General features: G+C 67.3%; 99 protein-coding genes and 3 pseudogenes (2 of these 102 only partly in view). 57 read left to right on the forward strand and 45 right to left on the reverse strand.

The window, feature by feature from the left end; genetic code table 11:
• From WT26_RS03515 to WT26_RS03585, 15 genes and pseudogenes are all read right to left on the reverse strand, one after another.
• On the reverse strand, window positions 1–707 hold the 5' portion of the coding sequence (locus tag WT26_RS03515; protein WP_059667740.1) for a porin. The gene continues 424 nt to the left of window position 1, outside the view; 707 of the gene's 1,131 nt are visible here — the first part of the coding sequence; its start codon is at window positions 705–707; its stop codon lies beyond the left edge, outside the window.
• Window positions 708–1,074: 367 nt separating this feature from the next.
• Window positions 1,075–1,747 (reverse strand): annotated as a pseudogene (locus WT26_RS03520) (response regulator).
• A gap of 13 nt (window positions 1,748–1,760) precedes the next feature.
• The gene (locus tag WT26_RS03525) at window positions 1,761–3,128 is read right to left on the reverse strand and encodes a sensor histidine kinase (protein WP_059667758.1); all 1,368 of its coding nucleotides are present in this window, start codon (window positions 3,126–3,128) and stop codon (window positions 1,761–1,763) included.
• Window positions 3,129–3,216: 88 nt separating this feature from the next.
• A complete protein-coding gene (locus WT26_RS03530; protein WP_107938093.1) occupies window positions 3,217–4,074 on the reverse strand; it encodes an ABC transporter permease in 858 nt (285 codons plus the stop codon).
• A gap of 29 nt (window positions 4,075–4,103) precedes the next feature.
• Window positions 4,104–4,901 carry an ABC transporter ATP-binding protein gene (locus tag WT26_RS03535; protein ID WP_027788757.1) on the reverse strand — a complete coding sequence of 266 codons (798 nt, stop codon included), beginning with the start codon at window positions 4,899–4,901 and terminating at the stop codon, window positions 4,104–4,106.
• Between the two features lie 121 nt (window positions 4,902–5,022).
• Window positions 5,023–6,027, reverse strand: a complete 1,005-nt coding sequence (locus WT26_RS03540; RefSeq protein ID WP_059528314.1) for an ABC transporter substrate-binding protein — start codon at window positions 6,025–6,027, stop codon at window positions 5,023–5,025.
• 165 nt (window positions 6,028–6,192) lie between these two features.
• Complete coding sequence (gene fliR, locus WT26_RS03545; protein WP_069272199.1) at window positions 6,193–6,975, reverse strand: flagellar biosynthetic protein FliR; 783 nt, start codon at window positions 6,973–6,975, stop codon at window positions 6,193–6,195.
• A gap of 29 nt (window positions 6,976–7,004) precedes the next feature.
• On the reverse strand, window positions 7,005–7,277 hold the full coding sequence (gene fliQ, locus WT26_RS03550; RefSeq protein ID WP_021162238.1) for a flagellar biosynthesis protein FliQ: 273 nt from the start codon (window positions 7,275–7,277) through the stop codon (window positions 7,005–7,007).
• A 19-nt stretch (window positions 7,278–7,296) separates the two neighbouring features.
• Window positions 7,297–8,058: a flagellar type III secretion system pore protein FliP gene (gene fliP / locus WT26_RS03555; RefSeq protein ID WP_027788754.1), complete on the reverse strand. Its 762-nt coding sequence runs from the start codon at window positions 8,056–8,058 to the stop codon at window positions 7,297–7,299.
• A 36-nt stretch (window positions 8,059–8,094) separates the two neighbouring features.
• Window positions 8,095–8,646 carry a flagellar biosynthetic protein FliO gene (gene fliO / locus WT26_RS03560; protein WP_069272200.1) on the reverse strand — a complete coding sequence of 184 codons (552 nt, stop codon included), beginning with the start codon at window positions 8,644–8,646 and terminating at the stop codon, window positions 8,095–8,097.
• On the reverse strand, window positions 8,643–9,137 hold the full coding sequence (gene fliN, locus WT26_RS03565) for a flagellar motor switch protein FliN (protein WP_069272201.1): 495 nt from the start codon (window positions 9,135–9,137) through the stop codon (window positions 8,643–8,645). The genes fliO and fliN overlap by 4 nt, the downstream gene beginning before the upstream one ends.
• The gene (gene fliM, locus WT26_RS03570; protein ID WP_059687930.1) at window positions 9,130–10,128 is read right to left on the reverse strand and encodes a flagellar motor switch protein FliM; all 999 of its coding nucleotides are present in this window, start codon (window positions 10,126–10,128) and stop codon (window positions 9,130–9,132) included. The genes fliN and fliM overlap by 8 nt, the downstream gene beginning before the upstream one ends.
• Window positions 10,129–10,150: 22 nt before the next feature.
• A complete protein-coding gene (fliL, locus tag WT26_RS03575; RefSeq protein WP_069272202.1) occupies window positions 10,151–10,687 on the reverse strand; it encodes a flagellar basal body-associated protein FliL in 537 nt (178 codons plus the stop codon).
• 195 nt (window positions 10,688–10,882) lie between these two features.
• Window positions 10,883–11,605, reverse strand: a complete 723-nt coding sequence (locus WT26_RS03580; protein ID WP_069273678.1) for an LrgB family protein — start codon at window positions 11,603–11,605, stop codon at window positions 10,883–10,885.
• A gap of 34 nt (window positions 11,606–11,639) precedes the next feature.
• Window positions 11,640–12,098: a CidA/LrgA family protein gene (locus WT26_RS03585; RefSeq protein ID WP_069272203.1), complete on the reverse strand. Its 459-nt coding sequence runs from the start codon at window positions 12,096–12,098 to the stop codon at window positions 11,640–11,642.
• Between the two features lie 134 nt (window positions 12,099–12,232).
• Between WT26_RS03585 and WT26_RS03590 the strand changes: the two genes are divergently transcribed.
• A complete protein-coding gene (locus WT26_RS03590) occupies window positions 12,233–13,156 on the forward strand; it encodes a LysR family transcriptional regulator (RefSeq protein ID WP_069272204.1) in 924 nt (307 codons plus the stop codon).
• A gap of 12 nt (window positions 13,157–13,168) precedes the next feature.
• On the opposite strand, the gene WT26_RS03595 is transcribed toward WT26_RS03590, so the two are convergent.
• Window positions 13,169–14,731, reverse strand: a complete 1,563-nt coding sequence (locus tag WT26_RS03595; protein WP_059527864.1) for a DHA2 family efflux MFS transporter permease subunit — start codon at window positions 14,729–14,731, stop codon at window positions 13,169–13,171.
• A gap of 157 nt (window positions 14,732–14,888) precedes the next feature.
• Complete coding sequence (locus tag WT26_RS03600; RefSeq protein ID WP_069272205.1) at window positions 14,889–15,377, reverse strand: MarR family winged helix-turn-helix transcriptional regulator; 489 nt, start codon at window positions 15,375–15,377, stop codon at window positions 14,889–14,891.
• A 164-nt stretch (window positions 15,378–15,541) separates the two neighbouring features.
• Between WT26_RS03600 and WT26_RS03605 the strand changes: the two genes are divergently transcribed.
• Together WT26_RS03605 and WT26_RS03610 are read left to right on the forward strand one after the other, a co-directional pair.
• Window positions 15,542–15,829, forward strand: a complete 288-nt coding sequence (locus tag WT26_RS03605) for a multidrug ABC transporter ATPase (RefSeq protein ID WP_069272206.1) — start codon at window positions 15,542–15,544, stop codon at window positions 15,827–15,829.
• Window positions 15,830–16,078: 249 nt separating this feature from the next.
• Window positions 16,079–17,596, forward strand: a pseudogene (locus WT26_RS03610) (efflux transporter outer membrane subunit); the annotation flags it as partial.
• Between the two features lie 45 nt (window positions 17,597–17,641).
• On the opposite strand, the gene gspN reads toward WT26_RS03610, so the two are convergent.
• The 8 genes from gspN to gspG are packed head-to-tail and all read right to left on the reverse strand — an operon-like array spanning window position 17,642 to window position 23,638.
• The gene (gspN, locus tag WT26_RS03615) at window positions 17,642–18,430 is read right to left on the reverse strand and encodes a type II secretion system protein N (RefSeq protein WP_069272208.1); all 789 of its coding nucleotides are present in this window, start codon (window positions 18,428–18,430) and stop codon (window positions 17,642–17,644) included.
• Between the two features lie 31 nt (window positions 18,431–18,461).
• Complete coding sequence (gspM, locus tag WT26_RS03620; RefSeq protein ID WP_069273679.1) at window positions 18,462–18,968, reverse strand: type II secretion system protein GspM; 507 nt, start codon at window positions 18,966–18,968, stop codon at window positions 18,462–18,464.
• A complete protein-coding gene (gspL, locus tag WT26_RS03625) occupies window positions 18,965–20,350 on the reverse strand; it encodes a type II secretion system protein GspL (protein ID WP_069272209.1) in 1,386 nt (461 codons plus the stop codon). The genes gspM and gspL overlap by 4 nt, the downstream gene beginning before the upstream one ends.
• A 26-nt stretch (window positions 20,351–20,376) precedes the next feature.
• Window positions 20,377–21,501 carry a type II secretion system minor pseudopilin GspK gene (gene gspK / locus WT26_RS03630; protein ID WP_069273680.1) on the reverse strand — a complete coding sequence of 375 codons (1,125 nt, stop codon included), beginning with the start codon at window positions 21,499–21,501 and terminating at the stop codon, window positions 20,377–20,379.
• Window positions 21,502–21,503: 2 nt separating this feature from the next.
• Complete coding sequence (locus tag WT26_RS03635; protein WP_081066824.1) at window positions 21,504–22,193, reverse strand: PulJ/GspJ family protein; 690 nt, start codon at window positions 22,191–22,193, stop codon at window positions 21,504–21,506.
• Window positions 22,171–22,566, reverse strand: a complete 396-nt coding sequence (gene gspI, locus WT26_RS03640; RefSeq protein ID WP_069272210.1) for a type II secretion system minor pseudopilin GspI — start codon at window positions 22,564–22,566, stop codon at window positions 22,171–22,173. Before gspI ends, WT26_RS03635 begins: the two co-directional genes overlap by 23 nt.
• A gap of 44 nt (window positions 22,567–22,610) precedes the next feature.
• Window positions 22,611–23,144 (reverse strand): GspH/FimT family pseudopilin, encoded by a 534-nt coding sequence (locus tag WT26_RS03645; protein ID WP_069272211.1) that lies wholly within the window; start codon window positions 23,142–23,144, stop codon window positions 22,611–22,613.
• A 41-nt stretch (window positions 23,145–23,185) separates the two neighbouring features.
• The gene (gspG, locus tag WT26_RS03650; protein WP_011350483.1) at window positions 23,186–23,638 is read right to left on the reverse strand and encodes a type II secretion system major pseudopilin GspG; all 453 of its coding nucleotides are present in this window, start codon (window positions 23,636–23,638) and stop codon (window positions 23,186–23,188) included.
• 180 nt (window positions 23,639–23,818) lie between these two features.
• Between gspG and WT26_RS03655 the strand changes: the two genes are divergently transcribed.
• Window positions 23,819–24,229, forward strand: coding sequence for a type II secretion system protein N (locus tag WT26_RS03655; protein ID WP_027788737.1), 411 nt, complete (start codon window positions 23,819–23,821; stop codon window positions 24,227–24,229).
• Window positions 24,230–24,255: 26 nt separating this feature from the next.
• Here the strand turns inward: WT26_RS03655 and gspF are convergent, their stop codons facing one another.
• Genes gspF through gspD form a run of 3 tightly spaced genes read right to left on the reverse strand, consistent with a single transcriptional unit; the run spans window position 24,256 to window position 29,307 of the window.
• Window positions 24,256–25,473, reverse strand: coding sequence for a type II secretion system inner membrane protein GspF (gspF, locus tag WT26_RS03660; protein WP_021160406.1), 1,218 nt, complete (start codon window positions 25,471–25,473; stop codon window positions 24,256–24,258).
• A gap of 4 nt (window positions 25,474–25,477) precedes the next feature.
• Window positions 25,478–26,977, reverse strand: a complete 1,500-nt coding sequence (gene gspE / locus WT26_RS03665) for a type II secretion system ATPase GspE (protein WP_059527886.1) — start codon at window positions 26,975–26,977, stop codon at window positions 25,478–25,480.
• Window positions 26,974–29,307, reverse strand: a complete 2,334-nt coding sequence (gene gspD, locus WT26_RS03670; RefSeq protein ID WP_069272212.1) for a type II secretion system secretin GspD — start codon at window positions 29,305–29,307, stop codon at window positions 26,974–26,976. The genes gspE and gspD overlap by 4 nt, the downstream gene beginning before the upstream one ends.
• A 366-nt stretch (window positions 29,308–29,673) precedes the next feature.
• Between gspD and WT26_RS03675 the strand changes: the two genes are divergently transcribed.
• Both WT26_RS03675 and WT26_RS03680 read left to right on the forward strand, forming a co-directional pair.
• Window positions 29,674–30,126, forward strand: a complete 453-nt coding sequence (locus tag WT26_RS03675; RefSeq protein ID WP_069272213.1) for a lytic transglycosylase domain-containing protein — start codon at window positions 29,674–29,676, stop codon at window positions 30,124–30,126.
• A gap of 148 nt (window positions 30,127–30,274) precedes the next feature.
• Window positions 30,275–31,600 (forward strand): GTP-binding protein, encoded by a 1,326-nt coding sequence (locus WT26_RS03680; RefSeq protein ID WP_069272214.1) that lies wholly within the window; start codon window positions 30,275–30,277, stop codon window positions 31,598–31,600.
• A gap of 105 nt (window positions 31,601–31,705) precedes the next feature.
• Here WT26_RS03680 and WT26_RS03685 read toward each other — a convergent pair whose 3' ends face one another.
• Window positions 31,706–31,984 carry an HU family DNA-binding protein gene (locus WT26_RS03685; RefSeq protein WP_006401505.1) on the reverse strand — a complete coding sequence of 93 codons (279 nt, stop codon included), beginning with the start codon at window positions 31,982–31,984 and terminating at the stop codon, window positions 31,706–31,708.
• Window positions 31,985–32,372: 388 nt separating this feature from the next.
• Between WT26_RS03685 and mnmC the strand changes: the two genes are divergently transcribed.
• The 7 genes from mnmC (at window position 32,373) to WT26_RS03720 (ending at window position 41,248) form a co-directional block, all read left to right on the forward strand.
• Window positions 32,373–34,343: a bifunctional tRNA (5-methylaminomethyl-2-thiouridine)(34)-methyltransferase MnmD/FAD-dependent 5-carboxymethylaminomethyl-2-thiouridine(34) oxidoreductase MnmC gene (gene mnmC / locus WT26_RS03690; RefSeq protein WP_069272215.1), complete on the forward strand. Its 1,971-nt coding sequence runs from the start codon at window positions 32,373–32,375 to the stop codon at window positions 34,341–34,343.
• Window positions 34,344–35,023: 680 nt separating this feature from the next.
• Window positions 35,024–36,238, forward strand: coding sequence for a cation:proton antiporter (locus WT26_RS03695; RefSeq protein ID WP_059527900.1), 1,215 nt, complete (start codon window positions 35,024–35,026; stop codon window positions 36,236–36,238).
• A 14-nt stretch (window positions 36,239–36,252) separates the two neighbouring features.
• Complete coding sequence (locus WT26_RS03700; RefSeq protein ID WP_059527903.1) at window positions 36,253–37,368, forward strand: YbdK family carboxylate-amine ligase; 1,116 nt, start codon at window positions 36,253–36,255, stop codon at window positions 37,366–37,368.
• 530 nt (window positions 37,369–37,898) lie between these two features.
• The gene (locus WT26_RS03705; RefSeq protein ID WP_069272216.1) at window positions 37,899–38,543 is read left to right on the forward strand and encodes a MarR family winged helix-turn-helix transcriptional regulator; all 645 of its coding nucleotides are present in this window, start codon (window positions 37,899–37,901) and stop codon (window positions 38,541–38,543) included.
• A 28-nt stretch (window positions 38,544–38,571) separates the two neighbouring features.
• The gene (locus WT26_RS03710; RefSeq protein WP_069273681.1) at window positions 38,572–39,282 is read left to right on the forward strand and encodes a glutamine amidotransferase; all 711 of its coding nucleotides are present in this window, start codon (window positions 38,572–38,574) and stop codon (window positions 39,280–39,282) included.
• A gap of 152 nt (window positions 39,283–39,434) precedes the next feature.
• The gene (locus WT26_RS03715; RefSeq protein ID WP_059527906.1) at window positions 39,435–40,547 is read left to right on the forward strand and encodes an NADH:flavin oxidoreductase/NADH oxidase; all 1,113 of its coding nucleotides are present in this window, start codon (window positions 39,435–39,437) and stop codon (window positions 40,545–40,547) included.
• Between the two features lie 179 nt (window positions 40,548–40,726).
• Window positions 40,727–41,248 (forward strand): SET domain-containing protein, encoded by a 522-nt coding sequence (locus WT26_RS03720; protein WP_069272217.1) that lies wholly within the window; start codon window positions 40,727–40,729, stop codon window positions 41,246–41,248.
• Window positions 41,249–41,322: 74 nt separating this feature from the next.
• On the opposite strand, the gene WT26_RS03725 is transcribed toward WT26_RS03720, so the two are convergent.
• Complete coding sequence (locus tag WT26_RS03725) at window positions 41,323–42,813, reverse strand: sensor histidine kinase (RefSeq protein ID WP_069273682.1); 1,491 nt, start codon at window positions 42,811–42,813, stop codon at window positions 41,323–41,325.
• A gap of 119 nt (window positions 42,814–42,932) precedes the next feature.
• Entirely contained in the window at window positions 42,933–43,625 is a 693-nt protein-coding gene (locus WT26_RS03730) for a response regulator transcription factor (RefSeq protein ID WP_006401494.1), read from the reverse strand.
• A gap of 122 nt (window positions 43,626–43,747) precedes the next feature.
• Between WT26_RS03730 and WT26_RS03735 the strand changes: the two genes are divergently transcribed.
• Window positions 43,748–43,978: a DUF3717 domain-containing protein gene (locus WT26_RS03735; protein ID WP_039351485.1), complete on the forward strand. Its 231-nt coding sequence runs from the start codon at window positions 43,748–43,750 to the stop codon at window positions 43,976–43,978.
• An 88-nt stretch (window positions 43,979–44,066) separates the two neighbouring features.
• Here the strand turns inward: WT26_RS03735 and WT26_RS03740 are convergent, their stop codons facing one another.
• Complete coding sequence (locus tag WT26_RS03740) at window positions 44,067–44,375, reverse strand: 4a-hydroxytetrahydrobiopterin dehydratase (protein ID WP_027788725.1); 309 nt, start codon at window positions 44,373–44,375, stop codon at window positions 44,067–44,069.
• A gap of 122 nt (window positions 44,376–44,497) precedes the next feature.
• The gene (gene phhA / locus WT26_RS03745; RefSeq protein WP_081333707.1) at window positions 44,498–45,424 is read right to left on the reverse strand and encodes a phenylalanine 4-monooxygenase; all 927 of its coding nucleotides are present in this window, start codon (window positions 45,422–45,424) and stop codon (window positions 44,498–44,500) included.
• A 106-nt stretch (window positions 45,425–45,530) separates the two neighbouring features.
• Here phhA and WT26_RS03750 point away from each other — a divergent pair, with 106 nt between their 5' ends.
• Entirely contained in the window at window positions 45,531–46,016 is a 486-nt protein-coding gene (locus tag WT26_RS03750; RefSeq protein WP_069273683.1) for an Lrp/AsnC family transcriptional regulator, read from the forward strand.
• 28 nt (window positions 46,017–46,044) lie between these two features.
• Here the strand turns inward: WT26_RS03750 and WT26_RS03755 are convergent, their stop codons facing one another.
• From WT26_RS03755 to WT26_RS03770, 4 genes are all read right to left on the reverse strand, one after another.
• Window positions 46,045–46,578, reverse strand: a complete 534-nt coding sequence (locus WT26_RS03755; protein WP_069272218.1) for a class IV adenylate cyclase — start codon at window positions 46,576–46,578, stop codon at window positions 46,045–46,047.
• A 133-nt stretch (window positions 46,579–46,711) separates the two neighbouring features.
• Window positions 46,712–47,518, reverse strand: coding sequence for a hypothetical protein (locus WT26_RS03760; RefSeq protein ID WP_060165816.1), 807 nt, complete (start codon window positions 47,516–47,518; stop codon window positions 46,712–46,714).
• A gap of 1 nt (window position 47,519) precedes the next feature.
• Window positions 47,520–48,521 carry a hypothetical protein gene (locus tag WT26_RS03765; protein WP_155123056.1) on the reverse strand — a complete coding sequence of 334 codons (1,002 nt, stop codon included), beginning with the start codon at window positions 48,519–48,521 and terminating at the stop codon, window positions 47,520–47,522.
• A 151-nt stretch (window positions 48,522–48,672) separates the two neighbouring features.
• Complete coding sequence (locus WT26_RS03770) at window positions 48,673–49,572, reverse strand: LysR family transcriptional regulator (protein WP_069272219.1); 900 nt, start codon at window positions 49,570–49,572, stop codon at window positions 48,673–48,675.
• A gap of 181 nt (window positions 49,573–49,753) precedes the next feature.
• Between WT26_RS03770 and WT26_RS03775 the strand changes: the two genes are divergently transcribed.
• The 25 genes and pseudogenes from WT26_RS03775 (at window position 49,754) to WT26_RS03895 (ending at window position 78,009) form a co-directional block, all read left to right on the forward strand.
• The gene (locus tag WT26_RS03775) at window positions 49,754–51,439 is read left to right on the forward strand and encodes a GMC family oxidoreductase (RefSeq protein ID WP_069272220.1); all 1,686 of its coding nucleotides are present in this window, start codon (window positions 49,754–49,756) and stop codon (window positions 51,437–51,439) included.
• 452 nt (window positions 51,440–51,891) lie between these two features.
• Window positions 51,892–52,671: an ABC transporter ATP-binding protein gene (locus WT26_RS03780; RefSeq protein ID WP_021160426.1), complete on the forward strand. Its 780-nt coding sequence runs from the start codon at window positions 51,892–51,894 to the stop codon at window positions 52,669–52,671.
• Complete coding sequence (locus WT26_RS03785; protein WP_059527924.1) at window positions 52,668–53,423, forward strand: ABC transporter ATP-binding protein; 756 nt, start codon at window positions 52,668–52,670, stop codon at window positions 53,421–53,423. Before WT26_RS03780 ends, WT26_RS03785 begins: the two co-directional genes overlap by 4 nt.
• A gap of 76 nt (window positions 53,424–53,499) precedes the next feature.
• Entirely contained in the window at window positions 53,500–54,699 is a 1,200-nt protein-coding gene (locus WT26_RS03790) for an ABC transporter substrate-binding protein (protein ID WP_059527928.1), read from the forward strand.
• Between the two features lie 94 nt (window positions 54,700–54,793).
• Window positions 54,794–55,678, forward strand: a complete 885-nt coding sequence (locus WT26_RS03795; RefSeq protein WP_059667726.1) for a branched-chain amino acid ABC transporter permease — start codon at window positions 54,794–54,796, stop codon at window positions 55,676–55,678.
• Window positions 55,678–56,652 carry a branched-chain amino acid ABC transporter permease gene (locus WT26_RS03800; RefSeq protein WP_069273685.1) on the forward strand — a complete coding sequence of 325 codons (975 nt, stop codon included), beginning with the start codon at window positions 55,678–55,680 and terminating at the stop codon, window positions 56,650–56,652. The genes WT26_RS03795 and WT26_RS03800 overlap by 1 nt, the downstream gene beginning before the upstream one ends.
• Before the next feature lie 786 nt (window positions 56,653–57,438).
• A complete protein-coding gene (locus WT26_RS03805) occupies window positions 57,439–58,596 on the forward strand; it encodes an ABC transporter substrate-binding protein (protein WP_069272221.1) in 1,158 nt (385 codons plus the stop codon).
• Window positions 58,597–58,698: 102 nt separating this feature from the next.
• Window positions 58,699–59,754 (forward strand): branched-chain amino acid ABC transporter permease, encoded by a 1,056-nt coding sequence (locus WT26_RS03810; RefSeq protein WP_027788718.1) that lies wholly within the window; start codon window positions 58,699–58,701, stop codon window positions 59,752–59,754.
• 4 nt (window positions 59,755–59,758) lie between these two features.
• The gene (locus tag WT26_RS03815; protein ID WP_069272222.1) at window positions 59,759–61,543 is read left to right on the forward strand and encodes an ABC transporter permease subunit; all 1,785 of its coding nucleotides are present in this window, start codon (window positions 59,759–59,761) and stop codon (window positions 61,541–61,543) included.
• A complete protein-coding gene (locus WT26_RS03820; protein WP_069272223.1) occupies window positions 61,543–62,298 on the forward strand; it encodes an ABC transporter ATP-binding protein in 756 nt (251 codons plus the stop codon). Before WT26_RS03815 ends, WT26_RS03820 begins: the two co-directional genes overlap by 1 nt.
• A 309-nt stretch (window positions 62,299–62,607) precedes the next feature.
• On the forward strand, window positions 62,608–64,578 hold the full coding sequence (gene mnmG / locus WT26_RS03825; protein WP_069272224.1) for a tRNA uridine-5-carboxymethylaminomethyl(34) synthesis enzyme MnmG: 1,971 nt from the start codon (window positions 62,608–62,610) through the stop codon (window positions 64,576–64,578).
• Window positions 64,575–65,261: a 16S rRNA (guanine(527)-N(7))-methyltransferase RsmG gene (gene rsmG, locus WT26_RS03830; protein WP_059901076.1), complete on the forward strand. Its 687-nt coding sequence runs from the start codon at window positions 64,575–64,577 to the stop codon at window positions 65,259–65,261. Before mnmG ends, rsmG begins: the two co-directional genes overlap by 4 nt.
• A gap of 56 nt (window positions 65,262–65,317) precedes the next feature.
• Complete coding sequence (locus WT26_RS03835) at window positions 65,318–66,097, forward strand: ParA family protein (RefSeq protein WP_027788714.1); 780 nt, start codon at window positions 65,318–65,320, stop codon at window positions 66,095–66,097.
• Window positions 66,098–66,128: 31 nt separating this feature from the next.
• Window positions 66,129–67,022, forward strand: a complete 894-nt coding sequence (locus WT26_RS03840; protein WP_027788713.1) for a ParB/RepB/Spo0J family partition protein — start codon at window positions 66,129–66,131, stop codon at window positions 67,020–67,022.
• A gap of 10 nt (window positions 67,023–67,032) precedes the next feature.
• Entirely contained in the window at window positions 67,033–68,163 is a 1,131-nt protein-coding gene (locus WT26_RS03845) for an SLC13 family permease (RefSeq protein ID WP_069272225.1), read from the forward strand.
• 393 nt (window positions 68,164–68,556) lie between these two features.
• On the forward strand, window positions 68,557–69,081 hold the full coding sequence (locus WT26_RS03850) for an ATP synthase subunit I (protein ID WP_059527950.1): 525 nt from the start codon (window positions 68,557–68,559) through the stop codon (window positions 69,079–69,081).
• A gap of 109 nt (window positions 69,082–69,190) precedes the next feature.
• Window positions 69,191–70,042 (forward strand): F0F1 ATP synthase subunit A, encoded by an 852-nt coding sequence (gene atpB / locus WT26_RS03855; RefSeq protein ID WP_012492242.1) that lies wholly within the window; start codon window positions 69,191–69,193, stop codon window positions 70,040–70,042.
• 75 nt (window positions 70,043–70,117) lie between these two features.
• The gene (gene atpE / locus WT26_RS03860) at window positions 70,118–70,390 is read left to right on the forward strand and encodes a F0F1 ATP synthase subunit C (RefSeq protein ID WP_021160442.1); all 273 of its coding nucleotides are present in this window, start codon (window positions 70,118–70,120) and stop codon (window positions 70,388–70,390) included.
• A gap of 129 nt (window positions 70,391–70,519) precedes the next feature.
• On the forward strand, window positions 70,520–70,990 hold the full coding sequence (locus WT26_RS03865; protein WP_021160443.1) for a F0F1 ATP synthase subunit B: 471 nt from the start codon (window positions 70,520–70,522) through the stop codon (window positions 70,988–70,990).
• 2 nt (window positions 70,991–70,992) lie between these two features.
• Window positions 70,993–71,532 carry a F0F1 ATP synthase subunit delta gene (locus WT26_RS03870; RefSeq protein WP_059527953.1) on the forward strand — a complete coding sequence of 180 codons (540 nt, stop codon included), beginning with the start codon at window positions 70,993–70,995 and terminating at the stop codon, window positions 71,530–71,532.
• 44 nt (window positions 71,533–71,576) lie between these two features.
• The gene (atpA, locus tag WT26_RS03875) at window positions 71,577–73,118 is read left to right on the forward strand and encodes a F0F1 ATP synthase subunit alpha (protein ID WP_014895499.1); all 1,542 of its coding nucleotides are present in this window, start codon (window positions 71,577–71,579) and stop codon (window positions 73,116–73,118) included.
• 118 nt (window positions 73,119–73,236) lie between these two features.
• Entirely contained in the window at window positions 73,237–74,112 is an 876-nt protein-coding gene (gene atpG, locus WT26_RS03880; protein ID WP_034209645.1) for a F0F1 ATP synthase subunit gamma, read from the forward strand.
• A gap of 66 nt (window positions 74,113–74,178) precedes the next feature.
• A complete protein-coding gene (atpD, locus tag WT26_RS03885) occupies window positions 74,179–75,573 on the forward strand; it encodes a F0F1 ATP synthase subunit beta (protein WP_034188169.1) in 1,395 nt (464 codons plus the stop codon).
• A 104-nt stretch (window positions 75,574–75,677) separates the two neighbouring features.
• On the forward strand, window positions 75,678–76,103 hold the full coding sequence (locus WT26_RS03890) for a F0F1 ATP synthase subunit epsilon (protein WP_006477288.1): 426 nt from the start codon (window positions 75,678–75,680) through the stop codon (window positions 76,101–76,103).
• Between the two features lie 179 nt (window positions 76,104–76,282).
• Window positions 76,283–78,009 (forward strand): annotated as a pseudogene (locus WT26_RS03895) (AMP-binding protein).
• Between the two features lie 624 nt (window positions 78,010–78,633).
• Here WT26_RS03895 and WT26_RS03900 read toward each other — a convergent pair.
• Window positions 78,634–79,434 (reverse strand): transporter substrate-binding domain-containing protein, encoded by an 801-nt coding sequence (locus WT26_RS03900; protein WP_069272226.1) that lies wholly within the window; start codon window positions 79,432–79,434, stop codon window positions 78,634–78,636.
• A gap of 149 nt (window positions 79,435–79,583) precedes the next feature.
• On the opposite strand from WT26_RS03900, the gene hemE reads away from it, so the two are divergent.
• The 4 genes from hemE (at window position 79,584) to WT26_RS03920 (ending at window position 88,814) form a co-directional block, all read left to right on the forward strand.
• Window positions 79,584–80,678 carry a uroporphyrinogen decarboxylase gene (gene hemE / locus WT26_RS03905; protein WP_335622451.1) on the forward strand — a complete coding sequence of 365 codons (1,095 nt, stop codon included), beginning with the start codon at window positions 79,584–79,586 and terminating at the stop codon, window positions 80,676–80,678.
• A gap of 454 nt (window positions 80,679–81,132) precedes the next feature.
• On the forward strand, window positions 81,133–83,394 hold the full coding sequence (locus WT26_RS03910; protein WP_059527966.1) for a primosomal protein N': 2,262 nt from the start codon (window positions 81,133–81,135) through the stop codon (window positions 83,392–83,394).
• 263 nt (window positions 83,395–83,657) lie between these two features.
• Window positions 83,658–87,590: a trifunctional transcriptional regulator/proline dehydrogenase/L-glutamate gamma-semialdehyde dehydrogenase gene (gene putA, locus WT26_RS03915; protein ID WP_069272227.1), complete on the forward strand. Its 3,933-nt coding sequence runs from the start codon at window positions 83,658–83,660 to the stop codon at window positions 87,588–87,590.
• An 84-nt stretch (window positions 87,591–87,674) separates the two neighbouring features.
• Window positions 87,675–88,814, forward strand: coding sequence for a branched-chain amino acid ABC transporter substrate-binding protein (locus WT26_RS03920; RefSeq protein WP_059527972.1), 1,140 nt, complete (start codon window positions 87,675–87,677; stop codon window positions 88,812–88,814).
• A gap of 105 nt (window positions 88,815–88,919) precedes the next feature.
• Here the strand turns inward: WT26_RS03920 and WT26_RS03925 are convergent, their stop codons facing one another.
• Together WT26_RS03925 and WT26_RS03930 are read right to left on the reverse strand one after the other, a co-directional pair.
• Window positions 88,920–90,428, reverse strand: coding sequence for a class I adenylate-forming enzyme family protein (locus WT26_RS03925; protein ID WP_069272228.1), 1,509 nt, complete (start codon window positions 90,426–90,428; stop codon window positions 88,920–88,922).
• 59 nt (window positions 90,429–90,487) lie between these two features.
• Window positions 90,488–92,140, reverse strand: a complete 1,653-nt coding sequence (locus WT26_RS03930) for an acyl-CoA dehydrogenase family protein (protein ID WP_069272229.1) — start codon at window positions 92,138–92,140, stop codon at window positions 90,488–90,490.
• A 54-nt stretch (window positions 92,141–92,194) separates the two neighbouring features.
• Here WT26_RS03930 and WT26_RS03935 point away from each other — a divergent pair, with 54 nt between their 5' ends.
• From WT26_RS03935 to WT26_RS03950, 4 genes are all read left to right on the forward strand, one after another.
• The gene (locus WT26_RS03935) at window positions 92,195–92,875 is read left to right on the forward strand and encodes a TetR/AcrR family transcriptional regulator (RefSeq protein ID WP_069272230.1); all 681 of its coding nucleotides are present in this window, start codon (window positions 92,195–92,197) and stop codon (window positions 92,873–92,875) included.
• 202 nt (window positions 92,876–93,077) lie between these two features.
• On the forward strand, window positions 93,078–94,232 hold the full coding sequence (locus WT26_RS03940; protein ID WP_069272231.1) for a pyridoxal phosphate-dependent aminotransferase: 1,155 nt from the start codon (window positions 93,078–93,080) through the stop codon (window positions 94,230–94,232).
• Window positions 94,233–94,262: 30 nt separating this feature from the next.
• Window positions 94,263–95,042: an ABC transporter substrate-binding protein gene (locus WT26_RS03945; RefSeq protein ID WP_069272232.1), complete on the forward strand. Its 780-nt coding sequence runs from the start codon at window positions 94,263–94,265 to the stop codon at window positions 95,040–95,042.
• 13 nt (window positions 95,043–95,055) lie between these two features.
• A complete protein-coding gene (locus tag WT26_RS03950) occupies window positions 95,056–96,456 on the forward strand; it encodes an FAD-binding oxidoreductase (protein ID WP_069272233.1) in 1,401 nt (466 codons plus the stop codon).
• A 52-nt stretch (window positions 96,457–96,508) separates the two neighbouring features.
• On the opposite strand, the gene WT26_RS03955 is transcribed toward WT26_RS03950, so the two are convergent.
• Together WT26_RS03955 and cadR are read right to left on the reverse strand one after the other, a co-directional pair.
• Complete coding sequence (locus WT26_RS03955; RefSeq protein WP_027788694.1) at window positions 96,509–97,081, reverse strand: PadR family transcriptional regulator; 573 nt, start codon at window positions 97,079–97,081, stop codon at window positions 96,509–96,511.
• A 68-nt stretch (window positions 97,082–97,149) separates the two neighbouring features.
• Entirely contained in the window at window positions 97,150–97,581 is a 432-nt protein-coding gene (cadR, locus tag WT26_RS03960) for a Cd(II)/Pb(II)-responsive transcriptional regulator (RefSeq protein WP_059527995.1), read from the reverse strand.
• A gap of 86 nt (window positions 97,582–97,667) precedes the next feature.
• Here cadR and WT26_RS03965 point away from each other — a divergent pair, with 86 nt between their 5' ends.
• Window positions 97,668–100,085 (forward strand): heavy metal translocating P-type ATPase, encoded by a 2,418-nt coding sequence (locus tag WT26_RS03965; protein ID WP_069272234.1) that lies wholly within the window; start codon window positions 97,668–97,670, stop codon window positions 100,083–100,085.
• A 31-nt stretch (window positions 100,086–100,116) separates the two neighbouring features.
• The gene (locus WT26_RS03970; RefSeq protein ID WP_069272235.1) at window positions 100,117–100,419 is read left to right on the forward strand and encodes a zinc ribbon domain-containing protein; all 303 of its coding nucleotides are present in this window, start codon (window positions 100,117–100,119) and stop codon (window positions 100,417–100,419) included.
• 124 nt (window positions 100,420–100,543) lie between these two features.
• Here the strand turns inward: WT26_RS03970 and WT26_RS03975 are convergent, their stop codons facing one another.
• Window positions 100,544–101,410: an AraC family transcriptional regulator gene (locus tag WT26_RS03975; protein ID WP_069272236.1), complete on the reverse strand. Its 867-nt coding sequence runs from the start codon at window positions 101,408–101,410 to the stop codon at window positions 100,544–100,546.
• A 284-nt stretch (window positions 101,411–101,694) separates the two neighbouring features.
• Here WT26_RS03975 and WT26_RS03980 point away from each other — a divergent pair, with 284 nt between their 5' ends.
• From WT26_RS03980 to eutC, 4 genes are all read left to right on the forward strand, one after another.
• A complete protein-coding gene (locus WT26_RS03980) occupies window positions 101,695–103,155 on the forward strand; it encodes a mechanosensitive ion channel (protein ID WP_069273687.1) in 1,461 nt (486 codons plus the stop codon).
• 206 nt (window positions 103,156–103,361) lie between these two features.
• A complete protein-coding gene (eat, locus tag WT26_RS03985) occupies window positions 103,362–104,774 on the forward strand; it encodes an ethanolamine permease (RefSeq protein WP_059667714.1) in 1,413 nt (470 codons plus the stop codon).
• Window positions 104,775–104,874: 100 nt separating this feature from the next.
• Window positions 104,875–106,272 carry an ethanolamine ammonia-lyase subunit EutB gene (locus WT26_RS03990; protein WP_069272237.1) on the forward strand — a complete coding sequence of 466 codons (1,398 nt, stop codon included), beginning with the start codon at window positions 104,875–104,877 and terminating at the stop codon, window positions 106,270–106,272.
• Window positions 106,269–107,063, forward strand: a complete 795-nt coding sequence (gene eutC / locus WT26_RS03995) for an ethanolamine ammonia-lyase subunit EutC (RefSeq protein WP_021164100.1) — start codon at window positions 106,269–106,271, stop codon at window positions 107,061–107,063. Before WT26_RS03990 ends, eutC begins: the two co-directional genes overlap by 4 nt.
• A 102-nt stretch (window positions 107,064–107,165) precedes the next feature.
• Here eutC and WT26_RS04000 read toward each other — a convergent pair whose 3' ends face one another.
• A complete protein-coding gene (locus tag WT26_RS04000; protein ID WP_069272238.1) occupies window positions 107,166–108,050 on the reverse strand; it encodes a LysR family transcriptional regulator in 885 nt (294 codons plus the stop codon).
• Between the two features lie 148 nt (window positions 108,051–108,198).
• Between WT26_RS04000 and WT26_RS04005 the strand changes: the two genes are divergently transcribed.
• The 3 genes from WT26_RS04005 to WT26_RS04020 all read left to right on the forward strand — a co-directional run bounded on the left by WT26_RS04005 (window position 108,199) and on the right by WT26_RS04020 (window position 113,031).
• The gene (locus WT26_RS04005; RefSeq protein ID WP_069272239.1) at window positions 108,199–109,749 is read left to right on the forward strand and encodes an MFS transporter; all 1,551 of its coding nucleotides are present in this window, start codon (window positions 108,199–108,201) and stop codon (window positions 109,747–109,749) included.
• A gap of 314 nt (window positions 109,750–110,063) precedes the next feature.
• Window positions 110,064–111,590, forward strand: a complete 1,527-nt coding sequence (locus WT26_RS04010) for an aldehyde dehydrogenase family protein (protein WP_059528018.1) — start codon at window positions 110,064–110,066, stop codon at window positions 111,588–111,590.
• A 409-nt stretch (window positions 111,591–111,999) separates the two neighbouring features.
• On the forward strand, window positions 112,000–113,031 hold the full coding sequence (locus WT26_RS04020; protein ID WP_069272240.1) for a helix-turn-helix domain-containing protein: 1,032 nt from the start codon (window positions 112,000–112,002) through the stop codon (window positions 113,029–113,031).
• Between the two features lie 37 nt (window positions 113,032–113,068).
• On the opposite strand, the gene WT26_RS04025 is transcribed toward WT26_RS04020, so the two are convergent.
• Window positions 113,069–113,989 carry the 3' portion of an ADP-heptose--LPS heptosyltransferase gene (locus WT26_RS04025; protein ID WP_069272241.1) on the reverse strand. Its footprint extends 129 nt past the window's final position, so only the last 921 of its 1,050 coding nucleotides appear in the window; the start codon falls outside the window, past its right edge; it ends in the stop codon at window positions 113,069–113,071.

Below are 113,989 nucleotides of genomic sequence, written 5' to 3' on the forward strand. Positions count from 1 at the left end.
AACGTCTGGTTGCGGTAGCCGTTGTGGTTCACGTGGTTGTAGAAGCCCGACACGTTGAACGGCCCGCCGTTGTAGCCGAGCGCGGCCTGGTACGCGGAGCCGGTCGCGAACGAGGTCGAGTTGCTGAACTGGTAGCCGGCGCTCGCGAAGATGCCGTTGCTGAACAGCTTCTTCCACGCGACGCCGTTGTTGTAGCGCGTGCCGGTGGGGCCGGCCGCGTAGAAGATCATCTGCTTGAAGTTGTTCGAGTTGGTCCAGCCGCCTTCCTCGGTCGACAGTTTCGCGGAGCCGTACGGATCGCCGTAGATCGCGGCCGAATCGCGCGCGATCGTGTTCTGGAAGCCGGCCGTCAGCTTGCCGAAGCGATCGTCCTCGACGCCGACCCACGCGTCACGGTCGAAGATCTGGCCTTCGTCTTCCATCTGGCCGTTCGCGACCACGAATTCGCTTTCGAGGCGGAAGATGATCTTCGTGCCGCCGCCGATGTCTTCTGCGCCGCGCAGGCCCCAGCGGCTGCCGCTGAACCACGGCTCGCCTTCGTTGCCCATCCCGATCACGTGATTGCCGTTCGCGTCGGCATGGGTCCGGTAGGTCGGAAAGCTCAGGTCCATCAGGCCGTAGAGCTGCACGCTCGACTGCGCGTGCGCGTGGGTACCGGCGCACAGGCCGGCCGCCGCGATGGAAAGGGCAAGGGTTTTTCGTTTCAAGATCGTCTCCTCCGAGCTGCCGCATTGAAATCTTGTCGTTTGCAGTACGTAATGTCTGCCGACTCTTGCCGGCCACAGCGAGAGGGCCGACGCGTAGCATCGTAGGTCGGGCAACCCTTCGCGCCGCTTTCGCGGGCTGGTGGATCGGATCGGTGAAAACACCGAACGACAGCGGTGCACCGGAGTCCTGAAGGGCGCCGAGGCCCGCGGGACGGGGCAGAGCGGGATCGTGGCGCCGCGCAGGCAATCCCGGCATGTGTGCGTGAATACAACAGTGAGCGGGCCGCGATCGACCGTATTGGCCTGCAATCCGCGGGGCGTGCGCAAGCGCTGCCGCGCCGGCGGCAGCCCGTGGGGTTACGCAGCGTCAGCCTTGCGCGGTCTTCATGCGCAGGATGTAACCCAGCCCGCGCAGCGTGATGATCTCGGCCGTGCTGCCCGCGAGATGCTTGCGCAGCCGGTGGATGTAGATGTCGATCGCGTCGGCGCTCGGCTCGTCGTCGAGCGCGAACACGCTGTCCATCAGCCGCGCCTTCGACACCGTCTTGTTCTGCTGCAACATCAGCGTCTCGAGGATCGCGTGCTCGCGGCGGCGCAGCGCGAGCACCGTTGCAGCGGAATTCGCGCGTGCCGAACGCATAGACGAGATCGCCGCACACGAGCTGGGTCGTGCCGACGCCGGCCTGCCGGCGGATCAGCGCGCGAATCCGGGCGACCAGTTCGCGCGATTCGAACGGCTTCACGACGTAATCGTCGGCGCCCGCGCCGAAGCAGTCGACCTTGTCGTCGACCGAGCCGTGCGCGGTCAGCATCAGCACCGGCACGTTGTCGTTGCGGCGCCGCAGCCGCGCGAGCACCTCCTTGCCGCTGATGCCGGGCAGGCGCATGTCGAGCAGCACTGCGTCGTAGCGCTCGGTCTTCAGTACCGTGTCCGCGCGCTCGCCGTCGCCGACGGAATCGACCGCGAAATCCTCGCCGCGCAGCAGGTTCACGATCCAGTGCGCGAGTTCGGCGTTGTCTTCGACCAGCAGGAGTTTCATGACGGCTTTCTCTTCAATCGTAGGCGGGCAGCCGTACGGTCACGACGATACCGCGATTGCCGGGCCCCGGCGCGAGCGACGCGCTGCCGCCGTGCGCCTGTGCGATCTCGCGGACGATCGCGAGGCCGAGGCCCGAGCCCTCGGTGTCGGCCGACACGCGGTAGAACCGCTTGAACACGTGCGGCCGCGCTTCGGCCGGGATGCCGGGGCCGTTGTCGACCACCTCGAGCACGATCGTGTCGCCGTCGCGGCGCGCGGCTACCGTCACGCAGCCGCCGGGCTGCGTGTAGCGCACCGCGTTGTCGACGAGATTCATCACCAGCGCGGTCAGCAGGCTGTCGCTGCCGGCGACGTCGAGCCGCTCGCCGAGATCGGCGCCGAGATCGATATTGCGCCGCTGCGCGAGCACGATCGTTTCCTCGAGCACGCTCGACACCACGGCCGCGAGATCGACGCGATGGGTCAGCAGCGTCGACGGCGTGGCCTCCGCATGCGCGAGCAGCAGCAGCTTGTCGGTCACGTCGGCCATCTTGCGGCTGCTGCGCTGCATGCTGTCGAGCACCGACGCGAGATCCGGATCGTCGTGCCCGCGCTGCTGCGCGTACTGGATCTGCGTGTCGAGCACCGCGATCGGCGTGCGCAGCTGGTGCGCGGCATCCGCGATGAAGCGGCGCTGCGTGGCCGTGTGCGTGTTCAGGCGTGCGATGCACTGGTTGATCGCATCGACGATCGGCCGCAGCTCGTTCTGCAGCCGCTCGGGGCGGATCGGCTCCAGCTCCATCGGCCCGCGGTCGGCCACGTCGTCCTTCAGCTTCATCAGCGGGCGCATCTCGAAGGTGAGGCCGAGGTACACGAGCCCCATCGCGAGCATCAGCATCAGCGACAGGCGCACGAGCTGCGGCCGCCAGATCGTGGCGACCATCGCGCGATGCGAGCGCGTCGTCTTCGCGACGACCACCGTGACCGTCTCGACCTGCCCCTCGTCGTACAGCTGGCGATCGTAGGCCACCGCGCGCAGCGGCACGCCGTCGAGCGACGTGTCATACAGCGTCGGCTCGACGCCGTGCCGCGCGGGCACGTCGAGTGCCGGCGTGCCCGCGAGCAGGCGCGCGTGGCCGTCGATCACCTTGTAGAACACCGAATCGCGCGACGGCGATTCGAAGATCTCCAGCGCGGCCGGCGGCACGTCGGCGACCGGCAGCCCGTTGCGCCATTCGATGTCCTCGCCGATCGTGCGCGCGGACGCGACGAGCGCGCTGTCCTGCACGAGCCCGGCCGTGGTCCGAGCGGTGTCGTACGACATCGCGGCCGCGATCAGCACGAACACCGCGAGCGGCAGCAGCAGCCACCACAGCAACCGTCCGCGCAGGCTGTGCGCCATCCTGTTGCGCTCCTTCTCCGAAATGCCGAACCGCGCCGGGAGCGCCGGCGCGGTCGGAAGTGTCATGTCAGGCGTTCGCCGGCGGCGTTCAGAACGCCGCGGGGCGCCACTTCAGCAGCCGCTTCTCGAGCCACGTCAGCAGGTAATCGGCGGCCAGCGCGACCACGGCCAGCACGATCATCGCCGCGAACACGCCGCTCGCGTTGAACGCGCCCTGGGCGGTGGAGATTAGCAGGCCGATGCCCTGCTTGGAACCCAGGAATTCGCCGACGACCGCGCCGACCAGCGCGAAACCGAAGCTCACGTGCAGGCTCGCGAGAATCCACGACAGCGCGGACGGGATCACGACCGACGTCGTGATCTGCCGGCGCGACGCGCCGAGGATCTGCGCGTTCGCGATCAGGTAGCGGTCGGCTTCGCGCACGCCCTGGAACGCGTTGCCGAACACGACGAAGAACACCATCACGACGGCCAGCGCGATCTTCGACGCCATCCCGAGGCCGAGCGCGATCACGAACACGGAGCCGAGCACGACGCGGGGAATCGAGTTCGCGATCTGGATGTACAGCCCGAACACGTCGGCCATCAGCTTGTTGCGGCCGAGCACGATCCCGCAGATCACGCCGGCCACCGAGCCGATCAGGAAGCCGATCGTGGTTTCCTCGAGCGTCACCCACACCTGCGTGAGCAGCGGCCCCTGCGACGTGCCGTTGACGAACCAGTCCTGGATCTGCGCGAAGATCAGCGTCGGCTGCGAGAAGAAGAACGAATCGATCCACTTGAGGCGCGCGGCGAGTTCCCAGCCGCCGAGCACGACGACGAGCACGGCGATCCGCAGGCCGATGATCAGTTGCCGGCGGCGGCGCAGCCGGGTTTGCGCGGCGCGCGACTCGTCCTCGAGCGACGTCGCCGGAATGGCGGTGGGGGGAAGCGTCATGTCGGTCATGCTCCTGTCCTATCCTGTCCTTGCTGCTGTCAGCCGATCTGCACTTCTTCGCGCAGGTCGTGCCAGATGTCCTTGGAAATTTCGATGAAGCGCGTGTCGTAGCGAATCTCCGACGTGACGCGCGGGCGCGGCAGGTCGATCTCGTATACGCGCTTGAGCGTCGCGGGCCGCGCGGTCAGCACGAACACGCGGTCGGCGAGCGCGATCGCCTCCTCGAGATCGTGCGTGACGAACACGACCGAGCCCTTGTTCGCGGACCACAGCTGCAGCAGCTCGTCCTGCATCAGCGTGCGCGTCTGCATGTCGAGCGCGGAGAACGGCTCGTCCATTAGCAGGATTTCCGGCTGGTTGATGAAGGTCTGCGCGAGCGCGACGCGCTTCCTCATCCCGCCGGAGAGCTGGTGCGGGTAGTGTTTCGTGAACTTGTCGAGGCCGACCTTGCGGATCCATTCCTCGGCCTGCGCGTAGGCGACGTCCTTCGAGCGGCCGCGAAACAGCGGGCCCGCCGCGACGTTGTCGATCACGTTGCGCCACGGGAACACGGCGTCGGCCTGGAACACGAAGCCGATGCGCGGGTCGATCCCGTCGACCGGGCGGCCCATCACGCGCACTTCGCCCGACGCGGGCTTGAGCAGCCCGGTGATCAGGTTCAGCGTCGTCGACTTGCCGCAGCCGGTCGGCCCGACGATCGCGATGAACTCGCCGCGCGCGACGCTCATGCTGAAGTCGCGCAGCGCGACGGTGGCCTTGCCTTCCGGCGAAATGAAGCGGCACGACACGTTGCGAAACTCGATCGCCGGTGTGCTCGGGGAGACTGCCTGGTTCATCGCATTCGTCCTGCGGGTGAGGAGGGCGCCGCATCGTGGCGACGCCGGGCCGGTCAGCCGGGCCGGAACGGGGCACGCAAGGCGGCGGGATCGCCGCCGCCCGCGCCGCTGCCGGGATCGATTACTTCGCGTTCACGAAATCGTTGGTATAGGTGCGTGCCAGGTCGATGTGCTTGCCCTTCACCGACGGATTGAACGCCGACAGCACCTTCAGCACGGTTGCCGGGCCGTCGGCCGGCATCTTCGCGTCGGCGGTGTACATCGGCAGCGACGCCTTCAGCGCGCTCACGTACAGCGCCTTGTCCTTCTGGTAGTCGGCCGGCATCTTCGCGGCGATTTCCTCGGCGCTGTGCGTGTGGATGAACTGCATCGTCTTCGCGAACGCGTGCGCGAGCTTCGTCGCTTCGGCCTTGTGCGAATCGGCCCACGCCGACTGCACGTACAGGCTCGCGGCCGGATAGGTGCCGCCGAGCGCGGCGCGCGTGCCTTCCAGCGTGCGCAGGTCGACCAGTACCTTCGCGTCGCCCATCTTCTCGAGCGCGGACACCGTCGGCTCGGTCGTCATCCCCGCGTCGATGCGGCCCTGCTTGATCGCGGCGATGAAGCTTGCGTCGGCGCCGACCGGCAGCATCGTGTACTGGGTCGACGGCACGCCGTGCTGCAGCGCGAGATATTGCGTGAGGAAGCTCGTCGACGAGCCGAGGCCCGTCACGCCGAGCGTCTTGCCCTTGGCGTCGGCCATCGACTTGAAGGCGGGCGCGGCCTTGGTCGACACCATCTCGACTTCGCCCGGCACCTGGCCGAACACGGCGATCGCCTTCACGTCCTTGCCCTTGCTCTGCAGGTCGATCGTATGGTCGTAGAAGCCGACGACACCCTGCACGGCGCCCGCCAGCAGTTCGTTCTCGGCGTCGACGCCGGCCGGCTGCGACAGCAGCTCGACGTCGAGCCCTTCGGCCTTGAAGTTGCCGAGCTCCTGCGTGAGCCGCGCGGGCAGGTAGATCAGCTTCGCGATCCCGCCGACCATGATCGTGATCTTGCCGCCGTCGTCGGCGAGGGCGGGGTGGGCGGCGAGCGCGCAGCTCAGGCTGGCTGCCACGGCGAGGGTGCGCAGGATGGGTCGCATCGGGTCGTCTCCGTTCGTTGTATTCGTCTGGCGCGATGCTTGCTGCATCGTTGGGACGAGTATAGGGAGGCGAAACCTTCCGCAACCTTTCGCGGGACGGTGGAACCTTTAGGGGTTTTCCAGCAACGGGGGGCGGAACAGGCGGGCAACGGGGGCGGGACGCGCTCAGCGCCAGCCGATCAACACCCGCCCCATCGCATCGATCCCCATGTCGAACAGGTGCGACACGAACGGCACGAGGTTCGGCACCATCAGCTGCACGAGCAACAGCCCGACGAACATCGTGACGGGAAAGCCGACCTGGAACACGCCGATCTGCGGTGCCGCGCGGTTCAGGATGCCGAGCGCGAGGTTCGTGATCAGGAGCGCCGCGACCACCGGCAGCGACAGCAGCAGCCCCATCTCGAATACCGTCGTGCCGAACGCGGCGAGCGTGCGCCAGCCGGGCGCGTGCAGCAAATCGGCCGACACCGGCAACGACTGGAACGACGCGGTGAGCGCGGCGAACACCTGCAGGTGGCCGTCCACCGCGAGGAACGCGAGCATCGCGACCGCGTTCAGGAAGCGCCCCATCACGGGCGTCGCGCCGCTCGTGTGCGGATCGAAGAAGGTGGCGAAGCCGAGCCCCATCGACAGCCCGATGAAGTCGCCGGCCGCCTCGACGGCCGCGAACACGATCTGCATCGTGAAGCCCATCGCGGCGCCGATCAGGAATTGCGTGACGAGGATCCAGATGCCCTGCGCGGAGAACACGGTGACGTCCGGCAACGCGCCGAGCGTCGGCGCGACGACCAGCGCCATGAACGCGGCGAGGCCGATCTTCGCGCGCGCGGGCACCGATGCGTGGCCCACGACGGGCGCGGTCGCGACGAGCGCGAGCATCCGCACGAACGGCCACAGGAACGCCGTGAGCCAGCCGTTGAGCTGCGCGTAGGTAACCGAGAACATCGCCGCCGGATCGTGCGCGTGCGCGCGGCTCAGCCGACGCCGAGCGTCGCGACGTGCAGCAGCGTCTGCCGCAGGTAGTCGAGCATCGTCGTCATCATCCACGGGCCGGCGATCACGAGCGTCGCGGCGACCGCGAGCAGCTTCGGGATGAACGACAGCGTCGCTTCGTTGATCTGCGTCGCGGCCTGGAACAGGCTCACGACGAGGCCGACCGCGAGCGCGACCAGCAGCAGCGGCGCCGAGAGCAGCAGGCCGACCATCATGGCCTGGTGCGCGAGGGTCATCACCTGTTCGGGCGTCATCGTGCGTTTCCTCCGCGGCTTACGTGAAGCTCTGCGCGAGCGAGCCGATCAGCAACTGCCAGCCGTCGACCAGCACGAACAGCATCAGCTTGAACGGCAGCGACACGGTGGACGGCGACACCATCATCATCCCCATCGACATCAGCACGCTCGCGACGACCATGTCGATGATCAGGAACGGGATGAAGACCGTGAAGCCGATCTGGAAGCCGGTCTTCAGCTCGCTCGTGACGAACGCCGGCACCAGCAGCGACAGCGGCACGTCTTCCGGGCCCTGCATCGGCGCGGCCTTCGAGATCTTCGCGAACAGCGCGAGATCGGTCTCGCGGGTCTGCTTCAGCATGAAGGTCTTGAACGGCGCGACGCCGCGCTGCACGGCCTGCTCCATCGGCATCGAGCCGTCGGAGAACGGTTTGTAGCCGTCGTTGTAGGCCCGGTCGAGCACCGGCGACATCACGAAGAAGGTGAGGAACATCGCGAGGCCGACGAGCACCTGGTTCGGCGGCGTCGTCGCGGTGCCGAGCGCCTGGCGCAGCAGCGACAGCACGATGATGATGCGCGTGAAGCTCGTCATCATCAGCAGCATCGCCGGCAGGAACGACAGCATCGTGAGCAGCAGCATCGTCTGCACGCTCAGCGAATAGGTGGTGCCGCCGTGCGGGCCCGGGCTCGCGTTGAACGCGGGCAGGCCGTTTGCCTGCGCGCACGCGAGCGCGGGGGCGAGGCAGAGGATCAGCACGGGCGCGAAGCGCGCCGCGCGATGCAGGAATGCGTGTTTCATCGGAATGCGGTGAGTGGAAGGGCGCGCGAGCGCATCTCAGCGGTCCTTGCCGCGACCGAGGCGCTTCGCGGCTTCGCCCGCGAGCGCGTCGCGAAACCGCGAGCCGAACGTGCCGGGCAGGCCGTCGCCGGCAGCGGGCGCGGAGGCCGGCGGCGCATCGGCCGCGACGGCCGCACCGGCGGGCGCGGAGCCGGCCGGCAGCGCATGCAGCAGTCGCACGTTGCCCGGTGCGACGCCGAGCACGAGCCAGGTGTCGCCGATCTCGACGATCGTCGCGCTTTCCTTGGCGCCCACCGCGACGCTCGACACGACCTTCAGCGGGCCGCCGCGGCGCACGTGCTGGAAGCCGAAGCGGCGCGCCAGCCACGCGCACGCGAACACGAGACCGATCACGACCGCGAGCCCGACTAGGGTCTGCAGCATCGCGCCGATGCCCAGCGTCGGCGCGGCCGAACCGACCGTCACGCTCGACGCGATCGCCCCGGCGTGGTTCACCGCGTTCATGTCGGCGGCGCTTGCCGCCTCGGCGACGAACGCGGCGAACGCGGCGAACGCAACCAGACGGCGGCCCGACGGCGCGAATCTCATCGATTCAGCTTCCGGATGCGTTCGGCCGGCGTGATGATGTCGGTCAGACGGATGCCGAACTTGTCGTTGACGACCACGACCTCGCCCTGCGCGATCAGGCAGCCGTTCACGAGCACGTCCATCGGCTCGCCGGCCATGCCGTCCAGCTCGACGACCGAACCCTGCGCAAGCTGCAGCAGGTTGCGGATCGCGATCTTCGTGCGGCCGAGCTCCACGGTCATCTTGACCGGGATGTCGAGGATCATCTCGATGTCGTTGTGCGTCGAGCTGGCTGCGGCCTTCGACAGCGGCTGGAACACGCCGGCGCCCGTCGCGCCCGGCGGCACCGGCTGCTGGTTCTGCTCGGCGAGCGCGGCGGCCCAGTCGTCCAGCCCCTGCTCCTCATCGGCGTCGGCGGCAGCCGCGGGCGCGGCCGCGGGCGCCGTCTCCGCGAGTGCGGCGTCAGCCAGCGCCTGCGGGTCGAGGTCGTCCGTCTGGTTCAGCTCACTCATATCCACCTTCCTTCATCGAGTCGCCCGCGCTGATCATCTTCTGCACGCGCAACGCATATTGACCATTGAAAATTCCGTAGCCGCATTCCATCACCGGCACGCCGTCGACCTTCGCGGTGATCGTGTCCTCGATCTCCAGCGGCAGCACGTCGCCCGCGCGCAGGTTCAGGATCTTCTCGAAGGTCGACGAGATCTCGGCGAGATTCGCGGTCAGCTCGACCTCGGCGGCCTGCACCTGCTGCGACAGCACGCGCACCCAGCGGCGGTCGACTTCGAGCGCCTCGCCCTGGATCGGCGACGCGAGCACGTCGCGGATCGGTTCGACCATCGAGTACGGCATGCAGATGTGCAGCGTGCCGCCCGTCGGCCCGAACTCGATCGAGAACTGCGTGACGATCACGATCTCGTTCGGCGTCGCGACGTTCGCGAACTGCGTGTGCATCTCCGAGCGCACGAATTCGAACTGCAGCGGCCGCACGCTCTTCCACGCGGTCGTGTAGTGCTCGAACACGAGGTTCAGCAGCTTGCCGATGATCCGCTGCTCGGTGGCCGTGAAATCGCGGCCCTCGACGCGCGTGTGAAAGCGCCCGTCGCCGCCGAACAGGTTGTCGACGACGAAGAACACGAGGTTCGGGTCGAACACGAACAGCGACGTGCCGCGCAGCGGCTTCACGTGCACGAGGTTCAGGTTCGTCGGGATCGGCAGGTTGCGGGTGAACTCGCTGTACTTCTGCACCTTCACCTGGCTGACGGAGATTTCCGCCGTGCGCCGCATGAAGTTGAAGATGCCGATCCGCAACAGGCGCGCGAAGCGGTCGTTGATGATCTCGAGGCCCGGCATCCGGCCGCGGACGATCCGCTCCTGCGTCGCGATGTTGTAGGGGCGGACGCCCGATGTGTCGCGCTGCTCGTCGACCGAATCGGTTTCGCCCGTGACGCCCTTGAGGAGGGCATCGACCTCCTCCTGGGACATGAACTCCTGGTGGCCCATACGCGCTCCTTTCGCGGCCGCGTTACTGGACGACGAATTCGGTGAACAGCACGTCGTCGACCTTCGCGCGCTGGTTGCCCGGCTGCGTCGGCTGCTCGATCAGGCCCTTCAGCTCGCCGGCGAGCGCGCGCTTGCCGTCCGGCGTCGCCAGATCCTCGGGATGCTTGTTCGACAGCGCGAGCAGGATCCGGCTGCGAATCTCCGGCATCCGCGCGGTCAGTTGCTCCTGCGCCTTCGGGTCGGTGAGCTTCAGCGACAGGCCGACGCGCAGGTAGTGCTGCGCGCCGTCGTCGGACTGCAGGTTCACGGTGAGCGGGTCGAGCGGGAAGAACACCGGCGCGGCAAGCGGCGCCGGCTCGGCGGGCGTGCTCGCATGGCCGACGCCTTCCTTGCTCAGGAACACGTACATGCCGCCGGCTGCGGCGGCCGCCGCGCCCAGCGCGATGACGGCGATGAGCGCGATGCGCTTGAACTTGCCGGACGAAGCCGGCTTGTCGGCGGTCGGGTTTGCAGTCGTGGAGGCCATGTGAATGCGTGCGTGATGTCTCGTAGCATGCATTGTTCGGCATCCGGGCCGAGCCCGATGGGTGGAAAAGAGGGGGGATTTGCGGCTATCTCAGCCGATTGTCGGGCGGGCGGGGCGGTGAGGGGCGCAGCGACGGGCAGCCGGAGGGCCGGCAACGGCAAAGGGCCGGGCGGGCGCCGGCAGCCGCGATCGGCCGGGCGGCCGCGCCGGCGTGCCGGGCGGCCGCCGTCAGATCGGCAACAACGACAGCAGCGGCGCGATCAGCACCATCGCGACGCCGGCGATCATCATCGTGAGGCTCGACACGACGCCTTCCTCGCTGCCGATCTCGCGCGCCTTCGCAGTGCCCACGCCGTGGGCGGCCGCGCCGAACAGCGCACCGCGCGCGAGCCGCGTGCGCATCGGCACCAGCGCGAGCACGATCTCGCCGAGCAGCATCCCGCAGATGCCGGTCGCGATCACGAAGAGGGCGGTGAGATCCTTCGGCGCATGGATCTTGTCGGACACGGCGAGCGCGAACGGGGTCGATACCGAGCGCGTCATCAGCGAGCGCTGCAGCTCGGGCGACAGGTGCAGCAGCTTCGCGAGCAGCAGCGACCCGCACACGCCCGCGCCGATCCCGACCGCGACGCCGACCGACAGCGACAGCCAGTGGCGGCGGATCAGGTCGCGGTAGTCGTAGATCGGCACCGCGAACGCGATCGTCGCCGGGCCGAGCAGCCACATCAGCCAGCGCGTGTCGCGGAAGTAGACCGAATAAGGGATGCCGGTCAGCAGGACCAGCAGCACCAGCACGCCCGGCACGAACACGAGCGGCGAGAACAGCAGCGTTTTCCTGTACGCGTAGAGCCGCTTCGACGCGAAATACAGCGCCACCGTCAGCACGAAGCAGCCGACGGAGATCGCGGTATTCACCTGGTCGGCGGACAGGCTCGACAGCGGGGCGAGCATGATCGGGGTTCCGTCGGCCATGGATCGGGCGGAATCAGGCGTGCGCGCGGCGGCGTTCGGCGAACACGCGCTGCGCGGCGAGCCGGCGCTCGAGCTTCGCGGCGAGGTCGACGGCGACGGCCACCGCGACCATCACGAACGCGGTGCCGGCGAGCATCACCAGCGCGATGCGCCAGCCGTCCTCGCGGAACAGCCCGCCGTACTGGACGGCCGCGACGGCGGCCGGCACGAAGAACAGCAGCATGTCGGACAGCAGCCAGTTCGCGCCGTCCTTCACCCACGCGGGCGCGACGCGGCCGGAGAACAGCAGCACGAGGAGCACTGCAAGGCCGATCACGCCGGACGGAATCGGCAGCCCGATCCTGCGCACGGCCCAGTCGACCGCCATCCACAGCACGCCGAGCGCGGCGGCTTGCAGCACGATCCGGCCCGTGTGCGCGATGCTGCCCGAAGCGGCGGGGCGGGCGGCGGGAGCGGCGGTCGGCTTGGTCATGGCGGGCTCCATCAGATATTGCGTTGATGGTGGGAGTATAGGTTTCCCCTAACCATAAATAAAATGACTTGTCTCTATCCTTGTTATTCCAATTCGGAATTCAACGACCGTTGCACCAATCTGGGGAGGCGCCGATGGAATTGCGCGCACTGCGGTACTTCGTCGAGGTGGTTCGCCAGCAGAGCTTCACGGCGGCCGCCGACAAGCTGTTCGTGACCCAGCCGACCATCAGCAAGATGGTGAAGGCGCTGGAGGACGAGGTCGGTTCGCCGCTGCTGCTGCGCGACGGCCGGCAGATGGTGCTGACCGACGCGGGTCGGATCGTGTTCCAGCGCGGCCAGGACGTGCTCGCCGCGCAGGCGCAGTTGCAGTCGGAGCTGAACGATCTCGGCACGCTCGGGCGCGGCGAGCTGACGATCGGCATCCCGCCGCTCGGCGGCTCGCTGTTCACGCCGATCATCGCCGCGTACAAGCAGCGCTACCCGAACATCGAGCTGAAGCTGTTCGAGCAGGGCGCACGGATGATCGAGGCCGCGCTGACGTCGGGTGAGCTGGAGCTGGGCGGGCTGCTGGAGCCGGTGGATCCCGGCACCTTCGAGCGGCTGCCGATGGTGCGCGCGCCGTTGTGGCTCGTCGCGCCGCGCGAGTCGCGCTGGGAGGATCACGCGGCCGTGCCGCTCGCGGATCTCGCGCGCGAGTCGTTCGTGTTCTACGCGGAAAGCCTCGCGCTGCACGACGCGGTGCTGGATGCGTGCCGGCAGGTCGGCTTCACGCCGTCGATCGTGAGCCGCAGCGGCCACTGGGATTTCATGGCCGCGCTCGTGCACGCGGGGGTCGGCATCGCGCTGCTGCCCGAGCCGTATTGCCGGCGGCTCGACGCGGGCCAGTTCACGTGCCGGCCGATCGTCGAGCCGGAAATCACGTGGGCGATCGCGCTCGGCTGGCTGAAGAAGGGGTATCTGTCGCACGCGGCGCGCGCGTGGCTCGACGTCGCGCGGGCGACGCTGCCCATCGCGCCCGGCGACGATCTGGCATTCGGCGGGTTGCGGGCGCGGTGATCCGGCGCGCGCTCAATGCCCCATCGCCGGCCCGGCCCCCTTCCTCGGCTTCGTGATCCACACGAGCGCCGCGAGCGCGCCGAACATGAACGCCGACAGCAGGAAGAAGTCGTTGGTCGCCATCATGAAGCCCTGCTGCGTGACGAGCTGGTTGAGCTGCGCGTTGGCCGTCTGGCCGACGATGCCGAGCTGCGACAGCGCGCCCTGGTAGTCGGTCGTGCTCTGCGCATACACGCTCACCGATTCCGACAGCCGCGCGTGGTGGTAGATCGCGTCGTTCTCCCAGAACGTCGAGCTGGCCGCCGTGCCGATCGCGCCCGACAGCGTACGCAGGAAGTTCGACAGCCCCGACGCGCTCGCGAGCCGCTCGTCGGAGATGCTCGACAGCGTGATCGTCGTCATCGGCACGAAGAAGCACGCCACGCCGATCCCCTGCACGAGACGCGGCAGGATCACGTGGCTGAACGGCACGTCGAGCGTAAACGTCGAGTTCCAGATCGACACGCCGGCGAACACGATGAACGCGAAGCTCGCGACCATGCGCAGGTCGAGCCGGTGCATGTTGCGGCCGATCAGCGGCGACAGCACGAGCGCGAGCAGCCCGACCGGCGCGGTCGCGAGGCCGGCCTTGCCCGCCGTGTAGCCCATCACCGTCTGCAGCCACAGCGGAAAGATCACGACCGAGCCGAAGAACGCCATGAAGCCGAACGAGATGATCATCGCGCCGAGCGCGAAGTTGCGGTCCTTGAAGAGCGACAGGTCGACCACCGGCTCCTTCTCGGTCGCCTCCCACACGAGCATGAACGCGAGCGACACGACCGCGATCAGCGCGAGCGCGACGATGAAGGTCGAGTTGAACCAGTCGCGGTCCTTGCCGAGGTCGAGCATCATCTGCAGGCACGACACGCCGATCACGAGCAGCGCGAGGCCGATCGCGTCGATCCGCTGCTTCGTCGTCTTCGTCTCGCGGCCGCGCAGCAGGAAATATGCGCAGGTCGCCGAGAAGACGCCGATCGGCAGGTTGATGTAGAAGATCCACGGCCACGTGTAGTTGTCGCTGATCCAGCCGCCCAGCAGCGGGCCGAAGATCGGCGCGACGATCACCGTCATCGCCCATAACCCGAGCGCGAGCCCGCGCTTCGCGGGCGGGTAGCTGCGCATCAGGATCGTCTGCGAAAGCGGCACCATCGGCCCCGACACGAGGCCCTGCAACAGCCGGAACGCGATCAGCGTCTCGAAATTGGTCGCGAGGCCGCACAGCGCCGATGCAATCGTGAACGCGAGCACCGACAGCGTGAACAGCCGCACCTCGCCGACCCGACGCGCGAGCCAGCCGGTGAGCGGCACCGCGATCGCGGACGCGACCGAGTACGACGAGATCACCCAGGTGCCTTCGCTCGTCGCGACGCCGAGGCTGCCCGAGATGGTCGGCACCGCGACGTTCGCGATCGACGTGTCGAGCACTTCCATGAAGGTGCCGAGCGCCAGCCCGACGGTGAGCAGCGCGAGTGCGCCGCCGGACAGCGGAGCGGGTTCGGCGGCGGGGGAGGCGGCGGATGCCGTGGTGGCGGACATCGGAATCTCCTAGACGCGGCGCGCGCAAAGCGCACGTCGGGCGTGCACGGCCGAGAACGACGGGAAATACGTGGAGCGGAGCGTATGACGCGTCATCTTCTGCCCAGACAGATAAATAAGCGAACGCTTAACCAAAATGTCGACGCCTCGCGCAGCGTCAGCGGTCCGGCTCGCCGGACGAATCGCACCCGAGGATGCCGGGGCTGTTCGCGATGAAGCGCTGCAGCAGGCCGGTGAGCGTCGCGAGCTCGTCGGCCGAGAAGCCGTCGAGCTGCGCGTTGAGCGCGGTCGCGATCAGCGACGGCAGCGCACGGGCGGCTTCGGCGCCGCGTTCGGTCAGCGTCAGCTCGATCATCCGGCGGTCCTGCTCGCTGCGCGAGCGGGCAATCAGCCCCTTGCGTTCGAGCCGGTCGAGCATTCGGGTCATCGAGCCGCTGTCGTACGACATCTTGCGGGACAACTCGAACGGCGTACGCGCATAACCACGCGACAGCAGCAGGATCACGCCGATCTGCTGCGCGGTGAGGTCGAGCGGCTCGAGCGCGCGATCCATCCGCTCGACGAGCGCCTGCTTCGCCTTCGACAGGTAATAGCCGAGGCTCGTTTCCAGCGCGATGTTCTCGGGATCGTAGAGGCCGCCGGTCATGCGATTGCGCGCGCAGCAATAGTGCCTTGTCGGAAAAACGCGCCCAGTATCTTGAAAATTGATTGCTTAGTCAATATTATTCGAGACTACCAGTTACGACGTGCATGCTGCACTGCCGGAGACTATGTTCTGACCGATTCGCCCGCGCTGCCGGGCACCCGAGGATGTTCGCGATGCTGTTCCTGAAAAATGCCGCCGGCGCGCTGCGCCGCAACCTGACCGATACCGCTCACCATGTGTTTTCCGGGCCGCACCGCGGCTGGAAGATCGCGCTGTACGTGACGATGCTGGTGGTGCCGGGCGGCTCGCTCGCGGCGCTCGGGGTGGCATGGTTCGATCATCGCCGGCAGCGCAACGCGAAGGGGGCACGCAACGGCGAACGCAAGGCGGCGGCCGCCACGGAGCCGTCGTCATGGCGCGCGGCCGCCATCGAACCCGCACGCTGCCACTGACTCACACTCACCGGCCGGCGCCTGCCGGCGAGCGGCGCGCCCCGCGTGCGCCATCCGCCGCAAGCGATCCGTAATGCCCGGTAACCCGGCCTGCCGCGCCGGTAACACATTCCTGTCGCCGCGCACCGTACCCTTTGGGCTGCGCAGCTATCCCGCCGTCAGTTACCATTTGTCCGCCAGCGGCCTGCCGGCCGCATCGCGCGCCCGCGTGCCCATGCCCCGGGCCGCGCCCAGACAGGAATCACACGCATGCCGTACGTCCCATCCCCGCGCGACCGCCGCCCGCTCGCCGCTGCCGTCGCGTTCGCGACGGCCGTGCTGCTCGCCGGCTGCGCCGTCGGGCCCGACTATCACCGGCCCGACACGTCGATCCCCGCCGCATACAAGGAAGCGCCGGCCGGCTGGAAGGTCGCGCAACCCGCCGACCGCGCCGATCGCGGCCCGTGGTGGACGGTCTACAACGATCCGCAGCTCGATGCGCTGATCGGCAAGCTCAACGCATCGAACCAGACCATCGCGCAATCGGCGGCCGCTTACCGGCAGGCGCGCGCGCTCGTCACCGAGGCGCGTGCCGCGTATTTCCCGACCGTCGGGCTCACCGCGTCGGGCTCGCGCGCCCGCACGCCGCGCACGTCGGTGTCGTCGGGTTCGTCGTCGAGTTTCGGCAGCGGCTCGTCCGGCTCGATCAACAACAGCTACAGCGTCGGCCTCGACGCGAGCTGGGAACCCGACCTGTGGGGCAAGGTGAGCCGTACCGTCAGCGCGCAGCGCGCCGGCGAAGCGGCGGCCGCGGCCGATCTCGCGAACGCGCGGCTGTCGCAGCAGGCGCTGCTCGCGCAAACCTATTACCAGCTGCGCACGTCCGATGCGCTGCAGAAGCTGCTCGACGACACCGTGAAGTCGTACCAGCAGTCGCTGACGCTCACGCAGAACCAGTACGCGCAGGGTGTCGCCGCCCGCGCGGACGTGATCCAGGCGCAGACGCAACTGCAGAGCGCGCAGGCGGCGTCGATCGACAACGGCGTCGCACGCGCGCAGTACGAGCATGCGATCGCGACGCTGATCGGCGAACCGGCGTCGACCTTCTCGCTGCCGCCGAATCCGCTCGCGGCCGAGCCGCCGATCACGCCGGTCGACGTACCGTCCGCGATCCTCGAACGCCGGCCCGACATCGCGGCGGCCGAGCGCCGTGCGGCGGCCGCGAACGAGCAGATCGGCGTCGCGATTTCCGCGTTCTTCCCGACGCTCACGCTGTCGGCCACCGGCGGCTTCCAGAGCTCGGTGTGGTCGCAGCTGTTCACGCTGCCGGCACGTTTCTGGACGGTCGGCCCGCAGCTCGCGGCCACGCTGTTCGACGCCGGGCTGCGCGCCGCGCAGACCGACGCCGCGCGCGCGACCTACGACCAGGACGTCGCAGCGTATCGCCTGGCGGTGCTCACCGCGTTCCAGGACGTCGAGGACAACCTCGCGTCGCAGCGCATCCTCGCGCAGGAAATCGACGTGCAGCGGCAGGCCGTCGACAGCGCCGAGCACGCGCTCGCGATCGTCACGAACCAGTACAAGGCCGGCACGGTCGCCTACCTGAACGTGCTGACCGCGCAGACCACCGCGTTCACCGCGCAGCAGAAGCTCGCGACGATCGCCGGGCAGCGGATGGTGTCGTCGGTCGGGCTCGTGAAGGCGCTCGGCGGCGGGTGGAACGTCTCGGAGATGGCGCGCGAGACGGGCGGCGTGGCCGCGCCTGCGCCGGCCAGCGGCGCGGCGGCCGTGCCGGTTGCGCAGAAGTGACGTGAAATGCGCGCGGCGCGCGCGTCAGCGCTGCGCGTCGCCGAAGATCAGCGAAACCTCGTTGTTCCCGATCGGGTGGCCGAGCAGGTTCAGGAGCCCCGCGAGGTTCGCCTGCTGCTCGGGCGCCGAATGCGCAGTACCGCGGAACGATCCCTGGCCGGGGCCGAAGTTGCCGTGGCCGTCGAGAAACAGCGGGCCCTGCGTCGTCGACAGGTCGAGATCGGCGCCGGCCCCCTTCGCCTGCAGCACCGCGCGGTACGAACCGAGCGGCTTCACACGCGACACGCGCGAACTCATCGAGTCGATCGTCACCGTCAGCTGGCCGAACGCGTTGTTGCCGATCAGGCGCCAGTCGCTCCAGCCGAGCCGCACGTCGCCTTGCAGGTCGAGCGTGTTGAACGGCGTGCCGAGCCCCGCGAGCAGCGACGCGGGCACGGCCATCGTGCCCGCCGACAACACCGCGCCGCGCCACGTCGCATCGAGCGTGACCGCATCCGGCATCGCCTCGGTCTGCCGCATGCGCATCTGCACGCGCCCGGTCAGGAGCGGCCAGAAGCCCGTGGTCCATTCGACGCGGCCCGGCAGCAGCGTCGCCGCGCTCTGATCGGCCCCCGGCGCGAGCATCAGCGTGCCCGAACCGTGCCACAGCGACCCGTCCGGATCGACGAGATTCACGTGCCCGCCGGTCGCGCGCGCGAACTGCGGCGCGATCCACGCGGCCGGCGCGAGCGCGACGAGCGTCACCGCCGTCGCCAGTCCGCCCGCCGCGAGCCACGGCAACGCGGCCCCAAGCCGTCTCGACCACGGCCTCATCGGCCGACCGCCACTTGCGTCGTCCACTGCGTCATTTCTGCGTAGACGGTTGCATCACGGCCGTCAGGTCGACCTGGCCGTCGTCCTTCAGCGCGGTGGCATGCGCCTCGCCGACCTGCACCTTGAACTGCCGGCGCGCATCGTCGAGCCACTGCGTCCACGCCGGGAACGACACGTTCTTCATCTGGATCTGCACGCCGTTGCCGACGATCTGTACCTGCGCCCCCTGCAACCCGTGATCGGACAGCGACGCGGTCAGCGCGTCCTTCAGCGCGAGGCCGGTCGGTGCCACGCCTTGCGCGGCGGCCGCCAGCGACTTCGCCTCGTTCGCCTGCGCGGTCATCTGCGCAAGCTCGCGGCGCATCGTCGGCAGCTCGCGCTGGATCCGCGCGCGGCCTTCCTGCGCGGGCGACCACAGCACCGAATACGCGATCGCGACCGCCAGCACGGCGCCGCCCCAACCGAGCAGCATTTTTTCGCGTGGCGAGCGCTCACCCCAGAATTGCGTGAGGGTCTGGTTCAGTTGTTCCGTCTTCATGAGCGGCTCCGGATCGTCCATTTGCCCGTGTTGCTGTCGACTTCGCCGGACAGTCCGTTACGCGCGAGGCGCTGCGTGAAATCGGGATCGACCTTGACCTCCGGCTTGAAGCCGACGTCGAGCCGCCGGTCGTGATAGTCGAGCGACGCGATGCCGTTCAGCGGCAATGCGCCCATCGAGCGCGACAGCCCGCTCGACAGCGCGAGGAAATCGTTCGGCGACAGCTCGCCGGCCGCCAGGCGCAACTGGTCGAGCTGGCGCTGCATCTGCGCGGGCGGATCGAGCACCGTCGTCGTCTTCGGGAACGCGGACAGCAGCGTCTCGGTGATCTGCGCCGACAGCGCATCGCGCTCGCGCGACAGCTTCCACCAGTGCAGGTTCATCCCGATCACCGCCACGCCGAGCGTCGCCGCGGCGAGTGCGAGCGGCACGCGCAGGCGCTTCACCGTCGCGCGATCGAAGCGCCACGGCTGCGATTCGAATTCGAACTGGCACAGGTCGAACTTCTCGGTCAGCGCGCGCCGCGCGAACGCGTCGAACGACAGCGGCGCGGCACCCGGCAGCAGCGCAGCGGCGCCCGACGGCTCGACGTCCGTGCGCTTGACCGACGCGAGCCGCGGCTCCGCGCCCGGCTCGCCGAGTTCGTACAGTTCGACGTCGCCGCCGCCCGCGAGCGCGGCCAGCGTGCCGGCCGCGCGCGTCGCGGGCGCCGCGAAGCCTTCGCCGAGCGCCCCGCGCGCGACCGCGAGTTCGAGGCGCGGCGCCCCGGCCGCGGCCGGCAGCGCGCCGGCCTCGACGAGCACCGGTTCGACCGGCGCCGCGAGGCCGAGCACCGCGGCGACCGCGGTCGGGCGCGGCGGCGGGGCGGCGTCAGCCTCGGCTTCGGCGACGGCCTCGTCGGCCGCCGGCGCCGGATCGGTGACGGCTGCGGCCGCCGCGAGCGGCGGCGGCAGGCAGCGCGTCGCGGGTACCGCGCTCAGGTGCCGGTGGCCGGCCGCCGTGAACGCTTCGCAGATCGTGCGGAACCACGCGCGATCGACGACGGCGAGCACGCGGCGCCCGTCGGGCAGCGCGTCCGGATCGAGCGCGATATGACAGCCGAGCGGATCCTGGATCAGCTGATCCTCGACGATGTTGGGCAGCGCCTGGCGCAGCTTCGGCCCCTTGAGCGGCGGCACGGTCGCGGCCAGCAGCAGCACGTCGCGCGCGGCGACGATCAGCACCGTCGCGTTCGCGCGCGGCAGCAGCGCGAGCGCGGCGCGGCCCGCGCGCTGCACATGGCCGGCCTTGTCGACGAGCGTGAACGGCAGCTCGGGCCACTGCCATTCCTGCAACGGCACGGCAGGCTCGCGCGGCGGCAAAGAAACAATCAACGTGCTCACAAGAGCTCCTCTCCCGAATGGCGTCGTTATAGCTGGTCGCGGATGCGCACGACCCGTGTCGAGTGCGTGGTCGGATCACGATACACGAGCGAGGTGCGATCGACCTCCGCGCGTTCGTGCTGGATCCGGCCATGCACGATGAAATAGCTCGAATTGACGTCGACGAGGCTCGAGTCGAGCGTCACGTTCGGCGGCGCACCGGCGCCGCGCAGCGCGAGCTGCACATCGGCGACGTTGCGGAAAAACACGGTCTCGCGGCGCGACACGAGCGCCTGCGCGGACGACACGCTCATCCCTGGGATCAGCGCCGCGATCACCTCGGCCGGCGCGGTGTTCATGTTCACGGGCGTCGTGGTCGGCAGCACGGTGGCGAACGGGCGCAGCCGCGCGACCATCTCGGGTGTCACGCCGTCGACGTCGAGCAGGCTGTCGACACCCGTCATCATCAGCGGCGCGGGCCCGCGATCGCTGTCGGCAAGGCCAGGCTCGTCGGTGAAGGCCGTGCCCTGCGTGCCGGTGCCCGCTTCCGGCAGGGGCGCGCCCGCCGCGCCGGGCAGCGTCGGCATCTGGAAACGCGTCGCCGAATGCAGCAGGCCCGCGCGCACCTGCAGCGCGATGCGCTTCGCGAACGCGCCGTCGTAGCCGAGTGTCGTCAGCAGGCGCTGGAACGCCTGGACCTGCGTGACGTTCAACTGCAGCACGCCGGGCGCCGGCGACGCCACGAGGTTGCGCAGGTTGAACTTCGCCTGGGCGTCCTCGATCGAGCCGGAGATATAGGTGTCTTCGCCGCCGTCGCCGCCGCCCACGCCGATCTTGCCCATGAAGTCCGACAGTTTCGTCTTCGCGATCGGCACGCCCCAGATGCCGCCGAGGTACGTGATGCCGGGCGCCGTATCGCCTTCGGAGCGCAGGATCATCCGCGTCCAGTCGAGCGCGCCGCGCGCGACCCACTGCGCCTGCGCGATCTCGCGCTGGTTCTCGATGCGGCGGATCTGCACCTGCTGGCGCCACAGCATCCCCGAAACGAGGATCGCCGACAGCGCGACGACCAGCAGCGCGGTGATGATCGCCGCGCCGCGCTGGCGGCCGCGTGCCCGTGCGCGACCGGCAGCACGGGCGGCGGGTGATGAACGGTGAGGGCGCGCGCGCATCGTCATTCCCCGACGAGGAAGATGCGCGTGACCGGCACGCGCAGCGACGTCGCACCGATGCTGACCTGCAGCCCCGTCACCGCGCGCGTCGGCGGCGCGTTGCCGATCTGAGGCACCTTGAGCGCATCGTTGTTCTGCGCGAGCGCGTCGTCGGCCGTCTGCAGGTTGGTGGTCCAGCCCACGCGCGGCACGTACAGCTTCGCGTCGATCGCGCCGACGCCGCCCATCAGCGCGACCCAGCTCCAGCCTTCGACGCTGCTGTCCTTCAGCATGCCGCGCAGCCGGTTCGCGTCGTCGACCGGCGGCGACGCGTAGCGCACGACCCGCCCGCCGGCGATCCGGTAGCGGACCACCTGCAGCCGCGGCGCGACGCCCGGCACCTCGAGTTCGCGGACGATCTGCAGCGTGTTGCCGGCGACGCCGATCGCCGGCTGGCCGGCTTCGTCGTCGGTCGCGGCGAGCCGCGCGTCGATGCGCATCTGGTCGAACATCTGCGCGAACACGCGTTCGTCTTCCATCGCGGCCGCGACCTTGTCGCGACCGCGCATGATCTGGTCGAGCCCGCGCCACGCGAGGATCGCGACCACCGCGAGGATCGCGATCGCTATCATCAGCTCGATCAGCGTGAAGCCGCGGGCGGGGCGGGCGAACGGGCGTCGCATCGGCGCGTCAGAGCGGACGGCTGGTTTCATTCGCGACCACCGTCACCATCTGCGCGAGCACGCCGGCATGCCCGGGCGTGCTCACCGAAATCCGGACGCGCCGGAACACCGGGTTGGGCGTGGTGCTCACGCGCTGCGTGCAGACGAGCTGCACGTTGCCTTGCGAGCAGTCGAAACTCTGTTCGCCGATCTCCGGCCACGCATGCGTGAGCCGCATCTGCGCGAGCGCGTTGTCGGCGCTCCAGCCGGCGAGCAGCCGGCGATGAAGATCGGAGGCGTTGGTCGCCATCGTCCCGACCGCGCGGATCGACGCGGCGAGCGCGACCGCGATGATCGCGAGCGCGACCAGCACCTCGATCATCGTGAAACCGCGCGCCGCTGAACGTCCCGTGCAGGGACGCATCGCGGGAGCGGGGGAAGGGGAGAAGAACGGCCGGCGATGCATCGTCATTGCACCTCGTAGCGGCCGTTGCCGGTGCCAACGATCGTCGCGCTGCCGGCGGCCGAATGCAGCGTCACGCGCACCGGCGTGTCGATGCTCTCGGTGCCGAACACGACGCGGCTCGCGCGCGTGTCGGACCCCGGATAGTCGATGTCGGCGCCCGTGACGCCGCCGTCCCAGTCACGCGGGCGCAGCAGGTCGTCGCGCAGCGTGCGCCAGCCGTCGGGCGAGCTCACGTCGAAACGGAAGCCGTGCGCGGTCGGCTGCCATGCGATCGGCCGGGCACGCACCTGCGCCTCGTCGCCGGCGGTCTCGAACAGCAGCGCGATGCGCTGCGCTTCCTCGCGCAGGTCGGTACGCGGATTACGCGTGAGCGACAGCGACGCGAGCGACACGAGCAGGCCCGCGATTACCAGCACGACCAGCATTTCGAGCAGCGTGAAGCCGCGCTGCGGCGCCCGCACGCCATCCGCGCGCGCCGGGGCCCGGCGCACACGGCAGCCGCGCCCGAAGCGGGAAGTCGTGCGGATGGCGAGCATGGGGATCAGAAAAAAGAGACGTCGGGCCGGTCAGCGAGCGCTTATTGCCACGAACCGATGTCGGTATCGTTGCCTTCGCCGCCTTCCTTGCCGTCGGCGCCGTAGCTGAACACGTCGATCTCGCCGTGCACGCCCGGGTTCAGGTACTTGTACCCGTTGCCCCACGGATCGTTCGGCAGACGCTCGAGATAGCCGCCGTCCTTCCAGTTGTTCGGGATCGGATCGGTGGACGGCTTCTGGATCAGTGCGTTCAGGCCCTGATCCTGGGTCGGGTAGCGGCCGTTGTCGAGACGGTACAGCTTGAGCGCCTGCATGATCGTGCCGATGTCCTGTTTCGCGGCGATGCGGCGCGCCTCGTCCGGGCGGCTCATGATCTTCGGCACGATCAGCGCCGCCAGGATCCCGAGGATCGCGACCACCACCATGATCTCGATCAGCGTGAAACCGCGCTGACGACGCACGGCCGCGTTGCGGCGAGTGATCCACGTTTGCATGACTGACTACCTCTTTCCAAAAAATGTCGTTGGTTGAGTGACGTTTCCGAAACAACCGGGTCAGGTCCCTGCGGGACTGCTGCGCCGATTGCGCCGGGCGCGGAGCACGCATTGTAAGGCGCGCATTGCCGAGGGCTTTCACCCAACGCAAATTTCACATACATCCGTACAATAGCGCGCATGAACGCGCTCTCGATCCGGATCCTCTCCCTAGCCCTCTTCGCGGGTTTGTGCGCGACGGCCACCTACTGGGTCGTCACGCTGTCAGCCCGTGAAGCGCCGCTGCCCGCCGCCGCCGCGCGGCTGCCGATCCGTACCGAGGACGCCGCGGCGCTCTTCGGCGGTCAGCTCGACAAGAATCCCGTGCAGGACATCCACCTGTTCGGCATCCTCTCGCTCGATCGCGGTGCCGCCGCGATCGTCGGCGTCGGCGGCGAACCGCCGCGCGCCGTGTCGCTCGGCGCGGAGGTCACGCCCGGCGCGAAGCTCGCCGAGGTCCGCCCGCGTTCGATCGTCGTCGACCGCAACGGCGCCCGCGCCGAAATCCAGCTGCCGGCGAACACGCCGTCCCCCGCGATCTACATGCGCTGAACGTCCGGTGACGGCCGGCACGGCCGTTACTGCACCATGTTGTTCAGCTCGATGATCGGCAGCATCACGGCCAGCACGATCACGAGCACGATGCCGCCCATCGCCAGGATCAGGAGCGGCTCGAGCAGGCTCGTCAGGAACATCGTGCGGCGCTCGAGCTCGCGCGCTTCGCCTTCGGCCGCGCGATCCAGCATCGTCGTCACGTCGCCCGTCGCCTCGCCGGAACGGATCAGGTGCACAAGCACCGGCGGAAACGTCTTCACGTTGTTCAGCGCGCGCGACAGCGCGGAGCCTTCGCGCACGCGCACGATCGCGTCGTCGATGTTCGCGCGCATCGCGCGGTTCGACAGCGTCTCGCCGGCCGCCTGCAACGCGCGCAGGATCGGCACGCCGGCGGCGGTGAGGATGCCGAGCGTGCTCGCGAACCGCACCGTGTTGTAGCCGCGCACGAGCTTGCCCGCGAGCGGCGCGGTCAGCACCCAGCGGTCGAAGCGCAGCCGCGGGCCGTCGCGCGACAGCGTCGCCTTCACGAACCACACGACGAGCACGACCGCGATCAGGATCGCCCACCACCAGTGCCGCACGAAATCCGACAGCGCCATCATCACGATCGTCAGCACGGGCAGCTGCTGCTTCGTGCTCGCGAACACGTTGACGACCTGGGGCACGACATAGCTCAGCAGGAACGTGACGATGCCGAATGCGATCAGCGTGACGATCCCCGGATACGTGAACGCCAGCAGGATCTTCTGCTTCAGCGCGTTGCTCTGCTCGATGTAGTCGGCGAGGCGCGACAGCACGATGCCGAGCTTGCCGGTATGCTCGCCCGCGGCGACGAGCGCGCGATAGATTTCCGGGAAGTCGCGCGGATGCTGGCCCAGCGCATTCGCGAGCGAATGCCCGCCGAGCACCTCGGCGCGGATCGCGGCCATCAGTTCGCGGATGTAGTCGCGCTCGGCCTGCTCGGTCAGCACGCCGAGCGCCTCGTCGAGCGGCAGCCCCGCGATCAGCAGGCTCGCGAGCTGGCGCGTGAGGATCGCCTGTTCGCGCTGCGACAGCTTGCGGCCGAACGCGAGCCGCTGCGAGCGCGCCCCGCGCGTCGCGCTGGCGGCCGGCTCGACCACGAGCGGCGTCAGCCCCTGCGTACGCAGCTGGCCGCGCGCGGCACGCGCGCTGTCGGCGTCGATGACGCCCTTTTGCGCGCGTCCCGCCGAATCGATTGCTTCGAAACGGAATGCCGGCATCGCGCTATGCGCCTCCCGTCACGCGCAACACTTCCTCGAGCGACGTCGCGCCGGACGCGAGCCAGCGCTCGGCGTCGTCGCGCAGCGTGCGCATCCCTTCCGCACGACCGGCGGCGAGAATCTCCGCGTCGGCCGCGTTGCGGTGGATCAGCGAGCGGATCGACTCGTCGACCAGCAGCAGTTCGTATACCCCGCGCCGGCCCGAATAACCCGAATGCCCGCACTTGTCGCAGCCGACCGGATGCCACACGGTGCGGCCTTCTTCCTGGCGTTCTTCCTTGCAGACGGGGCAGAGCTGGCGCACGAGCCGCTGCGCGAGCACGCCGAGCAGCGACGACGCGAGCAGGTAGGGCTCGACGCCCATGTCGGTCAGGCGCGTGACGGCCGATGCCGCATCGTTCGTGTGCAGCGTCGCGAGCACGAGGTGGCCCGTCAGCGACGCCTGCACCGCGATCTGCGCGGTTTCGAGGTCGCGGATTTCGCCGATCATGATCACGTCCGGATCCTGGCGCAGGATCGAGCGCAGCGCACGGGCAAAGGTCATCCCGATCCGCTCGTTCACCTGCGTCTGGCCGATGCCGCCGAGGTCGTATTCGATCGGGTCCTCGACGGTCATGATGTTGGTCGTCGCGGTTTCGAGCCGCGACATCGACGCATACAGCGTGGTCGTCTTGCCCGAGCCGGTCGGGCCCGTGACGAGCACGATGCCGTGCGGGCGCGCGATCAGCTTGTCGAATTGCACGAGCGTGTCGCGGCCCATCCCGAGCGCTTCGAGGTTCAGCCGCTGCGCATCCTTTTCCAGCAGACGCAGCACCGCACGCTCGCCGTGCCCGGTCGGCAGCGTCGACACGCGCACGTCCACCGGCCGGCCGCCGACACGCAGCGTGATGCGGCCGTCCTGCGGCAGGCGCTTCTCGGCGATGTCGAGCTGCGCCATGATCTTGATCCGCGAGATCAGCGCACCGTGCAGCGCCTTCTTCGGCCGCACGACGTCACGCAAGGTGCCGTCGACGCGAAAGCGCACGACGGAAGCGTTCTCGAACGGCTCGATGTGGATGTCCGACGCCTGTTCGCGCGCCGCTTGCGTGAGCAGCGCGTTGATCATCCGGATGATCGGCGCATCGTCTTCCGATTCGAGCAGATCCTCGACTTCGGGGATGTCCTGCATCAGCCGCGACAGGTCGACTTCGCCTTCGACCTCGCCGACCACCTGGGCCGCGCTGCCGTCCTGGCGCGCGTACGCGTGGTTGATCGCCTGCGCGAGCTCGTCGGCCGGCACGCGATGCACGGAGATCGAGCCGAAGTTGCGCGCGATCTCCGCGAGCGCGGCATCGCTCGTGCGTTCGCTGATCCACACCTCGAGCGTGTCGTCGAGCTGGTGCGCGATCAGCACCTGGCCGCTCTTCGCGAAGCCGTACGGCAGCAGCCGCGCGGCGAGCGGCGACGGCGGCTGGCGTTCGCCCGGCGCGCCGTCGTGGGCGGAAGACGCGAGCACGTCGCTCACTTCGACGCTCCCGACGGGGCCGTGGGTGCCGTCAGCGGCTGTTGCTGCATCTGCTGCTGCGGGACGGCTTGCGGCTGGACGGCCGGTTGCTGTTGCGACGGCTGTTGGGGCACGGGCTGCTGGCCCTGCTGCTGGCGGCGCATCTTCGTCAGGTCGAACAGGTTCAGCGCCGAACCGCCTTCGCCCGGGCCGATCGGCATCGGCGGGACGACCGGATCGTCCTTGTCGCGGATCACGTTGTTGTCCGACTTGTACGCACCCGTCACGCCCTGGATGTAGTCGTAGCGGTTCGACGAGATCGCCTGCGCGGTCTGCCGGTCGTTGATGATCACCGGGCGCAGGAACACCATCAGGTTGGTTTTCGCGCGCACCTTCGATTCGGAACGGAACAGCTGGCCGATCCACGGGATGTCGCCGAGCAGCGGCACTTTGCTGTTCGACACCTGGTAGTTGTCCTGCATCAAGCCGCCGAGCACGATGATCTCGCCGTTGTCGGCCAGGATCGTCGACTGGATCGAGCGCTTCGTGAAGGTCGGGCCGGTCTGCGCGGTCGTGGTGCCGGCGACCACCGCCGAATCCTCGGTATAGAGCTGCAGCTTGAGGATCCCGCCGTCGGTGATCTGCGGCTTCACGTGCAGCGTCAGGCCGACGTCGCGACGGTCGTAGGTATTGAACGCGTTGTTCGTGTTGCCGCTCGTCAGGTTCGAATACGAGCCCGTCGCGATCGGCACGTTCTGGCCGACGACGATCTTCGCTTCCTCGTTGTCGAGCGTGATCAGGTTCGGTGTCGACAGCACGTTCGCGTCGCTCACGCCCGAGAAATACTGCAGCAGTGCACCGAGCCCCTGCACGCCGAACATGTTGTGCAGCCAGCCGATGTTGAGCCCCTGCTGGAGGACGTTCGGCAACTGGCCGAGACCCTGCACACCGCCGGTCGCAAGCGCACCCGACACCCCGAGGATGTTGCCGCTGCCCCCCGCACCCGAAAGGCCGGACACGAAGTTCGTACCGCCCAGAAAATTGCCGTTCGCGATCTGCCACTGGATGCCGAGGTTGCCCTGGGACGTCGAGTTCAGCTCGACAATCAGCGCCTCGATATAGACCTGCGCGCGCCGCGCGTCGAGCTGGTCAATCACCGAGCGCAGGTTGCGGTAGACCGGATCCGACGCGGTGATGATCAGCGAGTTGGTCGCCGAATCGGCCTGGATCATCCCGCCCGGCTGGTTGTCGTCGCCGCTCTTGTCCTTGTCGCCGCCAAGCAGGCCGCCCGTGCCGAGGCCCCCGCCTTGCGACGAGCCTCCGCCGTACGACGACGAAGACGAACCGCCGAGGCCGCCCGACGGCAGCGGCGGGGTGCCGGACGTGCCGGTCGAGAAGTTGCCGCTCGACGACGAGCCGCCCTGGTTGAACGCGCTCGCGTCGTTCGACGTCGCCGACGCGCCGGTTTCGCCGCCGCCCTTGCCGAGCATGCCGCGCAGCGTCTTCGCCAGCTTCACCGCATCGGCGTTGCGCAGCGGCACGACGTGCATGTTGCCGGGCACCGCGCTCGGCGCGTCGAGCTGCTGCACGAGGCGCTTCGCGGCCGCGAGGCGCGACGCGCTCGACGCACGCAGCAGCAGCGAGTTGGTCCGCGGGTCGGCCGTGACCGACACCTTCAGCGTCGCGTCGCTGTTGCCGATCGCACCCGGGTCGAGCATTTTCTGCAACTGCGCGGCGAGGTCGATCGCGTTCGCGTTGCGCAGCGGCACGACCTGCACCTGCGCGCCCGCGGCGCTGTCGACGCCGGCGATGATCTGCGCGATGCGCCGCACGTTGTCCGCGTAGTCGGTGACGACGATCGTGTTGTTCGCCGGGTAGGCCGTCACCGTGTTGTTCGGCGAGATCAGCGGCCGCAGCACGGGCAGCAGGTTGTTCGCCGATTCGTTGTGCAGCTCGAACACCTGCGTGATCACCTGGTCGCCGCGCGCCTGCGGCGCGTTGCCGACGTAGGTCGGCACGCCCTGCAGCTTCGCGTCGGCCTCGGGCACGACCTTCAGCACGCCGTGATCCTGCACGAGCGCAAAGCCCTGCATCCGCAGCGCCGACTGCAGCGTCTTCAGCGCCTGGTCTTCCGGCACCGGCCGTTCGGCCACGAGATTGAGCTGCCCCTTCACGCGGGGGTCGACGATGATGGTCTTGCCGGTTGCGGCGCCGATCGCCTTGGCGACCTGGTCGATATCCGCATTCACGAAGTTGAGCGTGACCTGAGCGTAGGCGGCCTGCGAGACGATGATGCCGGCGACGATCAGGGTCGTGGCGACGCGCCGCATAACGAAGCGATTTCTTGTCATGGATGAATGGGTCGATGCCGGCTCAGGCCACTTCCGGCGGTAGTGCTGGGATCCAAGTCCTAAAGAGGCGACATTAGCAGTTTTTCATGTCCGAAATATCACATTGACCCGAGGACTGTCTCACATACGACAGTATTCCTGACGTATGTATGCGAGATGTAAGATTTCGCGTTTGCTGCCGTTTGTTCGTCTCCGTCATCATTTCAGGATGGATTGAAACGAAAATGCGGTATAACCCGGCATGCGGCGCCGCGCTTGCCGCAACGCGACCGGCTGCCGGTATGATACGAGCGTCGCATTGCATATCGCGCGAATTCCGTTGCGGCCGCGGGTTTTCCCGCCCCCATTTTCTGCACTTTTCGATCAATGAACAGACGGTTCGTTTCGATCGCGTTGATGATCGCCGCCGGCGCATGTTTCGCCAGCGCGAACGCTCGCGCGGACTGTTTCGACGAGGCGGCAAAATATCAGCAGGTCAATCCGCTGATCCTGCGCGCGATCGCGTGGCAGGAGTCGCGCAACCGGCCCGGCGCGCTGAACAAGAACACGAACGGCTCGGTCGACTACGGCCTGATGCAGATCAATTCGATCCACCTGCCGACGCTGTCGCGCTACGGGATCGGCCGCGATACGCTGATGGAGCCGTGCAAGAACGTCTACATCGCCGCGTGGCATCTCAAGCAGAAGATGAACCGCTACGGCAACACGTGGCAGGCGGTCGGCGCCTATCATTCGGAAACACCGTCGCTGCGCGACAAGTACGCGCGGCAGATCGCCGCCATCCTGACGCAGTGGAAATTGCTGCCGCCGCAGCCGTGACCCGGCGCCGTACCGGCCGGCCGGCGCGCGTTTGATGCACAATGCGGGCTCACGCCGCGAATTTGCCCCGGCGCCCGGCTCCGGCCGATGGCGCGCCGACCGGGCCGCCGCGGCCGCTTTTTCAATTTTTCCGTTGGTGCGTATCGCTATGAATCCGGCTATGAACCAGCCGTTGCCCGTCACCGTGCTGTCCGGTTTCCTCGGCGCCGGCAAGACCACGCTGCTCAACCATGTCCTCGCGAACCGCGCGGGCCTGAAAGTCGCCGTGATCGTCAACGATCTCGCAGCGGTCAACATCGACGCCTCGCTCGTGCGTGACGCGCAGGCGCTGTCGCACGTCGAGGAACGCCTCGTCGAGATGTCGAACGGCTGCATCTGCTGCACGCTGCGCGACGACCTGCTCGTCGAGATCCGCACGCTCGCGTCCGAAGGCCGCTTCGATGCGATCATGATCGAATCGACCGGTATCGCGGAGCCGATGCCGATTGCCGAGACCTTCACGTTCGTCGACGACGACGGCACGTCGCTGTCCGCGATCGCGCGGCTCGACACGCTCGTCACCGTGGTCGACGCGTACAACTTCCTCCGCGACTACGGCTCGGACGATGCGCTCGCAACCCGCGGCATCGCCGCCTCGGAGGAGGACGACCGCACGCTCGTCGAGCTGCTGATCGAGCAGATCGAATTCTGCGACGTGCTGGTGATCAACAAGGCCGACCTCGTCGGCGCCGACGAGCTCGCCCGCCTGCAGCACATCCTCGCGCGACTCAACCCGCGCGCGCACCAGGTCGTGTCGACGTTCGGCAACGTGCCGCTCGACGAAGTGCTGAACACGGGCCGCTTCGATTTCGACGAGGCCGCGAACGCGCCGGGCTGGCTCGCCTCGCTCGATCACGATCATGATGAGCACGTCGAAGACCATGACCATGACCACGACCCTGCGCATCCGCACGTGCACGGCGAAGCCGACGAATTCGGCATCGGCAATTTTGTTTACCGCGCGCGCCGGCCGTTTCATCCGGCGCGGCTCTGGGCGCTGCTGCACCAGGAGTGGCCGGGCGTGCTGCGCAGCAAGGGCTTCTTCTGGCTCGCGACGCGCAACGACATCGCGGGCTCGCTGTCGCAGGCGGGCGGCGTCTGCCGGCATGGCCCGGCAGGTCTGTGGTGGGCCGCGCAGGATCGCGCGGAATGGCCGGACGACGACGAACTGCTCGCGGAAATCCGCGCCGAATGGCACGGCGATCTCGACGATCGCGCGGTGGGCGATCGCCGGCAGGAACTCGTGCTGATCGGCATCGCGCTCGACGCGGATGCATGGCGCGAGAAACTCGATGCGTGCCTGCTGACCGATGCGGAATTCGCGCTCGGCGCCGCAGGGTGGACGGAGCTGTTCGACGATCCGTTCCCGGTGTGGGATATCGATTCGCACGACGACGACGATCACGGCGACACGCAGATCCTGCATCGTTCGTAACAACCGTTAAATCTTGCAAATACGTCGTGAAGTGTGGCGAAAATGCCGCGCGCGCCCAACAAAAAACCCGCCGAAAGGCGGGTTTTTCCTGGAACAGGCGCTGGTTTAACGCTTGTTGACGGCGTCCTTGAACGCCTTGCCAGCCGTGAACTTGACCGTCTTGGCTGCCGGGATCTTGATGGTTTCGCCCGTCTTCGGGTTGCGGCCCGTACGTGCTGCGCGCTTGCCCGAACCGAAGCTGCCGAAGCCGATCAGCTGAACCGCATCACCCTTCGACACGGCCTTCTTGATGACTTCGAGCAGCGTGTCCAGCGTTTCGCCGGTTTGAGCCTTGCTGGCGCCCGTTTGGGCGGCGACGGCGTCGATCAGTTCCTGTTTGTTCATTAAGGTTCCTTTATCAGGTTAGGTTGACACGAACAGCGCGAACGCGCCGATTATACGTGCGCGAACCGTGCCGTCGAGAGTCAGACTCCGACGACACAGCGCCGAATCCTGGCCCCGCAGGTCGGCCCCCGGCATGCCGAAGACCGCCCCGCAGAACGGCGCTTGCTATGATAGCGCAGCGCAAACCCAATAACGACAAGGGTTTCAAAGATTTTCATCGGTATTTCGCCGAATGAATCATCGACTGCACGTTTTTTGACCAGCGCCAACCGGACAGGATACGCAGTGCGGTCCGCCCGTGCGCCGCCCCGTTGGCTTTTTCCAACGGCGCGCCGGCCCAGTCCGCGCAATCCCTTGCCAGGCTTGGCTGCCACGTTTTTTGTTTCGCATGACCGACCGACTTGTTCCCGCCACGTTCGCCATCCGCGACGACGGCACGCTCGTGTCGCCCGAGTTCGGCGACATCTATCACAACGTCGCGGGCGCGCTCGCGCAGGCGAACCACGTGTCCGTCGCGGGCAACCGGCTGCCGGCGCGCTGGCAAGGCCGCCGCACGTTCACGATCGTCGAGACGGGGTTCGGCACGGGCGCCAACTTCCTCGCGACCTGGGCTGCGTGGCGCGAGGATCCCGCACGCTGCGAGCGGCTGCATTTCGTGTCGGTCGAGAAGCATCCGTTCTCGCGCGACGACTTGCGCCGCGCCGCATCGCACATGGTTGCGCAGACAACGACATCGGCGGACGTCGACGCGCTCGCCGATGCGTGGCCGACGCTCGTGCCGGGTCTGCACCGGCTCGAATTCGACGACGGGCGGGTCGTGCTCACGCTCGTGTTCGGCGATGCGCTCGCGATGCTGCCGAAACTCGTCGCGCGCGCCGATGCGTTTTATCTGGACGGTTTCGCGCCGGCGAAAAACCCGGACATGTGGTCGGCCGACGTGTTCCGCGCACTCGGACGTCTCGCCGCCGAAGACGCGACGTTCGCGACGTATTCGAGTTCGGGCGTCGTGAAACTGGCGCTCACCGACGCGGGTTTCACGTATCGCAAGGTCGACGGGTTTGCCGGCAAGTTCGTGATGCTCGCCGGCGAATACGCGCCGCGCTGGCAGATGCGCCGCCACGAGCCGCCGCGTGCGCTGCCGGTCGACACGCGCCGCGCGATCGTCATCGGTGCGGGCCTGGCGGGCTGCGCGGTCGTCGAACGCCTCGCCGCGCGCGGCTGGGAGGTCACGCTGATCGAGCGGCACGACCGGATCGCGAGCGAGGCGTCGGGCAATCCGGCCGGCGTATTCCATCCGCTGATGACCCGCGACGACAACGTCGCAAGCCGGCTCACGCGCGGCGGCTTCCTGCACGCGATCGCACGCTGGCGCGCGCTCGAACGCGCGGGCCATGCATTCGCGCGCAGCACGCGCGGCATGATTCATCTTGCCGAATCGGCCGATGACTTCGCGCGGATGCGCGCGGCCTTCGACGCGCTCGGCGTGCCGCCGGACTATGCGCGGCTGCTGAACGTCGACGAAGCGCGCGCGCGCCTGTCGCTGCCGGTCGCGCACGGCGGCCTGCTGTTTCCGCACGGCGGCGCGGTGCGGCCGGCCGAGTTGTCCACCGCGCAGTGCGCGGCGGCCGGTGAGCGCGTGCGGATCCTGACACGCACCGAAGTCGCGCGGCTCGAACGGCACGGCGCCGACTGGCGCGCGCTCGACGCCGCCGGCCGGACGCTCGCGCAAGCGCCGGCCGTCGTGCTCGCGAATGCCGGCGACGCCGCGCGCCTCGCCGGGCTGCAGCATGTCGCGCTGCAACCGGTGCGCGGCCAGCTCACGTTGCTGCCCCCCGGCAGCACGGCACCGCTGCCGTGCCCGGCGATCGGCGACGGTTACGCGGTACCGCTCGACGACGGCACGCTGCTGATCGGCGCAACGTTCGAGCCCGACGACGTCGATCCCGCGATGCGCGCGGCCGGTCACGCCGAAAACCTCGAGCGGGTCCGGCGCCTGCTCCCGGGCCTGATCGGCGACGCGCCCGGCGTCGGCGCACTGCGCGGCCGCGTGGCGTTCCGCTGGGTCGTCGGCGATCGTCTGCCGCTCATCGGCCCGCTCGCGGACGAAGCGCACGCGCTCACCCACGCGAAGGCGCTGAGCGGTGCGCAGGCGCGCGACCTGCCGCGCATGCCCGGACTCTACGGCGCATTCGGCTTCGGTTCGCGCGGCCTCGTATGGGCGGCACTCGGCGCCGAACTGATCGCATCGCAACTCGAAGGCGAGCCGTGGCCGCTCGAACGCGAACTCGCCGATGCCGTCGACCCCGCACGCTTCCTGATCCGCGCGCTGCGCGCCCGACAGGTGGGCGCGACCAACTGACGCGCCGCGCATCCGCATCCACATCACAGTGATCGCAGTTCGTCGCGCGATGTTATCCACGTTCACCTGTGGATAACCGCGCGGAATCCGCGCGCACTTCGTGTGCAATCACAGTGGACGTAAACTGGGCAACTCGGCACAGCTGGGAGACGGCCCGAAAGTTGCTCAATCGAAACTTCTGTGCACGAACAGCCTGTGCAACGGGTTATGGACTCTCCAACACCTTGATCCGTCGACGTAAACCGAAGTTATCCACAGAACTGTGCGCGCCTTGTTAACTTCTACTACGTATATATACAAGTAAACCTTTGAACCCAAAGGCAAGCCCGCCCGCTGGACGGCCTGTCTGCCAGGCAATCGGTTCCAGACCGAAAAAGCTGTGGCACAATCGGTTTCCTTCGCGTTCATCCGGCCAGGCGCCGGACATGCTTCAATGGAACGGTCGGCACGATTTCGAATCTGAATCTTCGAGACTGCGCAGTCCGTTCACACACCAGGCCGACAATCCAGATCGGCATACCTGAACGACATCGCCGCCGAATGGCGGAACAGGCGGATCCCATGTCCCGCCGTCGTCGACACAACAATCACATTCGGGGCGATACCCGGCCGGCGCGCATCCATTTCTGACGCTTGACCCTGTGTCGCTGGCGGTCGCTTCCAAAGGAGAAGTCACCACGATGAAGTCGGCGTTTTCATTCCTGCCCAACTGGCCGCTCACGCCGGATGCCGTGTTCTGGGCCGGGCTCGCGCTGTTCGCGGCCGGCCTGTGTGGCGAACTGTGCTATCGCGCATGGCGGCTGCCGCGCATCACCGGTTATGCGGTGATCGGTCTCATCGCCGGATCGTTCGGATTCGGCGTGATCGATGCCAGCACCGACGAAACCTCGCGGCTGCTGATCGACGTCGCGCTCGGCCTGCTGCTGTTCGAGCTCGGCAGCCGTCTCGACCTGCGCTGGATCCGGCGCAATCCGTGGCTCGTCGCGTCGAGCCTCGCCGAAGCCACGCTGACGTTCGTGCTGGTGCTGTTCGTGATGCTGGCGCTCGGTGTGTCGGGGATGGTCGCGCTCGTGCTGTCGGCGATCGCGATCGCGACGTCGCCATCGATGGTGATCCAGCTGAAGACCGAACTGCGCGCGGAGGGGCAGGTGTCGCAACGCCTCATCACGCTCACCGCGCTCAACAGCGTCTATGCGATCGTGCTGACCAAGCTCGTGACGAGCTGGCTCCACCAGGAAGCGTACGGCAACGTTTTCGCGACGATCCTGCAGCCGCTCTACCTGCTCGCCGGGTCGTTCATCGTCGCGTATCTCGTCGCGCGTTCGTGCAATTTCCTGTTCCGTCACATGACGTCGACGATGCGCGACGAGCATTCGTTCGTCGCGCTGTTCGGGCTCGTGATGCTCGCGATCGCGGTGGCCCAGGCACTGAAGCTGTCGACGCTGCTCACGCTGCTGCTCGCCGGCATCATCGTGAAGAACCTCGAGGCGCGTCCGCAGCTGTGGCCCGAGCATTTCGGCACGGCCGGCTGGCTGCTGACGGTGATCCTGTTCGTGCTCACGCTCACGTCGTTCACGTGGGGCGACATCGCGCTCGGCGGGTTGCTCGCGATCGTGCTGATCGTTACGCGGCTCGTCGCGAAGCTGGCCGGTGTCGTCGCGTTCGCGAAGCCGAGCGGCATCGGGATGAAGCAGGGCATCGCGCTCGGCATCGCGCTCACGCCGATGTCCGCGCTGTCGTACCTGCTCGTCGACGACACCTACCAGCTCTATCCGAATTTCGACCCGCACCTGCGCGCGATCGTGATGTGCACGATCGTGATCCTGCAGCTCGTCAGCCCGTTCATCGTCTACCGCTGCCTGTCGGCGGTCGGTGAGCGCAGCGACAGCAACTGATTCCGGAACCTGCCATGGCACTCGAAACCTTCGTCAATTCCGAGCCGTTCACGTTCGGCGTCGAACTGGAGATCCAGGTCGTCAACACGCACAACTACGACCTGACCAAAGCGGCATCCGACCTCATGCGCCTGATCCAGGGCGAGACCTTTCCGGGCAACATCACGCCGGAAATCACCGAGAGCATGATCGAGCTGTCGACCGGCATCTGCCATTCGCACGAGCAGGCGGTGAGCGAGCTGCACGCGATCCGCGACGTGCTCGTGAAGGCGGCCGACCAGCTCAACGTCGGGCTGGCCGGCGGCGGCACGCATGCGTTCCAGCAATGGAGCGACCGGCAGATCTACGATGCGCCGCGCTTCCAGTACATCTCCGAACTGTACGGTTATCTGGCCAAACAGTTCACCGTGTTCGGCCAGCACGTGCATATCGGCTGCCCCGATCCCGACAGTGCGCTGTTCCTGCTGCACTCGATGTCGCGCTTCATTCCGCACTTCATCGCGCTGTCCGCGTCGTCGCCGTTCGTACAGAACGTCGACACCGGCTTCCATTCGGCACGCCTGAATTCGGTGTTCGCGTTCCCGCTGTCGGGCCGCGCGCCGTTCGTGCTGACCTGGGACGGCTTCGAGGAGTACTTCACGAAGATGGTGAACACGGGCGTCGTCAATTCGATGAAGGACTTCTACTGGGACATCCGCCCGAAGCCCGGCTACGGGACGATCGAGGTGCGCGTGATGGACACGCCGCTGTCGGTCGACCGCGCGGCGGCGATCGCCTGCTACATCCAGACGCTCGCACGCTACCTGCTGACCGACCGGCCGCTGAAGCTGTCGGAGGACGACTACCTCGTCTACACGTTCAACCGTTTCGAGGCGTGCCGCTTCGGGCTCGAGGGCACCTGCGTGAATCCTCAGACGGGTGAGCGCCGGACCATCGCCGAAGACATCCTCGACACGCTCGACCGGATCGCGCCGCATGCGGCCGCGCTCGGTTCGCGCGCGGCGCTCGACGAGATCGGTGCGCTGGCCCAGGCGCGCGTGAACGACGCATCGTGGTTGAGAACCGTTTTCAAACAGGAAAAATCGCTCAACGAGACGGTCCGCCAGCAGTGCTTACGTTGGCGCGAGTGAAAAAATGTTTTGCAGATTACGGGGTCGACCGCAAAGCAATTCGCTGAGCGAAGGTTGAAGGAGCGCTGAGGGGCGGTTGACGCAGGTCAATGGCGAAATCGTTTGCAGGTTTCCTCCAAATCTGTGGATAACCCGATATTCCGCTGCAAAGTCAACGGACTGCCGAACGGATAACCCGGTGGACGGCAAGCTGGTGGCGGCTTGCCGGGCGGCGGGGGAAAATGCTTGCCGGTCCGGCCACGCGGATTGGAGAATATCCGCGCACAAGGTTTTTCGGTCTTATTCAGCCGTTATCCACAGAATGAAGGGGATAACTTAGCTGTGCGATTTTCCGCTCTCGCTTAGAATGTCGGCTTTGCGGACACCGGAACGATGCGTGTCTTACCGGTCGCCGCGAACGCGACCGCCGCGTGTGCCCTCGCGACGGCCGTGTCGGGTGCGTGCGGTTTCGCGCACCTCTTCTGGGACAGAGATTCGATCTCCACACTACGGCTGCCCGGGATGACGGGTGGCGGCAAAGCGAAAAGACTATGAGCGAAGGCGTTTACGGGAATCAGGCTTCGGGACGTGTGACCCACAGCCTGCTGCGGTTGAGTACGGCCATGCGAAGCCAGGCATGGGATTGGGCGGAAGGCGCTGGCCTCACGCCGACGCAGGGCGAGATTCTCGTGCTGCTGCTGCAACGCAAGGGCCCGATGCGGCTCGGCGAGATCGCGCGCGAGACGCAGCTGACCGCGGCGACCACGAGCGATGCGGTCAGCACGCTCGAGACGAAGGGGCTCGTCGAGAAGCGCCGCGCGCTGGACGACGGCCGCGCACTGGCCGTGCGCCTGTCGGCCCGTGGCCGTACGGCCGCGAAGAAGGCGCTGCAATGGCCTGAATTCCTGACGAAAGCCGTCGGCAAGCTCGGCGCGGACGAGCAGGGCGCACTGTATCGCGCGCTGCTGAAGACGCTGCGCGAACTCCAGGTGGCCGGTGCGACGCCGCCGCAGCGCATGTGCTTGACGTGCGCCCACTTCCAGCCGTCGAAGGCGTCGAAGAAGGCGGCCGCCGCGCACTACTGCGCGGCGCTCGACCTGACGCTCGCCGACAGCGATCTGCGTCTCGACTGCTCGGTGCAGGAAGAAGCCGACGCGGCGACGCAGAAGAAGACCTGGAAGATTTTCGCCGGCTGACGTCCGTCGATCGACCGGGAGGCCGATGATGAACGCAGAAGTCGTGGCGATCCGCCACGTGCACTTCGAGGATCTCGGGAGCTTCGAGCAGGTGCTCGGCGAACGGGGCCGGCGGGTGCGCTACGTCGACGTCGGGTCGTCGCGCTTCGAGGTGCTCGATGTACTCGAGCCGTCGCTTCTCGTCGTGCTCGGCGGGCCGCTCAGCGTGTACGACGACGCGCAGTATCCGACGATCGCGCCGCTCGCGGCGCTCGTGCGCACGCGCATCGACGCCGGCCTGCCGATCCTCGGCATCTGCCTCGGCGCGCAGTTCATCGCCCGGGCGCTCGGTGCGCGCGTCTACCCGGCCGCCCGGCACGAACTCGGCTGGACGCCGCTGACGCTGACCGATGCCGGCCGCGCATCGCCGCTGCGCCATCTCGATGGCGCGGCCACGTCGATGCTGCACTGGCATGGCGACACGTTCGACCTACCGGGCGGTGCGATTCATCTCGCCTCGACACCGGCCTGCCGCCATCAGGCATTCGCGTGGGGCCAGCACGTGCTGGCGCTGCAATGCCATCCGGAAATCCGCACCGACCGCTTCGAACCGTGGCTGATCGCCAACGCCGGCGAAATCGCGGCCACGCCCGGCATCGACGCGCGCCAGTTGCGCGCCGATACCGCGCAGCATGGCCCCGCGCTCGAGGCGGCCGCGCGACGCATGTTCGCGGAGTGGCTCGACGGCGTCGGGATTTGACGCCCGCATCGGCCGAACCTGGGTCCTACCTGGGCGGCCCCACCTAGGCGGCCCCACCTGACCAATCGCTTACCGTCGAACCCGCGTCCTGCACGCAACGGACACGCGTGCTACGCTCAGCCGCTGTTTCCCTTTCCGAGCGAGCGCCACTCATGACTGCGCTGTTTTCCCCGTTCACGCTGCGCGGCGTGACGCTTCCGAACCGGATCGTGATCTCCCCGATGTGCCAGTATTCGGCCGAACGCGGTGAAGCGACCGACTGGCACATGATTCACCTCGGCCATCTCGCGCTGTCGGGCGCGGGGCTGCTCTGCATCGAGGCGACGGCGGTGGAACCCGACGGGCGCATCACGCACGGCGACCTCGGCCTCTGGGACGACGTGACCGAAGCCGCGCTCAAGCCCGTGCTGGCCGCGATCCGCAAGCATTCGCCGATCCGCGTCGCGATGCAGCTGTCGCATGCGGGGCGCAAGGCGTCGAGCAACGTGCCGTGGCAGGGCGGTCAGCTCGTGTCGGTCGCCGACGGCGGCTGGTTGCCGCATGCGCCGTCGGCGGTGCCGCACAAGGACGGTGAGACGCCGCCCCTCGCTCTCGATGCCGCCGGCCTGAACCGGATCCGCGAAGCGTTCGCGGCTTCGGCGAAGCGTGCCGCACGGCTGGGCATCGACGCGATCGAGGTGCATGCGGCACATGGCTACCTGCTGCACCAGTTCCTGTCGCCGCTCGCGAACCAGCGCACCGACGAATACGGCGGCTCGCTCGAAAACCGGATGCGCTTTCCGCTCGAGATCTTCGAGATCGTGCGCGCGGCATTTCCGGAGGACCGGCCGGTCGGCGTGCGCGTGTCGGCCACCGACTGGGTCGAAGGCGGCTGGGAGCTCGACGAGACGATCGCGTTCGCGCACGAGCTGAAGCGCCGCGGCTGCGACTGGATCGACGTGTCGTCCGGCGGCGTATCGCCGCTGCAGAAGATTCCGCTGTCGCCCGGCTACCAGGTGCCGTTCGCGCAGGCGGTGAAGCGCGCGGTCGGCATGCCGACGGTTGCGGTCGGGCTGATCAACGAGCCCGCGCATGCGAACCGGCTCATCGAGGCCGGCGATGCCGATTTCGTCGCGATGGCGCGTGCGATGCTGTACGATCCGCGCTGGCCGTGGCACGCGGCGGCCGAGCTCGGTGCGCAGGTGACGGCGCCGCCGCAGTACTGGCGTTCGCAGCCGCGCGAGCACAAGGCGTTGTTCGGCGACGTCGCTTTCGGCCAGCGTTGAGCATCGCACGCGCAATATTGCGTGTGATGTTGAACGAAGCAATCGTGAACGTGTAGGATGCGGGTGATTCGCCGCATGCCCCGACGCGGCACCGACCGGTGCCGCGTTTTCGTTTTGCGCGACGCCAGGCCGCGATCGCGGCCGCCCCCATTCAAGTCGTTTTCACGAGGATTCGTTCGATGAGTTCACGCAGGATCGCGGTGCGCCGCTCGGGAGTACACGGCAAGGGCGTGTTCGCCGTGGCGCCGATCAAGGCCGGCGAGCGCGTAGTGGAATACAAGGGCGAACGAATTTCGTGGAAGGAAGCGCTGCGTCGCCATCCGCACGACCCGAGCGAACCGAACCATACGTTCTACTTCGCACTGGACGAGGGCGGGGTGATCGACGGCAAGATCGACGGCAACAGCGCGCGCTGGATCAACCACTCGTGCGCACCGAACTGCGAAGCCGAGGAAGTCAAAGGCCGCGTGTACATCCACGCGCTGCGCGACATCGGGCCGGAAGAGGAGCTGTTCTACGACTACGGCCTCGTGATCGATGCGAAGCTGACGAAATCGCTCAAGCGCGAATACGCGTGCCATTGCGGCGCATCGTCGTGCCGCGGCACGCTGCTCGCGACGTCCGACACGGGCGCTGGCGCGAAGAAGAAAAAGAAGAAGAAGGACGACGCGAAGCCGAAGGACAAGAAAAAGAAGAAGTAAGCGATGGCGCGCGTGGTCTTGCCCACGCGCCAGACGAGCCGGCGAACATGCATTGCCGGCTCCGTCCCCGATGCTCAGTGCATCTGCGCCGTGGCCGGCGCTGCGTCACTCGCCGGCTGCGCCGCGTACGCGGCGAGCGGCACCTTCACCACGAAGCGCGAGCCGCCTTCCGACGCATCCTCGTACGATACGGTGCCGCCGTGCATCGCGATGATGTCGTGCACGATCGCGAGGCCGAGCCCGGCGCCCGTCTCGACGCCGTTGCCGTTTTGCGCGTCACCGCGGAAGAAGCGCTTGAACAGGTCGGCCTGCTGGTTGGCGGGCACGCCGGGGCCGTTGTCCTCGACGACGATCTCGGCCGCTGGCGCGCCGCTATCGAGCATCGCGCGCGCGACGTTCACCGTGATCCGCGCACCGTCCGGCCGCGCGAGCGGCACGTACTTCAGCGCATTGTCGAGCAGGTTCGCGATCACCTCGCGCAACAGCACGGGGTTGCCGCGCACCACCAGCTTCTCGTCGTCACCCGGATCGTCGGTACGCTGGAAGCCGAGGTCGACGTGCGACGCGAGTGCGCGCGGCACCCATTCGGCGCCCGTCTCGAATGCCATCGCCGCGAGGTCGACGTCGACGAACCGCGCGGCCTGTTCGCCCGGTTCCGCGCGAGCGAGCGACAGCAACTGGTTCGACAGTCGTACCGCGCGGTCGGCGGCCGCGCGCAGCTCGCGCACCGCCGCGAAAGTCTGGTGCGGGTCGCGTGCAACGGCCGCTTGCTCGGCATGCAGCTTCACGGCCGTGAGCGGCGTGCGCAACTGGTGCGCGGCATCGGCGATGAACTTGCGCTGCGCGTCGAGCGCGGTCTTCAGGCGGCCGAGCAGCGCGTTCATCGCGCTCGTCAGCGGCCGGATTTCCAGCGGCACCTCGGTTTCGTCGACCGGTTCCAGCGACGTGTGGGTCTGCCGGTTCAGTGAATCGGCCAGATGCGTGAGCGGCCCGAGCTGCTGGTTGACGACGCGCCACACGATGCCCCAGCCGGCGAGCAGCAGCAGCAGCAGCGGCATCATGATCGCGACGAGGAATTCGGCCGCGATCCGGTAGCGGTGCCGCACCGGTTGCGCGACCTCGACGACCATCGGCTTGCCGCCTTCGACGTCGTCGACGCGCACCTGCGCGACCCGTACCGCGCGGTTGTCGTATTCGGCTTCGAACACGTACGCGTGGTGCATGCGGCGCACGTTGATGCCCCGCAGCGGCAGCTTCGGATCGCCGGCGAGTTCCTGTTCGCCGTCGCTGATCCGGTAGATCAGCGCTTCGGCGGGATCGGAGAACATCGCCTGCGCGAGCGGCGGCACCGTAAACGGCGCGTCGGGGCCGGCGATCTGGATCTGTTTGGAAATGGCGGTCGCGAGATCGGCGAGCGAGCGGTCGATCACGTGCTGCGTGTACTGCCACGCGAGCCAGTAGGCGATCAGGCCGCTCATCAGCGCGAGCATCGACAGCGGGGCGGCGAGGCGCCGAAGCAGCGAGCGGCGCAGGCTGGTGGTGGTCACAGCCGGATCAGGTGACATTTCGACGGGCAAATGGATAAGCGCCGCTCACGGGGAGCGGCGCGGTCGTACGTCGGGCGGCGATGCGGGCAGGGTGGGCGCGCCGGCGGGCCAGACCGGCCGGTGCGCCGCACCGCCGTTCAGACGCTCGCCGTCTGGCGGATTTCCTGCAGCAGGTAGCCGAAGCCGCGCACCGTGACGATTTCGACGCGGCACTGCTCGAGTTTCTTGCGCACGCGGTGCACGTAGACTTCGATCGCGGTGTCGCCGAGATCGCCGCCGAAGTGCGTGAGGTGATCCTGCAACTGGGCCTTGCTGACGACGCGGCCGTGACGCAGCAGCAGCATCTCGAGCACCGCGAATTCACGCGGCGACAATTCGAGCGGCTTGTCGTCGTTGAAGATGCGGCGATCGACGCCCGACAGGCGGACGCCGCCGAGCGACACTTCCGGGCGCGGCATGTCGCTGTGCGGGCCGCTGCGGCGCATCACCGCGCGGATGCGCGCCTCGAGCTCGGCCGGCTCGAACGGCTTGAGCATGTAATCGTCGGCACCCGAGTTCAGGCCCTGGATCCGGTCGTTCAGCTCGTCGCGCGCGGTCAGCACGATGACGGGCGTGTGGCGGTTGGTCTGGCGGAAGCGCGTGAGCAGCGTCATCCCGTCGATGCCCGGCAGGCCGAGGTCGAGGATCACGAGTTCGTGGCGGTTCTGTGCCAGCGCCTGTTCGGCAAAGATGCCGTCATGCACCATGTCGACGGTGAAGCCAGCCTGCTCGAGGCTGCTCTGGATACCGCGTGCGATGGGGCGGTCGTCTTCGATCAGAAGGAGTCGCATGAAGTTCGCTCAAGTACAATGGGTTGGCGGTTCAGGCACGCGGACAGCACGACGCCGTTTCCACAGGGGTGCCGCGACGCCTGACATCAAGCATGGCGGCCAGCGAACGATTAAATCCAATCATGTCCGATATTTCGATCAACGACCTAGAAGCCGCGATCAATTTCTGGCGCGCCCGCTCGCCGTCGAGCGGCGACGAACTCAAACTCTGCGAAGAGGCCAGCGCGCTTTCCAAGCCGTATGCGCTGCTGATTGTACAGCGCGAAAGCGCGCTGCAACTGGAAGGTTTGGACCCCAAGGCACGGAATGCGTACGAGACTTACGTGCGCCTTAAGGATGGCTTGGAAAGCTGAAGGCTTTCGCTGACTACATCCTAGAAAACGTTCATCGAAATGAAAAGTTGACGCGCCGCGCGCCCGAATGGCACGCGGCGGGAAGACGTCAGGCGGCCGGTTTCGCGTGCGCGCCGGCCAGGTCGATGAAAAGCGCGAGTTCGATGTCGCGTTCGGTCAGGCCGTCGGCGTCGTGGGTCGACAGCGTGATGTCGACGCGGTTGTACACGTTGAACCATTCCGGATGGTGGTTCATTTCCTGCGCCTTGATCGCGACGCGCGTCATGAAGCCGAAGGCTTCGTTGAAATCGGCGAAGCGCAGGCTGCGCTGGATCGCGTCGCGGCCCGGTACGGCCGACCAGAGCGGCAGGCCTTCGAGCCGGGTCTTGCGTTCTTCTGATGTGAGCTTGTGGATCATCTTGCACCTCTCGTTCGGTAACGGCGGGCTGCGCGTGACGTCCGTCGCGCGCGGCACTGCCGGCACCGATCATTCTTCCATAGTTGCGTGACAGGTGTAGGCGGCGCACATGACGGTTCGCGTCATGCGTGCGCGTCGTCCGGCCGGCCCGCGCCGGTGCCGCGATGCAGTACGCGATCGGTATCGAGCACCGCGCCGGCCGGGTGTTCGGGCAGGCCGGCGAGCCGGTCGGCCAGCGCGCGGCCGTCGACGTCGGCGAGCGCGAACAGTTGCGCGAAATCGTCGATCACGAAGTAGGTCTTCTGGAACGTGTCGATCCGGTACTTCGTGCGCATCACGCGCTCGAGGTTGAAGCCGAGCCGGTTCGGCGCCGCGCTTTCGAGGCTGTACAGGCTTTCGCCCTTGCTCGACACGATCCCGGCGCCGTAGATCGACAGGCCGTTCGTGCCGCGCGGATCGCGGATCAACCCGAATTCCACCGTATACCAGTAGAGTCGCGCGAGCCGCGCCAGCGCCGCTTCGTCGTCGGCGACCGCGAGCGCGGTGCGGCCGTACGCCTGCATGTAGTCGGCGAACACCGGGTCGATCAGCAGCGGCACGTGGCCGAAGAGATCGTGGAAGCAGTCGGGTTCCTGCAGGTAGTCGAGCTGGTCGGGGCGGCGCATCCACCAGGTGACCGGGAAGCGCCGGTTCGCGAGATGCTCGAAGAACACGCGGTCGGGTACGAGGCCCGGCACGGCGACGATCTCCCAGCCCGTTGCGGGCTTCAACTGGCGGTTCACGTCGGCGAACGACGGCACGCGATCGGCCGGCAGGTCGATCTTCCCGAGCCCGGCGACGAACGCGTCGCACGCGCGCCCGCGCAGCAGCGCCGACTGGCGTGCATAGAGCTGCTTCCACACCGCGTGGTCGACCTGGCCGTATCGCGCGATCGGCTGGTCGATGGTGAAATCGGCGCGGGTTTCGAGGCCCGCATCGAACTGCTCCTGCAGTTTCGCGGTGACGACGGTGGACATGATCTGGCTCTGCACATGGCGGTTGTGAACCATGCAAGTGTAGAGCGGGCTGCGCGCGGATTGGGCGCAATATTGGCGTTGGTTCGCATGATAATGCGATAATCGCGCATCAAATCAAGGATCAATGCGGAGAATGCTCATGCTGGAACTCGATCACTTCGATCTCGCGCTGCTGGACGTGCTGCAGCGCTTCGGCCGCGCGACGCATCAGCAGCTCGGCGAGGAGGTGCCGCTGTCGCCGTCGCAGATCGGCAGGCGGCTGCAGCGGCTCGAGGCGGCCGGCGTGATCGAAGGCTACCGCGTGATGCTCCGGCCCGAAAAGCTCGGGCTCGGCGTCACCGCGTTCACGAGCCTCAAGCTGAAGCACCACGGCGATTCGATCATCGAGCAGTTCCAGCAGCAGATCGACGTGCTGCCCGAAGTGCTCGAATGCCATGCGGTGGTGGGCGACGCGGATTACCTGCTGCGAATCGTCGCGCCCGACCTGAACGCGCTGTCGCAGTTCGTGATGAAGAAGCTGATGCGCGTGCCGGGCGTCGACAGCGTGCGCTCGAACATCGTGCTGACGACCTTCAAGCGTAACGGCGCGCTGCCGCTCGCGCACCTAGAGCCGGGCGCCGCGTGAGCGCGCGGCCGGGGAGGGTGAAGCGGGTTCAGGCGGCCGTCTGCGGCGCGCCGGCGTTCAGCAGATCGACGTAGGCGACCGCGACGAGATCGTCCGGCGACACGCCGAGCTTCGCGAACACGGCGTGCGCTTCGGCTTCGCCGCCGGCTTCGTCGTCGTCGGGGCCGAGCACGACTTCCAGTTCGATGAAATCGCCGAGGCCGTCGACGCGGTCGAGATGGATGCGCGTGCGGCCCGCCAGGTACACGTGCCGTTCCTTCGTCACGATCCCGCGCGTGGTCAGCGCGGTGGCGAGCAGCGCGTGCATCGCGTCGGGGTTCGTCACCGGGCTGCGCGTGTAGTACGACGCCTTCGGGCCGTCGCGGTCGTCGCGCTGGTAGAAGATCAGTTCGGCCGGCGTGCCGTCCTCGAAGCGGCGCAGCTTCAGCCGGCCGCGCGGCACGTCATAGAAGAAATCCTGCTGGCGATAGAAGAGCGGCGCTTCGGTCGCGAGTTTGGCCGCCTGTTCGCGCAGCTGGTCGAATTCGCGGGCGCGGGCTTTGATCTCGATGTTGCGGGCCATGCGGGTCTCCTTCAATCGGGGTCTCGCGGTGTGCGAACGCACAATCTAGCAAAAACGCGGAGACGGCGTCGTGACGCGTGCGGCGAGCCGACAGGGTGCGGAGGACGGGGGCGCAATGCGGGTCGTGCAGGGATCAGCGCGCGCGCCGAAACGATGCCAATTTCGCCAACAAGCGGGACAGCAGGAAGGTGCGACGAAGCGCCTGGACTTTCTCGTATTCCCGGTTGACGAAGCGTCGGCCGGTCTGGCGTTCATAGCGGTATAACTCATACAGGTAGGCCAGTTTCGGCCCGATGAAGACGGCGGCGACGTAAGAAAATGTCAGCGCGTACAGCGATGCCACGATCAGAATCGCGCTGCTGTTTTCGCCGATGTAGGTGTTCAACGCGATCGGCAGGTTGACGGTCAAGGCGATGGTCGCCGGCGCGAGCGTGTTCGGGGGAACGGTCATGCCGCAGTTGGGATCGATCGTGAACGAGCGGGTATCGGCGAGGTATTCGTTATTTTTGAAACGGCGATCGGGATGGCGCTTGAGTTCGCGGAGTTTGAGGGCAAACGTCAACGCGAGTGAGGTCAATATGGTTGCGTGATAGAGGAAGACAAAAAACAGGTATGGCTTGCTGGACGCCGGTTTTTCGATGAATGACCACACGCTGAACATAGCGGTACCCATCAGAAGACCGAATACGGCAACGATATAGACTGTGTACGCCGCCAGAAAGCGTACGGACAGCGTGGAGCGATACTTGATGCGGTATCCGGCAGCCAGCCCTGCGACAAGAACCGCAAGCATGGGCCAGCTCGTGAGCTGGAATGCGATGCCGTTTGCTTTCGCGATGGCGTACAGGCAGAAGCCGAAGATCATGAAGCTGCCCGGGCCGAGGCAAAGCGGGGCATGGCAGAGCAACGGGCGGGCGCGCTCGATGTCGGGGAACATCATGTTAGTTGTCCAGCACGCGTTGGACCTGCGATTCTGCAAAGTCAGGACCGGTGGACGCGTTCCAGACTAATTGCACGAAATATCCGGCTCCGAAGGAAAACAGGATGACCGGAAGGGTGCTGAAGTTGAGCGAGAGCAGGGCGATGGACATAATCGTCGAAAAGCCGAACCCGAGTGCGTTCCCGCTTTGACTACGCGCAGACGCGAGCATGAATGCGCGGCTATCGAATCTCAACGCGCCCTGAGTATCCCGACTGATATTAGCCGCCAGGTCGAGTGCCAGACTCGGCGCAAACGTCAGAACGCCGCTGCCGATCAGGCTGCCGGCATACAGGTGCCTGAGCGGCGAAATGCTGGGCGTCAGCTTTTTGAGATCCGCCGCATTGAGCGCCGCAGTCGTGGTTTGGGTGCGCGGATTGTGCTTTGCATGTGGGCCGAGCGCCGGTTGGACGGTCTGAATCGGCATGTTGCGTATGCGCAGCTTCGGACGAGGTTTTCCCTTGCCGGTGGTGTTGCCGTCATAGAGCGTGACGTAATGGTTGATCTTCACGTTTGGCGAAGCGCGGCGGATCAACGTCTGCGCGCCTGCGTCAATGTCTCTTTGCAGGGATAGTGCATGGGCTGCATGGGCGGCGCCGAGTCCGGTGTTGAGGTTTCCGAGGATGCTTCCCGGGCCCACCAGGATGTTGCGGCCTTCTTCGTAAAGTCGGGCAAGCGTTCCTGAAACGCCGGAACGTCCACGGTCTGCGAAGTCGCGCGTCCAGTCGGACGCGGAACACTGGCCCGATGTAACGAGCGCGTTCAGAAGCTGGTCCGCAAGATGCGGATCGATATCGAAATCGCCGCTGAAAGAATCGTCACCGATCAACCAGCCGTTGCGTTGATGCGTGCGAATGCTTGTCTGGGCGGGCAGGTTTTCAGCGAGCGTGCGGCGATGGCGTCGCAATGCATCACATACCGCGAAGCTTTGCGAACGGGCGTGATCGGCGAGCGGACCGGTCATGTTCGGATTTCCCGTTTTCGACAGACGAATTGACGATATTACAAATAACTTTCAATCGCATCAATTGGACCGGAACGAAAGTTGAAAGGCATGTCGACCGATCCGCGCCATCCTTTCGCCCATCAGCCCGGTCACGCATGATGAGCGCCGCTCATGTCGCCCACTGCGCTTCGATCAGCCGCAGCGCGGCCGCGATCGCCGGTTCGTCGCGCCGCTCGGCGAGCGTCACGAACGTCAGTTCGGTCGGCACCGTCACGCGTTCGACGATCGTCAGCGCATGCGCGTGCGCTTCGGCCAGCGCGGTCGAGTCGCGCGCGAGCGTCAAGCCGATGCCCGATTTGACGAGATCGAGCATCGACTGCTCCTGGTCGACCTCGGCAACCTTGAGCGGCTGCGCGCCGGCGTCGGCGAAGCGCCGCGACAGCAGCCGGTGGTGCGCGGATGCCGGCGGCGTCCAGATCCACGGCAGCGTGGCAAGCGAGCGCCAGTCGTGCGCGCGCTGCACGCGCTCCTTCCAGCCGGCCGGCGCGAGCACGCGGTACTCGAAATGCGTGAGCGTGACGGTGTGGAACAGTGCGCCGTCGAGCGGATCGTCCTCGCCCGGCCGGCCGATGTAGTAGCCGACGTCGAGCGCCTGCGTGCGCACCTGTTCGATGACCCAGCCCGACATCCCGTGCCGCAGCGCCGTCTCGATCTGCGGATGGGTTTCGACGAGCGCGCGCAGGAAGCCGCCGAGCCGCAGGAAGCCCGGATCGAGGATCGTGCCGATCCGCAGCCGGCCGCGCACCTCGTGCCGCAGCGCCGCAGCGGCGCGCTGCACGTCGGCGGCCGCGGCGAGCGCGCGTTCCGCATGCGGCAGCAGGGTCTGGCCGTCGCGCGTGAGCGCGAGCCCGCGCGACGTGCGCGTGAACAGCGTGACGCCGAGCGTTTCCTGCAGATGCTTGATCTGCAGGCTGACGGCCGGCTGCGTCAGGTGCAGCTGCGCGGCGGCGCGCGTCAGGTTGCCTTCGCGTGCGACCGTCGCGAACGCGCGGAGCAGGGTGAGATCCATCGTCGTGATATGAGCGCGGCTTATAACGCAGTTCAGCATAACTCATTGGATCGGCAGCCGGCGGCGGGGGTACGCTTCATCGGTCGTGGCGCGGCCGCCCGCGCAGGCTGCGACGCACTATGCTGAAAATGCGCGCGGCACCGCGCCGCGCGGCGCACAACAACGAAGAAGGGGACACGCCGTGAGTACTCCACGCACGCTCGAGGGCGAATTCGACTACGTGATCGTCGGCGCGGGCACCGCGGGCTGCGTGCTCGCGAACCGCCTGACCGAGGATCCCGACATCCGCGTGCTGCTGCTCGAAGCAGGCGGCAAGGACGACTATCACTGGATCCACATCCCGGTCGGCTACCTGTATTGCATCGGCAACCCGCGCACCGACTGGCTGTACAAGACGCAACCCGAAGCGGCGCTCAACGGCCGGGCGCTGTCGTATCCGCGCGGCCGCGTGCTCGGCGGCTGCTCGTCGATCAACGGGATGATCTACATGCGCGGCCAGCGCGAGGATTACGACAGCTGGGCGCAGGAAACCGGCGACGCCGGCTGGTCGTGGGACAGCGTACTGCCGATCTTCAAGCGCAGCGAGGATCACCATGCGGGCGCGAGCGACGCGCACGGCGCGGGCGGGTACTGGCGCGTCGAGAAGCAGCGGCTGCGCTGGGAGATCCTCGAATCGTTCGCGCAGGCCGCGCAGCAGACGGGCATCCCGGCAACCGACGACTTCAACCGCGGCGACAATTCCGGGGTCGGTTATTTCGAGGTGAACCAGAAGCGCGGCGTGCGCTGGAATACGTCGAAGGCGTTCCTGCGGCCCGCGATGGCGCGCCCGAACCTGACCGTGATCACCGGCGCGCACGCGCAGCGCGTGATGTTCGACGGGCGGCGCGCGGTCGGCGTCGCGTATCGCGGCGGCGGCACCGATTACGTTGCACGGGCGCGCTCGGAGGTGCTGCTGACGTCCGGTGCCGTGAATTCGCCGCAGTTGCTCGAACTGTCGGGCATCGGCGACGGCAGGCGGCTGCAGGTGCTCGGCATCGACGTCGTGCAGGATCTGCCCGGCGTCGGCGAAAACCTGCAGGATCACCTGCAATTGCGGATGGCGTTTCGCGTCGAAGGCGTGCGCACGCTCAACACGCTGTCCGCGCACTGGTGGGGCAAGCTGATGATCGGCGCCGAATATGCGTTGCTGCAGCGCGGGCCGATGTCGATGGCGCCGTCGCAGCTCGGCGCATTCGCGAAATCCGATCCCGACGATCCGGCACTCACGCGCCCCGATCTCGAATACCACGTGCAGCCGCTGTCGCTCGAACGCTTCGGCGAGCCGCTGCACGGCTTCAATGCATTTACGGCGTCCGTGTGCCATCTGCGGCCGACGTCGCGCGGCAGCGTGCACATCGCGAGCGCCGATCCGGGTGTCGCACCCGCGATCGCGCCGAACTATCTGTCGACCGACCACGATCGCCACGTCGCCGCGAACGCGTTGCGCCTCACGCGCCGGATCGCATCCGCGCCGGCGCTCGCGCGTTATCGTCCCGAGGAGATCCTGCCCGGCACGCAGTACCGGACCGAAGAGGAACTGATCGAAGCGGCGGGCGCCGTCGGCACGACGATCTTCCACCCGGTCGGCACCTGCCGGATGGGGCGGCCCGACGACGAGCGTGCGGTCGTCGACAGCCGGCTGCGCGTACGCGGCATCGCCGGGCTGCGGATCGTCGATGCGTCGGTGATGCCCTTCATTACATCGGGCAATACCAATTCGCCGACGCTGATGATCGCCGAGCGCGCGAGCGACATGATCCGCGCGGACCGGCGCGCATCGCGCGACGCGGCGCTGGTGGGGCGCGATGCGGCCGTATCTGCCGCGTGACCGCCAGCTAGTTCGCCGTGCATATCAAGCCGGCGCCCGCCGATTATTTCGGTTAGAAAAATATTCGCTGTTATGCCGCGCGTGAGCGTGACGGATTTTTGTTGCGCAATCGCGCGCAAATCGAATGCGACTTTCGGCGCAAGCCCGTGCGCAAGCGGCCGCGCAGCCGCGTGCGCACGCGTGGCGCAATCGGCATGCCGGCCAAAAATATTCCGTAAAACGCCGTTCCGATCCGTCCGATATGGCGGCCAGCCCTATAAGTGCAAATCCCGATGATTGCACTGCACCAACGGCGAGACAATGTGGCGCAGTGTGCATACGCGTCGGCGCGGGAGACCACCCACGAGACGTGACGCAAAGCTCGGGGGCAGCCTGCTCATCCGCTGACGTGTTTCGCGGCCGCTTCGCGCGAATCTTCCTGGTGCTTCGCCTGACTTCGTACGGAAGGGAACATGATTCTCGGCGACACGATTCTGGAAACACGCGGACTGACCAAGGAATTCAGGGGTTTCACGGCCGTCAACGGCGTGAACCTGCGTGTGCGTCGCGGTGCGATCCATGCGTTGATCGGACCGAACGGCGCGGGCAAGACGACCTGCTTCAACCTCCTCACCAAATTCCTGACCCCGACGGCCGGCCAGATCGTCTTCAACGGGATCGACATCACCGACGAGCGGCCCGCGCAGGTCGCGCGGCGCGGCATCATCCGTTCGTTCCAGATCTCAGCCGTCTTTCCGCACCTGACCGCACTGCAGAATGTGCGTATCGGCCTGCAGCGCGCGCTCGGCACCGAATTCCATTTCTGGCGCAGCGAACGCACGCTCAAGCGGCTCGACGACCGGGCGATGGATCTGCTCACGCAGGTCGGCCTCACCGATTTCGCGCAGGTGCCGACCGTCGAACTCGCCTACGGCCGCAAGCGCGCGCTGGAGATCGCGACCACGCTCGCGATGGAGCCCGAACTGATGCTGCTCGACGAGCCCACGCAAGGGATGGGCCACGAAGACGTCGATCGCGTGACCGCGCTGATCAAGAAGGTCGCGAGCGGCCGCACGATCCTGATGGTCGAGCACAACATGAACGTGATCGCGGGCATCTCCGACACGATCACCGTCCTGCAACGCGGCGAGGTGCTGGCCGAAGGCTCGTATGCGGAAGTGTCGAAGAATCCGCTCGTCATCGAAGCCTACATGGGCAGCGCCGACGCGGCGCTCGCGGGGGCGCACGCATGAAGCACAGCGAACGGGAGGAACGCGAATTGAGCGGCGTCGAAAGCGGTACGCCCGCGCTGGAGATCACGGGCCTGGAGGCCTGGTACGGGGAATCCCACATATTGCACGGTGTCGACCTGACGGTGCACCGCGGCGAGGTCGTCACGCTGCTCGGCCGCAACGGCGCGGGCCGCACGACGACGCTGCGCGCGATCATGGGCCTCACGGGCCGCCGCAGCGGGTCGATCAGGGTCGCGGGCAACGAGACGATCGGCCTCGCGACACATCGCATCGCGCATTTCGGCGTCGGTTACTGCCCGGAGGAGCGCGGGATCTTCTCGAGCCTGTCGTGCGAGGAGAACCTGATGCTGCCGCCGCCGATCGGCCCGCGCGATCACGCGATGTCGATCGACGAGATCTACACGATGTTCCCGAACCTCGCGTCGCGCCGGCAGAGCCAGGGCACGCGGCTGTCGGGCGGCGAGCAGCAGATGCTCGCGGTCGCGCGGATCCTGCGCACCGGCGCGAACCTGCTGCTGCTCGATGAAATTTCCGAAGGCCTCGCGCCGGTGATCGTGCAGTCGCTGGCGCGGATGATCGTCGCGCTGAAGGCGCGCGGCTACACGATCGTGATGGTCGAACAGAATTTCCGCTTTGCGGCGCCGCTCGCCGACCGGTTCTACGTGATGGAGCACGGCAGCATCGTCGAACATTTCCAGGCGGCCGAACTGGAAAGCAAGATGCCGACCCTGCACGACCTGCTCGGGGTGTGACGCCGCCCCGTCTCTCTCGCCGCTAGCCGTGGCGGCTTCGAACAACCACAACGCATCAGAACAACAGGAGACGTCAATGAAAATGAAGACCCTCGCACAGGCCTGTCTCGCGCTCGCGACCGCCGCGTTCACCGCCGGCGCCGCACACGCGGCGGATACCGTGAAGATCGGCTTCATCACCGACATGTCGGGGCTTTACGCGGATATCGACGGGCAGGGCGGCCTCGAGGCGATCCGCATGGCGGTCGCCGATTTCGGCGGCAAGGTGCTCGGCAAGCCGATCGAGGTCGTCTATGCCGATCACCAGAACAAGGCCGACATCGCCGCGTCGAAGGCGCGCGAATGGATGGACCGCGGCGGGCTCGACCTGCTGGTCGGCGGCACGAACTCCGCCACCGCGCTGTCGATGAACCAGGTCGCGGCCGAGAAGAAGAAGGTCTACATCAACATCGGCGCGGGCGCCGACACGCTGACGAACGAGCAGTGCACGCCGTACACGGTCCACTACGCATACGACACGATGGCGCTCGCGAAGGGCACCGGTTCGGCGGTGGTGAAGCAGGGCGGCAAGAGCTGGTTCTTCCTGACCGCCGACTACGCGTTCGGCAAGGCGCTCGAGAAGAACACGTCGGATGTCGTGAAGGCGAACGGAGGCCAGGTGCTCGGCGCGGTGCGTCACCCGCTGTCGGCATCGGATTTCTCGTCGTTCCTGCTGCAGGCGCAGGCGTCGAAGGCGCAGATCCTCGGCCTCGCGAACGCGGGCGGCGACACGATCAACTCGATCAAGGCCGCGAAGGAGTTCGGCATCACGAAGACGATGAAACTCGCCGCGCTGCTGATGTTCATCGACGACGTGCACAGCCTCGGCCTCGAGACGACGCAGGGCCTCGTGCTGACCGACAGCTGGTACTGGAACCGCGATGCGGCGTCGCGCCAGTGGGCGCAACGCTACTTCGGCAAGATGAAGAAGATGCCGTCGAGCCTGCAGGCGGCCGACTACTCGTCGGTGACGACCTACCTGAAGGCGGTCCAGGCTGCCGGCACGACCGATTCCGACAAGGTGATGGCCGAGCTGAAGAAGATCAAGGTCAACGACTTCTACGCGAAGGGCTACATCCGCGCGGACGGCAGCATGATCCACGACATGTACCTGATGGAAGTGAAGAAGCCTGCCGAATCGAAGGAGCCGTGGGACTACTACAAGGTGCTCGCGACGATTCCGGGCGAACAGGCGTTCGGGACCAAGCAGGAATCGCGCTGCGCGTTGTGGAAGTAAGCGCGCGGCGGCGGGCGGGGCAGGGCGCCCCGCCGCCTGCGCGCGCGGCGAACCGGTTGTGCGCGCAACGAAACTCATACTGACGGCTAAGTCGATGGAAATCTTTGGCATTCCGTTGCCGGCGATGCTGAGCCAGTTGCTGCTCGGGCTCGTCAACGGCTCGTTCTACGCGATCCTGAGCCTCGGGCTGGCGGTGATCTTCGGGCTGCTCAACGTGATCAACTTCGCGCACGGCGCGCTGTTCATGCTGGGCGCGATGCTCGCGTGGATGGGCCTGTCGTACCTCGGGCTGCCGTACTGGGCGATGCTCGTGATCGCGCCGCTGGTCGTCGGTGCGTTCGGGATCCTGATCGAACGCTCGATGCTGCGCTGGCTGTACAAGCTCGATCACCTGTACGGGCTGCTGCTCACGTTCGGGCTCACGCTGGTCGTCGAAGGCGTGTTCCGGTCGATCTACGGCTCGTCCGGCCAGCCGTACGACGTGCCGTCGCAGCTGTCCGGCGCCACCAACCTCGGCTTCATGTTCCTGCCGAACTACCGTGCGTGGGTGGTCGTCGCGTCGCTCGCGGTGTGTCTCGCCACCTGGTTCGTGATCGAGAAGACGCGCCTCGGCGCCTACCTGCGCGCAGGCACCGAGAACCCGAAGCTCGTCGAGGCATTCGGCGTGAACGTGCCGATGATGATCACGCTCACCTACGGCTTCGGCGTCGCGCTCGCGGCGTTCGCGGGCGTGCTGGCCGCGCCGGTGATCCAGGTGTCGCCGTTGATGGGCCAGCCGATGATCATCACCGTGTTTGCGGTGGTCGTGATCGGCGGGATGGGGTCGATCCTCGGCTCGATCGTCACGGGCCTGATGCTCGGCGTGATCGAGGGTTTCACGCGCGTGTTCTACCCCGAAGCATCGGCCACCGTCGTGTTCGTGATCATGGCGATCGTGCTGCTGTTCCGCCCGGCGGGCCTCTTCGGCAAGGAAAAATGATGCAGAGAAAAGTGCTCTACGGCGTGCTGCTCGCCGCACTGCTCGCGGCGCCGTTCATCGGCGCGTACCCGGTGTTCGTGATGAAGGTGCTCACGTTCGCGCTGTTCGCGGCCGCATTCAACCTGCTGATCGGCTATACGGGGCTGCTGTCTTTCGGCCATGCGATGTTCCTCGCGACCGCCGGCTATGCGACCGGTTATTCGATGCAGACGCTCGGCTTCACGCCGGAACTCGGGGTGCTCGTCGGCACCGTTGCCGCGACGTTGCTCGGGCTCGTCGTCGGGCTGTTCGCGATCCGCCGGCAGGGCATCTACTTCGCGATGATCACGCTCGCGTTCGCGCAGATGGTCTATTTCATCTATCTTCAGGCGCCGTTCACGCACGGCGAGGACGGGTTGCAGGGCGTGCCGCGTGGGCGCCTGTTCGGGCTGCTCGACCTGTCGAACGACGTCGCGCTGTACTACGTCGTGCTGGCGGTGGTCGTCGCCGCGTGCGCGTTCATCGTGCGGGTCGTGCATTCGCCGTTCGGCCAGGTACTCGTCGCGATCAAGGAGAACGAGGCGCGCGCGATCTCGCTCGGCTACGACACCGACCGTTTCAAGCTGCTCGCGTTCATCCTGTCGGCGGGCATCGCGGGGCTGGCCGGCTCGCTGAAGGTGCTCGTGCTCGGCTTCGAGACGCTGTCGGACGCGTACTGGACGATGTCGGGCCTCGTCGTGCTGATGACGCTCGTCGGCGGGATGGGCACGCTGTTCGGGCCGCTGCTCGGCGCGGCGCTGATCGTCGCGCTGGAAGACCGGCTCGGCGACATCGGCGAATGGCTCGCATCGGCGACGGGCGTCGCGTGGTTCCATTCGCTCGGCGAATCGGCGACGATCGTCACGGGGCTGATCTTCATCGTGTGCGTGCTCGCCTTCCGGCGCGGCATCGTCGGCGAGATGGTCGCGCGGTATAAACCGCTTAAAGCCTCGTGACGCGTTGATGCGAAGCACCATCGGGCACCGGTTCCGGACCGCGCCCAGGCGCGCTCCGGCAGGCGCTGGGCGGCAGTCTGGTGCCCCATTTTCGTGCGGCGATGCACCATAGGGGTAAATGCTAAGTTGCCGCAGTGTGAAAGGTCCTTTAATCTTCGTCTCAGTTCTGATGCACCGCGAAACGAATTTGCAGGTGGAGAACGAGGAGACAATCGAGGCACAAAGTGCCCGGACCCTAAGGCGCTGTTGGACGGAATCCAACAGCGCTTTTTCATTTTCGCGTACAACTTTCTTTCCGCCGATCGCGCAGCAGCCGGCTTCGCATGCTGCCCATGCTGTCATTTCATGCGTTCGGCGCGGCTGTCTTTCTCTCCGTTTCCCCACAATGGATTGCTGCATGCGCTTCGGGCTTACCCGGTTAGCGCACGCAGGACGCGTCCGTTACACTCAGCTTTCGCCGACCGTGCGGTCGGGAAAACGGTCGGCAGTTCTCCTACAAGCAGAATCCAGAAAGCGGAGTGCGGGTTGATGAGAAGCGCAGCGCGCATGAGCGTCCGGTGCACACGCCGTGCATCGCGCCGGCATCACAGTGGACAGAGTCCGTTCCGCGATCGATTTCCACCTGGTTATCCCGGTTATTCCCTGCGACGAGCCTGCCCGGCGGCGTCACGGGAAAACGAGTGTAGGCGGGGCAAGGCGAGATAGTTAAATTATTAACTTGTTTGGAGACCGGGAGCCGCCCGAGCGACCCGTGGCTTTTTCGAGCAGCGTTTGGAGACGACATAGATGAAGATGAATCGATGGATGGAAGTTCTGCTTGCCGCGGGCCTCGTGTGCGCGGCCGCCACGGCGTCGGCGCAGGTGAAGATCGGCGTGACGCTGTCGGCCACCGGGCCGGCCGCGTCGCTCGGGATTCCGGAAAAGAACACGATCGCGCTGCTGCCGAAGGAAATCGCGGGCAAGAGCGTGCAGTACATCGTGCTCGACGACGCTTCCGACACGAGCCGCGCGGTGCAGAACGTGCGCAAGCTGATCGACGAGGATCATGTCGACGCGATCATCGGTTCGTCGGTCACGCCGAACTCGCTGGCGATGCTCGATCCCGTGTCGCAGGGCAAGACGCCGACGATCTCGCTCGCGGCGAGCGCGCAGATCATCTCGCCGATGGATGCGAAGCGCGCGTGGATGTTCAAGGTGCCGCAGAACGACCAGCTGATGGCCGACGCGATCGCCGGCTACATGGCGAAGCACGGCGTGAAGACGGTCGGTTTCATCGGCTTCGCCGATGCGTACGGCGACAGCTGGTACAACACGTTCAACGCGGCGGCCGCGAAGAACGGCCTGAAGGTCGTGTCGAACGAGCGCTTCAACCGGACGGATGCGTCGGTGATGGGGCAGGTGCTGAAGCTGATGGGCTCGAATCCCGATGCGATGCTGATCGCCGGCTCGGGCACGCCGGCGGCGCTGCCGGCGAAGACGCTGAAGGAGCGCGGCTACAAGGGCAAGGTGTACCAGACGCACGGCGTCGCGAACAACGACTTCCTGCGTGTGTGCGGCAAGGACTGCGAAGGCGAGATCCTGCCGGCCGGCCCGGTGCTCGTGACCGACCAGCTGCCCGATTCGAATCCGGTGAAGAAGCCGGCGCTCGGCTACAAGGCCGCGTACGAGAAGGCCTACGGCGCGGGTTCGCTGGCGACGTTCGGCGGCCATGCGTGGGATGCGGGGCTGCTGCTGCAGCGTGCGATCCCGGAAGCGCTGAAGAAGGGCCAGCCGGGCACCGAGGCGTTCCGCGAAGCGCTGCGCGCGTCGCTCGAAAACGTGAAGGACCTGCCCGTGTCGCACGGCGTGATCAACATGACGCCGACCGATCACAACGGCTTCGATACGCGTGCGCGCGTGATGGTGCAGATCGTCGACGGCAAGTGGAAGCTGCAGGCCGACTGAGTTCCACGTGAATGACGACGGCGCGTGCGGGCGGCAGGACGCCGCGCGCGCCGTCGGCCGGCGCTCGCCGTTCTCCCGCAGCATTCTCGATACACGAAACGTATGGATCTCTCGATTGCAGCGATCCTCGCGCAAGACGGCATCACGACCGGCGCCATATATGCATTGCTGTCGCTGGCGCTCGTGCTGGTGTTTTCCGTCACGCGGGTGATCTTCATTCCCCAGGGCGAATTCGTCGCCTACGGTGCGCTGACGCTTGCCGCGTTGCAGGCGCAGAAATTTCCCGCCACCTGCTGGCTGTTGTTCGTGATGGGCATCGCGTGCTTCCTGCTCGAAGTCGGCGGCCTGATCCGGCATCGCGAACGTCGCCATCAGCTCGGCCGCACGCTCGCGACACTCGGCAGCCGCTACGTCCTGCTGCCGCTCGCGGTGTTCGCGATCACGCGCAGCTTTGCCGCGCAGCCGCTGCCGATGCTCGCGCAGATCGCGCTGACGCTCGCGATCGTCGTGCCGATGGGGCCGTTCGTCTACCGGCTCGTGTACCAGCCGATTGCAGAAGGCACGACGCTGCTGCTGCTGATCGTGTCGGTCGCCGTCCACTTTGCGATGGTCGGCCTCGGGCTCGTGATGTTCGGCGCGGAAGGCTCGCGTACCAACGGGTTCTCGGATGCGTCGCTCGCGATCGGCAGCATGACCGTGTCGGTGCAGAGCATCCTGGTCGTCGTGACGGCACTCGTGCTGATCGGCGCGCTCTATGTGTACTTCGGCCGCACGATCGCGGGCAAGGCGCTGCGCGCGACGTCGGTGAACCGGCTCGGCGCGCGGCTCGTCGGCATCGGCACGACCGAGGCGGGGCGGCTCGCGTTCACGTTCGCGGCGGGGCTCGGCGTGCTGTCCGGGATACTCGTCGGCCCGCTGACGACGATCTACTACGACTCGGGCTTCCTGATCGGCCTGAAGGGTTTCGTCGGCGCGATCATCGGCGGGCTCGTCAGCTATCCGCTCGCGGCTGCCGGCTCGCTGCTCGTCGGCGTGCTCGAATCGTATTCGTCGTTCTGGGCGAGCGCATACAAGGAGGTGATCGTGTTCACGCTGATCATTCCGGTGCTGCTGTGGCGGAGCTTCGCGACGCCGCACGCGGAAGAGGAAGAGGAGTGATGCGATGAAGACGATGGTACGCAACAAGACCTTCTGGGCGTTTCTCGTGGTGCTGTTCGCGCTGCCGGTGCTGCCCGGCGCGCTGCAGGTGCCCGAATACTGGATCACGCTGCTGAACTACATCGGCCTCTACGCGATCGTCGCGATCGGGCTCGTGCTGCTGACGGGCGTCGGCGGGATGACGAGCTTCGGGCAGGCCGCGTTCGTCGGCATCGGCGCCTATGCGACCGCGTTCCTGACGACGCGCTACGGTGTGTCGCCGTGGCTCGCGCTGATCGTCGGCGTCGTGCTGACGGCGCTCGTCGCGCTCGTGCTCGGCGCAGTCACGATGCGGCTGTCCGGCCACTTCCTGCCGCTCGGCACGATCGCGTGGGGCCTCGCGCTGTTCTACCTGTTCGGCAACCTCGAACTGCTCGGCAAGTACGACGGGATCAACGGGATTCCGGCGCTGAACCTGTTCGGCATCGAGCTCGGCAGCGGCCGCAGCCTGTATTTCCTGATCTGGGCCGTCGTGCTGGCCGCGATCGTGTCGGTGCAGAACCTGCTGAACAGCCGCCCGGGCCGGGCGATCCGCGCGCTGCGCGGCGGCGGCGTGATGGCCGAGGCGATGGGCGTGAACACCGCGTGGATGCGCGTCGTGATCTTCGTCTATGCGGCCGTGCTCGCGGCCGTATCGGGCTTCCTGTACGCGCACCTGCAGCGCGCGGTGAACCCGACGCCGTTCGGGCTGAACCACGGGATCGAGTTCCTGTTCATGGCCGTGGTCGGCGGCGTGTCGCACGTGTGGGGAGCGGTGCTCGGCGCCGCGATCCTGACCGTGTTGCAGGACTACCTGCAGACGCTGCTGCCGAAGCTGCTCGGGTCGGAAGGCAACTTCGAGATCATCGTGTTCGGCGTGCTGATGGTGCTGCTGCTGCAGTACGCGCGCCAGGGCGTGTGGCCGTTCGTCGCGAAGCTGTTCCCGCGCGGGCCGTGCGCGCATGTGCCCGAGCACGCGGATCCGTTGCCGCAACGCGCGAAGCCGACGGCCGGCGAGCCGCTGCTCGTCGTCGACAACGCGCGCAAGCAGTTCGGCGGCCTCGTGGCCGTCAACGACGTCAGCTTCGACGTGAAAGCGGGGCAGATCATCGGGCTGATCGGCCCGAACGGCGCCGGCAAGTCGACCACGTTCAACCTCGTGACGGGTGTGCTGAAGCCGACGGGCGGCACGATCACGTTCCGTGGCGAGCGCATCGACGGGCTCACATCGCGCCAGATCGTCCGCCGCGGCATCGGCCGGACGTTCCAGCACGTGAAGCTGTTGCCGGCGATGACGGTGCTCGAGAACGTCGCGATCGGGGCGCACCTGCGTGGCCATACGGGCGTGTGGCGCAGCGTCGCGCGGCTCAATGCACATGAGGAAGCGCAGTTGCTGGCCGAGGCCGCACGCCAGATCCGCCGCGTCGGGCTGGAAAAGCACCTGTACGACGAAGCGGGCAGCCTCGCGCTGGGGCAGCAGCGGATTCTCGAAATCGCGCGGGCGCTGTGCTGCGATCCGACGCTGTTGCTGCTCGACGAGCCGGCTGCCGGGCTGCGTTACCAGGAGAAGCAGCAACTCGCCGACCTGCTGCGGCGGCTGAAGGCGGAAGGCATGAGCGTGTTGCTCGTGGAACACGACATGGATTTCGTGATGAATCTCACCGATCGGTTGGTGGTGATGGAGTTCGGCACGCGGATCGCGGAAGGGCTGCCGCAGGACGTGCAGCAGGATCCGGCGGTGCTGGAAGCGTATCTGGGCGGGGTGGAGTGATGACGGACACGGCGATGCCGATTCTCGAAGTGCGCGGGCTGGCGGTCCGGTACGGGGAGGTGGCGGCACTGCATGGCGCGGCGATCAAGGTGGGCGCGGGGCAGATCGTCAGCGTGATCGGACCGAACGGCGCCGGTAAATCGACGCTGCTGAACGCGATCATGGGCGCGCTGCCGGTGACCGGCCACGCGTCGGGCGCGGTCGTCTATCGTGGCACCGACATCGGCGCGCTGCCGGTCGAGCAGCGCGTCGCACGCGGGATGTGCCTCGTACCGGAAAAGCGTGAGCTGTTCGGCACGATGACGGTCGAAGACAACCTCGTATTGGGTGCGTATCGGCGCAAGCAGGCCGGTGAAGCGAACTTCCTCGACCAGCTCGATCACGTGTTCGCACTGTTTCCGCGGCTGAAGGAGCGCCGCAAGCAGGCGGCCGGCACGCTGTCCGGCGGCGAGCGGCAGATGCTTGCGGTTGGCCGCGCGCTGATGGGCAAGCCCGACCTGCTGATGCTCGACGAGCCGAGCCTCGGGCTGGCGCCGCTGATCGTGAAGGAGATCTTTCATATCATCAGCGCGTTGCGCGGTACGGGCGTGGCGACGCTGCTGATCGAGCAGAACGCACGGGCTGCACTGCAGATTTCCGATTACGGCTATGTGCTCGAGACAGGCGAGTTTGCGCTGGAAGGGCCGGCGGCCGAACTCGCGCAGAATCCGCGCGTGATCGAAACGTACCTCGGGTTGGCGAAGAAAACGGCCTGATCGAAGGTGGGATGGCGGGAAACGGGCGGCGTGTTTCACGTGAAACACGCCGTTTTTGTTTGAGTCGGGACGCAAGACTCGACGGCCACAGCGTTGGGATAAGTGCCACGCAAACGGCCCGAAATTCTGTGCCTGCGGTATGCGGAACACGGCCGGACGGCACAGATTCGCCGATCGACCAGCGGAAAACCGGCGAAATGCACAGACCCTACCATTCGGACGGCCTTCGGGTGAAAAGCGAACCCGCTATAATTCGGCCCATACATTTCTCAGATAGGTTCGTGCGCAGTCCTGCGTACGGAATCCACCATGCTTTTTCCCACAGAATTTGACGTCATCGTCGTCGGTGGCGGTCATGCCGGCACGGAAGCCGCGCTGGCGTCCGCCCGCATGGGCGCAAAGACATTACTGCTGACCCACAACATCGAAACGCTTGGGCAGATGAGCTGCAATCCGTCGATCGGCGGCATTGGCAAGGGCCATCTGGTCAAGGAAGTCGATGCGCTGGGCGGCGCAATGGCCGTCGCGACCGACGAGAGCGGTATTCAGTTCCGGATCCTCAATTCGTCGAAGGGCCCGGCCGTGCGCGCGACGCGTGCGCAGGCCGATCGCATCCTGTACAAGGCCGCGATCCGCCACCGGCTCGAGAATCAGCCGAACCTGTGGCTGTTCCAGCAGGCCGTCGACGACCTGATGGTCGAAGGCGACCGCGTGGTGGGCGCCGTCACGCAGATCGGTATCCGCTTTCGTGCGCGTGCGGTCGTGCTGACCGCCGGTACGTTCCTCGACGGCAAGATTCACGTCGGCCTGAACAACTATACGGGCGGCCGAGCGGGCGATCCGGCGGCTGTGTCGCTGTCGTCGCGCCTGAAGGAGCTGAAGCTGCCGCAGGGCCGCCTGAAGACCGGTACGCCGCCGCGTATCGATGGCCGCTCGATCGATTTCTCGAAGCTGGACGAACAGCCGGGCGATCTCGATCCGATCCCCGTCTTCTCGTTCCTGGGCCGTGCGGAGCAGCATCCGCAGCAACTGCCGTGCTGGGTCACGCATACGAACGAGCGCACGCACGACATCATTCGCGGCGGCCTCGACCGTTCGCCTATGTATACAGGCGTGATCGAAGGCGTCGGGCCGCGCTATTGCCCGTCGATCGAGGACAAGATTCACCGGTTCGCCTCGAAGGAATCGCACCAGATCTTCCTGGAGCCGGAAGGGCTGACGACCAACGAGTTTTACCCGAACGGGATCTCGACGAGCTTGCCGTTCGACGTCCAGCTCGAGCTCGTGCACTCGATGCGCGGCCTCGAGAACGCGCATATCCTGCGCCCCGGCTACGCGATCGAGTACGACTACTTCGATCCGCGCGCGCTGAAGGCCTCGCTCGAAACGAAGGCGATCAACGGGCTGTTCTTTGCGGGCCAGATCAACGGGACGACGGGTTATGAAGAAGCGGCCGCGCAGGGTCTGCTGGCCGGTCTCAACGCTGGCCGCTACGTGCAGGAGAAGGACGCATGGTGCCCGCGCCGTGACCAGGCCTACCTTGGCGTGCTGGTCGACGATCTCGTGACGCGCGGTGTGGCCGAGCCGTACCGGATGTTCACGAGCCGCGCCGAGTATCGCCTCAGCCTGCGTGAAGACAATGCCGACATGCGCCTGACCGAGATCGGCCGCGAACTGGGGCTCGTCGACGACGCACGCTGGGACGCATTCAGCCGGAAGCGCGACGCTGTTTCACGTGAAACCGAGCGCCTGAAGTCGACGTGGGTCACGCCGAAGACGTTGCCGCCGGAAGAGGCGGCCGCGCTCCTCGGCAAGGCAATCGACCACGAATACAGCCTCGCCGAACTGCTGCGCCGTCCGGGGATCAGCTACGACGGCGTGTGTGGGCTGAAGGGCGGCGAGTGCGGCCCCGCAGAGCCGCTGGCCGACGATCCGGTGCTGCTCGAGCAGATCAAGGAGCAGGTCGAGATCGGCATCAAGTATCAGGGCTACATCGAGCGCCAGGCATCGGAAATCGAACGCAACGATGCGAACGAGAATACGCGTCTGCCCGACGGTATCGATTACCGCGAAGTCCGCGGCCTGTCGTTCGAGGTGAGCCAGAAGCTCAACGAGTTCCGACCGGAGACGATCGGGCAGGCGTCGCGCATCTCGGGTGTCACGCCCGCGGCAATCTCGCTGCTGATGGTGCACCTGAAGCGTCGCGGCCTGGGTCGCCGTCATGGCCCGGCCGAAGCGGCAACGGAGCAGGGGGACGGCGCCGTCCCGACGCAACAATGACGGCGCGTCGCGCGCCGGCGGTTAATCGGGACGTACTGGAACAGATGCTCGTCGAAGGCACGACGGCGCTCGACCTCACCCTGACGGATGCACAACGCAACCAGCTGCTCGACTACGTCGCGCTGCTCGGCAAGTGGAACGCGGTCTACAACCTGACCGCGATCCGTGACCCGAAGCAGATGATGATCCAGCACATCCTCGATTCGCTTTCCATCGTCTCGCATCTGCGTGGCCGTGCATCGGCCCGCGTGCTCGACGTCGGCTCGGGCGGCGGATTGCCGGGTATCGTGCTGGCGATCGTCGAGCCGGATTGGCAGATCACGCTGAACGATATCGTGCAGAAGAAGTCTGCATTCCAGACCCAGATGCGCGCGGAGCTGAAGCTCGCGAACCTGTCGGTGATCACGGGGCGGGTCGAATCGCTGCAGCCGGGTGTCGAAGTGCCGGAAAAATTCGACATGATCGTATCCCGCGCTTTCGCGGATCTGTCCGACTTCGTTAAACTTGCTCGACACCTGGTTGCGCCGGGCGGATCGATCTGGGCGATGAAGGGCGTTCATCCGGACGACGAGATTGCGCGGTTGCCGGAAGGCAGCCGCGTGAAGCAGACGATACGGCTGGCGGTGCCACTGCTCGATGCCGAACGGCATCTGATCGAAGTGGCCGTCGACGAAGCGAATTGAAGGGCCGGCGCGCGATGGCGCGCCGTTTGTTTGAAGGTAAAGGGAACACACCAACGATGGCAAAGATCTTCTGCGTTGCGAACCAGAAGGGGGGCGTCGGCAAGACGACGACATCGGTCAATCTCGCCGCAAGCCTTGCAGCGCAGGAGCAACGAGTCCTGCTGATCGATCTCGACCCTCAGGGTAACGCGACGATGGGCAGCGGGATCGACAAGGCTGCTTGCGAAGCGACCGTATACGAGGTGCTGGTCGATGGCGTGTCGGTGACCGACGCGCGCATCCGGCCGGACGGCGTCACCTACGACGTGCTGCCCGCGAACCGCGAGCTGTCCGGTGCCGAGATCGAACTGATCAGCATCGACAACCGCGAGCGCCGGCTGAAGGCCGCGCTCGAGCACGTGGCCGACGACTACGATTTCGTGCTGATCGATTGCCCGCCGACGCTGTCGCTGCTGACGCTGAACGGGCTGTGCGCGGCGCATGGCGTCGTGATCCCGATGCAGTGCGAGTACTTCGCACTGGAGGGGTTGTCGGACCTCGTCAACACAATCAAGCAGGTTCACGCGAACATGAACCGCGACCTGAAGATCATCGGCTTGCTGCGTGTGATGTTCGATCCGCGTATCACGCTGCAGCAGCAAGTCTCCGATCAACTGAAAGCGCACTTCGGCGACAAGGTGTTCGATGCGGTGATTCCGCGCAACGTGCGCCTGGCGGAAGCGCCGAGTTACGGGCTGCCGGGCGTCGTGTTCGACCGCAGCTCGCGCGGTGCGCAGGCGTATCTCCAGTTCGGTGCCGAGATGATCGATCGCGTTCGCGCGTTCGAGGTGTCGTGATCCGGACATGAGCGAAGCGAGGAAGAAAGACATGAACGCGGTACCAAAAAAGAAGGGCTTGGGACGTGGCCTCGAAGCGCTGCTCGGCGGCAGTGCCGATATCACCGAAGCGGTGAAGATCGAAGGGGCACCGAACACGCTCGCGCTCGGCAAGCTGCAGGCCGGCAAGTACCAGCCGCGGACGCGGATGGACGAAGGCAGCCTGCAGGAGCTCGCGGCGAGCATTCGCGCACAGGGCGTGATGCAGCCGATCCTGGTACGGCCCATTTCGTCAGACAAATACGAGATCATCGCGGGCGAGCGCCGTTTCCGCGCGGCACGCCTGGCGGGCCTCGATGAAGTGCCGGTGCTCGTGAAGGATGTGTCCGACCAGGCCGCCGCGGCGATGGCGCTGATCGAGAACATCCAGCGCGAGGATCTGAACCCGCTTGAAGAGGCGCACGGTATCCAGCGCCTGCTCGACGAGTTCGGTTTCACGCACGAACAGGCGGCCGAATCGGTCGGCCGTTCGCGCAGCGCGGTGTCGAACCTGTTGCGCCTGCTGAACCTGGCTTCGCCGGTGCAGACGATGCTGCTGGCCGGCGATCTCGACATGGGGCATGCGCGCGCGCTGCTCGCCGTCGATGCGGCCACGCAGATCACGCTCGCCCATCAGGTCGTCAACAAGCGCATGTCGGTGCGGGAGACCGAGAAGCTCGTCACGCACACGACGAAGGAAGCGCCGGCCGTGAAGGCGCGCGCGAAGGACGACGGCGGGCGCGATACGCGCCGTCTCGAGGAGGAGCTGTCCGACCTGCTCGCGTCGACGGTGAAGATCAAGCTCGGCCGCCGCGGGCGAGGGCAGGTGACGATCGACTTCGGCAACCTCGACGCGCTCGAGGGCATTCTCGTGCGGCTGCGCGGCAACGTCGCGACCGAAGAGTAACGCGGTGCCGATGGAGGGGACGGGCGCGCCGACGCCGCGCCGGTGGCTGGGGTGGCTTGCGCAGGAGCCGGTGCTGTCGGTGCTGGTGCTTGGCCTGATCGTGCTGCAATGGGTGCGTCCGCAACCATTTCCCGTGCTGGCCGGCCGCGTCGACTGGCAGACGGTCGCGACGCTCGCGGGCCTGCTGATGCTGACCAAGGCGCTCGAGTTGTCCGGCTGCCTGATGTGGCTCGCGCACCGCATCGTGCATCACGTGCATTCCGAACGCGGGCTCGCATTGTTGCTCGTGGGGTTCGCCGCGTTGCTGTCGATGTGGCTCACCAACGACGTCGCGCTGTTCGTCGTCGTGCCGTTGATGGTGTCGCTGCGTGCGCTGACGCCACTGCCGTTCCGGCGGCTCGTGATCGTCGTCGCGCTGGCGGTCAACGCGGGGTCCGTCGCGACGCCGCTCGGCAATCCCCAGAATCTTTTCCTGTGGCAATTGAGCGGCGTGTCGTTCGGCCGCTTCGTGGTCACGCTCGGGCCGCTCGCGATCGCGCTGATGGCGCTGCTGCTCGTACTGACCGCATGCGCGTTTCGCGCAAAGCCGCTCGACTTGTCCGGCGATGCCACTGCGCTGCCCGTGCAACGCATGCACGCGCTGATCGCGGCGGTGCTGTTCGCCGCGTTCGTGCTGCTCGCCGATGCGCATCATCCGCTGCACGGCCTGATCGCCGTTGCCATCGTGCTGGCGGTCGTGCGGCGCGACGCGGTGTTGAGGATCGACTGGCTGCTGCTGCTGATCTTCGTACTGATGTTCGTCGTGCTGCGCACTGCGGCTGCGCTGCCCACGATACATGACGCGATCGCGCATGCGCGCCTCGATTCGCCGCTGCGCGTCTATGCGGCCGGCGCGCTGTTGTCACAGGTCATCAGCAATGTACCGGCCGCGATCCTGCTGTCGGAGTTCACGCACGACTGGCGTGCGCTCGCGTTCGGCGTATCGGTCGGCGGCTTCGGCTTCGCGATCGGCTCGCTTGCGAACCTGATCGCGGTGCGTCTCGCGAAGGAGCCGCGCATGTGGCTGCCGTTCCATCTGGTCTCGATTCCGTTCGCACTCGCCAGCGCGGCGGTCGGCGCGTGGCTGCTCGTTCACGGCTGAGTCGCACAGTACGCTTTCGATGCAGCGATGCATCGAAAGCGGGGCGCCCACAGCGATTCTTCCGCAGCGACTCATCCGCGACGTCACGTCCACAACGATTCATCCACAGCGGCCCATCAGCCGCGCCATACACCATCGCCGGCCCGTCCGGTTCGCGACTTTCTTCGCACACGAAATACCGTGCAAAAAATTGTCCTTACAACTGTCATCGTACGTCGTCGAATCGCGGGTTTTTCACATGATGAGGCGTCGTTTTACGCAGGTTTTTGTCGCGTCTAAAGCCTTGAATCACTTGCAACTATCGCTTACAATCGCCCGGATTTGTTAGCTAGGCACCCCTGAAAGCTTTCAGAAAGCTTGGGGCCGGGTTCAAGGATTTTGCGGAAGATTGCGATGGCGGGTCAGGCGCCGGACGACAGGCACGATGATCAGCGCACGCAACGCACCGCTTCGGCGGCCGGCGAGCGGCGCGAATCCGACGATGACTGGGACGCCGGGCAGCAAGATAACAACATCGTTCCGCTCACGCGGGCAGAAGCCGAAAAGCTGTTCGGCCCGAACGTGAGCAAGCCCTCGCGCGTGACCCCCTATAAGGTGGTATTCGCGCAAGTGGTTCTGTCCCTGGTTGCAACGCTGGCGTGGTGGCTGTTTTCGAAGTCGCCGGGCGCCGCTGCGCAATCCGCGTTTCTGGGCGGAGCGATCGGCTGGGTGCCCAGTGCGGTATTCGTGGCACGACTGAAGGCAGGTGGTTCGGCCACCGTGATGAGCTGGGTGATGGGCGAAGCCCTGAAGCTCGCTCTGACGATCGGGATGTTCACTGCAGTGGCGTTCGGCTGGGCCGGCGTGCACTGGGTGCCGTTCCTCGTCACGTACCTCGTCGTGCTGAAGACGTACTGGATCGCGCTGGCCTGGCGGTAAGGAACAAGCAGCGTGCGGTTTCGACAACGAACCGCACCGGCCCGTTCCCGCAATAGCGTGTTGCGGAACCGGCAAAACGATTTTCGACAATTTGGGTGGCATTAACGATATGGCAGCTAGCGAAGGCACGCGTGGTCCGGATCCGTCCGAGTACATTGCGCACCACTTGCAGAATTTCTCCACCTCGCATCAGACGTCGATTTTCGACATCCACGTCTGGAATCTCGACACGCTGTTCTGGTCGATCGTGTGCGGCATCGTGACGATCGTCCTGCTGCGTCTGGCTGCCCGCAAGGCGACGTCGGGCGTGCCGGGCCGTTTCCAGTGCGCGATCGAGATGCTCGTCGAGATGGTCGAAGACCAATCGAAGGCCATCGTTCACGGCAATCGTACCTTCATCGCTCCGCTCGCGCTCACGGTGTTCGTGTGGGTCGCGCTGATGAACTCCCTCGACTTCCTCCCGGTCGACCTGCCGGGCCGCGTGATCGGCCTGCTCGGTCTGTCGGACGTGATTTCCCACCATCGCATCGTCCCGACGGCCGACCTGAACGGCACGCTCGGCATCGCGCTCGGCGTGTTCGTCCTGATGATCTACTACAGCATCAAGATCAAGGGCGCGGGCGGCTTTGTGCATGAGCTGCTGTCGGCACCGTTCGGCGCCCACCCGCTGCTGTGGATCCCTAACCTCGCGCTCAACATCGTCGAATATCTCGCCAAGACCGTCTCCCTCGGTATGCGGCTGTTCGGCAACATGTACGCGGGTGAGCTGTTGTTCCTGTTGATCGCCCTGCTCGGCAGCATGTGGAGCTTCGGTGGCGACGCAACGTTCCTCGGCTTCGTTGGCCACGTGATCGCGGGCAGCGTCTGGGCAATCTTCCACATCCTGATTGTTCTGTTGCAGGCATTCATTTTCATGATGCTGACGCTGGTGTATCTCGGCCAGGCGCACGACAAGCACTAAGCGCGGCGTGCAAAAAAGAGTTTCCGTTTTAGTTTTTTAAATCTCAGTTCCAAGTCTTTTCACAAAGGAGTGATCATGCAAGCTTACATCGCCAACATCCAGGGTCTGACCGCCATCGGTATCGGCATCATCATCGGCCTGGGTGCAATCGGCGCCTGTATCGGTATCGCGCTGATGGGTGGTAAGTACATCGAAGCCTGCGCACGTCAGCCGGAACTCATCAACCCGCTGCAAACGAAGATGTTCCTGCTGGCTGGTCTGATCGACGCGGCATTCCTGATCGGCGTGGGTGTTGCAATGCTGTTCGCGTTCGCGAACCCGCTCCTGTCGAAGCTCGTCGCAGGCTAAGGTTCCTCGGAAATATGCGTCCGGCGTGAGCCGGCGCAGGGCGGAACGGAGACTTGGGGCGCTGATCGAATGCAACTCGATGAGCGCCTTACCGTTTCATTTTTCCGGAATAGCAGATAAGGAAACACCGTGAATCTCAACGCAACTCTGTTTGCGCAAATGGTCGTGTTCCTGGTCCTCGCGTGGTTCACGATGAAGTTCGTGTGGCCGCCGTTGATCAACGCCCTCGACGAACGTTCGAAGAAGATCGCCGACGGCCTCGCCGCCGCCGAGAAGGGCAAGGCAGAACTCGACGCAGCGCACAAGCGCGTGGACCAGGAACTCGCGCAGGCCCGCAATGACGGCCAGCAGCGCATCGCCGACGCTGAAAAGCGTGCCCAGGCGGTCGCCGAGGAAATCAAGGCCAACGCCCAGGCTGAAGCCGCCCGCATCGTCGCCCAGGCGAAGGCGGAAGCAGAACAGCAAATCGTGAAGGCGCGCGAAGCGCTGCGTGGCGAAGTCGCTACGCTGGCCGTGAAGGGCGCCGAGCAGATCCTGAAGCGCGAAGTCGATCAAACGGCCCACGCCCAACTGCTGAATCAACTGAAAGCCGAGCTCTGATCATGGCCGAACTTGCAACCATCGCCCGCCCTTACGCAGAAGCGCTGTTCCGCGTGGCCGAGGGCGGTGACATCGCCGCCTGGTCCACGCTCGTGCAAGAGCTGGCCCAGGTTGCGCGTCTGCCGGAAGTGCTGTCGGTCGCGTCGAGCCCGAAGGTGACGCGCACGCAAGTAGCCGAGTTGCTGCTTGCTGCTGCGAAGTCGCCGCTCGCGGCCGGCGCCGAAGCGAAGAACTTCGTGCAGATGCTGGTCGACAATCATCGCATCGCGCTGCTGCCGGAAATTGCCGAGCAGTTCGAGGCGCTCAAGAACGAACGTGAAGGTGCAGCCGACGCCGAGATCGTGAGCGCGTTCCCGCTGAACGGCGCGGATCTCGAAAGCCTCGTCTCGGGCCTCGAACGCAAGTTCAAGCGCAAGCTGAAACCGACGGTCGAAGTCGATTCGTCGCTGATCGGCGGCGTGCGCGTGACGGTCGGCGACGAAGTGCTCGACACCTCGGTTCGCGCGCGCCTCGCATCGATGCAGGCTGCCTTGACCGCCTGAGCGCCACGCCGGCACGCAACAGAATTGACTATCAGGAGCGAATAATGCAACTCAATCCCTCTGAGATCAGCGAGCTGATCAAGAGCCGGATCCAGGGCCTTGAAGCGAGCGCAGACGTTCGCAACCAGGGCACCGTGATCTCCGTGACCGACGGTATCGTGCGTATCCACGGCCTGTCGGACGTGATGCAGGGCGAAATGCTCGAGTTCCCGGGCAACACGTTCGGCCTCGCGCTGAACCTCGAGCGCGACTCGGTCGGCGCGGTGATTCTCGGCGAATACGAACACATCTCGGAAGGCGACATCGTCAAGACGACGGGCCGCATTCTGGAAGTTCCGGTTGGTCCGGAACTCGTCGGCCGCGTGGTCGATGCGCTCGGCAACCCGATCGACGGCAAGGGCCCGGTCAACGCGAAGCTGACCGACGCGATCGAAAAGATCGCCCCGGGCGTGATCTGGCGCAAGTCGGTGTCGCAGCCGGTGCAGACGGGCATCAAGTCGATCGACGCAATGGTGCCGATCGGCCGTGGCCAGCGTGAGCTGATCATCGGCGACCGTCAGTGCGGCAAGACCGCGGTGGCGCTCGACGCGATCATCAACCAGAAGGGCAAGGACCTGATCTGTATCTACGTCGCGATCGGCCAGAAGGCTTCGTCGATCATGAACGTGGTTCGCAAGCTCGAAGAAACGGGCGCGATGGAATACACGATCGTCGTCGCCGCTTCGGCTTCGGATTCGGCAGCGATGCAGTACCTCGCACCGTACGCCGGCTGCACGATGGGCGAATACTTCCGCGACCGCGGCCAGGACGCGCTGATCATCTATGACGACTTGACCAAGCAGGCTTGGGCATACCGTCAGATCTCGCTGCTGCTGCGCCGCCCGCCGGGCCGTGAAGCATACCCGGGCGACGTGTTCTATCTGCACTCGCGTCTGCTCGAGCGTGCGGCTCGCGTGTCGGAAGAGTACGTCGAGAAGTTCACGAACGGCGAAGTGAAGGGCAAGAGCGGCTCGCTGACGGCGCTGCCGGTCATCGAAACGCAGGCTGGCGACGTGACCGCGTTCGTTCCGACGAACGTGATCTCGATTACCGACGGCCAGATCTTCCTGGAAACCGACCTGTTCAACGCAGGCATCCGCCCGGCAATCAACGCCGGCGTGTCGGTGTCGCGAGTCGGTGGCGCCGCTCAGACGAAGGTCGTGAAGAAGCTGTCGGGCGGTATCCGTACCGACCTCGCGCAGTACCGTGAACTCGCCGCATTCGCGCAGTTCGCATCGGACCTCGACGAAGCGACCCGCAAGCAGCTCGAGCGCGGCCGCCGCGTGACGGAACTGCTGAAGCAGCCGCAGTACCAGCCGCTGCAGGTCTGGGAACTGGCCGTGTCGCTGTACGCCGCGAACAACGGCTACCTCGACGACCTCGACGTCAAGCAAGTGCTGTCGTTCGAGAAGGGCCTGCGCGACAACCTGAAGACCAGCCACGCTGACCTCATCAAGCGCATCGAAGACACCAAGGATCTCTCGAAGGACGACGAAGGCGCACTGCGCTCGGCGATCGAATCCTTCAAGAAGTCCGGTGCCTATTGATCCGCGAGTGACACACCGAGGCCGCGCGGGGGCTGATGTACCCGCGCCGCTTCGGTGAGCGATGCATGAGCCCCGAGCAAGCGCTAAAGCGCCAACTCGGGGCGCAAAGGAGCAAGCTATGGCTGGAATGAAGGAAATTCGCGGCAAGATCAAGAGCGTGCAGAACACGCGCAAGATCACGAAGGCGATGGAGATGGTGGCTGCATCGAAGATGCGTCGCGCGCAGGAACGCATGCGCGCCGCTCGTCCGTATGCAGACAAGGTCCGTGCCATCGCCGCGCACATGAGCCGTGCGAACCCGGAGTACCGCCACCCGTTCATGGTGGCAAACGACGGCGCGCAGACGGCCGGCATCATCCTCGTCACGACGGACAAGGGTCTTTGCGGCGGTCTGAACACCAACGTGCTGCGTGCGACGGTGCAGAAGTTCAAGGAGCTGGAAGAGAAGGGCCAGAAGGTCGAAGCCACCGCGATCGGCGGCAAGGGCCTCGGGTTCCTGAACCGCTTCGGCGCGAAGGTGATGTCGCAGGTCGTGCACCTCGGCGACACCCCGCATCTGGACAAGCTGATCGGCGCCGTGAAGACGCAGCTCGATCTGTACTCGGAAGGCAAGCTGTCGGCGGTTTATATCGCTTACACGCGCTTCGTCAACACGATGAAGCAGGAAGCCGTGATCGAGCAGCTGCTGCCGCTGTCGTCGGAACACTTCGAGGCCGATGACGGTACGCCGGCCACGTCGTGGGACTACATCTACGAGCCGGACGCGCAGGCAGTCGTCGACGAACTGCTCGTGCGTTACGTCGAGGCGCTGGTGTACCAGGCCGTCGCGGAAAACATGGCGTCCGAGCAATCGGCGCGCATGGTCGCGATGAAGGCCGCGTCCGACAACGCGAAGACGGTGATCAGCGAACTGCAGCTCGTGTACAACAAGAGCCGCCAGGCCGCGATCACGAAAGAACTGTCGGAGATCGTCGGCGGCGCAGCCGCTGTTTAAGCGCGCGCCACGGACGACAACTGCGCCTTTGCGCGAGTAAAGAATCAGGTATTTAAAGGAAAAGCGATGAGTACTGCTGCTTTGGTAGAAGGCAAGATCGTACAGTGCATCGGCGCCGTTATCGACGTGGAATTCCCGCGCGACAGCATGCCGAAGATCTACGACGCGCTCATTCTCGATGGCTCGGAACTGACGCTCGAAGTCCAGCAGCAGCTGGGCGACGGCGTGGTCCGTACCATCTGTCTGGGTGCATCCGACGGCCTGCGCCGCGGCCTGACCGTGAAGAACACGGCCAAGCCGATCTCGGTGCCGGTCGGCAAGCCGACCCTCGGCCGGATCATGGACGTGCTCGGCCGTCCGATCGACGAAGCCGGCCCGATCGAAAGCGAACACACGCGTTCGATCCACCAGAAGGCTCCGGCGTTCGACGAGCTGTCGCCGTCGACCGAACTGCTCGAAACGGGTATCAAGGTCATCGACCTGATCTGCCCGTTCGCGAAGGGCGGCAAGGTCGGCCTGTTCGGCGGTGCCGGCGTGGGCAAGACCGTCAACATGATGGAGCTCATCAACAACATCGCGAAGGAACACGGCGGTTACTCCGTGTTCGCGGGCGTGGGCGAGCGTACCCGTGAAGGGAACGACTTCTACCACGAAATGAAGGACTCGAACGTTCTCGACAAGGTCGCGCTGGTGTACGGCCAGATGAACGAGCCGCCGGGCAACCGTCTGCGCGTCGCGCTGACGGGCCTGACGATGGCCGAGCACTTCCGTGACGAAGGCCTCGACGTGCTGTTCTTCGTCGACAACATCTACCGTTTCACGCTGGCCGGTACCGAAGTGTCGGCACTGCTCGGCCGTATGCCGTCGGCAGTGGGCTATCAGCCGACGCTGGCTGAAGAAATGGGCAAGCTGCAAGAGCGCATCACGTCGACCAAGAAGGGCTCGATTACGTCGGTCCAGGCCGTGTACGTCCCTGCGGACGACTTGACCGACCCGTCGCCGGCAACCACCTTCGGCCACCTGGACGCAACCGTCGTTCTGTCGCGTGACATCGCCTCGCTGGGTATCTACCCGGCGGTCGACCCGCTCGACTCGACGTCGCGCCAGATCGACCCGAACGTGATCGGTGAAGAGCACTACTCGATCACCCGTCGCGTTCAGCAGACGCTGCAGCGCTACAAGGAACTGCGCGACATCATCGCGATTCTGGGCATGGACGAACTGTCGCCGGAAGACAAGCTGTCGGTCGCACGTGCGCGTAAGATCCAGCGTTTCCTGTCGCAGCCGTTCCACGTCGCTGAAGTGTTCACGGGCTCGCCGGGCAAGTACGTGCCGCTGAAGGAAACGATCCGCGGCTTCAAGATGATCGTCGACGGCGAGTGCGACCACCTGCCGGAACAGGCGTTCTACATGGTCGGCACGATCGACGAAGCCTTCGAAAAGGCCAAGAAGATCCAGTAAAGGTCGGGTGTAACGCAGCGGGCGCCCGTGCGTCCGCGATGGCTGCCGTTCAGGCGGCTTTTCGCGGACGGGCGCCCACGTAACACGCTCAACCAGGAGTCGATATGGCAACCATCAAAGTAGACGTCGTCAGCGCGGAAGAGCAGATCTTCTCGGGCGAGGCGAAATTCGTCGCGCTGCCGGGCGAAACGGGTGAGCTGGGCATTCTGCCGGGCCACACGCCGCTCATTACCCGGATTCGTCCGGGTGCGGTGCGCATCGAAGTCGAGGGCGGCAACGACGAATTCGTGTTCGTCGCAGGCGGCATTCTCGAAGTGCAGCCGGGCGCCGTGACGGTGCTCGCCGATACCGCGATCCGCGGCAAGGATCTCGACGCGGCGAAAGCCGAGGAAGCACGCAAGCGTGCCGAGGAAACGCTGCAGAACGCGAAGTCGGACCTCGACCTCGCAAAGGCGCAATCCGAGCTCGCGACCGCGATGGCGCAGCTCGAAGCGATCCAGCGTCTGGCGAAGATCCGCAGCCGGCACTAAGCCAGCCGTGCGTCGTGCAAAAGAAAGCAGCCTTCGGGCTGCTTTTTTTTTCGCCCCGGTTTCGTCAGGGTTTCGTCCGAGCGTGCTATTTCGCCCGGAAGCCGAGAATCGATGTCAGAGTGTCGTCAGCGGCGCGCGCTATCGTCCGCTGCATCAGACCGACAAAAGACGGAGACATCATGGCTGCAGACCCAGGCGTGCGGGCGCTGATCGCGCCCGAAAACGGATTGTCGTACGTGCGCGGCACGACCGACATGCCGCTCTCCGAAGCAACGATCGGCCGGTTCCTGCTCGACACGGCCGGCCGCTTTCCCGATCGTCCGGCGGTCGTGTTCCGCGAGCAGCAGGTGCGCTGGACCTGGCGCGAGTTCGCGAACGAGGTCGACGTGCTGGCCACGGGCCTCGCCGCGCTCGGCATCACGCGGGGCGATCGCGTCGGCATCTGGTCGCCGAACCGCAGCGAATGGCTGCTCACGCAGTTCGCGACCGCGCGGATCGGCGCGGTGCTCGTCAACATCAATCCGGCCTACCGGCTCGCGGAGCTCGAATACGCGCTGAACAAGGTCGGCTGTAAAGCCGTGATCGCCGCCGAGCGCTTCAAGACGTCCGCGTACGTCGAGATGCTGCAGACCATCGCGCCGGAGCTCGCCACCGCGCGCCGGGCGACCTGCATGCGGCGCGCGTGCCGAGCCTGCGCACGGTCGTGTCGATGGGCGACGTCGCGCCGGCCGGCATGTTCCGCTTCGCGGACGTGATGGCGCGCGGCCGCCAGGCCGTCGATTCCGCGCTGCTCGATGCGATCGGCGCGACGCTCGCGGCCCATGAGCCCATCAACATCCAGTTCACGAGCGGCACCACGGGCAGCCCGAAGGGCGCGACGCTCACGCATCGCAACGTCGTCAACAACGGGCGCTCGATCGCGGCCGCGATGCGCTTCACCGAACAGGACACGCTGTGCATCCCGGTGCCGCTGTATCACTGCTTCGGGATGGTGCTGGCCGTGCTCGCGTGTGTATCGAAGGGCGCGGCGATGGTGTTCCCGGGCGAAGCGTTCGACCCGGTCGCGACGCTCGCGGCGGTGGCCGACGAGCGTTGCACCGCGCTGCACGGCGTGCCGACGATGTTCATCGCGGAGCTCGATCATCCGGCATTCGCGCAATTCGACCTGTCGACGCTGCGCACCGGGATCATGGCCGGCTCGCCGTGCCCGATCGAGACGATGAAGCGCGTCGTGTCGCAGATGCATCTGTCCGAAATCACGATCGCGTACGGGATGACGGAGACGAGCCCCGTGTCGTTCCAGAGCTCGACCGACGATCCGCTCGAGAAGCGCACGACGACGGTCGGCCGCATCCAGCCGCATCTGGAGGTGAAGATCGTCGATCCGGACGGCGAGGTCGTGCCGGTCGGCGCGACGGGCGAGCTGTGCACGAAGGGCTATTCGGTGATGCTCGGCTACTGGGACGACGACGCGAAGACGCGCGAGGTGCTCGTGGACGGCTGGATGCATACGGGCGACCTCGCGACGCTCGATGCGGACGGTTACTGCAACATCGTCGGCCGGCTGAAGGACATGGTGATTCGCGGCGGCGAGAACGTCTATCCGCGCGAGATCGAGGAATTCCTGTTTCGGCATCCGAAGATTCAGAGCGCGCAGGTATTCGGCGTACCCGATGCGAAGTACGGCGAGGAGCTGTGCGCGTGGATCGTGCTGCGCGCGGACGAGCAGATGACCGAAGACGACGTGCGTGCGTTCTGCAACGGGCAGATCGCGCACTACAAGATCCCGCGCTACATCCGCTTCGTCGACGAACTGCCGATGACGGTGACGGGCAAGGTGCAGAAGTTCGTGATGCGCGACCGGATGATCGAGGAGCTGAAGCTCGACGTGCAGAAGACCGCGTGACGCGGGAAACGTGGCGCCCCGCGGGCCGCCACGTTTTCGATGGACGAAAAAAAGCGGGCTTATGAGCCCGCTAAAAACCACACGCTACGGGGTTAGCGCGAGGAGACCAAAGATGAAACCGAGTCCGGCGGGGGGCCGGAAACGACTCCAACAGGGATGCCCCTCGGAAGGGCTTCGGTACGTGACCGACTGGCTCGCAGCGCTTCGCGTCCGCTCACACTTGGCACACGAGACCGCATCCGTGTTGAAACCGTTGAGGCCATTGTGGGCGAATTAATGACCCCTCGCGGTAACAAAGTGTTTCAGGTTGTAACGCCCGCCAGATAAGGCTTTCCGGGATTTTTTGCTGTTTTAAGGGATTTCATGGAGGTCATTTTTACCAATATTATCGAAAGTGTTTTCATCGCATGCGCGTAATGCGTTTTTCGTGCGCGACAGGCTCGACGAAGTCCACAATTGCACGCGAAAAAGTGCAATGCGCAGAGCATTCGATGTCTGACGATTCATTCGTCGGAAAGATTTTGAAACGTGATCGAGGGGCGCGCCAGTCGGCCGTTCGGCCAAACCGCACGCCTGCGCCATCGCGTCACGCGCTGACCGCCCGAGGCGCGGCCCCGGCCGGCGTCACTTCAACCACTTGTCCGAGATCGCCCGGAACTCGCCGTTCGCGAGCGCGAGGTGCAGCCACTGGTCGACGTACTGCTGGAACGCGACGTCGCCGCGCGGCACCATGTACGCCTTCTCGCCGAACTGGAACGGCTTGTCCGGATGCACCGAGCACAGGCCCGGATTCAGCTTTTGCTGCAGCAGCGTCTCGGACGCATCGGTCACCATCACGTCCGCCTTGCCCGCGAGGATTTGCTTGAAGATCGTTACGTTGTCCGGATAGACGGTGAGGTTCGCGTGCGTGAAATACTGCTTCGCGAAACGCTCGTTGGTGCCGCCCGGGTTCACGATCACGCGCGTTTCCGGCCGGTCGATCTGCGCGACGGTCTGGTATTTGCCGGCGTCCGCGCAGCGTACGATCGGCGTCTTGCCGTCGACGACGTACGGCTGCGTGAAGAACACGCGCTTCTGGCGCTCGAGCGTCGTCGAGACGCCGCCCACCGCGATGTCGCATTTCGCGACGAAGTCGGCGGTCAGGTTCGGCCAGCTCGTCTTCACGTAGTCGGTCTTCACGCCGAGCGACTTCGCGAGCGATTCGGCCATGTCGATGTCGATGCCCTCGAAGCGGCCGTCCGCACGGTAGTACGAATACGGCTTGTAGTCGCCCGTCGTGCAGACGCGCAGCGTGCCGCGCGCGAGTACGTCGTCGAGCCGCGAGCCGGCGCCCGGTGCGGCAGCGGTGGCGCCCGCGCCGGTCTGCGCGTGCGCGGCGGCGCAGCAAAGCAACGTGGCCGCGGCGAGCGTGGCGAATCGTTTCATCGGTCTCCTCCTTCGTTTCGTTCGATATGAGCGTCCGATCATAACGGAGCCATCGCGCGCGTCATATGGCCGCCATCGCGCCGGCATGCGCAGCCTGGCGGCGGCTGTCCGGTAAAATGCCGCTTTGCCTTCGCATCGTCGCTCCTACCGTGGCCCATACCCTGCTCAACGACACCTTCCTGCGTGCGCTTCTGCGCGAGCCGACCGACTACACGCCGATCTGGCTGATGCGCCAGGCCGGCCGCTACCTGCCCGAATACAACGCGACGCGTGCGCGCGCCGGCAGCTTCCTCGGTCTCGCGAAGAACCCCGACTACGCGACCGAAGTGACGCTGCAGCCGCTCGAGCGCTTTCCGCTCGACGCCGCGATCCTGTTCTCGGACATCCTGACGATTCCGGACGCGATGGGCCTCGGCCTCGACTTCCAGGTCGGCGAAGGGCCGAAGTTCGCGCATCCGGTGCGTACCGAGGCCGACGTCGCGAAGCTCGCGGTGCCGGACATCGAGGAGACGCTCGGTTACGTGACGGGCGCGGTGCGCGAGATCCGCCGCGCGCTCACCGACGGCCAGGGCCGCCAGCGCGTGCCGCTGATCGGCTTTTCGGGCAGCCCGTGGACGCTCGCGTGCTACATGGTCGAAGGCGGCGGGTCGGACGATTTCCGCACGGTGAAGTCGATGGCGTATTCGCGCCCCGACCTGATGCACCGGATCCTCGACGTGAACGCGCAGGCCGTGGCCGCCTACCTGAACGCGCAGATCGAAGCGGGCGCGCAGGCCGTGATGATCTTCGATACGTGGGGCGGTGCGCTGGCCGACGGCGCGTACCAGCGCTTCTCGCTCGACTACATCCGCCGCGTGGTGTCGCAGCTCAAGCGCGAGCACGACGGCGAGCGCGTGCCGGTCATCACGTTCACGAAGGGCGGCGGGCTGTGGCTCGAGGAGATCGCGGCGACCGGCGTCGACGCGGTCGGGCTCGACTGGACGGTCAACCTCGGCGCGGCGCGCGAGCGCGTCGCCGGGCGTGTCGCGCTGCAGGGCAACCTCGACCCGACGATCCTGTTTGCACCGCCCGCCGCGGTGCGCGAGCAGGCGCGCGCGGTGCTCGACAGCTACGGCAACCATCCGGGCCATGTATTCAACCTCGGGCACGGCATTTCGCAATTCACGTCGCCCGATCACGTCGCCGAACTCGTCGACGAGGTGCACAACCACAGCCGCGCGATCCGTAGCGGAGCCGCCGGCTGAACGCAAGCGCTGTCATGCTGCACTGCGGGGTGACAGCGTTTCGTTATCGGCGCTAAACAGGGCGCAACCCCGCACCGGTTGCCGATTCAGTGCTTGTCAAGACTTGACTTATACACATTTTCCTCGTTGCAGCGCGGTAGAGCCCTGTATCGGTCAAATTGCCTCGCTATGGTTCGGTAATTTGAATAGCAGCCTTATGGAATAAGGCTCCGCGGGACACCGCAACAAGCGGCGAAAATCAGCGGAAAGCGCGGCCCCGCGTGCGTTGCGGTCAGTGAGCGGCGAGTTCTCAACAAAGTTATCCACAGGCTGGGCAGGGTATACGGCGATTCCTAATGCGAATCCAAAACTTAGCGCCGAATCTGAAGTTTTACTTTAAGTCCGCTGCCCCGATCCGGGCGCGGATGCCGGCCGCCCATCCCGCTACGGTGCATGCCGCCGCCGGAGCGTCGCGATGAGCGGTACCTACCTGCGCGTCGCGCTCGACCATCCGCTCGCCACGCTGTTCGACTACCGCTGCGACGCGCAACCGGCGCCCGTGCCGGGTACGCTCGTGCAGGTGCCGTTCGGCAAGCGGCAGGCAGTCGGGCTCGTCTGCGAAGTGACGACTCACACCGACGTGCCGCCGTCCCGGCTGCGCGCGATCGACGCGATCTGTACCGACCTGCCGCCGTTGTCGCCGGACTGGCTCGCGCTCGTGTCGTTCGCCGCCGACTACTACCAGCGCGGGCGCGGCGAAGTCGCGCTGCCGGCGCTGCCGCAGGCGCTGCGCGATGCGGGGCGCTGGGGGCGGCTGCTCGCGCCCGAGGTGCGCTACCGGCCGACGGAGGCCGGCCGCGCGGCGCTGCCCGATGCGTTGCCCGCACGCGGGGCCGCGCTGCGGCGGCTCGCGCAGGCGCTGGTCGACACCGGCTCGCTCGCGCTGCCCGATGCGCGCGCGCTGCACCCGAAGGCGGCTGCGACGCTCGACGACTGGGCGGCGCGCGGCTGGGTCGACGTCGAGGAGATCGGCTGGGCCGATGCGCCTGTGCCCAAAGCTGTGGATAACCTGTTGGCAGCCGGTGGACGGACTGTGCCGCCGGCGCTCACGGACCAGCAGGCCGAGGCGCTCGACGCGATCCGCGCGGCGCAGGGCTTCGCGCCGTTCCTGCTGCACGGCGTGACGGGCAGCGGCAAGACCGAGGTCTATCTGCATGCGCTCGCGTCGCTGCTCGACGCCCGGCCGGACGCGCAGGCGCTCGTGCTCGTCCCCGAAATCAACCTGACGCCGCAGTTCGAGGCCGCGTTTCGCGCGCGCTTCGCGGGTGCGCTCGCCGACGACGCGATCGTCACGCTGCACAGCGGGCTCGCCGAGGGCGAGCGTGCGCGCAACTGGCTCGCCGCGCATACGGGCCGTGCGCGGATCGTGCTCGGCACGCGCCTCGCGGTGCTCGCGTCGATGCCGGCGCTCGCGCTGATCGTCGTCGACGAGGAGCACGAGCCCGCGTACAAGCAGCAGGAAGGGCTGCGCTATTCGGCACGCGATCTCGCCGTGTGGCGCGCGAAGCAGCTCGGCATCACGGTCGTGCTCGGCTCGGCCACGCCGTCCCTCGAAAGCTGGTGGCAGGCGGAGCAGGGACGCTACACGCGGCTCACGCTGTCGCGCCGCGCGGTGGCCGACGCGACGCTGCCGACCGTGCGGCTGATCGACCTCGAAGAGGAGCGGCGGCGCGGGCGCGCGTCGATGGGCGGGCTGTCGGGGCCGCTGGTCGCGGCGCTGAAGGCGCGGCTCGAGCGGGGCGAGCAGAGCCTCGTGTTCCTGAACCGGCGCGGTTACGCGCCGCAGCTCGCGTGCGACGCATGCGGCTGGGTCGCAGGCTGCCCGCGCTGCAGCGCGTACGTCGTGCTGCACAAGCCCGAGCATGCGCTGCGCTGCCATCACTGCGGCTGGGAAGCGCGCATTCCGCGATCGTGCCCCGAGTGCGGGAACGTCGACATCGCGCCGCTCGGGCGCGGCACGCAACGCATCGAGGAGGCGCTCGCCGAGGCCGTGCCGGGCGCGCGCGTGCTGCGGATCGACGCGGACAGCACGCGCCGCAAGGGCAGTGCGCAGGCGCTGTTCTCCGATGTGCACGCGGGCGAGGTCGATATCCTCGTCGGCACGCAGATGATCGCAAAGGGGCACGACTTCCAGCGCGTGTCGCTCGTCGGCGTGCTCAATGCCGACACGGCGCTGTTCTCGCATGACTTCCGCGCGAGCGAACGGCTGTTCGCGCAGCTGATGCAGGTGAGCGGCCGCGCGGGGCGCGCCGGGCTGCCGGGCGAGGTGATGGTGCAGACGCGTTACCCGCGTCACGCGCTGTATCACGCGCTCGGTCGGCAGGATTACGTCGGCTTCGCGAATTCGACGCTCGGCGAGCGTCGCGACGCGCACCTGCCGCCGTTCGTCTACCAGGCGCTGCTGCGCGCCGAGGGGCGCACGCTCGACGCGGCGCTCGCGTTCCTGCTGCAAGCCGCGGCCGCGTTGCCGGGGCTGCCGGGCGCCGATCGCGTGACCGTGTACGACGCGGTGCCGATGACGATCGTCAAGGTCGCGAACGTCCATCGCGCGCAACTGCTGCTCGAAAGCGCGTCGCGGGCGGCGCTGCAGCATGCGCTGCGCGCATGGCAGCCGGCGTTGCGCGCACTGAAGGGCGTGCTGCGGTGGAGCGTCGAGGTCGATCCGCTGGATATCTGACGGGCCGGCGCAACCTGCTTTCATGCGCGCGGTAGGGGGCTTGCATGACCGGCGCGCGTCCGCACGCCGCGGATCAGGGAAAATCCCGATCCCCGCGGCGCGGGCAACCCCTAGGTTGCAACCGCATAAGTGGCTGATTATATTGGCTAACTTGAGGGTGCAACCCATCTCGCAATTTGGTTGCACCTTTTTATTGCGTGCCGTAGGATTTCGCGCATCCTCTCACGTCACTGGCCGGCTTTCGTCCGGCGCACGAACCCACCATGGCAAGCACGACTCTCGGCGTCAAGGTCGACGACCTTCTCCGCTCGCGCCTCAAGGACGCAGCCGCGCGTCTCGAGCGCACTCCCCACTGGCTGATCAAGCAGGCGATCTTCGCGTATCTCGAGCGGATCGAGCACGGCCAGCTGCCGCCCGAGCTGTCGGGCCACAGCGGTGTCACGGAGCTCGCCGACGGCCAGGCGGCGGACGGCGACGACGACAATTCGCCTCATCCGTTCCTCGAATTCGCGCAGAACGTGCAGCCGCAATCGGTGCTGCGCGCGGCGATCACGGCCGCGTACCGCCGCCCCGAGCCGGAATGCGTGCCGTTCCTGCTCGGCCAGGCGCGCCTGCCCGCGAACCTGCAGGCGGACGTGCAGGCGCTCGCGACGAAGCTCGTCGAGGCGCTGCGCGAGAAGAGCTCGGGCGGCGGCGTCGAAGGGCTGATCCACGAATTCTCGCTGTCGAGCCAGGAGGGCGTCGCGCTGATGTGCCTGGCCGAGGCGCTGCTGCGCATTCCCGATCGCGCGACGCGCGATGCGCTGATCCGCGACAAGATCAGCAAGGGCGACTGGCGCTCGCACGTCGGCCACGCGCCGTCGCTGTTCGTGAACGCGGCGACCTGGGGGCTGATGATCACCGGCAAGCTCGTGACGACCAACAGCGAAGCGGGCCTGTCGTCGGCGCTCACGCGCCTGATCGGCCGCGGCGGCGAGCCGCTGATCCGCAAGGGCGTCGACATGGCGATGCGCCTGATGGGCGAGCAGTTCGTCACCGGCGAGACGATTTCCGAAGCGCTCGCGAACAGCCGCAAGTACGAAGCGCGCGGCTTCCGCTACTCGTACGACATGCTCGGCGAAGCGGCGACGACCGAAGAGGACGCGCAGCGCTACTACGCATCGTACGAGCAGGCGATCCACGCGATCGGCAAGGCGGCCGGCGGCCGCGGCATCTACGAAGGCCCGGGCATCTCGATCAAGCTGTCGGCGCTGCACGCACGCTACTCGCGTTCGCAGCAGGACCGCACGATGAGCGAGCTGCTGCCGCGCGTGCGCGCGCTCGCGCTGCTCGCGCGCCGCTACGACATCGGCCTGAACATCGACGCGGAAGAAGCCGACCGCCTCGAACTGTCGCTCGACCTGCTCGAGGCGCTGTGCTTCGATCCGGATCTCGCGGGCTGGAACGGCATCGGCTTCGTGGTGCAGGGCTACCAGAAGCGCTGCCCGTTCGTGATCGACTACCTGATCGATCTCGCGCGCCGCAGCCGTCACCGCCTGATGATCCGCCTGGTCAAGGGCGCGTACTGGGATACCGAGATCAAGCGTGCGCAGGTCGACGGCCTCGAAGGCTATCCGGTCTATACGCGCAAGATCTACACGGACGTGTCGTACCTCGCGTGCGCGAAGAAGCTGCTCGCCGCACCCGACGCCGTCTACCCGCAGTTCGCGACGCACAACGCGTACACGCTCGCCGCGATCTACCAGCTCGCGGGCCAGAACTACTACCCGGGCCAGTACGAATTCCAGTGCCTGCACGGGATGGGCGAGCCGCTGTACGAGGAAGTCACCGGCCGCGACAAGCTGAACCGTCCGTGCCGCGTGTACGCGCCGGTCGGCACGCACGAGACGCTGCTCGCATACCTGGTGCGACGCCTGCTCGAGAACGGCGCGAACACGTCGTTCGTGAACCGGATCGCGGACAAGACCGTGTCGGTGAAGGAACTGGTCGCCGATCCGGTCGACGAAGCGTCGAAGGTCGTGCCGCTCGGCGCGCCGCACGCGAAGATCCCGCTGCCGCGCAACCTGTACGGCGACGAGCGTCCCAACTCGATGGGCCTCGACCTGTCGAACGAACACCGCCTCGCGTCGCTGTCGTCCGCGCTGCTCGCGAGCGCGCACTTCCCGTGGCGCGCGGCGCCGATGCTCGCCGACGACACGCTCGCCGACGCACCGGCCCGCGACGTGCGCAACCCGGCCGACCAGCGCGACACGGTCGGCAGCGTCAGCGAAGCGACGGCCGAACACGTGAGCGCGGCACTCGCGCACGCGGTGGCCGCTGCGCCGATCTGGCAGGCGACGCCGGTCGATGCACGCGCCGATTGCCTGGTGCGCGCGGCCGACCTGCTCGAAGCGCAGATGCATACGCTGATGGGCCTGATCGTGCGCGAAGCCGGCAAGTCGCTGCCGAACGCGATCGCCGAGATCCGCGAAGCGGTCGACTTCCTGCGCTACTACGCCGCGCAGATCCGCGACGAATTCTCGAACGACACACACCGTCCGCTCGGCCCGGTGGTCTGTATCAGCCCGTGGAACTTCCCGCTCGCGATCTTCATGGGCCAGGTGGCCGCCGCGCTCGCGGCCGGCAACACGGTGCTCGCGAAGCCGGCCGAACAGACGCCGCTGATTGCCGCCCAGGCCGTGCGCCTGCTGCGCGAGGCCGGCGTGCCGGCCGGCGCGGTGCAGCTGCTGCCGGGCGACGGCGAGACCGTCGGCGCGACGCTGGTCGCCGATCCGCGCACGCGTGCGGTGATGTTCACCGGTTCGACCGAAGTCGCGCGCCTGATCAACAAGACGCTGTCCGCGCGCCTCGACCCGGACGGCAAGCCGATCCCGCTGATCGCGGAAACGGGCGGCCAGAACGCGATGATCGTCGACTCGTCGGCGCTCGCGGAGCAGGTCGTCGCGGACGTGATGCAGTCGTCGTTCGACTCGGCCGGTCAACGGTGTTCGGCGCTGCGCGTTCTGTGTCTGCAGGACGATGTCGCGGACCGCACGCTGACGATGCTCAAGGGCGCGATGCACGAGCTGGCGCTCGGCAACCCCGACCGGCTGTCGACGGACGTCGGCCCGGTGATCGACGGTGAAGCGAAGCAGACGATCGACACGCACGTCGCGGCGATGAAGGAGAAGGGCCACGCGGTCACGCAGCTGCCGGCGCCGGAAGCCTGCGCGCACGGCACGTTCGTGCCGCCGACGCTGATCGAGATCGGCAGCATCGACGAGCTGAAGCGCGAAGTGTTCGGCCCCGTGCTGCACGTGGTGCGCTACCGCCGCAGCCAGCTCGACAAGCTGCTGGAGCAGATCCGCGCGACCGGCTACGGCCTGACGCTCGGCATTCACACGCGGATCGACGAGACGATCGCGCACGTGATCTCGAATGCGCACGTCGGCAACATCTACGTGAACCGCAACGTGATCGGCGCGGTGGTCGGCGTGCAGCCGTTCGGCGGCGAAGGGCTGTCCGGCACGGGCCCGAAGGCCGGCGGCGCGCTGTACCTGCAGCGCCTGCTCGCGACGCGTCCGTCGGGCCTGCCGCGTTCGCTCGCGCAGACGCTGATCGCGGACGGTGCGGTGGAAGGCGATGCGCGCGGCAACCCGGCGGCGGCGCTCACGACGCTGCGCGACTGGCTGATCGAGCAGCGCGAGCCGGCACTGGCCGCGCGTTGCGACGGCTACCTGGCGCAGGTGCCGGCCGGCGCGACCGCGGTGCTGACCGGCCCGACGGGCGAGCGAAACACGTATACACTCGGCCCGCGCGGCACGGTGCTGTGTGTCGCGGCCACGCCGGGCGGCGCGCGCGCGCAGTTCGCGGCGGTGCTGGCGACCGGCAACCGCGCGCTGTTCGCGGGCGCGGCCGGCGAGGCGCTGGTCGCCGCGCTGCCGGCGTCGCTGAAGGCGCATGCGGCCGTGCGCAAGCAGGCCGATACGCCGTTCGATGCGGTGCTGTTCGAAGGCGACAGCGACGAACTGCAGACGCTCGTGAAGGACGTCGCGCAGCGGCCGGGCCCGATCGTGTCGGTGCAGGGCGTGTCGGTGGGCGCGTTCGAGAACGGCGATGCGGAAGATTACGCGCTGGAACGGCTGCTGACGGAGCGCTCGGTGAGCGTGAACACGGCCGCGGCGGGCGGCAATGCGAATTTGATGACGATCGGCTGATCATCCTTGCCGTTCGGATCAAACAAAGGAAGCGGCTAGGCGATCCCGAAGCCGCTCCATTTACCCTGGTACCAAGGAGATGCTATGCAACACACGATGAAAAAGCTGGCAGGCGCGACGTTCGTCGCGGTCATGTCGCTGGCGGGGACGGCCCATGCGGATGACGTGAAGATCGGTTACGCAGGGCCGATGACGGGCGCGCAGGCGCACTACGGCAAGGATATGCAGAACGGGATCGTGCTCGCGATCGAGGATTTCAACGCGACGAGCCCGAAGATCGGCGGCAAGCCGGTGAAGTTCGCACTCGACACGCAGGACGACCAGGCTGACCCGCGCACCGGCACGACGGTCGCGCAGAAGCTCGTCGACGACGGCATCAAGGGCATGCTCGGCCACTTCAACTCGGGCACGACGATTCCGGCCTCGCGCATCTACGCGAACGCGGGCATTCCGCAGATCGCGATGGCGACTGCACCGGAATACACGCAGCAGGGTTACAAGACGACCTTCCGCATGATGACGTCCGACACGCAGCAGGGCTCGGTGGCCGGCACGTTCGCGTCGAAGGATCTCGGCATGAAGAAGATCGCGATCGTCGACGACCGCACGGCCTACGGCCAGGGTCTCGCCGACCAGTTCGAGAAGGCCGCGAAGGCCGGCGGCGCGACGATCGTCGACCGTGAGTTCACGAACGACAAGGCGGTGGACTTCAAGGCGATCCTGACCAAGCTGAAGGCGGCGAAGCCGGATCTCGTCTACTACGGCGGCGCGGATTCGCAGGCTGCACCGATGGTCAAGCAGATGAAGACGCTCGGCATCACCGCCCCGCTGATGAGCGGCGAAATGGTGAAGACGCCGACGTTCCTGAAGATCGCGGGCAACGCGGCCGACGGCACGATCGCGTCGCTGGCCGGCCTGCCGCTCGAAGAGATGCCGGGCGGCAAGACGTACGCCGACAAGTACAAGAAGCGCTTCGGCGAAGACGTGCAGACGTACTCGCCGTATGCGTACGACGGCGCGATGGCGCTGTTCAACGCGATGAAGAAGGCCGATTCGACCGATCCGGCGAAGTACCTGCCGGTGCTCGCGAAGACCGACATGGCCGGCGTGACGTCGACGCACGTCGCGTATGACGCGAAGGGCGACCTGAAGAACGGCGGCATCACGATGTACAAGGTCGAGAAGGGCGAGTGGAAGCCGCTGAAGAGCATCGGCGGCAAGTAAGCATCACGTCGGCGGGCGGCGGCGGATGCCGCCGCTCGCGCGGCAAAGCGAAAGCCACCGGACCGGAAGGTCCGGTGGCTTTTTTCTCGACCTGGCGGCGCGCGTTCAACCGTCCCGCCGGCGCAGCAGGAACTTCTGCAACTTGCCGGTCGGCGTGCGCGGCAGCGCATCCGCGAACACGACCTCGCGCGGCACCTTGTACGCGGCGAGGCGTTCCGCGCAGAACGCGCGCAGCGCGTCCGCGTCGGGCACCGTGCCCGCCCGCAGCACGACGTGCGCCACGACCGTCTCGCCCCAGTCGGGATGCGGGACGCCGACGACGGCCGCCTCGGCGATGTCCGGATGCGCGCCGAGCACGTCCTCCACTTCCTTCGAATAGACGTTCTCGCCGCCCGTCACGATCATGTCCTTCAGCCGGTCGACGATGAACAGGTAGCCATCCTGATCGATCCGCACGATGTCGCCGGTGCGATACCAGCCGTGCGGCGTGAACGCGGCGCGGGTCGCGGCCGCATCGTCGAGATAACCGAGCATCATGCTGTCGGTCTTCAGCCAGATCTCGCCGGTCTCGCCCGGCTGCGCATCGGTGCCGTCCATCCGCACGACGCGCAGGTCGACGCCCGGGCCGCCGTGGCGGCCGATCGAACCGGCCTTCGCGATCTGTTCGTCCGGATACAGCGTCGTGCCGGCCGGGCCCGCTTCCGTCATGCCGTACACCTGGAAGAACGCGTCGCTGCGATACGCGCGCGCGAGCCGTTCGGCCTGCGCGGCGCCGATCGGGCCGCCGCCGTACAGCCATGCCCGCACGCTCGACAGGTCGAACGCCGCGAAGCCCTCGATCGTGTCGAGCGGCAGCAGGTACGACACCGGCGCGCCGAAATACAGCGTCACGCGCTCGCGCTCGACGGCCTGCAGGAACCGCAGCGGATGATATTCGCGCAGCAGCACGACGGTGCCGCCCGCATACAGCGTGCCGCCGAACCAGTTGTTGAGCGGCGACGAATGCCAGATCGGCATCGCCATCAGCGTGCGCTCGTCGCGCGTGATCGACAGCGCGAGCGCGGCCTGCATCGCCGCGAGCGTCACGGTGCGGTGGCTGTGCACGCAGCCTTTCGGGTGGCCGGTCGTGCCGGACGTATAGAGGATCTGCGCGATGTCCCCGTCGGCCGGATCGATGCCCGCGAGGCCGTCCGCTGCCGCGAGCATCGTGTCGAAGCACGGCAGGCCGGCCGGCGCGCCTTCCGTCACGAGGCGCTGCGCGGGGTGCGCGACGCGTTCGAGCACGGGCGCGAGCGATGCGTCGAACAGGATCGCCTTGCTGCCGCTATGCGCGAGCACGTAGTCGATCTCGGCTGCCTGCAGCTTGTGGTTGATCGGCACGAACGTCGCGCCGAGCCGCCACGCGCCGAACATCAGGTCGACGAAGGCCGGCGTGTTGAAGCACATCGCGGCGACGCGGTCGCCGGCCGCGACGCCGAGCGCGCTCAGCACGGCCGCCGCGCGGTGCGAGCGCTCGCGCGCCTGCGCGTAGGTGATCGTCGCGCCGTCGTGGCGCAGGAACGGCTTGTCGGGCGTCGCACGGGCGGCGCGGTCGAGGGCGGCGACGAGGTTCATCGAAGTCTCCGGAGCCAATCCATTGCGAACTGCGCATTGCGAACTGCGCGGCGCGTCCGTCACGCGGGATACGCGCGCTGCAGCAGCGCGGCGACGTCGATCGCGTGCGGGTCGAAGCCGCCCGCGACGCGGCCCCAGTCGGGCGCGGCAAGCCGCGTCGCGACGAACGCGTCGGCGACGGCCGCCGGCGCGTCGCGGCGCAGCAGGCACGCCTGCGCGACGAGCGCGAGGCGCTGCGCGAACACGCGGCCGGACGCCTCGAGCGTATCGGCCGGCGCGTCGAGCATCGCGCGCAGCGCGTCGAGCGCCGCGCGGATGCGCGGCTCGTCGCCGCCCAGTTCGCGCAGCTCGTCGAAGAGTGCCGCGGCCGCATCCGGCTCGCGCGACACCGCGCGCAGCACGTCGAGGCACATCACGTTGCCCGAGCCTTCCCAGATCGAGTTGACGGGCGCCTCGCGGAACAGCCGCGCGATCGGGCCGTCGTCGACATAACCGTTGCCGCCGAACACTTCCATCACCTCGCCGGTCAGCTCGACCGCGCGCTTGCACACCCAGAATTTCGCGGCGGGCGTGACGATGCGCTTCCACGCGCGTTCGCGCGGCGCGTCGTCGCGCTCGAACGCGTCGGCCAGACGCATCGCCAGCGCAAGCGCGGCTTCGCTTTCGAGCGCGAGGTCGGCCAGCACGGTGCGCATCAGCGGCTGTTCGGCGAGCGCGCGGCCGAATGCATGGCGCCGGCGCGTATACGCGATCGCCTGCACGACGCCCTGGCGCAGCATTGCCGCACTGCCGAGCACGCAGTTCAGCCGCGTGTAGGTGGCCATCTCGATGATGGTCGGAATGCCGCGGCCTTCGTCGCCGAGCATGATGCCCCACGCGTCGTTCAGCTCGATCTCGCTGCTCGAGTTGCTGCGGTTGCCGACCTTGTCCTTCAGCCGCTGGATCTCGACCGCGTTCTTCGTGCCGTCCGGCCGCCAGCGCGGCACGTAGAAGCACGACGGGCTGCCGCCTTCGGTGCGCGCGACGACGAGGTGCGCGTCGCACATCGGCGCGGAGAAAAACCACTTGTGGCCGCGCAGCCGGTATTCGCCGCCGCGTCCGCCCGCGCCGACGGCGGTCGCGAGCGTCGTGTTCGCGCGTACGTCGGAGCCGCCCTGTTTCTCGGTCATGCCCATGCCGAACCAGATCGAGCGCTTGTCGGCGACCGGCACGTCGCGCGGATCGTAGTCGTCGCTGTAGAGCTTGTCGCGCAGCAGCGCCCACAGCGCGGGCTCCTTCTGCAGCACGGGGATCGCGGCCTGCGTCATCGTCGCCGGGCACAGCGTGCCGGCCTCGATCTGGCCATGCAGGTAGAAGCCGGCCGCGGTCGCGGCCCAGCGGCCGCGGCGCGACTCGCGGAACGCGAGCGACACGAAGCCTTCGTGGCGGTACTGGCCGAGCAGCGCGTGCCAAGCCGGGTGGAAATCGACGCGGTCGATGCGCCGGCCGCGCCGGTCGAACGCGTGCAGTTGCGGCGGATAGTGGTTCGCTTCGTCGGCAAGCCGCGCGGTGTCGGCGCTGCCGAGCCGCGCGCCGTATGCGTCGAGCTGCGGCACGGCCCAGTCGGCGCCCGCGCGGGTGAGCGCGTCGCGCAGCGCGATGTCCGTCGCGAAGAGGTTATAGTCGACCAGTTCGTCGAACTGGTTCGAGACTGCGTGCGTCGGGCCTGTCATCGATGTGTCTCCTCATCCGGGGCTTCGTCTTGTCCTGATTCCAGAGTAGCAAATATGCCGCCGCGACATGTTCAGGTTCCGGCGCCGCCCGGCCAGCCGGCGGCGCAACCCGCACCCGCATTGCGCCGCCGGCCGCGCCAGTCGCGCGCGCAGGCGAGTTCCGACGCGCTGCAGCAGGCATTCGTTCAGCTTTTGCTCGAACGCGGCTACGCGAAAGCGACGATCCGCGAGATCGCGGCCGTCGCGGGCGTCAGCATCGGCACCTTCTACGAGTATTTCGGCGACAAGCAGAGCCTCGCGGCGCTCTGCATCCATCGGCACGTGCAGGCGCTGGCCGACCAGTTGCGCGCCGCGGCGCAGGCATTGCGCGGCCGGCCGCGCGCCGAAGTTGCCGCCGCGTTCGTCGCGCTGCAGCTCGATATCGTGAACGCGGACGCGGCGCTGTGGGGCGCGCTCTTCGCCCTGGAGCGGCAGGTATCGCCGCTCGCCGCCTACCGCCGGCATTACGACGCGTACGTCGCGCTGTGGCGCGACGCGCTCGCGCACGCGGCCGATCCGCCACCGGCAGAACGGCTCGGCGAAGTCGCGCGGCTCGCGCATTCGCTGTGCTACGGGTGGGTGTCGCAGTCGCTGCTGACGCGCGGGCCCGCGCCCGGCGCTACCGCGCTGCGCGACGAACTGCACGCGGCGCTGCAGGCATATCTCGCCGCCGTGCCGGGGGCGTCGGGCGGTTGACGTATGCCCGCGAAATGCCTTCATTGCATGACGGGAACCCCCAATCCTCCAAAAATTGAACGTGGCGCGATGCGAGACATGACCTGAATGCATGGCTGCCATGATTATCTTTCGATTGCCGTGCGATATTGGCTGCGGCTAAATCGGTTGAACGATCCGGACGCGCCCGCCGTGTCCGACAGCGATACAACCAGGAGGAGTCATGCGAAGCGCCGCCGCGCCCCGTTCGAAACTGCCCGACGTCGGGACGACGATCTTCACGGTGATCGGCCAGCTGGCCGCCCGGCACGATGCGTTGAACCTGTCGCAGGGCGCGCCGAATTTCGCGCCCGATCCGGCGCTCGTCGAAGGCGTCGCGCGTGCGATGCGCGACGGGCACAACCAGTACGCGCCGATGGCCGGCGTGATGGCGCTGCGCGAGCGGCTCGCGGAAAAGACCGAGGCGCTGTACGGCACGCGCTACGACCCGGCCACCGAGATCACGGTGATCGCGAGCGCGAGCGAAGGGCTCTACGCGGCGATCAGCGCGCTCGTGCACCCGGGCGACGAGGTGATCTACTTCGAGCCGTCGTTCGACAGCTATGCGCCGATCGTGCGGCTGCAGGGCGCGACGCCGGTCGCGCTCAAGCTGTCGCCCGAGCATTTCCGCGTGAACTGGGATGAAGTGGCGGCCGCGATCACGCCGCGCACGCGGATGATCATCGTCAACACGCCGCACAACCCGACCGCGACCGTGTTCTCCGAAGCGGACGTCGCGCGCCTCGCACAGCTCACGCGCGATACCGGCATCGTCGTGCTGTCCGACGAGGTCTACGAGCACGTCGTGTTCGACGGCGCGCAGCACCAGAGCGTCGCGCGTCACCGCGAGCTGGCCGAGCGCAGCGTGATCGTGTCGTCGTTCGGCAAGTCGTTCCACGTGACGGGCTGGCGGGTCGGCCATTGCCTCGCGCCGGCCGAATTGATGGACGAGATCCGCAAGGTGCACCAGTTCATGGTGTTCTCGGCCGATACGCCGATGCAGATCGCGTTCGCGGAGATCCTCGCGCGGCCGGACAGCTATCTCGGCCTGTCGTCGTTCTACGAGGCCAAGCGCGACCTGCTCGCGCGCGAGCTGGCCGATTCGCGTTTCGAGCTGCTGCCGAGCGAGGGCTCGTTCTTCATGCTCGCGCGTTTCCGGCACTTCTCGGACGAAAGCGACAGCGATTTCGTGCTGCGCCTGATCCGCGACGCGCGCGTCGCGACGATTCCGCTGTCGGCGTTCTACACCGACGGCACCGACGCCGGCGTGATCCGGCTCAGTTTTTCGAAGGACGACGCGACGCTGGTCGAAGGCGCGCGCCGGTTGCGCGGGATCTGATCATGACTTCGGTCGACTAGGGAGACCACGATGAAACACCTGAAACTCTGGCTCGCGCTCGCCTGCGCGTTCGGCTCCGGCGCGGCGCTCGCCGACGCGCAGACGCTGCGCTTCGGCCTCGAGGCGCAATACCCGCCGTTCGAATCGAAAGCGCCGAACGGCGACCTGCAGGGCTTCGACATCGACGTCGGCAACGCCGTCTGCCAGACGGCGAAGCTGTCGTGCAAATGGGTCGAGACGTCGTTCGACGGCCTGATTCCCGCGCTGAAGGGCCGCAAGTTCGACGCGATCAACTCGGCGATGAACGCGACCGAGCAGCGGCGCCAGGCGATCGACTTCACGACGATCATCTATCGCGTGCCGACCCAGCTGATCGCGCGCACCGGCAGCGGCCTGCTGCCGACGCCGGAATCGTTGAAGGGCAAGCGGGTCGGCGTGCTGCAGGCGTCGATCCAGGAAACCTTCGCGAAGGCGCACTGGGAGCCGGCGGGCGTCGCGATCGTCGCGTACCAGGATCAGAACCAGGCGTATGCGGATCTGGTCGCGGGCCGTCTCGATGCGACGCTCGTGCTCGCACCGTCCGGCCAGCGCGGCTTCCTGTCGCGTCCGGACGGCAAGGGTTTTGCGTTCGTCGGCCAACCCGTGCACGACGACAGGATCCTCGGCAGCGGCATCGCGTTCGGGCTGCGCAAGGGCGACAGCGCGCTGAAGGCGAAGCTCGATGCGGCAATCGACAAGCTGAAGGCGGACGGCACGGTGAAGTCGCTCGGCCTGAAGTATTTCGGCGATATCGACATCTCGACAAAGTAAGGATTGCGACGCGATGTCCAGCAGCGATCAGGCGGCCGGCGGCGATGCGCTCGTCGCCGCGCTCGTCGCGGAACTCGGCGCGGCATGCGTGACGCCGTCGGCCGACATCGATCCGCGTTATTTCACCGCGTACAACGAGCCGGCCGGCGCGCGGCCGCGCGCGCTGGTGCGCCCGCGCAGTGTCGACGACGTGTCGCGCACGCTCGCGCTGTGCGCGCGGCTCGGCCAGCCGGTCGTGCCGCAAGGGGGGCTGACGGGGCTCGCGCGCGGCGCGGTCGCGCTCGGCGGCGAGGTCGTGTTGTCGATGGAACGTTTCGCGGGCGTCGAGGCGCTCGACGCGGCGGCCGGCACGATGACCGTGCGCGCCGGGACGCCGCTGCAGACGGTGCAGGAAGCCGCGGAAGCGGCGGGTTTCACGTTCGGTGTCGACCTCGGCGCACGCGGTTCGTGCCAGATCGGCGGGATGCTCGCGACCAACGCGGGCGGCACGCGCGCGATCCGCTACGGGATGATGCGCGAGCAGGTGCTCGGGCTCGAGGCCGTGCTCGCGGACGGCACGGTCGTGTCGTCGATGAACCGGATGCTGAAGAACAACGCGGGCTACGACCTGAAGCAGCTGTTCATCGGCAGCGAGGGGACGCTCGGCGTCGTCACGCGCGCGGTGCTGCGGCTGCATCCGTTGCTCGCCGCGCCGGCCACGGCGCTCTGCCGCGTGCACGACTACGACGCGGTCATCGCGCTGTGGAATCGCGTGCGCACGCTGCCGGAGGTCGTCAGTTTCGAGGCGATGTGGCCGGCGTTCTACGACTACGTGGCGCGTCACACGCCGGGCGTCTCGGCGCCGTTTGTCGACGACGGTGGCTTCGCGGTACTGATCGAATGCGCGACGAGCGCACCGGGCGGCGATGCGCACCAGGCGCTGGAAACCGGCCTCGCGGCGGCAATCGAGGCCGGGCTCGTGGAAGATGCGGTGCTCGCGACGTCGGAGCGGCAGGCGCGGGACCTGTGGATGCTGCGTGAAGGGCTCGCGATCGACGCGCTGCCGCATCTGGTCAACTTCGACGTGAGTTTGCCGACCGGCGAACTCGGCGCGTTCGCCGAATGCTGCGAAGCGGCGCTGCGCCTGCAATGGCCGGACGCCGTATGCCTGTTCTTCGGGCACGTCGGCGACGGCAACGTGCATATCGGCGTGTCGCTGGCCGGGATGACCGATGCCGACGCCGACGCGCTCGATCACTGCGTGTACGCGGTGGTGCGGGACATGGGCGGCTCGGTGTCGGCCGAGCACGGGATCGGCGTGCTCAAGCGGCCTTATCTCGCACACACGCGCAGCGACGCGGAAATCGGGCTGATGCGACGCCTGAAGGCCGCGCTCGATCCGGGCGGCATCCTGAATCCCGGCAAGGTGCTTTGATCGGGGCGTGACGTATTACGCGTCACCGGCGCGATCCGGCCGGCGTGACGCGTCAGCCGTCCACCCAGCGCAGCGCGCCGATCTTCAGGTGTTCGACGACGCTGCGCGCCCATCCGAGCTCGGCATTGAGCAGCACGAGCGCATGTTCGTTCTGCAGCAGGAACAGGCGCGGTACCTGGTCGGCCTGCGCGGCGTTGCGCAGCGTTTCGAGGCGTTCGCGCTCGGCGTCGAGCCGGGCGATACGAAGCTCGAGCTGGTGACGGGCATCTTCGGCGTCGAGCAGCGGCAGGAATGCCAGGCCGGCGCCGAACGCCGGGAATTCGCGCGCGGGCTCCGCGAGCAGCGCATGCAGCCACGCCTGCCCGGCCGTGTGCCCGGCCTCGGTCAGCGCATACAGTGTGCGCTCGGGAAACGCGCCGTCGCGCTCGGTGTCGTGAACGGCGATCAGCCCGTCGCGCAGCAGCCGGTCGATCGTCTGGTAAAGGCTCGTGCGTTGCCGGACGTTGACGACTTCGTCGTACCCGCGGGCCTTCAGTTGCTGCAGCATCCCGTACGGATGCATCGGCGTTTCGGTGAGCGTCGCGAGGACGGCCAGCGCGAGCGGGGACGGACGGCTAGTGGACATGAATAGTTATTGAATATCTAGTAAGAATATAACTATTCTCATCTAAACCATCATATTCCACAAGGGTTTCAGCCGAGGTGCGAGCGTTTCGCGGCCGGCGTGACGGTTTCCATCGTCGCGAGACCGTGCACGATGCCGCAATCCTCGACCGAATGCTCGCCGACGCACTGCCGGCGCAATTCGGTGAGCTGGTCGCGCAGATGCGTGAGTTCCGCGAGGCGCGCATCGACGTGCCCGATGTGCTCGTCGAGCAGCGCATTGATCGAATCGCAGGGATCGGCCGGCGTGTCGGTGAGCTGCAGCAGCGCGCGGATTTCGTCGTGGGCCATGTCGAGTGCGCGGCAGTTGCGGATGAAGCGCAGCCGTTCGAGATGCGCGTCGGTGTAGTTGCGGTAGTTCGAGTCGGTGCGCTCGGCATCCGGCATCAGCCCCTCTTTCTCGTAGAAACGGATCGTCTCGGGGGTGCAGCGGGCCGCCTTGGCCAGTTCGCCGATCTTCATGTCTTTCTCCCGTGCAAGGGTTGACCTTGTAGTGGCTTCAGGGTGTTAACTGTACTCCGTCAAGCCATTGAGGAGAGGAGGTTGTCATGACCGATGCCCAGCGTACCCACGACGAACGAACCCGCACGGCCGGCGAGGCCGGCGCATGCTGCGCCGATGCGCGCGACGCGTGTGCGGCGGGTGTCGCCGGCGCGCAAGCGGCTACGCCGGCGAAGAAGAAGTCGCACGCGTGCGGCCATGGACACGGTCATGCGCATGAGCACGGTGAGGGTGCGGTGCACAGCGACGGCGAAGCGCACGACCACGACCACGCGGCCGGCGACTGCTGCGCGCCTGCCGCGCTGACGCTCGCGCCGCTGCCGGTCGCGCAGGCGACGGCGTCGGGCCACGTGCGCTCCGCGTTCCGGATCATGCAGATGGACTGCCCGACCGAGGAAACGCTGATTCGCAAGAAGCTCGGCGGGATGAGCGAAGTGTCGGCGCTCGAATTCAACCTGATGCAGCGGATGCTGACCGTCGAACACGTGCCGGGCGCCCAGCCGGCGATCGAAGGCGCGATCCGCACGCTCGGGATGACGCCCGAGGCCGCGTCCGCCGATGCGCCGCCGTCGTGCGCGCGCGCCGAGCCGGCGAAGCCGTGGTGGCCGCTGGCGCTGGCCGGCGTCGCCGCGATCGCATCCGAGGGCGCGACGTGGGCCGGGCTGCCCGTGTGGCTCTCGGCGGCGCTCGCGCTCGCCGCGGTACTCGCGTGCGGGCTCACCACGTACAAGAAGGGCTGGATCGCGATCCGCAACGGCAACCTGAACATCAACGCGCTGATGAGCATCGCGGTGACGGGCGCAATGGCAATCGGCCAGTGGCCGGAGGCCGCGATGGTGATGGTGCTGTTCACGATTGCCGAACTGATCGAGGCGAAGTCGCTCGACCGCGCGCGCAATGCGATCCAGGGCCTGATGCAGCTCGCGCCGGACACCGCGACCGTACAGCAGGCCGACGGCTCGTGGCGCACGATCGAGGCCGCGCAGGTGGCGCGCGGCGCGGTCGTGCGCGTGAAGCCGGGCGAGCGGATCGGGCTGGACGGCGAGGTCGTCGCCGGCCGCTCGACGGTGAACCAGGCGCCGATCACCGGCGAAAGCCTGCCCGTCGAAAAGACGACCGGCGACGCCGTGTACGCGGGCACGATCAACGAATCGGGTTCGTTCGAATACCGCGTGACGGCGGTGGCGGCCAATTCGACGCTCGCGCGGATCATCCACGCGGTCGAGGAGGCGCAGGGCGCGAAGGCGCCGACGCAGCGCTTCGTCGACCGGTTCGCGCGCGTCTACACGCCGATCGTGTTCGCGGTCGCGCTGCTGGTGGCGGTGGTGCCGCCGCTCGTCATGGGCGGGGCGTGGCACGACTGGATCTATCGCGCGCTGGTGCTGCTCGTGATCGCGTGCCCGTGCGCGCTGGTGATCTCGACGCCGGTGACGATCGTGTCGGGGCTCGCGGCCGCGGCGCGACGCGGGATTCTCGTGAAGGGCGGCGTCTATCTGGAAGAAGGGCGCAAGCTCGCGTGGCTCGCGCTCGACAAGACCGGCACGATCACGCACGGCAAGCCGGTGCAGACCGACTTCGACCTGCATGCGACCGATGCCGATGCGGTGCGCGTGCGGCACCTCGGCGCGAGCCTCGCGGCGCGCTCCGATCACCCGGTATCGCAGGCGATCGCCGCCGCGGCCCGTGCGGAAGGCGCCGCGCCGTTCGCCGATGTGCAGGAATTCGAAGCGATCGTCGGGCGCGGGGTGCGCGGCTCGATCGACGGCACGCGCTACTGGCTCGGCAACCACCGGCTCGTCGAGGAGCTCGAACGCTGCTCGACGGCGCTCGAAGCGAAGCTCGACGCGCTCGAGCGGCAGGGCAAGAGCGTCGTGGTGCTGGTCGACGAAATGCGCGTGCTCGGCATCTTCGCGGTGGCCGACACGATCAAGGACACGAGCCGTGAAGCGATCGCCGATCTGCACGCGCTCGGCATCCGCACCGCGATGCTGACGGGCGACAACCCGCATACCGCGCAGGCGATCGCGAAGCAGGCCGACATCGACGACGCGCGCGGCAACCAGTTGCCGGAAGACAAGCTCGCGGCGGTCGAGGCGCTGTCGGCCGGCGGTGCGGGTGCGGTCGGGATGGTCGGCGACGGGATCAACGACGCACCGGCGCTCGCGCGCGCCGACATCGGCTTCGCGATGGGTGCGATGGGTACCGACACGGCGATCGAGACGGCCGACGTCGCGCTGATGGACGACGACCTGCGCAAGATTCCCGCGTTCGTGCGGCTGTCGCGTGCGACGCATCGCGTGCTGGTGCAGAACATCGGCTTCGCGCTTGGCGTGAAGGTCGTGTTCCTCGGCCTCACGGTCGCGGGGCTCGGCACGATGTGGATGGCGGTCTTCGCCGACGCGGGCGCCAGCCTGATCGTCGTGGCCAACGGTTTGCGGCTGCTGTCGCGCAGCAAGGCTGCCTGACAGGCGCACCTATGGCGCCAAGGAGCGGACGATGGGTTTCCTGAAATGGATCACGGGCGGCCACGCGCAGCGTGGCCATCATGGCGGCGGGCACGGCAGTGGACACCACGAACGCGGCCGCGATCGCCACGGCTGGGGCTGGCAGGCGCCGGCCGCCGGCGGCGCGCCGCTGCGCCAGCTAGCTTGCGCGGGATGCGGCGCGCTCAACGACACGCAGGCGCGCTTCTGCACGCAATGCGGCGCCGCGCAGCAGAGCGCCGCGTGTAGCCGGTGCCACGCGGCGCTCGCCGCCGGCGCACGCTTCTGCCCGGCGTGCGGCACGCAGGCGGCTTAGGGCATGTTCCAGCCCGGACGGGCTGGCGGACGCGCGTTGCCGTCGCCCTACGCTCCAAACGAAGTCCCCTCGATGGATCGGCGTGCAATTGGCGCGTAACCCGCGCGCGCGGACGGCACGCCCGTCAGCGCAGCGGCAGGTAGATCTCGGTACGCAGGTCGGCCGGCGCCGCATCCATCGGCGTGTTGAGGTACAGCTCGAACGGCGGCGCGTCGGCGGCTTCGCGGCCCGAATGACGCAGCCACTCGCCGTACAGCCACTGGTAGGCGGTCTTCAGGTCCGCGTACGGCCCCGTATGCAGCAGCACCGCGTATTCGCCGCCCGGCACGGTCACGCGCTCCACAGGCGCCGCCGGCTCGACGTCCGGCGCGCCGTCGGCCGGCATGAAGCACGCCTTCGCGCGCAGCTGCGCTTCGGGCGTCGTGTCCGGATCGTCGTAGAAAATGCCGATCATCTTCGCGCCCGGGCCGATCAGCCCGTGCTGCCCGACCCAGGCGCCGATCCGCCCGAACGCGTCGCTGACCAACATGTACGACCCCGTGTGGCCGACCGCGTAGCCACGCAGTTCCGGCAGCCGCCGGATCTCGACTTCATGCTTGAACATGTCTTCCTCTCCTCTCTGTAGTGGATAGATGGGCCGGTGGCTGCCCGTGCGCCGGTGCTGCGCGGGCGGCACGCCGTAGGCGTCGCGAAACGCCCGCGCGAACGCGTGCGTCGAACCGTAGCCCGCGCGCCGCGCGACCTGCTCGATCGGCAGCGCGGTGCAGGCCAGATCCTCGGACGCGCGCACGATCCGCATCCGCCGCACCGTCAGCACGATCGACTCGCCGTACAACGCGCGATAGACGCGCTGCCAGTGATACGGCGACAGGCACGCCACTTCGGCGAGCCGGTTCAGGTCGAGCGGGCCGTCGAGGTGCGCGCGGATGTATTCGTGGACGCGCGCAAGACGCGTCGCATAGCGGACCCAGCAAGGCGATTCTGCTTTCATTGGCGTACCCGGAACAGGACCGACGTCAAGGTAGCACGGCGCGCGTTGACAAATCTTGCTGAGTTGCGCCGCGCGGGAGCCATGCGGGATTGAATCCGCCCCATTTCTTTTTTGAAATGGGGTCTCGTCCTCATCGATCTATGACTAAAGTTAAAGACGGTGAAATCGGGTGATTGCGTCATTTTTCTCGGGTAAGTTGCTCGAACCGGATCGCACGCTTTTCGAAGTACGCAGGTAGTTCGTCGATGTTCAATCGCAACACCACGTTTTCGGGAGAAGAAGAAATGGATGCTTCCAGCTTCATCACGTCGCTGCAGACCACGCTAGGGGGGTATCTGCCGAAGATCGCCGGTGCGATCGGCATCCTGGTGATCGGCTGGCTGATCGCCGTCGTGGTGCGGGCCGGCGCGATGCGCCTGCTCGGCGCGCTGAAGGTCGATCAGCGGATCAACGAAAGCACCGGCCAGGGCGCATGCGTCGAGCGCATCATCGCCGGGGGCCTGTTCTGGCTCGTGCTGCTGGTCACCGCGGTGGGCATCTTCAACGTGCTCAACCTGTATGCGGTCTCCAACCCGTTCTCGCTGCTCGTCACCCACATCGTCAACTACCTGCCGAACCTGATCGGCGGCGCGGCGCTGACGCTGATCGCGTGGCTCCTCGCGTCGTTGCTGCGCAGCCTCGCGAACCGCGCGCTCAAGGCGAGCAAGATCGACGACAAATTGTCCGAAGGCGCTGGCATGCGGCCGATGAGCGGCTATCTCGGCGACGTGCTGTTCTGGCTCGTGATCCTGATGTTCCTGCCGGCGATCCTCGCGTCGTTCGCGCTGTCGGGGCTGCTGTCTCCCGTGCAGGGGATGGTCGACAAGCTGCTCGCGATCGTGCCGAACCTGTTCGCGGCCGCGGTGATCGGCATCGTCGGCTGGATCGTCGCGCGCGTGCTGCGCGGCCTCGTGACGAACCTGCTCGTCGCCGCCGGCGCCGACCGCCTCACGCAGCGTCTCGACAGCCCGACGCCCGTGCGCGTGTCGAGCCTGATCGGCACGGTCGTCTACGTGTTCGTGTTCGTGCCGACGCTGATCTCCGCGCTCGACGCGCTGAAGATCGACGCGATCTCGGTGCCGGCCACCAACATGCTGAACCAGTTCCTCGGCGCGGTGCCGGACATCGTCGCGGCGATCGTGATCGTGCTGGTGACGTTCTACTTCGCGCGCTTCGTCGCGTCGCTCGCGCAGAAGCTGCTGGAAGCCGCGGGCGCCGACGGGCTCCCGGCCGTGCTCGGCGTCGAGCGCGTGTTCTCGGGGATCCTGCAGCCGTCGGTGCTGGTGGCGCGGCTGATCGTGTTCTTCGCGATGCTGTTCGCATCGGTCGAAGCGGCGAACCGGCTCGGCTTCTCGCAGGTGCGCGACGTCGTCACGCTGTTCATCGAATTCGGCGGCCATGTGCTGATGGGCGGCGTGATCCTCGTGATCGGCGTGTGGCTCGCGGGCCTCGCGCGCCGCGTGATCGAGCAGGCCGACCGCGAGCACAGCGTGCTGTTCGCGCGCATCGCGCAATTCGCGATCCTCGGCCTCGTGTTCGCGATGGGGCTGCGCGCGATGGGCATCGCCAACGAGATCGTGCAGCTCGCGTTCGGCCTCGTGCTCGGTGCGATCGCGGTGGCGGTCGCGCTGTCGTTCGGCCTCGGCGGCCGCGAAGCGGCCGGCAAGCTGCTCGACCGCTGGTTCAACCAGCGCGGCGGCGAGTAAGTGGCAAATGAGCGGCAAACAGGCGGCGGGCCGCGCTGACGTTTTGCTTACGGAAACGACCGCGCGGACCTTTGCCGAATTTCGATAACACGTCGTTTAATGACTCTCTAGCATCGATTCTCAGTCGTGCAGACCAGCCCGGCGGACGCGCCCTCGCGGCGCGCCGCCGGACGGACACGCGGTCTGGCGCCCTTGAGGAGAAACCGATGAAAGCAGAGTCGAATGGCCGGCCCGCAGCCGGCGCCAAGTCGTCCGGGCAGCCCGCGCTGCAGCAGACGCTCGGGACCTGGCAACTGTGGGGCATCGCGGTCGGCCTCGTGATCTCCGGCGAATACTTCGGCTGGAGTTACGGCTGGGCGAGCGCCGGCACGCTGGGCTTCGTCGTCACCGCGCTGTTCGTCGCGGCGATGTACACGACCTTCATCTTCAGTTTCACCGAGCTGACGACGTCGATCCCGCACGCGGGTGGCCCGTTCGCGTATGCGCGCCGCGCGTTCGGCCCGACCGGCGGTTATCTCGCCGGCGCGGCGACGCTCGTCGAATTCGTGTTCGCGCCGCCCGCGATCGCACTCGCGATCGGCGCGTACCTGCACGTGCAGTTCCCGGGGCTCGAGCCCAAGCATGCGGCGATGGGCGCGTATCTCGTGTTCATGGCGCTGAACATCGTCGGCGTGCAGATCGCGGCGACCTTCGAGCTGGTCGTCACGCTGCTCGCGATCTTCGAGCTGCTGGTGTTCATGGGCGTCGTGTCGCCGGGCTTCGCGTGGAGCAACTTCATGAAGGGCGGCTGGTCGGGCGCCGATCATTTCAGCGTCGGCGCATTCCACGGGATGTTCGCGGCGATCCCGTTCGCGATCTGGTTCTTCCTCGCGATCGAAGGTGTCGCGATGGCCGCCGAGGAAGCGAAGAACCCGAAGCGCTCGATCCCGATCGCGTACGTGGCCGGGATCCTGACCCTCGTTGCACTCGCGATCGGCGTGATGGTGTTCGCCGGCGGCGCGGGCGACTGGACCAAGCTCGCGAACATCAACGACCCGCTGCCGCAGGCGATGAAGTACATCGTCGGCGCGAACAGCGGCTGGATGCACATGCTCGTGTGGCTCGGGCTGTTCGGGCTCGTCGCGTCGTTCCACGGGATCATCCTCGGTTATTCGCGCCAGATCTTCGCGCTGGCCCGCGAAGGCTACCTGCCGGAGTGGCTCGGCAAGGTGCATCCGCGCTTCAAGACTCCGCACCGCGCGATTCTCGCGGGCGGCGTGGTCGGCATCGCGGCGATCTACAGCGACGAGCTGATCCAGTTCGGCGGGCAGACGCTGACCGCGAATATCGTGACGATGTCGGTATTCGGCGCGATCGTGATGTATATCGTGAGCATGGCGTCGCTGTTCAAGCTGCGCCGCACGCAGCCGAACATGGCGCGGCCGTTCCGCGCGCCGCTGTACCCAATCTTCCCGGCCTTCGCGATCCTGGCGGCGCTCGTCTGCCTCGGTACCATGGTGTACTTCAACGGGCTGGTCGCGCTGGTGTTCGTCGGCTTCCTCGCGGTCGGCTACGCGTACTTCCTCGCGACGCGCTCGCAGCGTGCGAGTGCGCCCGGCGACGCGCTGCTGGAGGAATGAGCAGGTGAAGGTGAACGGCCGTTCCTGACGGCATCCGGCGCGCCCCGTCGAACGGGCGCGCCGTCGGCTTTTGGCAAGGCAAGGCAAGGAGACTCGCACGATGTCCTATACGGAGACGATCGGCCCGCGCACGTACCGTTTCGCGGACCTGAAGACGCTGCTCGCGAAGGCGAGCCCGCTGCGTTCCGGCGACCAGCTCGCCGGTGTCGCGGCGGCGAGCGAGGAGGAGCGCGTGGCCGCGAAGATCGCGCTCGCGGGCGTGCCGCTGAAGGCGTTCCTGAACGAAGCGGTGATCCCGTACGAAGACGACGAGGTCACGCGCCTCATCGTCGACGATCACGACGCGCTCGCGTTCGCGGAAATCTCGCATCTCACCGTCGGCGATTTCCGCAACTGGCTGCTGTCGCCCGCGGCCGACGGCGCGGCGCTCGAACGGATCGCGCCGGGCCTCACGCCCGAGATGGTCGCCGCCGTGTCGAAGCTGATGCGCAACCAGGACCTGATCGCGGCGGCGAGAAAGCGCCGCGTCGTCACGCGCTTTCGCAACACGGTCGGGCTGCCGGGCCGGATGTCGGTGCGGCTGCAGCCGAACCACCCGACCGACGACGTGAAGGGGATCGCCGCGTCGATGCTCGACGGGCTGATGTACGGCTGCGGGGACGCGATGATCGGCATCAACCCGGCCACCGACAGCCTCGCGGCGATCGTGAAGCTGCTCGCGATGATCGACGCGTTCCGCGAACGCTACGGCGTGCCGACGCAGTCGTGCGTGCTCACGCACGTGACCAACACGATCGCGGCGGTCGAGAAGGGCGCGCCGGTCGACCTGGTGTTCCAGTCGATCGCGGGCACCGAGAAGGCGAACGCGAGCTTCGGCATCTCGCTCGCGCTGCTCGGCGAGGCGCGCGACGCCGCGCTGTCGCTCGGGCGCGGCACCGTCGGCAACAATCTCATGTACTTCGAGACGGGCCAGGGCAGCGCGTTGTCGGCGAACGCGCACTTCGGCGTCGACCAGCAGACCTGCGAGGTGCGCGCGTATGCGGTGGCGCGCAAGTTCGAGCCGTTCCTCGTGAACACGGTGGTCGGCTTCATCGGCCCCGAATACCTGTACGACGGCAAGCAGATCATCCGCGCGGGGCTCGAGGATCACTTCTGCGGGAAGCTGCTCGGCGTGCCGATGGGCTGCGACATCTGCTACACGAACCACGCGGAAGCCGACCAGGACGACATGGACACGCTGCTGACGCTGCTGGGCGCGGCCGGCATCAACTTCATCATGGGGATTCCGGGCGCGGACGACGTGATGCTGAACTACCAGAGCACGTCGTTCCACGACCAGCTCTACGTGCGCGAGGTGCTCGGCCTGCGCCGCGCGCCGGAATTCGAGGAGTGGCTGGAGACGATGGAGATCGCCGACGCGCACGGTGCATTGCGCGCCGCGACGTCGCGCGTGCCGCTTCTGGCGGGCGCGAACGACTGGATGGGGATTTCGGCATGAGCGACGCCGTCGAAAAGAATCCGTGGGGCCAGCTGAAGTCGTTCACGAACGCGCGGATCGCGCTCGGCCGCGCGGGCAACAGCCTGCCGACCGCGCCGCTGCTGGCCTTCAACCTGTCGCACGCACAGGCGCGCGACGCGGTGCACCAGCCGCTCGACTCGGACGCGCTGCGGCGCGAGATCGAGGCGGCCGGCCTACTGCCGACGCTCGGCGTGCAGAGTGCCGCGCCGGACCGCGACCATTACCTGCGCCGGCCCGATCTCGGCCGCAAGCTGTCGGACGACAGCCGCGGGCTGCTCGCCGGTTACGGCGCGGCGCTCGACGACGCGCCCGACGTCGTGTTCGTGGTCGGCGACGGGCTCTCGGCGTTCGCGGCCGCGAAGCAGGCGCTGCCGCTGCTGCAGGCCGTGCGGCCGCGGCTCGACGCGGACGGCTGGCGGATCGGCCCGGTGGTGGTCGCGACGCAGGCGCGCGTCGCCCTCGGCGACGAGATCGGCGAGCTGCTGCGCGCGAAGGTCGTGGCGATGCTGATCGGCGAACGGCCGGGGCTCAGCTCGCCGGACAGCCTCGGCGTGTACCTGACGTGGGCGCCGAAGGTCGGTTGCCACGACGCGCTGCGCAACTGCATCTCGAACGTGCGGCCCGAAGGGCTGCCGTACGCGGCGGCCGCGCACAAGCTGCATTACCTGATGACGCATGCACGCAGGCTCCAGCTGACGGGCGTCGGGCTGAAGGACGACAGCGATGCGCTGTTGCCGCAGGCGGAAGCGGAGCGGATCGGGGCGGACTGAAAACGGGGCGCACGCGGGCCGCCGTCGCGCGGCCGGTACGCTTGCCGGTCGTGCGGCACGGGCGGCGGCTGTCGCGCGCCGGCTCCCCTGCTGGCTCTCGTGCTACCTGAACAGCCGCTCGCACAGAAAATCGACGAACACGCGCAGCTTCGGCGACAACTGCCGGCTCGACGGCCACACGATCGAGAATTGCCCCGGCGCGATCCGGTAGTCGTCGAGCACGGTGACGAGTGCGCCGTGTTCGAGCGCGTCGCGCGCGAGGAAGTCGGGCATGTAGCCGATGCCGAGCCCCGCGAGCACGGTGCCGCGCAGGGCTTCCATGTTGTTGCAGGTCAGCGCGGTGCGCAGCTTCAGCGGCGTGCCGTCGGCGGCCGCGAGCGCCCAGTCCTGCAGCTTGCCGGTGGTCGGGAAGCAGTAGCGCACGCATTCGTGCGCTTCGAGATCGCGCGGCGTGCGCGGCGTGCCGGCCCGCGCGAGATACGCGGGCGTCGCGCACAGCACGAACGCAAACGGGCCGAGCCGCCGTGACATCAGGCTCGAATCCGACAGCGGGCCGCTGCGGATCGCCGCGTCGAAGCCGCCTTCGACGACATCCACCATCCGGTCGTTGAAATCGAGATCGAGCTCGACGTCCGGGTAGCGCTGCCGGAATTCGGGCAGCACCGGCAGCAGGAACCGGTAGCCGATCACCGGCAGGCTCACGCGCAGCCGGCCGCGCGGGCGCTGCGCCGACGCCGTCACGGTCGCTTCCGCGTCGCGGAAATCCTCGAGGATCCGCTGGCAACGTTCGTAGAAGTGCCGCCCCTCTTCGGTGAGGGTGACGCGGCGGGTCGTGCGGTTGAACAGGCGCACGCCCAGCGACTGTTCGAGTTTCGCGATCGTCTTGCCGACCGCCGACGCCGAGATGCCGAGCGCGCGGCCGGCCGCGACGAAGCTCAGCGCTTCGGCGGTGCGGACGAACGCGACGATGCCGTTCAGGTTGTTCATCGAGGTTCCGGATAGGGGCCAGGGCATTGAAATTCAGGAATTCTAGTCCGCTATATCCGGAATTCGGCGTGGTTTTTCGGCGATTGAATCCGAATTATCGTGTGTCGCTTCGACGGCGCAGGTGCGCCGGGTTTTCGAGGAGCGAGAGATGGACCACACGTTTTCCGCCGCGTCGGCGCACCGCCGCACGCTCGTGCTGGCCGCCGTCTGCATGGCCGCCGTCGCGCTGCCGCTGTCGTTTTCGGGCGGCGCGGTCGCGACGCCCGCGATCGGCCGCGACCTGCACGGCGGCACGGTCGCGATGAACTGGATCACCAATGCGTTCATGCTCGCGTTCGGCAGCTGCCTGATGGCGGCGGGCGCGCTGGCCGACCAATTCGGCCGCAAGCGCCTGTTCGCGAGCGGCGTCGGCGGCTTCACGCTGACGTCGGTCGCGCTCGCGTTCGCGCCGTCGATGCTCGCGGTCGACCTGCTGCGCGCCGCGCAGGGGCTCGCGGCGGCCGCGGCGCTCGCGGGCGGCACGGCCGCGCTCGCGCAGGAGTTCGACGGCGCGGCGCGCACGCGCGCATTCAGCCTGCTCGGCACGACCTTCGGTATCGGGCTCGCGTTCGGGCCCGTGCTGGCCGGCGCGCTGATCGGGCATTACGGCTGGCGCGCGATCTTCGTCACGAGCGCGGTGGCCGGCGGGCTGTCGCTCGGCTTCGGGCTGCCGCGCATGCACGAGTCGCGCGACCCGCATGCGACGGGGCTCGACTGGCCCGGCACGGCCGCATTTACCGCCGCGCTGACGCTGTTCACGTTCGGCGTGATCGAGGCTCCCGCACGCGGCTGGTCGAACGCGCTCGTGATCGCGCTGCTGGCCGGCGCGGCGCTCTTCGCGGCGGCGTTCGTGGCGATCGAGACGCGGGTCGCGCGGCCGATGCTCGACCTGTCGCTGTTCCGGATCGCGCGCTTCGTCGGCGTGCAGGTGCTGCCGGTGTCGACCTGCTGCTGCTACATCGTGCTGCTCGTCGTGCTGCCGCTGCGCTTCATCGGCATCGACGGCTTCAGCGAGATCGACGCCGGCTGGCTGATGCTCGCGATTTCCGCGCCGATGCTGGTCGTGCCGCTGGTCGCGGCGACGCTCACGCGCTGGCTGTCGGCCGGCGTGATCTCGGGGCTCGGGCTGCTGATCGCGGCGGCCGGGCTGGTGTGGCTGGACGTCGCGCTGCGCGGCGGCGCGGGGCCGGCGGCGATCGCGCCGATGCTCGCGATCGGCGTCGGGGCCGGCATGCCGTGGGGGCTGATGGACGGGCTGTCGGTGAGCGTCGTGCCGAAGGAGCGCGCGGGGATGGCGACGGGCATCTTCAGCACGACGCGCGTGGCCGGCGAAGGGATCGCGCTCGCGATCGTCGGCGCGGTGCTCGCGACGCTTGCGCAGGCGGGGCTGCGCGCGGGCGCAGCGGCGTCCGTGGCGGGGGCGACGCCCGATGCGATCGTCCGTGCGTCTGCCCGGCTCGCGACCGGCGATCTCGCGGGCGCGGCGGCCGCGTGGCCGCAGGCCGGGCGCGCGCTGCTGCGGCACAGCTACCTGCAGGCGTTCGACCATCTGCTGATCGGGCTGGCGGTCGTCACCGTGCTGTGTGCGGTGGTGGTGTTCGTGTTTCTGGGTGGGCGGCGTGGCGTGGAGTCCGGCGAGGCACGCGCGCGGCGAGCCTGACCGACGGGCCGCTGCTCGCGAGCCGGCGCGTCGTGCCGGCACCGGCGGCGGCGCGTCGCTCGGCACGTTGCGTGAGGAAGCCTTGCGATACAAGCGAGGCTGATGCGCCATTTGCCGCACGCCGCTGTCCGCAATTGGCACAGTGTGGCGCGTGCGAACCGCTGAAGGTGTTCCGAATCTGCACAACCGCCGGGATGGTGGGCGCGCGGTGCGCGCGCGGGCGGGGTCGTGCACGATGGCATGCATGTTGCTGTGTAGTGAACGCGCGCAACCGGCGCCGCAATTGCACAAAGCACGATGAACAGGAGACATGTATGAACCCGTTTGACCTGAAGCAACTGGGCCTCGACGTCGAATACCCGTACCGTCAGCAATACGACAACTACATCGGCGGCAAGTGGGTTCCGCCGGTGAAAGGCGAGTATTTCGAGAACGTGTCGCCGATCAACGGCCAGCCGTTCTGCCGCATTCCGCGCTCGGGCGCCGACGACATCGAGCTGGCGCTCGACGCCGCGCATGCCGCGCGCCGCAAGTGGGGCAAGACGTCCGTGGCCGAACGCGCGAACCTGCTGCTCGCCGCCGCCGACCGGATGGAAAAGAACCTGAAGCTGCTGGCCGTGGCCGAGACCATCGACAACGGCAAGCCGCTGCGCGAGACGATGGCGGCCGACCTGCCGCTCGCGATCGACCACTTCCGCTACTTCGCGGGCTGCATCCGCGCGCAGGAAGGCGGCATCTCCGAGATCGACGACAACACCGTCGCGTACCACTTCCACGAGCCGCTCGGTGTCGTGGGCCAGATCATCCCGTGGAACTTCCCGCTGCTGATGGCCGCATGGAAGCTCGCGCCGGCGCTCGCGGCCGGCTGCTGCGTCGTGATGAAGCCGGCCGAGCAGACGCCCGCGTCGGTGCTGGTGCTGATGGAGCTGATCGGCGACCTGTTCCCGGCCGGCACGATCAACATCGTGAACGGCTTCGGCAAGGAAGCGGGCGAAGCGCTCGCGACCAGCAAGCGGATCGCGAAGATCGCGTTCACGGGCTCGACGCCGGTCGGCAAGCACATCCTGCGCGCGGCGGCCGACAGCCTGATCCCGTCGACGGTCGAACTGGGCGGCAAGAGCCCGAACATCTTCTTCGCCGACGTGCTCGACCAGGACGACGCGTTCCTCGACAAGGCGCTCGAAGGGCTCGCGATGTTCGCGCTGAACCAGGGCGAGGTGTGCACGTGCCCGTCGCGGATCCTGATCCAGGAGTCGATCTACGAGAAGTTCATCGAGAAGGCGGTCGCGCGGGTCGAGCGCATCAAGGCCGGCCACCCGCTCGACCTGCAGACGATGATCGGCGCGCAGGCGTCGCAGCAGCAGCTCGACAAGATCCTGTCGTACATCGACATCGGCCGCGGCGAAGGCGCGCAATGCCTGACGGGCGGCGAGCGCACGGCGCCGGCGGCCGAGCTCGGCACGGGCTACTACGTGAAGCCGACGATGCTGCTCGGCAACAACAAGATGCGCGTGTTCCAGGAAGAGATCTTCGGGCCGGTTGCGTCGGTGATGACGTTCAAGGACGAGCAGGAGGCGATCGAACTCGCGAACGACACGTTCTACGGGCTCGGCGCGGGTGTGTGGACGCGCAACGGCACGCGTGCGTACCGGATGGGCCGCGAGGTCGAGGCCGGCCGCGTGTGGACCAACTGCTACCACCTGTACCCCGCGCACGCGGCGTTCGGCGGCTACAAGCAGTCGGGGATCGGCCGCGAGACGCACAAGATGGCGCTGTCGAACTATCAGCAGACGAAGTGCCTGCTGGTCAGCTACCAGGCCGAGGCGCTCGGGTTCTTCTGATCGCCGCTCGTGCGGGTGCGCGCCGTTCGCGTTCGCGCACCGGCGCGCGTCAGCCCGCGCCGGCGCGTTCCGCGAGGAGCCGACTTGGCGGAACCGGTTCGGCCGATTGCGGGGCATCCGGTGTTTCACGACGGCGAGTTCGACGCGCATCGCTGCTTCGACGTCGTCGACGCGGCCGAGCATCGGCGTGCGGCATTTCATCGAGACGCAACCGTTCATGTTCGTCGGCGCCGGGTGCGGCGGCCGCGCGGCTGCACCAGCCGGGTGCGTGTCGCGCGGCATCGCGGTCAGCCCGAATTGCGCGTCCGGGCGCGCCGTCGTTGAATGACGGGCTCGAGCCGGATCGCACGCGATTCGGCACGGGACTTGCGTGACAGGCGCGGTTCCGGGCAGGTGAAGGAGAAACACGATGAGTGAACGAGTGGAGCGTGCCGCCGAGCCGACGGCCGAAGACACGCGGCGCAACGCGCAGGGCGACGATGCGCTGGCCGGGCAGGCGGTCGTCAGCGTCGCGCATGATGCCGACGAGCAGGCGCGCAACCTGATCGGCTGGCGGCAGACCTACGACCAGCTCGCGGCCGGCCGTTTCGTCGGCACGCTGACCGAGCTGCCGCTCGACACGATGAAACTGTTTCGGGAATCGACGAGCCACCTGCTGCGTCAGGCATGCGAGGTGCGCGGCGACGCGTACTGGTTCGGCATCCCGCTCGTCAGCGACGGCACCGCGCGCGTCGATGCGTGCCGCATCGGGCCTGGCGCGCTCGCGTTCCGGCCCGGCAACGTCGAATTCGAACTGGTGACGCCCGCGCAGTTCTCGATCTACGGCATCGTCGTGCGCGGCGACGTGCTGCGCCGCTATGCGGAGGAGGTCGAACACCGCGCGCTCGACGAGCGGCTGTTCACGCAGCGCGTGATGCAGGTCGGCGATGCGCGGCTCGCGCGCCTGTGCGCGCTGCTCGGCCGGCGGCTCGACGACGCGGCCGCCGCCGCGCCGCTGTCGGACCCGCTGCGCAACGACCTGCAGGCCGAGGTGCTGGCCGCGCTGTTCGACGTGTGCGCGCTGCCCGCCGACGGCGCGGCCGGCACGGCGCTGTCGCGGCGGCGCCGGATCGTCGAACAGGCGCGCGACTACGTGCTCGCGCACCGCACGCGCCCGGTCGGCGTGCCCGAACTGTGCGAGCAGTTGCACGTGAGCCGGCGCACGCTGCAGTACTGTTTCCAGGACGTGCTCGGCATGGCGCCCGCCACCTACCTGCGCACGCTGCGGCTGAACGGCGCACGGCGCGACCTGTGCGGCCGCGCGGCCGGTTCGGTGCAGGACGTTGCGGAGGCGTGGGGCTTCTGGCATCTCAGCCAGTTCGCGACCGATTACCGGCGGCTGTTCGGCAAGCGGCCGTCGGAGACGCTGCGCGAGAGCGTGACGATGGTCGCGGCGGGGTAATGGCGGGGTAGCGGCGAATGCGCGATGGCGGCGCGGGTCAGATGACCGGCCAGGCCAGCGCGTCCCAGTCGATCGCCCGGTAAGCGGCCTCGACCGCCGCGACGTCGTCCGGCGCTTCGCTGCGGTGCAGCCCGCGCAGCGCGTCCGGCACGTCGAGCGCGACCGGCACGCAATGCGGATAGTCGCGCACGCGCAGCGCCGGCCCGATCGTCGTGAAGCACGCGAGCGTCGGCACGTCGAAACCGTCGGCAAGGTGCGCGGCGGCGCTGTCCGACGCGAACAGCAGGCTGGCGCCCTTGACCCATGCGATGAATGCCGCGGTGTCGCGCGCGAATCCGCTCACGTCGACATACGCGGGATGCGCGACCGGCCCGAACCCGGCCACCGGCAATCCGTAGCGCCGGGCCAGCCGCTCGACGAAAGCGGCCCGCAACGCCGGCGGCACGCTGCGCAACGCGGTGCTCGCGTTCGGACAGAACAGCACGTACGGCCGCCGCCACGCATCGGGCAGCGCGGGGAGCGGCACGCGTGCGAGCCAGCGGTTGCGCCTGGCCGACGTGGGCAGCGCCGCCGGGTCCGCGCCGAGCGCGTCGAGGAAGAAATCGATCATCGGCAACCGCGCGAACGCGGGCCAGTACAGGTGATTGCCGACGTCGATGCACGGCGCGTCCGCCGGCAGCGCGTCGGCCGGGTACGGCAGCGCGCGCGACGGCGCGACGATGTCGGCCGCGAGCGCATACAGCGCATCGACGTAGCGCGGCGCGCGGGCAGGCCGGTACAGCGTGAAGCCCAGGCCCGGATGCGCGGCGCGCAGCGCGGCGAGTGCGGTGAGCCCGATCACCGAGTCGCCGAGCGTGACCCCCATCCCGTTGATCACGTGCACGTGCGGCGCACCGTCGTAGTCGAGCCGGAACGGTTGCGTCGCCGCGTGCAGCAGGCCCAGCGCGACGGCGGCCGG

The organism is Burkholderia cepacia (assembly GCF_001718835.1).
In the GTDB taxonomy this organism is placed as follows: domain Bacteria; phylum Pseudomonadota; class Gammaproteobacteria; order Burkholderiales; family Burkholderiaceae; genus Burkholderia; species Burkholderia cepacia_F.

What these genes read in the sequence shown, in the direction of transcription:
- WT26_RS03525 (WP_059667758.1), bottom strand. Translation starts at nt 3,128, where the DNA reads ATGGCGCACAGCCTGCGCGGACGGTTGCTGTGGTGGCTGCTGCTGCCG.
- WT26_RS03530 (WP_107938093.1), bottom strand. Translation starts at nt 4,074, where the DNA reads ATGACCGACATGACGCTTCCCCCCACCGCCATTCCGGCGACGTCGCTC.
- WT26_RS03535 (WP_027788757.1), bottom strand. Translation starts at nt 4,901, where the DNA reads ATGAACCAGGCAGTCTCCCCGAGCACACCGGCGATCGAGTTTCGCAAC.
- WT26_RS03540 (WP_059528314.1), bottom strand. Translation starts at nt 6,027, where the DNA reads ATGCGACCCATCCTGCGCACCCTCGCCGTGGCAGCCAGCCTGAGCTGC.
- fliR (WP_069272199.1), bottom strand. Translation starts at nt 6,975, where the DNA reads ATGTTCTCGGTTACCTACGCGCAGCTCAACGGCTGGCTCACGGCGTTC.
- fliQ (WP_021162238.1), bottom strand. Translation starts at nt 7,277, where the DNA reads ATGACGCCCGAACAGGTGATGACCCTCGCGCACCAGGCCATGATGGTC.
- fliP (WP_027788754.1), bottom strand. Translation starts at nt 8,058, where the DNA reads ATGAAACACGCATTCCTGCATCGCGCGGCGCGCTTCGCGCCCGTGCTG.
- fliO (WP_069272200.1), bottom strand. Translation starts at nt 8,646, where the DNA reads ATGAGATTCGCGCCGTCGGGCCGCCGTCTGGTTGCGTTCGCCGCGTTC.
- fliN (WP_069272201.1), bottom strand. Translation starts at nt 9,137, where the DNA reads ATGAGTGAGCTGAACCAGACGGACGACCTCGACCCGCAGGCGCTGGCT.
- fliM (WP_059687930.1), bottom strand. Translation starts at nt 10,128, where the DNA reads ATGGGCCACCAGGAGTTCATGTCCCAGGAGGAGGTCGATGCCCTCCTC.
- fliL (WP_069272202.1), bottom strand. Translation starts at nt 10,687, where the DNA reads ATGCATGCTACGAGACATCACGCACGCATTCACATGGCCTCCACGACT.
- WT26_RS03580 (WP_069273678.1), bottom strand. Translation starts at nt 11,605, where the DNA reads ATGCTCGCCCCGCTGTCGAGCCTGTCCGCCGACCAGGTGAATACCGCG.
- WT26_RS03585 (WP_069272203.1), bottom strand. Translation starts at nt 12,098, where the DNA reads ATGACCAAGCCGACCGCCGCTCCCGCCGCCCGCCCCGCCGCTTCGGGC.
- WT26_RS03590 (WP_069272204.1), top strand. Translation starts at nt 12,233, where the DNA reads ATGGAATTGCGCGCACTGCGGTACTTCGTCGAGGTGGTTCGCCAGCAG.
- WT26_RS03595 (WP_059527864.1), bottom strand. Translation starts at nt 14,731, where the DNA reads ATGTCCGCCACCACGGCATCCGCCGCCTCCCCCGCCGCCGAACCCGCT.
- WT26_RS03600 (WP_069272205.1), bottom strand. Translation starts at nt 15,377, where the DNA reads ATGACCGGCGGCCTCTACGATCCCGAGAACATCGCGCTGGAAACGAGC.
- WT26_RS03605 (WP_069272206.1), top strand. Translation starts at nt 15,542, where the DNA reads ATGTTCGCGATGCTGTTCCTGAAAAATGCCGCCGGCGCGCTGCGCCGC.
- gspN (WP_069272208.1), bottom strand. Translation starts at nt 18,430, where the DNA reads ATGAGGCCGTGGTCGAGACGGCTTGGGGCCGCGTTGCCGTGGCTCGCG.
- gspM (WP_069273679.1), bottom strand. Translation starts at nt 18,968, where the DNA reads ATGAAGACGGAACAACTGAACCAGACCCTCACGCAATTCTGGGGTGAG.
- gspK (WP_069273680.1), bottom strand. Translation starts at nt 21,501, where the DNA reads ATGCGCGCGCGCCCTCACCGTTCATCACCCGCCGCCCGTGCTGCCGGT.
- WT26_RS03635 (WP_081066824.1), bottom strand. Translation starts at nt 22,193, where the DNA reads ATGAAACCAGCCGTCCGCTCTGACGCGCCGATGCGACGCCCGTTCGCC.
- gspI (WP_069272210.1), bottom strand. Translation starts at nt 22,566, where the DNA reads ATGCGTCCCTGCACGGGACGTTCAGCGGCGCGCGGTTTCACGATGATC.
- WT26_RS03645 (WP_069272211.1), bottom strand. Translation starts at nt 23,144, where the DNA reads ATGCTCGCCATCCGCACGACTTCCCGCTTCGGGCGCGGCTGCCGTGTG.
- gspG (WP_011350483.1), bottom strand. Translation starts at nt 23,638, where the DNA reads ATGCAAACGTGGATCACTCGCCGCAACGCGGCCGTGCGTCGTCAGCGC.
- WT26_RS03655 (WP_027788737.1), top strand. Translation starts at nt 23,819, where the DNA reads ATGAACGCGCTCTCGATCCGGATCCTCTCCCTAGCCCTCTTCGCGGGT.
- gspF (WP_021160406.1), bottom strand. Translation starts at nt 25,473, where the DNA reads ATGCCGGCATTCCGTTTCGAAGCAATCGATTCGGCGGGACGCGCGCAA.
- gspD (WP_069272212.1), bottom strand. Translation starts at nt 29,307, where the DNA reads ATGACAAGAAATCGCTTCGTTATGCGGCGCGTCGCCACGACCCTGATC.
- WT26_RS03675 (WP_069272213.1), top strand. Translation starts at nt 29,674, where the DNA reads ATGAACAGACGGTTCGTTTCGATCGCGTTGATGATCGCCGCCGGCGCA.
- WT26_RS03680 (WP_069272214.1), top strand. Translation starts at nt 30,275, where the DNA reads ATGAATCCGGCTATGAACCAGCCGTTGCCCGTCACCGTGCTGTCCGGT.
- WT26_RS03685 (WP_006401505.1), bottom strand. Translation starts at nt 31,984, where the DNA reads ATGAACAAACAGGAACTGATCGACGCCGTCGCCGCCCAAACGGGCGCC.
- mnmC (WP_069272215.1), top strand. Translation starts at nt 32,373, where the DNA reads ATGACCGACCGACTTGTTCCCGCCACGTTCGCCATCCGCGACGACGGC.
- WT26_RS03695 (WP_059527900.1), top strand. Translation starts at nt 35,024, where the DNA reads ATGAAGTCGGCGTTTTCATTCCTGCCCAACTGGCCGCTCACGCCGGAT.
- WT26_RS03700 (WP_059527903.1), top strand. Translation starts at nt 36,253, where the DNA reads ATGGCACTCGAAACCTTCGTCAATTCCGAGCCGTTCACGTTCGGCGTC.
- WT26_RS03705 (WP_069272216.1), top strand. Translation starts at nt 37,899, where the DNA reads ATGAGCGAAGGCGTTTACGGGAATCAGGCTTCGGGACGTGTGACCCAC.
- WT26_RS03710 (WP_069273681.1), top strand. Translation starts at nt 38,572, where the DNA reads ATGAACGCAGAAGTCGTGGCGATCCGCCACGTGCACTTCGAGGATCTC.
- WT26_RS03715 (WP_059527906.1), top strand. Translation starts at nt 39,435, where the DNA reads ATGACTGCGCTGTTTTCCCCGTTCACGCTGCGCGGCGTGACGCTTCCG.
- WT26_RS03720 (WP_069272217.1), top strand. Translation starts at nt 40,727, where the DNA reads ATGAGTTCACGCAGGATCGCGGTGCGCCGCTCGGGAGTACACGGCAAG.
- WT26_RS03725 (WP_069273682.1), bottom strand. Translation starts at nt 42,813, where the DNA reads ATGTCACCTGATCCGGCTGTGACCACCACCAGCCTGCGCCGCTCGCTG.
- WT26_RS03730 (WP_006401494.1), bottom strand. Translation starts at nt 43,625, where the DNA reads ATGCGACTCCTTCTGATCGAAGACGACCGCCCCATCGCACGCGGTATC.
- WT26_RS03735 (WP_039351485.1), top strand. Translation starts at nt 43,748, where the DNA reads ATGTCCGATATTTCGATCAACGACCTAGAAGCCGCGATCAATTTCTGG.
- WT26_RS03740 (WP_027788725.1), bottom strand. Translation starts at nt 44,375, where the DNA reads ATGATCCACAAGCTCACATCAGAAGAACGCAAGACCCGGCTCGAAGGC.
- phhA (WP_081333707.1), bottom strand. Translation starts at nt 45,424, where the DNA reads ATGGTTCACAACCGCCATGTGCAGAGCCAGATCATGTCCACCGTCGTC.
- WT26_RS03750 (WP_069273683.1), top strand. Translation starts at nt 45,531, where the DNA reads ATGCTGGAACTCGATCACTTCGATCTCGCGCTGCTGGACGTGCTGCAG.
- WT26_RS03755 (WP_069272218.1), bottom strand. Translation starts at nt 46,578, where the DNA reads ATGGCCCGCAACATCGAGATCAAAGCCCGCGCCCGCGAATTCGACCAG.
- WT26_RS03760 (WP_060165816.1), bottom strand. Translation starts at nt 47,518, where the DNA reads ATGATGTTCCCCGACATCGAGCGCGCCCGCCCGTTGCTCTGCCATGCC.
- WT26_RS03765 (WP_155123056.1), bottom strand. Translation starts at nt 48,521, where the DNA reads ATGACCGGTCCGCTCGCCGATCACGCCCGTTCGCAAAGCTTCGCGGTA.
- WT26_RS03770 (WP_069272219.1), bottom strand. Translation starts at nt 49,572, where the DNA reads ATGGATCTCACCCTGCTCCGCGCGTTCGCGACGGTCGCACGCGAAGGC.
- WT26_RS03780 (WP_021160426.1), top strand. Translation starts at nt 51,892, where the DNA reads ATGATTCTCGGCGACACGATTCTGGAAACACGCGGACTGACCAAGGAA.
- WT26_RS03785 (WP_059527924.1), top strand. Translation starts at nt 52,668, where the DNA reads ATGAAGCACAGCGAACGGGAGGAACGCGAATTGAGCGGCGTCGAAAGC.
- WT26_RS03790 (WP_059527928.1), top strand. Translation starts at nt 53,500, where the DNA reads ATGAAAATGAAGACCCTCGCACAGGCCTGTCTCGCGCTCGCGACCGCC.
- WT26_RS03795 (WP_059667726.1), top strand. Translation starts at nt 54,794, where the DNA reads ATGGAAATCTTTGGCATTCCGTTGCCGGCGATGCTGAGCCAGTTGCTG.
- WT26_RS03800 (WP_069273685.1), top strand. Translation starts at nt 55,678, where the DNA reads ATGCAGAGAAAAGTGCTCTACGGCGTGCTGCTCGCCGCACTGCTCGCG.
- WT26_RS03805 (WP_069272221.1), top strand. Translation starts at nt 57,439, where the DNA reads ATGAAGATGAATCGATGGATGGAAGTTCTGCTTGCCGCGGGCCTCGTG.
- WT26_RS03810 (WP_027788718.1), top strand. Translation starts at nt 58,699, where the DNA reads ATGGATCTCTCGATTGCAGCGATCCTCGCGCAAGACGGCATCACGACC.
- WT26_RS03815 (WP_069272222.1), top strand. Translation starts at nt 59,759, where the DNA reads ATGAAGACGATGGTACGCAACAAGACCTTCTGGGCGTTTCTCGTGGTG.
- WT26_RS03820 (WP_069272223.1), top strand. Translation starts at nt 61,543, where the DNA reads ATGACGGACACGGCGATGCCGATTCTCGAAGTGCGCGGGCTGGCGGTC.
- mnmG (WP_069272224.1), top strand. Translation starts at nt 62,608, where the DNA reads ATGCTTTTTCCCACAGAATTTGACGTCATCGTCGTCGGTGGCGGTCAT.
- rsmG (WP_059901076.1), top strand. Translation starts at nt 64,575, where the DNA reads ATGACGGCGCGTCGCGCGCCGGCGGTTAATCGGGACGTACTGGAACAG.
- WT26_RS03835 (WP_027788714.1), top strand. Translation starts at nt 65,318, where the DNA reads ATGGCAAAGATCTTCTGCGTTGCGAACCAGAAGGGGGGCGTCGGCAAG.
- WT26_RS03840 (WP_027788713.1), top strand. Translation starts at nt 66,129, where the DNA reads ATGAACGCGGTACCAAAAAAGAAGGGCTTGGGACGTGGCCTCGAAGCG.
- WT26_RS03845 (WP_069272225.1), top strand. Translation starts at nt 67,033, where the DNA reads ATGGAGGGGACGGGCGCGCCGACGCCGCGCCGGTGGCTGGGGTGGCTT.
- WT26_RS03850 (WP_059527950.1), top strand. Translation starts at nt 68,557, where the DNA reads ATGGCGGGTCAGGCGCCGGACGACAGGCACGATGATCAGCGCACGCAA.
- atpB (WP_012492242.1), top strand. Translation starts at nt 69,191, where the DNA reads ATGGCAGCTAGCGAAGGCACGCGTGGTCCGGATCCGTCCGAGTACATT.
- atpE (WP_021160442.1), top strand. Translation starts at nt 70,118, where the DNA reads ATGCAAGCTTACATCGCCAACATCCAGGGTCTGACCGCCATCGGTATC.
- WT26_RS03870 (WP_059527953.1), top strand. Translation starts at nt 70,993, where the DNA reads ATGGCCGAACTTGCAACCATCGCCCGCCCTTACGCAGAAGCGCTGTTC.
- atpA (WP_014895499.1), top strand. Translation starts at nt 71,577, where the DNA reads ATGCAACTCAATCCCTCTGAGATCAGCGAGCTGATCAAGAGCCGGATC.
- atpG (WP_034209645.1), top strand. Translation starts at nt 73,237, where the DNA reads ATGGCTGGAATGAAGGAAATTCGCGGCAAGATCAAGAGCGTGCAGAAC.
- atpD (WP_034188169.1), top strand. Translation starts at nt 74,179, where the DNA reads ATGAGTACTGCTGCTTTGGTAGAAGGCAAGATCGTACAGTGCATCGGC.
- WT26_RS03890 (WP_006477288.1), top strand. Translation starts at nt 75,678, where the DNA reads ATGGCAACCATCAAAGTAGACGTCGTCAGCGCGGAAGAGCAGATCTTC.
- WT26_RS03900 (WP_069272226.1), bottom strand. Translation starts at nt 79,434, where the DNA reads ATGAAACGATTCGCCACGCTCGCCGCGGCCACGTTGCTTTGCTGCGCC.
- WT26_RS03910 (WP_059527966.1), top strand. Translation starts at nt 81,133, where the DNA reads ATGAGCGGTACCTACCTGCGCGTCGCGCTCGACCATCCGCTCGCCACG.
- putA (WP_069272227.1), top strand. Translation starts at nt 83,658, where the DNA reads ATGGCAAGCACGACTCTCGGCGTCAAGGTCGACGACCTTCTCCGCTCG.
- WT26_RS03920 (WP_059527972.1), top strand. Translation starts at nt 87,675, where the DNA reads ATGCAACACACGATGAAAAAGCTGGCAGGCGCGACGTTCGTCGCGGTC.
- WT26_RS03925 (WP_069272228.1), bottom strand. Translation starts at nt 90,428, where the DNA reads ATGAACCTCGTCGCCGCCCTCGACCGCGCCGCCCGTGCGACGCCCGAC.
- WT26_RS03930 (WP_069272229.1), bottom strand. Translation starts at nt 92,140, where the DNA reads ATGACAGGCCCGACGCACGCAGTCTCGAACCAGTTCGACGAACTGGTC.
- WT26_RS03935 (WP_069272230.1), top strand. Translation starts at nt 92,195, where the DNA reads ATGCCGCCGCGACATGTTCAGGTTCCGGCGCCGCCCGGCCAGCCGGCG.
- WT26_RS03940 (WP_069272231.1), top strand. Translation starts at nt 93,078, where the DNA reads ATGCGAAGCGCCGCCGCGCCCCGTTCGAAACTGCCCGACGTCGGGACG.
- WT26_RS03945 (WP_069272232.1), top strand. Translation starts at nt 94,263, where the DNA reads ATGAAACACCTGAAACTCTGGCTCGCGCTCGCCTGCGCGTTCGGCTCC.
- WT26_RS03950 (WP_069272233.1), top strand. Translation starts at nt 95,056, where the DNA reads ATGTCCAGCAGCGATCAGGCGGCCGGCGGCGATGCGCTCGTCGCCGCG.
- WT26_RS03955 (WP_027788694.1), bottom strand. Translation starts at nt 97,081, where the DNA reads ATGTCCACTAGCCGTCCGTCCCCGCTCGCGCTGGCCGTCCTCGCGACG.
- cadR (WP_059527995.1), bottom strand. Translation starts at nt 97,581, where the DNA reads ATGAAGATCGGCGAACTGGCCAAGGCGGCCCGCTGCACCCCCGAGACG.
- WT26_RS03965 (WP_069272234.1), top strand. Translation starts at nt 97,668, where the DNA reads ATGACCGATGCCCAGCGTACCCACGACGAACGAACCCGCACGGCCGGC.
- WT26_RS03970 (WP_069272235.1), top strand. Translation starts at nt 100,117, where the DNA reads ATGGGTTTCCTGAAATGGATCACGGGCGGCCACGCGCAGCGTGGCCAT.
- WT26_RS03975 (WP_069272236.1), bottom strand. Translation starts at nt 101,410, where the DNA reads ATGAAAGCAGAATCGCCTTGCTGGGTCCGCTATGCGACGCGTCTTGCG.
- WT26_RS03980 (WP_069273687.1), top strand. Translation starts at nt 101,695, where the DNA reads ATGGATGCTTCCAGCTTCATCACGTCGCTGCAGACCACGCTAGGGGGG.
- eat (WP_059667714.1), top strand. Translation starts at nt 103,362, where the DNA reads ATGAAAGCAGAGTCGAATGGCCGGCCCGCAGCCGGCGCCAAGTCGTCC.
- WT26_RS03990 (WP_069272237.1), top strand. Translation starts at nt 104,875, where the DNA reads ATGTCCTATACGGAGACGATCGGCCCGCGCACGTACCGTTTCGCGGAC.
- eutC (WP_021164100.1), top strand. Translation starts at nt 106,269, where the DNA reads ATGAGCGACGCCGTCGAAAAGAATCCGTGGGGCCAGCTGAAGTCGTTC.
- WT26_RS04000 (WP_069272238.1), bottom strand. Translation starts at nt 108,050, where the DNA reads ATGAACAACCTGAACGGCATCGTCGCGTTCGTCCGCACCGCCGAAGCG.
- WT26_RS04005 (WP_069272239.1), top strand. Translation starts at nt 108,199, where the DNA reads ATGGACCACACGTTTTCCGCCGCGTCGGCGCACCGCCGCACGCTCGTG.
- WT26_RS04010 (WP_059528018.1), top strand. Translation starts at nt 110,064, where the DNA reads ATGAACCCGTTTGACCTGAAGCAACTGGGCCTCGACGTCGAATACCCG.
- WT26_RS04020 (WP_069272240.1), top strand. Translation starts at nt 112,000, where the DNA reads ATGAGTGAACGAGTGGAGCGTGCCGCCGAGCCGACGGCCGAAGACACG.